Source organism: Neorhizobium galegae, assembly GCF_021391675.1.
In the GTDB taxonomy this organism is placed as follows: domain Bacteria; phylum Pseudomonadota; class Alphaproteobacteria; order Rhizobiales; family Rhizobiaceae; genus Neorhizobium; species Neorhizobium galegae_B.
The window spans coordinates 4114446-4224561 of record NZ_CP090095.1 but is presented as its reverse complement, the minus strand read 5'-3'; the positions used below and the strand labels follow the sequence as shown (position 1 = coordinate 4224561).

Genomic DNA, 110116 nt, shown 5'->3' with positions numbered 1-110116 from the left:
GGTGCTGTTTCCCTCGGGGCGCATCGCCTACTGGGCGGACGGCAGGCTGAACGAGCGCCCGTGGAAGACATCCGCCGTCAGCCTCGCCCGCAAGTACAATCTGCCGATCCTGCCGATCCACATGCGGGCCCGCAATTCCGGCCTGTTCTACTGGTTCGCCAAGTGGTCGACGGAACTGCGCGACATGACGGTGTTCTACGAGCTGCTGAACAAAAAGGGCGACCATTTCGATTTCACCGTCGGTCAGATGATCCCGCCGAGCGCGCTGGATGGCGATATGACGGAGGTCACCAAGGCGCTGGAACAGCACACGGTGTTCGAGCTTGCCGCCGATGGCGATGCGGTGTTCAAGCCCGCCGAGAAGGCGCAGACGGCGTCGGCGGCGTGAAGCCGGGGCTCAGCGGTATTTTTTCCATCCGGCTCTTCGGTTAGAAGTAGCGCATGCTGCTTCGCTCGATGTTTGCCGCCAACTATCGCTCGCTGCGCTCGATCCGGATGGATCTGGCCGGCGTCAATCTGTTTATCGGCGAGAACGGCGTCGGCAAATCCAATCTCTACCGTGCGCTGCAGCTGGTGCAGGCGGCGGTGCGCGGAAATCTGGCCTATGAGATCGCTGCCGAAGGCGGCATGGCGTCTGCGCTCTGGTCTGGGCAGCGCCGTCAGGAGAAGAATTTCCGCATCAAGCTCGAAGTCGAGGTTCTTGATGACGAGCGGGCGGTGACGTTCCGCTACCGGGTCGAGGCGGGGCTTCGTCCGCCTATCGATGCCGCGGGCTTTGCCTTCGAGCCGCAGGTGAAGGAAGAGGAGCTTGTCGTTGAAACCGGTTCGCGGCCCGTGACGATGATGAAACGCACCGGGCCGGGGATCATGGTGCGCGGGACAAGCGGCCGGATGGAGGAGTATCCCGAAAAGGCGATGACCTCGGAAACGGCAATCGCGCTGCTCGGCGATGCCGGCCACTATCCGGAAGTCGGCGCTTTTCGGCGATTGATCGACGGCTGGCGGTTCTTCCATGGTTTTCGAACGGATCGGGATTCCGCCCTGCGGCAGCCCTGCCTTGCCGTTACCTCGCCGCTGCTGGATCAGGACGGCGGTAACATGGCGGCGGTGTTCGCGACGCTCGTCCACACCCGTGGGGACACGGTGGAGCTCGACAGCGCCGTTGCTGCAGCTCTTGGCGGGGCGAAACTGCAAGTGCCTGAGCCGGGTGAATATGCGGAATTTGGTCTGGTATTTCCCGATTTCCCCAAACGGATTTTTCAGCCGCGCGAGCTTTCCGATGGCCAGATCCGTTTCCTCGGGCTCGCCGCGGCGCTGATGTCCTATCGCCAGCCGCCGCTGATCGCACTCAACGAGCCGGAGGCGAGCCTGCACCCGGACATGCTGGCGCCGCTCGCCGACATGATCGCGCAGGCCGCGCGCCACAGCCAGATCTGGATCGTCACCCATTCGGAACTGCTTGCCTCCGCCGTCCAGGAGCGTTGCGGCACGCGGCCGCGGCGGGTGATCCGAAAGGAAGGCGCCACCTGGATCGACGGCATGCGGCTGACCGGCGTCATCGACCACGAAGACGAGGATGAGTGATCCTGTTTAGGGTTCCCTTTTGTTCCGGGTTTGGGCATGGTCGCCGCCCATGGGCATAGATTCGTCCGATCTCTTCGGTTCGCTGTTTGAAGCGCCGTCATTGGTGAGGGTGGTGCCGGTTCTGGTGCCGCTGCCGGTGCCGGTCGCCTATAGCTATGCCGTGCCGGAAGGTGTGCATGTGGAGCCCGGTTCGGTGGTTCAGGTGCCGGTCGGCCCGCGGCAGTTGATCGGCGTCGTCTGGGACGGCGACAGTGACGACAAGCTCGACCCCAAGAAGCTGAGGCCGCTCACGCTTGTCTTCGATTGCCCGCCGCTTTCCAAGGAGATGCGCGATTTCGTCGATTGGGTGGCGAGCTATACGCTGTCGCCGCCGGGTCTTGTGGCGCGCATGGCGATCCGCGCACCGGCAGCACTCGATCCCGAGCCGATGGTCGAAGGCCTGCGCTATCTCGGCGGCCAGCCGGAGCGGCTGACGCCGGCGCGTGCCCGGGTGCTCGATCTTGCCGGTGAGGAGGAGATCCCGTGGACACGCAGCGGGCTGGCGCATGCTGCAGGCGTCTCGATGAGCGTCGTCGATGGACTGACCGCGCAGGGCATATTCGAGACGGTTTTTTTAGCCCCGCCGCCGGTCGTGGCGAGGCCCGATCCGGACTATACGAGCCCGCGTATCGAGGGGCCGCAGAAACAGGCGTCAGTGGAGATCCTGGAATCGATCCGGGCAGGCGGGTTCTCCACCTCGCTGATCGACGGCGTGACCGGCTCGGGCAAGACGGAGGTCTATTTCGAGGCCATCGCCGAAACCTTGAGGCGCGGCAAACAGGTGCTGATCCTGCTGCCGGAAATCGCGCTCACCTCAAGCTTCCTCGAACGTTTCCAGGAGCGGTTCGGCGCCAAGCCCGGCGAATGGCATTCGGATCTTGCCCCCCGCATGCGTGAAAAGGTCTGGCGCGGGGTGGTGACCGGGGAGGTGAAGGTTGTGGCAGGCGCCCGTTCGGCCCTGTTCCTGCCGTTCGAGGATCTCGGCCTGATCATCGTCGACGAGGAGCACGACCCCGCCTACAAGCAGGAGGACCGGGTCTTCTACAATGCCCGCGACATGGCGGTGGTGCGCGCCCGGATCGGCGATTTTCCGATCGTGCTCGTCTCGGCAACGCCTTCGGTGGAAAGCCAGGTCAATGGTCTGGCCGGCCGCTACAACACCGTGCACCTGCCGACCCGTTTCGGCGATGCGGCGATGCCGGACCTGCATCTGATCGACATGCGTCGCCACCCGCCGGAGCGCGGCGGCTTTCTGTCGCCGGTGCTTTTGCGGGCCATGAAGAAAACTCTCGAGCGGAACGAGCAGTCGCTGCTGTTCCTCAACCGGCGTGGGTATGCGCCCCTGACGCTCTGCCGCGTCTGCGGCCACCGTTTCCAGTGCCCGCAATGTTCGAGCTGGCTGGTGGAGCACCGGTTCAAGAGCCAGATCCAGTGCCATCAATGCGGTTATTCGGAACGCACGCCGGAAGCTTGCCCGGAATGTGGTACGCTCGACCATCTCGTCGCCTGCGGGCCGGGCGTCGAGCGGATTGCCGAGGAAGTCGAAAAACATTTTCCGGAGGCGCGGACGATCGTGATGTCGTCGGACCTGCTCGGTGGCGTCAAGCGCATGCGGATCGAGCTGGAGGCGATTGCCAAGGGCGAGGCGGATATCGTCATCGGCACGCAGCTCGTCGCCAAGGGCCATAATTTTCCACTGATGACGCTGGTCGGCATCGTCGATTCCGATCTCGGCCTGTCCAACGGCGATCCCCGCGCCGCGGAGCGCACCTTCCAGCTTCTGAGCCAGGTGACCGGCCGCGCGGGGCGAACCGGTCTCAAGAGCCATGGCCTTCTGCAGACCTTCCAGCCGCAGCATCCGGTGATGCAGGCAATCGTCTCGGGCGATGCCGGGGCTTTTTACGAACGCGAGATCGCCGAACGGGAAAAGGCGATCCTGCCGCCGTTCGGCCGGCTGGCCTCGCTGATCGTCTCCGCCGAGACCCGTGCGGATGCGGAAATCCATGCGAGAGGCTTGCGGGCGGCTGCGCCGAAGGTCACGGGCATTTCGGTTCTGGGGCCGGCGGAAGCGCCGCTGGCGCTGGTGCGCGGGCGGCATCGCTTCCGGCTGCTGGTACATGGACGGCGCAATTCCGACATGCAGGCGTTTCTGCGGGCGATGCTGGAAAACGGCCCGAAACAGCGCGGTTCGGTGCAGATCCAGCTCGATATCGACCCGCAGAGTTTTCTGTAGCTTCTTTGCGAGTTGTTTACCGCTTGCGCTAGAATCTTGGCGATTCGAATGATGCGAGGCGACATGGAACTCTATTTTCCCACTGAACTCGGCGAGCAGGTGGCTTTTGTCTGTGCGGCGGCCACTGCCGTGCTCGGTCTTCTCGTCTTCCTGTTTCCCGCCGTCGTTCTGCGCCTGACGGCGTTCCAGATCGGCGAGGTGCGGCCGGAAGGTTATGCCGCGGTCCGCTCCGCCGGCGCCCATCATCTGGGCTTCGGTGTTGCGGCGATCATGCTCGCCCAGAACTGGATCTACCTGACGCTTGGCATTGCGCTCGGATTTGCGGCCCTAGGGCGGTTGCTGTCCTGTGCCCTGGATCGAGGCTTCACTCCCAGAAACATGGCATTTTCCCTACTTCAAGTTGTGCTCGCCGGCGGGCCGCTCGCCTACTTCTTCGACTATATCTGACGCATAATTCGAAGATTGCAGGCGGTTGCCTGCCGAAAATCCTGCCGCTTCCGGTATAAAATCGCTCTCAGCCCTTGCGTGTCCGGCTTTTTCCGTTATCAGGCGTGTTGCGAGTCCTTACAGCCTATGCTAGACGGACCGCGAAAGTCGGAAAGGGTAGGGCGCGAGCTCTGCAGGTTCTGAAAAAAATCAAACGATTTCAAGCTCTTGATTCACCTCTCCCGTAGGGTCTGGCGCTTGGATGGCAATACAGGGAAACTGTGCCCGTGGCTGACACGTCCCAGCTTATTTCCGGTGTAGCGGAGCGTTATGCTTCCTCGCTTTTCGAACTGTCCCTCGAGGCTGGTTCGATCGACAAGGTCGGTGCCGATCTTGATCGTTTTCAGGCGCTGCTGGATGAGAGTGAAGACCTGCGACGCCTGGTCGCAAGCCCGGTATTTTCCGCCGAAGATCAGCAGAAGGCCGTGCTCGCGGTTGCCGAGCGGGCTGGCATTTCCGGTCTCGTCGCCAATTTCCTGAAGGTCGTTGCCGGCAATCGTCGCCTTTTCGCGATGCCCGGCATGATCCGCGCCTTCCGCCAGATCGCCGCAGAGCATCGTGGTGAAATCACTGCCGAGGTCACCTCGGCGCATGCGCTTTCCGAAGCGCAGGAAAACGAACTCAAGTCGGCGCTGAAGGGCGTAACCGGCAAAGACGTGGCAATCGCCGTGACCATCGACCCGTCGATCCTCGGCGGACTGGTCGTCAAGGTCGGTTCTCGTCAGATCGATACTTCCCTTCGCACCAAACTTTCCACCCTTAAGCTTGCACTGAAAGAGGTTGGCTGATGGATATCCGCGCCGCGGAAATTTCCGCAATTCTGAAAGACCAGATCAAGAATTTCGGCCAGGAGGCTGAAGTTTCCGAAGTCGGACAGGTTCTGTCCGTCGGCGACGGCATTGCCCGCGTCTACGGTCTGGACAATGTCCAGGCCGGCGAGATGGTCGAATTCCCGGGCGGCATCCGTGGCATGGCGCTGAACCTCGAAGCCGACAATGTCGGCGTCGTCATCTTCGGTTCCGACCGTGCGATCAAGGAAGGCGACATCGTCAAGCGGACCGGCGCCATCGTCGACGTTCCGGTCGGTCCGGAACTGCTCGGCCGCGTCGTTGACGCGCTCGGCAACCCGATCGACGGCAAGGGCCCGATCAATGCGACCCGCCGTTCGCGCGTCGACGTCAAGGCTCCGGGCATCATTCCGCGCAAGTCGGTTCATGAGCCGATGTCGACCGGCCTCAAGGCCATCGATGCGCTCATCCCGGTTGGCCGCGGCCAGCGCGAGTTGGTCATCGGCGACCGCCAGACCGGCAAGACCGCGATCATTCTCGACACGATCCTCAACCAGAAGGCCATCCACGATAACGGCCCGGACTCGGAAAAGCTGTTCTGCGTCTACGTCGCTATCGGCCAGAAGCGCTCGACGGTTGCCCAGTTCGTGAAGGTTCTCGAAGAGCGCGGCGCTCTGCCGTACTCGATCATCGTTGCTGCGACCGCTTCCGATCCGGCTCCGATGCAGTATCTCGCACCGTTCGCCGGCTGCGCGATGGGCGAATATTTCCGCGATAACGGCATGCATGCCCTGATCGGCTACGACGACCTTTCCAAGCAGGCTGTCGCCTACCGCCAGATGTCGCTGCTGCTGCGCCGCCCGCCGGGCCGCGAAGCTTATCCGGGCGACGTCTTCTACCTGCATTCCCGCCTTCTGGAGCGCGCTGCAAAGCTCTCCGACGAGCGTGGCAATGGTTCGCTGACGGCTCTGCCGGTCATCGAAACCCAGGGTAACGACGTTTCGGCCTTCATTCCGACCAACGTGATCTCGATCACCGACGGCCAGATCTTCCTTGAAACCGACCTGTTCTACCAGGGTATCCGCCCGGCCGTTAACGTCGGTCTGTCGGTTTCCCGCGTCGGCTCGGCCGCGCAGATCAAGGCGATGAAGCAGGTTGCCGGCTCGATCAAGGGCGAACTCGCCCAGTATCGCGAAATGGCCGCCTTCGCCCAGTTCGGCTCCGACCTCGACGCCTCGACGCAGCGCCTCCTGAACCGCGGCGCACGCCTGACGGAACTCCTGAAGCAGCCGCAGTTCGCGCCGCTGAAGACGGAAGAGCAAGTCGCTGTGATCTTCGCCGGCGTCAACGGCTACCTCGACAAGATCGCGGTCGCCCAGGTCGGCAAGTTCGAGCAGGGCTTCCTCTCGTACCTGCGTTCCGAAGGCAAGGCTATCCTCGATGCGATCCGCACCGAGAAGCAGCTTTCCGACGACACGCGCGCGAAGCTGAAGGCCGCTCTCGACAGCTACGCCAAGTCTTTCGCCTGAGAACAGATCAAGCTCGAGGACCGATAACGGATGCCTTCACTTAAGGATCTGAAAAACCGGATCGCCTCCGTCAAGGCGACGCAGAAGATCACCAAGGCGATGAAAATGGTCGCCGCGGCGAAGCTGCGCCGTGCCCAGGAGGCGGCCGAGGCCGCCCGTCCTTACGCGGAACGCATGACCAAGGTGCTGGCCGGCCTTTCGGCCGCCAATGCCGGCAATGCGGAAGCGCCGCTGCTGCTTTCGGGCACGGGCAAGGACCAGGTTCATCTGCTGATCGTCGCGACCGGCGAACGCGGTCTGGCCGGGGGCTTCAACTCCTCGATCATCCGCCTCGCCCGCGATCACGCATTGAAGCTGCTTGCCCAGGGCAAGACGGTGAAGATCATCACCGTCGGCCGCAAGGGCAACGACATCCTGCGCCGCACGTTCAAGGACAACATCGTCGACTACGTGACGTTCCGCGAAATCAAGCAGCTCGGTTTCGTCCAGGCCGACGAGGTGGCACACAAGGTGCTCGCGCTCTACAATGCCGGCGAATTCGACATCGCGACGCTGTTCTACGCACGCTTCCAGTCGGTGATCTCGCAGGTGGCGACCGCCTCGCAGATCATCCCGGCCAAGTTCGATGCGACGCAGGCTGCGGATGCCTCCTCGGCGCTCTACGAATACGAGCCGAGCGAAGAGGAAATCCTCGAAGACCTGCTGCCGAAGAACGTCGCAGTCCAGATCTTCCGGGCTCTGCTCGAAAACAACGCTTCCTTCTATGGCGCGCAGATGTCCGCGATGGACAACGCGACGCGCAATGCCGGTGACATGATCAACAAGCTGACGCTCTCCTACAACCGTCAGCGCCAGGCACAGATCACCAAGGAACTTATCGAAATCATTTCGGGCGCGGAAGCGCTCTGAGGTAAAGAAAGAGGGTAAGAATCATGGCTACCGCAACGGGCACGTCCCTCGGCAAGGTGACCCAGGTTATCGGCGCTGTCGTCGACGTCACTTTCGACGGCGAACTGCCGGCGATCCTGAACGCGCTTGAAACCGACAACAACGGCAACCGCCTCGTTCTCGAAGTCGCGCAGCACCTCGGCGAAAGCGCCGTCCGCACCATCGCGATGGACTCGACCGAAGGTCTGGTTCGTGGTCAGCACGTCACCGATACCGGCGCTCCGATCACCGTTCCGGTCGGCCCGGAAACGCTCGGCCGCATCATGAACGTCATCGGCGAGCCGGTCGACGAAGCCGGTCCGCTGGTCACCTCCGGCAAGCGCGCCATCCACCAGGAAGCGCCTTCCTACGTCGAGCAGTCGACCGAAGGCCAGATCCTGGTTACCGGCATCAAGGTCGTCGACCTTCTCGCGCCTTACGCAAAGGGCGGCAAGATCGGCCTCTTCGGCGGTGCAGGCGTCGGCAAGACGGTTCTCATCATGGAACTCATCAACAACGTTGCGAAGGCACACGGCGGTTACTCCGTGTTCGCAGGCGTCGGTGAGCGTACCCGCGAAGGCAACGACCTTTACCACGAAATGATCGAATCGGGCGTCAACAAGCATGGCGGCGGCGAAGGCTCCAAGGCGGCCCTCGTTTACGGCCAGATGAACGAACCGCCGGGCGCCCGCGCCCGCGTCGCTCTGACGGGTCTGACCATCGCTGAAGACTTCCGCGACAAGGGCCAGGACGTTCTGTTCTTCGTCGACAACATCTTCCGCTTCACCCAGGCAGGTTCGGAAGTGTCCGCTCTGCTCGGCCGTATTCCTTCGGCCGTGGGTTATCAGCCGACGCTCGCCACCGACATGGGCCAGATGCAGGAACGCATCACCACCACGACCAAGGGCTCGATCACCTCGGTTCAGGCCATCTACGTTCCCGCCGACGACTTGACCGACCCGGCACCGGCAACCTCGTTCGCCCACCTGGACGCAACGACGGTTCTGTCGCGTTCGATCGCCGAAAAGGGCATCTACCCGGCCGTCGACCCGCTCGACTCCACCTCGCGCATGCTCGACCCGCTGGTCGTCGGCGAAGAGCACTATGACATCGCCCGCAAGGTCCAGTCGACCCTGCAGCGCTACAAGGCTCTCCAGGACATCATCGCCATCCTCGGCATGGACGAACTGTCCGAAGACGACAAGATGACCGTCCAGCGCGCCCGCAAGATCGAGCGCTTCTTGTCCCAGCCGTTCTTCGTCGCCGAAGTCTTCACCGGTTCGCCGGGCAAGCTTGTCGCGCTCGAAGACACGATCAAGGGCTTCAAGGGCCTCGTCAACGGCGATTACGACCATCTTCCGGAAGCCGCCTTCTACATGGTCGGCTCGATCGAAGAAGCCGTCGAAAAGGCCAAGAAGCTGGCTGAAGCCGCCTGATCCTGAACGAGATGGCGCGCGGGACTATCTCCGGCGCGCCTTTCCCGCATAAAACACGCGGGCTTCTCGGCAAAGAATTGCCTCGATGCCCCGATGAATTAGTCTTTCGCGATTCCGGACGCAAAACCGCTTTGCACTTTTGCTGGAATTGCTTTGAGGAAGTAGACCTTCATGGCCGAGGCTTTCAACTTTGAACTGGTTTCGCCCGAGCGCCTGCTCGTCTCGGAAAAGGTCACCGAAGTGGTGATCCCGGCGACGCTTGGCGAAATGACGGTGCTTGCCAATCACGCGCCGACGATGACGACCATCAAGCCGGGTGTGGTTTCGGTGAAGCTCGCTTCCGGCCAGGTCAACAAATACGTGGTTTTCGGCGGCTTCGCCGACATCCTGCCGACCGGCTGCACGCTGCTTGCCGAATCCGCGGTTCCGGCGAGCGAGCTGACCCACGCGACGCTGCAGAAGCGGATCGAGACGACGCAGGCCGAAATCAACCACGCGCAGAACGACGAGCACAAAACGAAGCTCGAGCAGTTCCTGGCGGAATTGACCCACCTTAACGGTGTGGTCGTCCCGGCCTGATACTTCAAAATTCTCTGCGAAAGATCGAGGCGGTCCGAAAGGCCGCCTTTTTCTTTGGGCGTGGGTGATATCGGCTCTCAGCGGCGGCGATCGTTGTGACCGGATGCCGGCTTGTATGTGCCGCGCCATCTTGTTAGCCCTTGTCGGCGGAGGAACGCGATGATCGACAAGCTGGAATTTTTCATTGCCCTGGCGCGCGAGAGCCATTTCGGCCGGGCGGCGGAGGAGTGCGGCATCTCGCAGCCCTCGCTTTCGGCCGCGATCCGCCAGCTTGAGGAGAGCCTCGGCGTGCAGCTGGTGGTGCGCGGCTCGCGCTATCAGGGCCTGACGCCGGAGGGTCAGCGTGTGCTCGAATGGGCAAAACGCATTGTCGGCGACGCGCGCACCATGCGCGAGGAAATGCGCGCCGCCCGCAAGGGCCTTGTCGGCCATATCCGACTGGCGTCGATCCCGACGGCGCTGGCGATGATCCCCAGACTGACGGAACCCTTCCAGGCCAAGCACCCGGAGGTCACCTTTTCCGTCGTCTCGCGCAATTCCCTGCAGGTGCTTTCGCAGCTCGACAATTTCGAGATCGACGCGGGCATTACCTATCTCGACAACGAGCCGCTGGGGCGTGTGACGAGCGTGCCGCTCTATGCGGAGCGCTACAATCTGGTAACGGCCGAAGGGGCGCCCTATGCCGACCGGGAAAGCGTCACCTGGAAGGAGATGGCTGATCTTAGGCTCTGTCTATTGACGCCGGACATGCAGAACCGCCGGATCATCAACCAGCACCTCGCGGAAGCGGGGGTGACGGTGAAGCCAATGCTCGAATCGAACTCCATGGTGGTGCTTCTCTCGCATGTGGGGACCGGGCGCTGGGCGAGCATTATGCCACGCAACGTGGCGCGATCATTCGGGTTTGCAAAAGAAATCAGGACGATCCCGATCGTCGATCCGGAAGCCACGCATATCGTCGGACTGGTTGCGACACACCGCGAGCCGTTTACGCCGCTGGTGTCGGCCCTGCTTCACGAGGCTCGCAGCCTCACTCCTGCGGCCATGGCTTGATAGCTTTTTTCTATCGCGTAACCGATCTCCCTTATTGACGGTTGCGGCATCGGTTGCGACATTCCATCCCCAGTAGGCGAAGTACGACTGTCGGACAACTTCGTCGGCTTTCTGATCCGCATGTGCATGTGGCGCCGACGCCGCGACGCGGGAACGGATCAGCTGGGAGGCTATAGACTATGAATATGCGAATTTCCGCCGGTGAATTCACCGAGCGGTCGCTTCAGATCATCAGGGATCTGAAGCATCTGGAAGGCCCGATGCTGCCGATCCTGCATGCGATCCAGGCGGAGTTCGGTTATGTGCCGGAGGAGGTTAAGCCGGTCATTGCCAGCGAGCTCAATCTGTCGCGCGCCGAGGTGCATGGCGTCGTCACCTTCTATCACGAATTCCGCGACCACCCTGCCGGCCGGCATGTGCTGAAACTCTGTCGCGCCGAAGCCTGCCAGTCGATGGGCAGCGACCGCATTGCGGACCGCGCCCGGCAGCTTCTCGGGATCGACTTCCACCAGACGACGCTCGATGGTTCGGTGACGCTGGAAGCCGTCTACTGTCTGGGGCTCTGCGCCTGCGCGCCCGCCGCGATGCTCGACGGCGAGGTCTATGGCCGTGTCGACGAGCACTGTCTTGGCGACATCGTTGCGGGGCTAAGCCGATGACGGTGACGATTTTCGTTCCGCGTGATGCTGCTGCATTGGCGCTCGGCGCCGAGAAGGTGGCGAAAGCGATTGCCGAGGAGATTGCGTCCCGCGGGCTCGATGCCCAGATCGTGCGCAACGGCTCGCGCGGCATGTTCTGGCTGGAGCCGCTGGTCGAGGTGCGCACGGAGCATGAGCGTATCGCCTACGGGCCGGTCAAGGCTGGAGACGTTAAGGGCCTGTTCGATGCAGGCTTTCTGGAGGGTGGAGAGCATGCTCTGCATCTCGGCCCCACCCACGATATCCCATTCCTACGGCAGCAGACGCGCCTGACATTCTCCCGTTGCGGCGTCACCGATCCGCTTTCGCTGGATGACTATCGCCAGTATCAGGGCCTCAAGGGTCTTGAAAACGCGATCGCCATGACGCAGGCCGAGATCGTCGCCCAGGTGACCGATAGCGGCCTTCGCGGTCGCGGCGGCGCCGGCTTCCCGACCGGCATCAAGTGGAAGACGGTGATGGATGCGGCGGGGCCGCAGAAATACATCGTCTGCAATGCGGATGAGGGCGACAGCGCCACGTTCGCGGACCGGATGATCATGGAGGGCGATCCCTTCGTCCTGATCGAAGGCATGATCATCGCCGGCATCGCGACGGGCGCCACCAAGGGTTATGTCTATACCCGCTCGGAATATCCGCATGCGATCGCGACGATGCGCCAAGCCGTCGAGATCGCCCGTGCCGCCGGCATTCTCGGCCCGTCGGTGATGGGCTCGGTGCATGCCTTCGACATGGAGATCCGCTCCGGCGCCGGCGCCTATGTCTGCGGCGAGGAGACTTCGCTGCTGAATTCGCTGGAAGGCAAGCGCGGCATCGTGCGCGCCAAGCCGCCGCTGCCGGCGCTGCAGGGCTTCCTTGGCCGTCCGACCGTGGTCAACAACGTCATTTCGCTCGCTTCCGTGCCGGTTATCATGGATCGCGGCGCCGCCTTCTACCGCGATTTCGGCATGGGCCGTTCGCGCGGCACGATCCCGATCCAGATCGCCGGCAATGTCAAATACGGCGGCCTCTACGAGACGGCCTTCGGCCTGTCGCTCGGCGAGATCGTCGATCATATCGGCGGCGGCACGGCGACCGGGCGGCCGGTCAAGGCAGTGCAGGTGGGTGGGCCGCTCGGCGCCTATTTCCCGCGGGCGCTGTTCGATACGCCGTTCGACTACGAAGCCTTCGCAGCCCGGGACGGGCTGATCGGCCATGCCGGCATCACCGTGTTCGACGATAGTGCCGACATGCTGAAGCAGGCGCGGTTCGCGATGGAATTCTGCGCCATCGAAAGCTGCGGCAAGTGCACGCCCTGCCGGATCGGCTCGACGCGCGGCGTCGAAACGGCCGACAAGATCGCTCAAGGGATCGAGCCGGAGAAGAACAAGGCGCTGCTGGCAGACCTGTGCAACACGATGAAGTTCGGTTCGCTCTGCGCGCTCGGCGGGTTTACGCCCTATCCCGTCATGAGCGCGATGAACCATTTCCCGGAGGATTTTTCTCCGGCACCAATGGTGGAGGCGGCTGAGTGATGGACGCCCCTATCTTTGCTTCGGCGCAAGCCGCCCCCCTCTGGCCTGCCGGCCATCTCCCCCACGGGTGGGGAGATCGGCTGGGCGCGCGCTCACCGCTTTCCGTTCCACGTCTCATCCTCCGCTTCGGTCCTTCTGAAGCGACGGCCATGCCGCTTGTAATCTCCCCACCTGTGGGGGAGATGGCCGGCAGGCCAGAGGGGGGCGATCTTGCTCCCGCGTTTACTTTTTCCAGCAAGGAGACACACAATGTCCCTCGTTCATGAAGTCGACTACGGCACACCGGCCTCGCGCTCCGAAGCTCAGGTGACCCTCACCATCGACGGTCGCGCCATTACCGTGCCGGAAGGCACGTCGATCATGCGCGCTTCGATGGAAGCCGGTATCAAGGTTCCGAAACTCTGCGCCACCGACATGGTCGACGCCTTCGGGTCCTGCCGCCTCTGTCTCGTGGAGATCGAAGGCCGCAACGGAACGCCGGCCTCGTGCACCACGCCGGTCATGCCGGGCATGGTCGTCCACACCCAGACCGGGCGGCTGAAGGACATCCGCCGCGGCGTGATGGAACTCTATATCTCCGACCATCCGCTCGACTGTCTCACCTGCGCCGCCAACGGGGACTGCGAATTGCAGGACATGGCGGGTGCCGTGGGCCTTCGCGACGTGCGTTACGGCTATGAGGGCGACAACCACGTCAAGGCTCGCAACGATGGCGCAATCAACGCCAAGTGGATGCCGAAGGACGAGTCGAACCCCTACTTCACCTATGATCCGTCGAAATGCATCGTCTGCTCCCGTTGCGTTCGCGCCTGCGAGGAAGTGCAGGGCACGTTCGCGCTGACGATCGAGGGCCGTGGCTTCGGCAGCCGGGTCTCGCCCGGTGCCCACGAGCTTTTCCTCGATTCCGAATGCGTATCCTGCGGCGCCTGCGTGCAGGCTTGCCCGACGGCGACGCTCACCGAAAAGTCGGTCATCGCCATCGGCCAGCCGGAACATTCGGAAGTGACGACCTGCGCCTATTGCGGTGTCGGCTGCTCCTTCAAGGCGGAAATGCGCGGCGAGGAACTCGTGCGCATGGTGCCGTGGAAGGACGGCCAGGCGAACCGTGGCCATTCCTGCGTCAAGGGCCGCTTCGCTTACGGTTATGCGACCCACAAGGATCGCATCCTCAACCCGATGATCCGCGAGAAGATCTCCGATCCTTGGCGGGAAGTGACCTGGGACGAGGCCTTTTCGCACGTGGCTTCCGAGTTTCGACGCATCCAGTACCAGTACGGTCGGGATTCGATCGGCGGCATCACCTCGTCGCGCTGCACCAACGAGGAGACCTTCCTCGTCCAGAAGCTGATCCGCGCCGGTTTCGGCAACAACAATGTCGATACCTGCGCCCGCGTCTGCCATTCGCCGACCGGTTACGGCCTTGGCCAGGCCTTCGGCACGTCTGCCGGCACGCAGAACTTCGATTCGGTCGAACATACCGACGTCGTCATCGTCATCGGCGCCAACCCGACCGATGGCCATCCGGTGTTCGGCTCGCGCCTCAAGAAGCGGCTGCGCCAAGGCGCCAAGCTGATCGTCATCGATCCGCGCCGCATCGATCTCGTCCGCACGCCGCATGTGGAGGCGGACTATCATCTGCCGCTGCAGCCCGGCACCAACGTGGCCGTGCTGACCGCACTCGCCCATGTCATCGTCACGGAAGGCCTGTTCGACGAAAAGTTCATCCGCGAGCGTTGCGACTGGTCCGAGTTCGAGGACTGGGCCGGTTTCGTTTCGGAAGACGCACACAGCCCGGAGGCGACCGAGAAATATACCGGCGTGCCGGCGGATCTCGTTCGCGGCGCGGCCCGGCTTTACGCCAAGGGCGGCAATGGCGCGATCTATTACGGCCTCGGCGTCACCGAGCACAGCCAGGGTTCGACGACCGTCATGGCGATTGCCAACCTTGCCATGGTCACCGGCAATCTCGGTCGCCCGGGTGTCGGCGTCAATCCGCTGCGCGGCCAGAACAATGTCCAAGGCGCCTGCGACATGGGTTCGTTCCCGCACGAACTGCCGGGCTATCGCCACATTTCCGACGATGCCACCCGCGACATTTTCGAAAAGCTCTGGGGTGTGACGCTCAACAACGAGCCGGGCCTGCGCATCCCGAACATGCTGGATGCGGCCGTCGAAGGCACGTTCAAGGGCATCTACATCCAGGGCGAGGATATCCTCCAGTCCGACCCGGACACCAAGCATGTCTCGGCCGGTCTTGCCGCGATGGAATGTGTCGTCGTTCACGACCTCTTTTTGAACGAGACCGCCAATTACGCGCATGTCTTCCTGCCGGGTTCGACCTTCCTCGAAAAAGACGGCACGTTCACCAACGCGGAACGCCGCATCAACCGCGTGCGCAAGGTGATGAGCCCGAAGAACGGTTATGGCGACTGGGAAGTCACCCAGAAGCTGGCGCAGGCTATGGGGCTTGCCTGGAACTATACCCATCCATCGCAGATCATGGACGAGATCGCCGTCAGCACGCCGAGCTTCGCGCTGGTTTCCTACGACTATCTCGACAAGATGGGCTCGGTTCAGTGGCCGTGTAACGAGGCGCATCCGGTCGGTTCGCCGATCATGCATACCGACGGTTTCGTGCGCGGCAAGGGCAAGTTCATCCGCACCGAATATGTGGCGACCGACGAGCGCACCGGTCCGCGCTTTCCGCTGCTGCTCACCACCGGCCGCATCCTGTCCCAGTACAATGTCGGTGCCCAGACGCGGCGGACCGAGAACGTCACCTGGCATGCGGAAGACCGGCTGGAGATCCATCCGCACGATGCCGAACAGCGCGGCATCAAGGAAGGCGACTGGATCAAGCTCGCCAGCCGTTCGGGCGATACGACGCTGCGGGCGCTGATCACCGATCGGGTGGCGCCGGGCGTGGTCTACACGACCTTCCATCATCCGAACACGCAAGCGAATGTCATCACCACCGACTTCTCCGACTGGGCGACCAACTGCCCGGAATACAAGGTGACGGCGGTGCAGGTGTCTCCCTCCAACGGCCCGACCGAGTGGCAGAGCGACTATGACGAACTGTCGCGGCGGTCTCGACGGATTACGGGGAAGCTGGAGGCTGCGGAATAGTGTCTGTCGGCGCTCAGTCCACCCCCCTCTGCCCTGCCGGGCATCTCCCCCACAAGGGGGGAGATCGAAGGATGCGTGCTCGGTGGTCCCTCTCTCATCTGTGTAGGAGCAGGGGGCCGGCAGAGAGTAGAGCTCGGCAATCTCAAGGTTTTGGGTTGGGCAACGCTTCGCGTCTTGCCGATCTCCCCCCTTGTGGGGGAGATGCCCGGCAGGGCAGAGGGGGGCCGGCTGGCTCCAATTGCCGATGACCTTATTCAGCACCACCGCCACCGCCCCCGAGATCGCGCGCCGTAACGGCGTGACCCGCGCCGGTTCGCGGGTGGTGCCGGAGGAGGTGCCGATCGCTTTTTCCTATGGTGGGTCGACCCATGCCGTGATGATGGCCTCTCCGGCGGATCTTGAGGATTTCGCGGTCGGCTTCAGCCTCACGGAAGGCATCATAACGTCGATGGGGGAGATCGAGAGCATTTCCGTTGTCGAGGAAGGTGCCGGTCTCGACGTCCAGGTGACGCTTCTCGAGGATAAGGAAGACGCGCTACGCGCCCGTCGGCGGCATATGGCAGGGCCGGTCGGCTGCGGGCTTTGCGGTATTGAATCGATCGAGCAGGCCATGCGTCCGGTGCCGGATGTTTCCGCAGTGACGATGGCGCTCAGCGCCAAAGAGGTGAGTGAAGCTGTCGTGGCACTCAACAGTGCGCAGCCGCTGCATCGGCAAACCCATGCGGTTCACGGCGCCGGCTTCGTCGTACCAGGCAAGGGGCTGGTTGCCGTCCGCGAGGATGTCGGACGCCACAATGCGCTCGACAAGCTTGCCGGAGCGGTCACCCGCGAGGGCATCAAGGGTTCGGCCGGCGTCGTGGTCGTCACCAGCCGCATCTCGGTCGAGATGGTGCAGAAGACGGCTATCCTTGGAAGCCCGGTGCTGATCGCCATTTCCGCCCCCACCGCACTTGCCATCCGCACGGCGGAAGCGGCGGGCATGACGCTGATCGCGCTGACGCGCGGCGAGGATTTCGAGATTTTTACGCGGACCGATCGCATAACCACTGGAGTTGTCGCCGATGTCGCATGACCAAAGCCCCGAGCAACTGGTGCTCGACAAACTGGTCCGGATGGCCAACCAGATCGCCACCTTCTTCCTGTCGCAGCCGGAAAAGGTGCGCGCCGAGGGCGTCGCGACGCATATCAACAAGTTCTGGGAGCCCCGCATGCGCAGGCACCTTTTCGAGCATCTCGACAATGGCGGGGCAGGGCTGCTGCCGCTCGTCGTCGAGGCTTCGACGCTGATCCGCCGGCCGGAGGCCAAGGTCGGATCGGGCGTCGGGGTCGGCCAGGATGCGACGGAAGGTGCGCCGGGCGGCAAGGGGCCCGCCGAAGGAGAATCGTTTTCCGAACCAAGCATTCCGGAGAGCGCCGCATGAATTCATCCATCCGGCAGGTGAGGGGCCGGAGGAGGAATAGAGCCTAGCCATCATCCGAGGGAGGATATTTTAAATGGCAATTGCTGGAACGACGGACGAGGGCCTGACAGGCAATGTCGGGCTCCTCGATAGGGAACGTATTATCGCAAAACCAGGTTTCAATCGCTGGCTCGTGCCGCCGGCAGCTTTGGCCATTCATCTTTGCATCGGCATGGCTTACGGCTTCAGCGTCTTCTGGCTGCCGCTCTCCCGCGCCTTGGGTACCGCGCAGGACCCGTCCTGCGCCAGTCTCAATCTCATCTCGGCCCTGTTCACGACAAGCTGCAACTGGCGTGTTGCGGATCTGGGCTGGATCTACACGCTGTTCTTCGTGCTGCTCGGTTGCTCGGCGGCGATCTGGGGCGGCTGGCTGGAACGGGTCGGCCCGCGCAAGGCAGGCTTCGTCTCGGCCTGCTGCTGGTGCGGCGGCATTATCGTCGCGGCGATCGGCGTCATGACCCATCAGCTGTGGCTGATGTGGATCGGCGCCGGCGTGATCGGTGGTGTCGGCCTCGGTCTCGGTTACATTTCGCCGGTTTCGACGCTGATCAAGTGGTTCCCCGACCGCCGCGGCATGGCGACGGGCATGGCCATCATGGGCTTCGGCGGCGGTGCGATGATCGGTGCTCCGCTTGCCAACCTCTTGATGAACTATTTCAAGACCGATGCTTCGGTCGGCGTCTGGCAGACCTTCGTCTGCATGGCGGTGATCTATTTCTGCTTCATGATAGGTGGCGCCTTCGGTTATCGCATCCCGCCGGCCGGCTGGCGTCCGGAAGGCTGGACGCCTCCGGTCTCCAAGACGACGATGATCACCACCAAGCACGTCCATCTGCGGGATGCACACAAGACCAAGCAGTTCTGGATGATCTGGCTGGTGCTTTGCTTGAACGTTTCGGCCGGCATCGGGGTTATCGGCATGGCGTCGCCAATGCTGCAGGAAATCTTCGCCGGTTCGCTGATCGGCCTGCCGAACCTGACCTTCTCGCAGCTCGATACTGGTCAGAAGGCGCAGATCGCCACGATCGCGGCCGGTTTTGCCGGTCTGCTGTCACTGTTCAACATTGGCGGGCGCTTCTTCTGGGCGTCGCTCTCCGACAAGATCGGCCGCAAGAATACCTACTATACGTTCTTCGTGCTCGGCATCGTACTTTACGCGCTTGCTCCGACGCTTGCCGACATGGGCAACAAGGCGCTTTTCGTGCTCGCCTTCGGCGTTATCCTGTCCATGTATGGCGGTGGTTTTGCGACCATCCCTGCCTATCTCGCGGATATCTTCGGCACCCAGTTCGTCGGTGCGATCCACGGCCGTCTGCTGACGGCCTGGGCGACGGCCGGCATTCTCGGTCCCGTCGTCGTCAACTATATCCGCGAAGCGCAGCTCACGGCGGGTGTGCCTGCCGGTCCGGCGCTCTATACCGGCACGATGTACATCCTCGCCGGCATGCTGGTGCTGGGGCTGATCGCCAACTCGCTGGTCCGCCCGCTTGCCGACAAGTGGTTCATGTCGGACCACGAAGTCGCTTCGCTGCAGGCAAAGACGGCCGCCGCGAATGCCGGTCCGACCGGCTCCTTCGGCATCGGCACCGGTGGTCTGGATGCCAAGGCGGCGATCGCCTGGGCAGTGGTCGGCATCCCGCTTCTCTGGGGCGTCTGGGTGACGCTGCGGAGCAGCCTGGTTCTGTTCGGCTGACATTCATCGAAAAGCATGAAGGGAGGGCGGCTTGTGCTGCCCTTTCCTTTTGCCTTGCACGAAAATGTGAGGATGAAAACGGAGGCGGCTCCGATTGACGGCGGCGGATTCCGGACTAGATTGCGTTCCGGAGCCCGACGTCGCTTTCCCTGCGAGACGCACGCGCCCGCGTGCCCGATCCGGCTCCGAACGACTGCTTTTATCTCTTCATATCTTCAGTGCACACGGGAGTTCTCCATGCGCTACAATCAATTGGGCAATACAGGTCTTTTCGTCTCGGAAATCTGCCTCGGCACGATGACCTTCGGCGAGAACCAGGCGGGTGCCGTCTGGAGTGCCGTCGCCGGTCTCGATCAGGACGCCGCCGACAGGATCGTCGAGCGTTCGCTTGCCGCGGGTGTCAATTTCATCGACACGGCGAATGTCTATTCCCAGGGTAAATCCGAGCTCATTCTCGGCCAGGCGATCAAGAACCTCGGCGTAGCGCGCAAGGACGTGATCATCGCCACGAAATTCCATGGCCAGATGGGTGACAAGCCGAACGATCGCGGCGCTTCGCGCGGCCATATCATGGATTCGGTCGAGCAGAGCCTCGAACGGCTGCAGATGGACCATATTGATCTCTACCAGATCCATGGCACCGATACGGTAACGCCGGTCGACGAGACGCTTCGGGCGCTTGACGATCTCGTGTCGCGCGGTCTCGTCCGTTACATCGGCCTTTCCAACTGGGCGGCCTGGCGGATGGCGAAGGCGCTCGGCATTTCCGAGCGCAAGGGTTATGCCCGTTTCGAGACGGTGCAGGCCTATTATTCGATTGCCGGCCGCGACCTGGAGCGGGATATCGTGCCGCTGATGCAGGAGGAAAAGCTCGGCCTGATGGTCTGGTCGCCGCTCGCCGGCGGGCTGCTCTCCGGCAAGTATGGTCCCGGCGCGCCGGGCAATGGCGAGGGCCGCCGCGCCAGCTTCGATTTTCCGCCGGTCGACAAGGAGCGCGCCTGGGCTTGCGTCGCAGCCATGCGTGAGGTCGGTGCCAGGCACGGCGCGAGCGTCGCGGAAGTGGCGCTGGCCTATATCCTGGCCAAACCCTTCGTGACGAGCGTCATCATCGGCGCCAAGCGGCTGGAACAGCTCGAAGAGAATCTGAAGGCCGTGAAGCTGAAGCTGGACGCCGAGGATATGGTGAAGCTCGACGAGGTGAGCGCGCTTGCTCCGGAATATCCGGGCTGGATGCTGGCCCGCCAGGGCGCCGGGCGCCGGCCGGCCCCGTTCGAGCCGAAGGAATAATCATGAAAAAAGCCCGCGGCGGTTCAAGGCTGCGGGCTCCATAATCTTATAGCGGCTTAGAGTCTTTCCAGCCAACCGCCTTGGCCTTGAGGTCGAATGCGCAGGCCTTTCTTGGCCCCCGTTATCGCAATCAGGCAGCCAGATCGTCGGCTTCGGTGCCCTTGAACATCTTGGCGAGGTTCAGGAAGCAGATCATGCCGTTCTCGTTGGCGATGATGCCTTCGGAGAACGACTTGTCGAAGGAGGCGGAGATTTCCGGAACCGGCTGAACCTGGCTCGATGGGATCGTCAGGATGTCCGAGACGCGGTCGACGAGCATGCCGATGACCATGTTGTGGACTTCGGCGACGACGATGGCGCTGCGCTCGTTGGCAACCGTGCTCTTCATGCCGAGCTTGTAGGCAAGGTCGATGATCGGGATTACAGAACCGCGAAGGTTCATGACGCCGATGACATCGGCCGGTGCGTGCGGGATCGGCGTCGAAGGCGCCCATCCGCGGATTTCGCGGATCGTCGTTGTCTTGACGCAGAACTCCTGGTCATGGAGGCGGAAGGCGATGATTTCCAGCGTTTCGCCGCTGTAGCTTGTGGAGTTGATCGTCGTAGCCATCAGAATTCTTCCCAACTATCCGTTGCCTGAGCGGCAGCGGCGGCACCCGTTGTGGTCCGCGCGACCGTTGCCATGAGTTTGCGTGCCGGCGATGCAACGGGTCGTGCATCAGGTCGCGCTATTTCAATCTTACGTGAAGAATGTTGAGCAAATCTAAACCGTCCCAGAAGATCCCGCAGGGTTTCGGCTTCGCGCGCCAGGCTGTGGCTGGCAGCGGTCGTTTCCTCGACCATGGCAGCGTTCTGCTGCGTGTTCTGGTCCATCGAGTTGACGGCCTTGCTGATCTCCTTGATGCCCGTCGACTGTTCGCGGGCAGCCTCGACGATCGCTGTGACATTGCCGTTGATCTCGTCCACCTGGGACATGATCTCGTCGAGCGCCTTGCCGGTTTCGCCGACGAGCGCGACGCCACGCTTGACCTGTTCGGAGGAGGTCGAGATCAGCGTCTTGATTTCCTTGGCCGCACTGGCGGAACGTTGAGCCAGTTCGCGGACTTCCTGGGCAACGACCGCAAAGCCCTTGCCCGCTTCGCCGGCGCGTGCCGCCTCGACACCCGCATTGAGCGCCAGCAGGTTTGTCTGAAAGGCGATCTCGTCGATCACGCCGATGATATTGGAGATTTCCCGGGACGACGTCTCGATCTGGCCCATCGCGTTTACCGCGTTGCGCACCACGGCGCCGGAATGTTCGGCGCTTTTTTTAGCATGCGAGACAAGGGTACCCGCTTCTTCCGCGCGTTTGGCGCTATCGGTGACGGTACGGCTGATTTCTTCAAGCGCCGCAGCGGTCTCCTCGACTGCCGCCGCCTGTTGCTCGGTGCGTTTGGCAAGGCTGTCGGAAGCCTGGCGGATCTCGCTGGAGCCTCCAGCGATCCCCTCGGCATTCTCGCCGACGGTGCGCATGGCCTCGGCCAGTTTTCCGATGGCTTCGTTGAAATCGAGGCGAATCTGTTCCAGTGTTGAAATGAAGGGCTTTTCGATCCGGAACGTCAGGTCGCCGTTTGAGAGAGACGTCAGGCCGCCGGCGATGTCATCGACGGCGCGGACACGTTCGGTGATGTCGGTTGCAAACTTGACCACCTTGAAGACGCGGCCGTCGGCGTCGAAGATCGGATTGTAGGACGCCTGGATCCAGACCGCCTTGCCGCCCTTGCCGATGCGCTTGAACTCGGCGGCAATCGCTTCGCCGCCGGCAAGCTTCTTCCAGAATTGCGGGTATTCGGCGCTGTCACGGAACGACGGCTCGCAGAACATGCTGTGATGTCTGCCGGTGATTTCCGAAAGCTGGTAGCCAACACAGGCGAGGAAATTTTCGTTGGCAGTCAGGACGTCGCCACCGGGCGTGAACTCGATGATGGCCTGGGTGCGCGAGATGGCGTTGATCTTGCCTTCGTCTTCGGCGGATTTGAGCTTGGCGGCAGTGATGTCGGTTGCGAACTTGACCACCTTGTAAGGCTTGCCGCCTGAGGTCACCGGATTGTAGGAGGCCTGGATCCAGATCTCGCGGCCACCCTTGCCGATGCGCTTATAGGCGGCGGCATCATAATTACCCTTGCCTAGATTCGCCCAGAAATCCTTGTAGGCCTGCGATTTCACGTAATTCGGATCGCAGAACAGGCTGTGATGCTTGCCGACGATTTCGGAAAGCGTGTAGCCAAGCGTCTTGCAGAAGTTTTCGTTCGCCGTGAGAACCTTTCCGGATAGATCAAACTCGATAATGGCCTGCGACTTGGTGAGCGCAGCAAGTACTGCCTTCGCGTCAGCGCCTGGAAGTGAAAGTATGGACATCTGGCTTGTCTGCCCCCGTCTGTAAGTTCCCGAACTGGCTCAATTTGCCAGCAGCCTAACGAGATAACCATCTCGCCGCCGGAACACTGAGTCCTGCAAAAAATAGCATTGATGAATTAACGGAAGGTCAATAGTTCTGTTTTCGCGGAATTGTGGAAAATACGTATCCACTTGTCTATCGTCAAATTTCCTAACGGGGAGTATATTTCAATTACTATTTATATCCATGAACTTGTATTGAGATTTCTTGCGGGAAACTGCAATCTTTATTTAAGATCGGGACTTGTGCATCTGTTTATGCAGAGCGGGTTGGACGATCAAGAACGCGCCGGCCGAAAAGACTTGCCGCCAGCTCCACCATGATCCGGGCGCTCTTGCCGCGATCGTCGAGGAACGGATTGAGCTCGACGAGATCGAGTGACGCGACGAGCCCCGTATCGTGGAGCATTTCCATGATCAGGTGCGCCTCGCGGAAGGTCGCGCCGCCCGGCACGGTGGTACCGACGCCCGGCGCTATGTCCGGATCCAGGAAATCGACGTCCAGGCTGACATGCAAGAGGCCATTGGCGGCGTTTACCGCCGCGATCACCTGGCGCATGATCGCGGCAATCCCGTGCTCGTCGATGGCGCGCATGTCGAAGACGTTGACGCCATGATCGGCGATGAGCTTCCGCTCGATTTCGTCGACGGAGCGGATGCCGATCTGGAAGACGTTTTTGGGATCGACCTTGGGCCGGGTGCTGTCGAGAATCGGTGCAAACTCCGCCTGGCCGGTAAAGAAGGCGACCGGCATGCCGTGGATATTGCCGGAGGGTGATGTCTCCGGCGTGTTGAAATCCGTATGGGCATCGAGCCAGAGAACGAAAAGCGGCCGACCGATCTCGGAAGCGTAACGCGCCATGCCCGGCACGCTGCCCATGGAAAGGGCGTGGTCGCCGCCCATGATCACCGGGATGGTGCCGGCCTTGGCCATTTCATAGGTCCGGGTCTCGAGCGCGCGCGTGAACGCAGCGACGATCGGCAGGTTCTTCGCGTCGGTTCTCTCCGGCAGGTCAGCTGCCGGTTCCGGGCGCAGGTCGCCATTGTCGACTACCCGGAAACCGAGGCCCTCCAGCGCCTTGACGATGCCGGCAAGCCTGAAGGCCGCGGGACCCATGGCGCAGCCGCCGCGACCGGAGCCCTCTTCCAGAGGAACGCCGATCAATGTGATGTCTTTGGAGGTCATGCTTTTGCTCCCGAGCAAGCAGGAATGAAACGAAATATGCGAGATCAGTATTCGCGCTCATAAAAGATGCCGGCCTTGCCACCTTCGGTGCCGGCGCCCGCCTTGAGCTTGACACCGCGGCCGACATCGAGATTGATCGTCGCTTCCGCGCCGCTCTCTCCGCCCTGTTCGACCTGGATGTAGGTGCGGTTGTTGATGTAGCGGCCGACCGACACGGTGGTCTGGCCGGTCGCATCCGTGTTGATGTCGAGATCGTCGACGCCGAGATTGCTGCGCAACGTTTCCAGCAGCGATGTGGAGCCACCGCCGGCAAGCTGGGTGACGGCGTCGGCCAGCTGGGCGATCTGCAGCGGCGACAGCCGCGACATCGACTGGCCGAAGATCAGGCGCGCCAGAACCTCGTCCTGGGGCAGGGCGGGCGAGGAGGAGAAGGCGATCGTCGGGTCGTTGGCGACGCCGGTGACTTTCACCGTGATCGTCGTCGAGGCGGAGGTGGTGTTTGCCTCCATGTTGAGAATAGGGATCAGGCCGCCGCCGAAGGTGATGTCGCCATCGGTGAAATCCATCCGCTTGGCGAGGATGACGATACGGCCGCGGCGCATCTGGAAACCGCCGGCAACGACCGGCGCGATGGCCGTACCCGTCACCGTCAGGTCACCGCCGAGTTCGGCGTCGATGCCGCGTCCACGCACGAAGATGCCATTCGGCGCGCTGATCTGAAGATTGAGCGCGATCGGGTTCGAACTGCCGCTGGCGCCCTTCGGCCGCAGCTTCTCCATCTGCCGCAGCACGTCGGGCGGCGCATTGCGATGGCGGATATCGATGGCGGATAGCGAGGTTGGCAGGCGGGCGGGCACGGTGATTGCCGCCTTTGTCAGCGTTACCTTACCGCCGAGGACCGGGCCGGAGGTCAGCGGGCCGGTGATCGTCAGGGCGCCGTCTGCGGTCGCGGCAAAGAGCGCGCCGTCGGCGTAGGATGCCTGGGCAAGGGTGATCTTCAGGTCGGCCGGAAAGCCCGAGCCCGGCGTGATGCCGACGGAGCCCTGGACCGAGACCGTGCCGCCGCCCGAGAGCTTGGCCGTGAGCCTGGAGATATTGGCGCTTTTGCCATCGAAGGCGACAGTGGCGGCAAGATCCGTCAGGGCGAGATTGCGCCGGACATCCACCAGCCTTGCGCCGGACGAGGATGCCGTGCCGGTGATCGCCGGCGCCGCAGCCGTGCCGCCGATCGCGAGGTCGACATTGCCGGTGCCTTCCAGGACGAACCCTTGCGCCGCCATCTGCCCGGCGAGGATCGAGAAGGGCAGTTTTCCGCTGAATTTCAGATTGAGCGGCTTTTCGCCTGCGAGCGAGACGGAGCCGCCGCCCGATAACGCGACGCCGCCGCCGCCCGAAAGGCGGGTGTCGAGGGTGACGGTGCCGTTCTGGAACGTGCCGCCGGCGGTGATGTTGAAAGCGGCGACCCCGGCGGACGTGGTCTGCGCAACGCCGGCATCGGCCCAGCGCAGATCATAACGGACAGCGGGGGCTTGCGGCGTCCCCGTCGCGGTCACCGTGCCGGAAATCGTGCCGCGGGCGCCGAGGCTCGGCGCAAACGCGTTGACCAGGCTGGCGGGCACGGCATTGGCGCGGGCGTTGATGTCGAGCGCGGGAATGCCGTCCTTCAGGATGACCTTGCCGGCAGCCGAGAGATCGAGGCCGCCGGAGCCCGTCAGGCGGGTCTTGTCTAATGTGACTGTCCCGTTGGCGAAGCTGCCGCTTGCTTGGACTCGAAATGGACTGATGCCAGCATCGCGCGACTGGCGAAGCTGTGCATCACTCCATTCTAGGTCATAGCGTATGGCTGGGGCAGACGCGGCGCCGGTGGCGTTGATCGTGCCGGAAATCGTGCCGGCTGCGTTGATCGCGGGCACAAACGCGTTGATGAGGTTCGCGGGCAGGGCTTTGACATTGGCAGTAAGATCCAGTGCCGAGCCGGCCGTGCCGTTGACGGTGACGCTGCCGGTCCCGGTTGCGATGGTCAGATCGGCAAGACGCGCACCGCCATTGGCGACCGCGATGCGGGTCGGCGCGGCAAGCCGGACCGGGATGCTGCGCGGCGCCGCTGCGAAGCTCTCGATGCCGACCGAGATATCGGCGCCGGTCTGGATATCGCCGACCGCGGTAAGGGGCGCGTTGTCATACTGGGCGGCGAGATTGAAGTTGGTCCGGTTGCCGCCCTGGCTGACGCCGAGGTTGACGTCGTTGATGCCGACCGAGCCTGCGCCGATGCGCGTGGCGCGGACCGTGCCCTCGGCTGCAATCGCCTTGATGTCGGCAATGGCGAGATCGATATTCGGTTGGGCGATCTCGATCGTGCCGCGGCGAAGCGCCTTTCCGGAAGCGCGGATCACCGCGCCGGCCTTGCCGCCGGTATTGCTGAACATCACCGTTCCCTTCAGGTCGCCCTGGGCCTGCTGGGCCGCAAGTGCCGCAAGCAGGGAGACATCCGGGAAATCGAACGTGAGTTGGCCTTCCGGCAGGAACGCGGGAGAGAAGTTCAAGGCGCCGGTCAGCTTGTTCGGACCGATCTCGGCAGTGATTGCCGGCGCGCTGGTGCGGCCCTGGACGGAAGCGACGTCGGCATTGACGCGGATCGGCTGGCCGTCCAGCGAACCCGTGCCGGTCAGCTTGCCCTTGGGTGCGTTCGGATCGGCAGTGCCTTCCAGGATGAAGCTCATGTCCTGGAGCTTGCGGCCGACCAGCCTAGCGTCGGCGGAATTGACCACGGCCCTGACGCCCATTGCGTTCAACGGCCCCTTGGCGGAGATGTCGAAACCGGCAGCCCCCTCGGCCTCCGGCAGCCAACGCTTCAGATCCGGGACGCGGCCGGCTAGGCGCCCGGTGACGGTCCGATTGTCGAGCAGCATATTGCCGTGCGCTTCGATGGCGTTCGAGCGCATCACGAAGTTCTCGAGGCTGACGCGACCGCCGTTCACCATATTGACGTAGCCCTCGGCGGAAAGCTTGCCCTCGAACTTCGAAACCAGTCCCGGCGGCAGGACGGCAGGATTGGCGGAAACCCGGAAATTGCCGGTGACCGCCTGTTTCGACATGTCATAGGCGCCGGAAAGCGTACCGTTCACGTTGCCGCTGTCGAAGGTCGCCGCATCCAGGCCGATCGCCGGTGGTGCGAGCCTGAGCGGCGCATCCAATGTCACCGGCCCGCGGATCACCCGGTCGAGATCGTCGTTGGCGAAATCCGTGCGGGCGACGGTGAAGCGGCTGCGGATGCTGCCCGAGCGGCTGATGAGGTTGAGGTCCTCGCTTTCCGCCTGCAGGCGGATCTGGCCGAAGCGCCCCTGCGGCAGTTCGGCGGCGCTGAGTGCAGCCGTCGCGTTGAAGCGCGCCGAGGCGGCCGCTCCGGTCAGCGTGAAATTGATGCTTTCGAAGGAGAAGCGGCTCTCCTGTCCGCTGATCGGCCAGACGAAATCGACCGGGCCCTTCACGCCGTTGAGGCTGGCGGTGAGGCTGTTGTCACCCGTCTGATCCCATGCGCCCTTGGCGGCGATCTTCACGGCGCCGGAGGTGAGTTCGCCGCGTTCGATATCCACCCGGCCGGAGGGTGCATAGATGGCGGCGATGTTGATGTCGGTCGTACCGCCGAACAGCGGACGAAAGGCGGGCGGAAGAAGCGTCGACAGCTGGCCGCCGCCGGTCACCTCCACCCTGTGCCTGCCGTTTTCGACCTGTACATGTTTGCCGTCGACCGCGATGACGGGTGTACCGCCGACGCTGCCCTGCAACCTGCCGGCCCAGTCGGACAGAGGTCCCTCGCCATCGAGCGCCAGCTCGACCGCCGGAGTGCCGGGCAGACGCAAAAGGCGGGCGAGCAGGCCGCCCTGCGGCTCGGACACGGTAGCCTTGAGGGTCAGGCGGTTTTGGGACGGCGCGTAGACCACGTCGGCAGATGCCCTGGCATCCGGCTCGTCCTTGCGGGTCGCCTGCAGGTCGAGCGAAATGTCAGGCCCGGTCGCGTCGATCGACCCCTTCACCGAAAGGGAGAAGTCCCGCCCCGAAAATGCCTGCGAGAGATTGATGTCCGGCAGGTCGATCTGCGCAACGCGGATGCCGACCGGCAAGGGCGATCCGGAGGAGCCCGTTGATGTCGCTTGTGTCGTGGCGGGCGCTTTCGGCGGCCGCGGCGCACGGATGAAATTGACGGTGTCGGCGGAAATATGTTCGGCGCGGAAGACGCCGGTTACCAATGACGTCGGAGACCAGTCGATCTTGATGCCGCCGATCTGGGCATAGGGGCCCATGTCGTCGGAAAGCGTAAGGGCATCGATACGCAGATCGCCGGTCAGCAGGCCTTCTGGCCGGGTGAAGGAGATGCCGCGGTCAGGCGTGGAGACGATGGCGGAAATGCGGTCCGCGGCGACGCGTCCGCCGACCGGGGTGAGGGCGACGAAAAGGACGACGCCCAAGGCCATGACGAACAGGATCGCGACCACGCCAAGCGTAGCCTTCAAGACCCATTTCAACAGGCGTACCATCAGCATCATGCCTTAAACGCTACCCTTCACTGCCTTTCAGAATGCCTGTCCTATGCCCGCATAGATACCGTACTGGCTACCGCCGTCATAGCGCTGCAAGGGAATTGCAACGTCCAATCTCAGCGGTCCAAAAGGCGTGGCATATCGCACGCCAATCCCTGCACCGGCACGTATATCAGAAAAATCGGGCACGATTCCGGTCGATACCGTACCAATGTCGACAAAAGGTACAATGCCTATGTTTTCTGACACTTTTACCCTCACTTCGAAAGATCCCAGCGTATAGGACCGCCCGCCCGTGGCCTCATCGGCGCTGTTATAGGGCGAAATTTCCCGATAGGCGTAACCACGCACCGATCCGCCGCCGCCGGCGAAGAATCTGCGCGTCGCCGGAATTCTTTCAAGGTCGCTTCCGCCGACCAGCGTTCCGGCGGCCAGACGGGCGGCCAGCACGATCCGATCCTCCTGTCCGAGGCCGAGATAACCCGAGATCGAGCCCTCGAACGACGAGAAGATCGTGCCGTCCATCAGCTCGTAGCTCGGCTTGGCGGAGAGGGTCGCGTAATATCCCTTGGTGGGGTCGAGCTTGTTGTCCCGCGCGTCGCGCTCGAAGCCGATCGGCAGGCTGAGCGTGAGGTACTGGTTGTTGCCGAAGGCATCGTCCGCGTCGATATAGGCGATCTCTCCGCCGCCCTTGAGCTTGTCGGTCTCGTTCAACTCGTAGGTGACGCCGGCCGAATAGATGATGGTCTGCGCCTCGTAGACGTCAGGCGTTTCACTCTTGGCTTCCAGGCGGGATTCGAAGGTCGCTTCCGGCACGAAGGCTCCAGGCTTGGTGAAGATGATGCCGGCGGAATAATCGAACGTGGTGACGTCGGTGGTGGCGCCGATGCCGGACACCTTGCCTTCGATTCGAAGCGATTCTGCTTCCCCGAAGAGGTTGCGGTGGCCCCAGTAGCCTTCGAGGCCGGCGCCGTCGATCGAGGAATATTCGGCGCCGAAGCCGAAATAACGATGCTTGCCTTCCGACACCTCGATCGTCAGCGGCAACGAACCGTCCGGCGCCAGCTTGTCCGCCTCCTGGATCGTCACGCTCGAGAAGACGCCGAGCTCGCGCAGGCGGTCGTTCGCCTTCTTCAACTGCACCGGAGAATATTGTCCGTGTCTGTCGAGCCGCGAATACCGGCTGATGAAGGCGGCATCGACGGTGCGCGATCCTTTCACGGCGACGGTGCCGAACGGCGCGACCGGACCACCGACGGCACCGAGCACCACGTCGATCGTGTTGGTGCGATGATCGGCCGTCACCTGCCGTTCCGTCAGCTTTGCGAGCGGGCGGCCTTCGTTCTTCAAATCGACGAGAAGCTGTTCGCCGGCCTTCAGGATCAGGCGCGAACCTGCCTCACCGCCGGGAACGAGATCGTATTTTTCCGGATCGTGGCCGACCGCGTCACCGTCGAAGCGAACGGAACCAAGCTTGAAGACCGGGCCGGGATCGACGCGGACTGTGACCGGCACGGGTGCCGCGTGGTCGAATGCAGGGTTGGGCGGCAGGCGGTCGATATCAGTTCCGGCGACGGAGATATGCACGGTGCCGCCGTAACGGGCCTCTTCGTAGAGCACGGCGATCAGCCGGTCGCGGTCTTCGCGCGCCTTGATGATGACGCCGAGATCGCCGGAGACCGGCTGCTTTTCGTCGGTGATCAGGGAAGCAGCGGATTCGAGGCGCTTCTTGAGGTCCTTGTCCGCATTGCCGGCTTCGAGCGTCGCGTCGTAACGGACGGGATCGATCACCTCGGCCTTGTCTTCGTCGTCGCCGAACAGGGTGATGCCGAAGAGTTTGAAAGCGTAGGCGTTGCCGGAAAGCGGCGGGGAAACGAGAAGTGCAGCGGCGAGCATCGCGGCTGTGCCTGCCCCCCTCAACCTCAGCTTTCCTGTCCGCCCAGTGTTTTCGTTCCGCATACGCAAACTGCTGTGGATCCCCCGGCTGGAAGCCTTCATAGCATCCGACGAAGCGAACTATCTAACTGCAAAAGACGAAGCCGGGTACCCCTTCGTGATGATTTCATGAAAGAAAAAGCCCCGGAGTGTGCTCCGGGGCCACAGTTTTTTCTGCAATCCACGCGGTAGTCAGTAACGGCGCGGGCAGCTGTCGATATAGCGACGGCCATAACGGTCGCGGTAGTAGCACTGTCCCGGCTGTTCGGCGACGGAGCCGATCAATGCGCCGGAAACGCCGCCGATCGCAGCGCCAACGGCCGCGCCGCGGACGTTGCCGGTAGCCAGGCCGCCGATCACGGCGCCGGATGCTGCGCCGATGCCGGCGCCCTGTTCAGTTGCCGTGCAGCTCGCGAGCGAAGCGCCGACCATCAAAAGCACCAAGGCCTTCTTCATGAGATCCTCCTGTTTGTTCTTCATTTTGCCCGGCCGCCTTGCAGACTCCGAGGGTTTCCGCGGGTCAATTCAAGCAGCCATCACAGGGAACAATAGGTCGCGAGGTTAAAGAGTCCATATGAGCTCAATATTTTGCGCACCGATTTTTGTTTTGGTTGCCGATAGTTACTCGGTGTTCGACGGAAGCGAAGGGCGGTTCGCCCGTCGGGCTGCCGACCAAAATATTGCCGTTTCCGTAGAAAGTAGCGGTTGATCCCTTAGGTAAAAAAGCAAATGATGACGGGCGTGTCCGGGAGGGACATGAGGAGGATCATATGACGAAAGTGACGCTGACCGTGAACGGCCGCGCGATGAGCGGCGAGTGCGAGGACCGCACCCTGCTCGTGCATTTCATCCGCGAAAAACTTGGTCTGACGGGAACGCATGTGGGCTGCGATACGACCCAGTGCGGCGCCTGCGTCGTTCATATGGACGGCCATTCGGTGAAGAGCTGTTCGATCCTGGCGGTGCAGGCATCCGGCTCGACGATTACGACGATCGAAGGCCTCGCCGGCCAGGGCGAATTGCATCCGGTTCAAGCCGCTTTCAAGGAGCATCATGGCCTGCAATGCGGCTTCTGCACGCCCGGCATGGTGATGACGGCAGTCGACCTGATCAACCGCGAAGGCGGGACGCTCACCGAAAAGACGGTCCGCGCCGGGCTCGAAGGCAATATCTGCCGTTGCACCGGCTACCACAACATCGTCAAGGCGATCCTTGCCGCCGATGCCGAAATGGCAACGGGGCGTCAGGCCGCTGAGTGAGTGGGTCGTGAGTAGTCGCTGGTGATTGGTGGTCCGGGTGGCCGCATTTCAGCCCCTGAACTACTCACTACCGACTAACTCCTACTCACTTTCCATCACTAATCACCATCTCGGGAGGAGATGAACATGGGTGTTGAAGGAATCGGTGCACGCGTTACCCGCAAGGAAGACAAACGCTTCTTGACCGGCAAGGGCCGCTATACGGACGATATGACCGTCCCGGGCATGAAATATGCCTATTTCGTCCGCAGTCCCTACGGGCATGCGACGATCAAAAACATCGACGCGACTGCAGCGAAAGCCATGCCTGGTGTCATCGACGTGCTCGACGGCAAGCAGCTGCAGGCGGACGGCATCGGCAATCTCATCTGCGGCTGGATGATCCATTCGAAGGATGGAACGCCGATGAAGATGGGTGCCTGGCATCCGCTCGCCGTCGATACGGTGCGTTATGTGGGCGATGCGATCGCAATCGTGGTCGCCGACTCCTCCGGCGAAGCCCGCGATGCTGCGGAAGCCGTGGTCATCGACTACGAGCAGTTGCCGGCAGTGGTCGAGGCGGTTGCAGCACTTGCCTCCGGCGCGACGCAGATTCATCCGGAAGCGCCCGGCAACCTGATTTTCGAGTGGCAGATCGGTGAGCCGGATGCGGTGGACAAGGCGATTGCGGCGGCGGCGCATGTCACCGAGATCGAGATCCTCAACAACCGCCTCTCGCCCAACCCGATGGAGCCGCGCGCCACGCTCGGCATCTACGATATGGCGGAAGATCATTACACCTGCTACACGACCAGCCAGAACCCGCATGTGGCGCGGCTGGTGATGAGCGCCTTCTACAATGTGGCGCCCGAAAACAAGCTGCGCGTCATCGCGCCGGATGTCGGCGGCGGTTTCGGTTCGAAGATCTATATCTACCCGGAAGAGATCATCTGTCTCTGGGCCTCGAAGAAGACCGGCGTGCCGGTGAAATGGACCTCGGACCGCACCGAAGCGTTCCTGACCGACGCCCATGGCCGCGACCACGTCTCGAAGGTGAAGATGGCCTTCGATGCCAACAACCGGATCACGGCGCTGAAGGTCGATACGATCGCCAATCTCGGCGCCTATATGTCGCTGTTCTCCTCGGCGGTGCCGACCTATCTCTATGCGACGCTGCTGTCCGGCCAGTATGCGATCCCGGCGATCCACGCCAATGTCCGCACCGTCTATACCAATACGGTGCCGGTCGATGCCTATCGCGGCGCCGGGCGTCCGGAAGCGACCTACCTGCTCGAACGGACCATGGAGACGGCGGCCCGCGAACTCGGCGTCTCGCCGGCGGAGCTGCGTAGGGCGAACTTCATCCGAACCTTCCCCTACCAGACGCCTGTCATCATGAACTATGACGCGGGCGACTACGAAGCCTCGCTGAATGCCGCGATGCAGGCCGCCGACTGGGCAGGGTTTGCCGCACGGCGGGCGCAATCGGAAGCCAAGGGCAAGAAGCGCGGCATCGGCATGAGCTGCTATATCGAGGCCTGTGGCATTGCGCCGTCGGCTGCGGTCGGTTCGCTCGGTGCCGGTGTCGGCTTGTGGGAATCGGCGGAAGTGCGGGTGAACGCCGTCGGCACGATCGAGGTGCTGACCGGCTCGCACAGCCACGGCCAGGGCCATGAAACCACCTTCGCGCAGCTCGTTGCCGGCCGCCTCGGCGTGCCGATCGAGAGCATCAGCATCGTCCATGGCGATACCGACAAGGTACAGATGGGCATGGGCACCTACGGTTCGCGTTCCGGCGCGGTCGGCATGTCGGCGATCGTCAAGGCGCTCGACAAGGTCGAGGCCAAGGCGAAGAAGATCGCCGCGCATCTGATGGAGGCGTCCGAGGAGGATATCGTCATCGAGAACGGCGAGCTCAAGGTCGCCGGCACCGACAAGGCGGTGCCGTGGTTCCAGGTGGCGCTCGCCTCCTATACCGCCCACAACCTGCCTTCGGGCATGGAGCCGGGCTTGAAGGAAACCGCCTTCTACGATCCCTCCAACTTCACCTTCCCGGCCGGCTGCTACATTGCCGAGGTGGAGATCGATCCGGATACCGGCGAGACGGACATCGTCCAGTTCGTCGCGGCCGACGATTTCGGCAACATCATCAACCCGATGATCGTCGAGGGCCAGGTGCATGGCGGCATTGCCCAGGGCATCGGCCAGGCGCTGCTCGAAAACGTGCAGTATGATGCGAACGGCCAGCTGCTGACGGCAAGCTACATGGATTATGCCATGCCGCGCGCCGACGACCTGCCGTCGTTCACGCTGTCGCACCAGAACACGCCGTGTCCCAGCAATCCGCTCGGCATCAAGGGCTGCGGCGAGGCGGGCGCGATCGGTTCGCCGCCGGCGCTGATCAACGCCATCACCGATGCGATCGGCCATAACAAACTCACTATGCCGGCGACCCCGATGAAGGTCTGGCAGGCATTGCAGACGGCTCACTGAGGAGAAAAGACATGTATGCTACCAGCTATCATCGTGCATCCTCGGTGGAAGATGCCGTCAAGCTCAAGTCCGCCAACGAGGAGGGCAAATACCTTTCCGGCGGCATGACCTTGATCGCGACCATGAAACAGCGGCTCGCCGCGCCGAGCGACCTGATCGACCTTCGTCATATCCCGACGCTGCGCGGGATTTCGGTCGACGGCCGCAAGGTTACGATCGGGGCCGCCACGCCGCATGCGGACGTGGCCGCTTCGCGGGAGCTTGCGGCCATCTGTCCGGCGATCTGCAAGCTCGCGGGCCATATCGGCGACCCCCATGTGCGCCACATGGGCACGATCGGCGGTTCGATCGCCAACAACGACCCGGCGGCGGACTATCCCGCCGGCCTGCTCGGGCTTGGCGCGACCATCGTCACCGACCGGCGTTCGATCTTGGCGGACGATTTCTTCACCGGTCTTTTCGAGACCGCGCTGGAGGAGGGCGAGATGGTGACATCAGTCACCTTCGAGGGGCCGGAAAAGGCGGGCTATGCCAAGTTCAACAACCCGGCCTCGCGCTTTGCCATGACCGGCGTGTTCGCGGCGAAAACCGCAGGTGGCGTGCGTGTCGCGGTGACCGGCGCCGGCTCATCCGGCGTCTTCCGTCATCCGGGCTTCGAACAGGCGCTGGCCTCCAACTGGTCGGCGGATGCATTGAGCAATGTCGCGGTCGATGCCTCCAACCTGATGGCGGACATGCACGCGAACGCGGAATACCGCGCCAACCTGGTGAAGGTTATGGCCAAAAGGGCGGTGGCGTCTGCCGGTTGAGGCGAATCGAGATCGCCCGCAAAAGCCTGAAAGAGCGGTGGAGGCCGCTCTTCTTTTTGCTACTTGACGTGGATCAATTCTCACATTTTCGAAATCGCTTATCTTTTTATTGGAATAATTCAAAAAAAGCGGGCCTTTTGCCGCAGGTTGGTTCTATTCGCGCGGTGCGGGGTTGACGAAAAGCGCGGCTGAAACCAAAACCGAGGCAGGTTCTGGAGTGTGAGCATGGACTTCGAGGCATTTTTCAAGAGCGAACTGGACGGACTTCATGGGGAAGGCCGTTACCGTGTGTTCGCCGATCTGGAGAGGCATCGCGGCAATTTTCCCCGCGCCACCCGCCATACTCCCGATGGTCCGAAGGAAGTGACCGTCTGGTGTTCGAACGATTATCTCGGCATGGGCCAGCACCCCGCCGTGATCGAGGCGATGAAGGAAGCCATCGATCACTGTGGCGCGGGTGCGGGAGGCACCCGGAATATTTCTGGCACGACGCACTACCACGTGGTTCTCGAGCAGGAACTCGCGGACCTGCACGGCAAGGAAGCGGCGCTGATCTTCAATTCGGGCTATATGTCGAATTGGGCGACCCTCGGCACGCTCGGCCAGAAAATCCCCGGCCTGATCATCTTCTCCGACGCGTTGAACCACGCATCGATGATTGAAGGCATTCGTTATGCCAAGTGCGAACGGGTGATCTGGAAGCACAACGACCTCAACGATCTAGAGGCAAAGCTGGCGGCCGCCGATCCGAACGCGCCGAAGCTGATCGCCTTCGAGAGCGTCTATTCGATGGATGGCGATATCTCGCCGATCAAGGAAATCTGCGACCTCGCCGAGAAATACGGCGCGATGACCTATCTCGACGAAGTGCATGCGGTCGGCATGTACGGCCCGCGCGGCGGCGGCATCGCCGAACGCGAAGGCCTGATGGACCGTCTGACGATCATCGAGGGCACGCTCGGCAAGTCGTTCGGCGTGATGGGCGGTTATATCGCCGCTTCGACCGCGCTCTGTGATTTCATCCGCTCGTTCGCTTCGGGCTTCATCTTCACGACGGCACTGCCGCCGACGCTGGCAGCCGGAGCGATCGCCTCGATCCGGCATCTGAAGGCAAGCCCTTTCGAGCGCGTCCGCCATCAGGACCGCGTCAAGAAGCTGCGCACGATGCTCGATCAGCAAGGCATTCCGCACATGCACAACCCGAGCCATATCGTGCCGGTCATGGTCGGCGATGCGGCCAAGTGCAAATGGATCTCGGATATCCTGCTCGACACCTGCAACGTCTATGTGCAGCCGATCAACTATCCGACCGTGCCGCGCAAGACCGAACGCCTGCGCATCACCCCGACGCCGCTGCATAGCGATGCGGACATCGAGCACCTGGTCGGTTCGCTGCACCAGCTTTGGTCACGCTGCGCGCTGGCGCGGCACGTGGCTTGAACGATCGACAAAGGTCCGGATCATGAATGGCCGCTTACGCGGCCATTTCTTTTTGCGCGATGATCTCTCCAGCGTGGCGCCGGGCTTCGGCGTCTACCGCAAAAACCTCGTCCATCGTCGCTGCGGGCGGATGGCCCGCCATGTCGTCCATCACCTGTTCGGCGATATCCGCCATGTTGAGGAAGCCGATGCGGCCCGCGCAGAAGGCGTGGAAGGCGATTTCCTCCGCGGCGTTCATCACCGCGCCCTGCACGCCGCCGCGTTCGAGCGCGGTGCGCGCCAGTCTTAGCGCCGGGAAACGCACCTCGTCCGGTGCCTCGAAATCCAGCCTTGCGAGTTTGGCGAAATCCAGGCGCTCGACATCAAGCCTGGTGCGGTTCGGGTAGGTCAGCGCATAACCGATCGCGGTGCGCATGTCCGGACAGCCGAGCTGCGCCAGCACCGACCCGTCCCTGTACCCGACCATGGAATGGATCACCGATTGCGGATGGACGATCACCTCGATCTGGTCCGGCCGCAGATCGAAGAGATGTTTCGCCTCGATCATCTCCAGCGCCTTGTTGAACATCGAGGCGCTGCCGATCGAGATCTTCAGGCCCATCGACCAGTTGGGGTGGGCGCGGGCGATATCCGCGGTGACGCCCGCCATCTGCTCGCGCGTCCAGGTGCGGAAGGGGCCGCCGGAGGCGGTGAGCACGATGCGCTCGACCGCGTGGTGCTGGTCGTCTTCAAGCGACTGGAAGATGGCGCTGTGTTCGCTGTCGACCGGGATCAGCCGTCCGCCGCCCTCGGCAACCGCCCTGACGAACAGTTCGCCGGCGGAGACGAGGCATTCCTTGTTGGCGAGCGCGATATCGGCGCCACGTTCGGCGGCGGCCAGCGTCGGGGCGAGGCCGGCGGTGCCGACGATTGCCGCCATCACCCAGTCGGACGGCCGCGCGCCGGCTTCGATCAGCGCCTCGCGGCCGGCGGCGACCTCGATGCCGCTGCCAGCAAGTGCGTCCTTCAATGCCCCATACTGGCCGTCGTCGGCGGTGACGGCCAGTTTTGCACCGCATGCCTTCGCCTGGTCTGCCAGAAGCGCAATATTGCTGTTGCCGGTGATGGCGACGACCTCGAAGGCCTCCCGGCCGCCGAGCTGGTTCACCACATCCAACGTATTGACGCCGATCGAGCCGGTGGAACCGAGGATGCTGATGCGGCGCTTGCCGGTTTCGGCCATGCTGTCTTCCATTTCCTAAAGCTGCCGTTGGTCTACAAGCGAAAGCCACGGCTCACAAGAGCGGGCTTGAATTCGGCCCGGCTGCGACCAAGTGCAGCTTGCACAACGGGTGCTCTTGGCGCGAAGTGGGATGATGAGCGAACACCGTGAAATCCAGACGACTTGCGTGATCGCCGGCGCCGGTCCGGCCGGCCTGATGCTCGGCCTCCTGCTGGCGCGGGCCGGCGTCGATGTCATCGTCGTCGAGAAGCACGCCGATTTTCTGCGCGATTTCCGCGGCGATACGATCCATCCCTCGACGCTGGAGGTGATGCACGAGCTTGGCCTGATCGACGAATTTCTGAAGCTGCCGCACACGCGGGCGGCAAGGCTGTCCGCCGAAATGGGCGGCAAGACGGTGACGATCGCGGATTTTTCGCGGCTGCCAGTCAGGAACCGCTTCATCGCCTTCATGCCGCAATGGGACTTTTTGAGTTTTCTCGCCGCAAAGGCGCAAGGTTATCCGAACTTCCGGCTGGTTATGCAGGCGAAGGTGACGGACGTGATGGAGGATCAGGGCGAAATTTCCGGCCTCGTCCTGGAGACGCCGGAAGGAGAGCTCACCATCCGCTCGGCGCTGGTCGTCGGTGCCGACGGCCGCAATTCGATCGTGCGGGAAAAGGCCGGGCTCGACGTCGAGAGTTTCGGCATGCCGAGCGAGGTCGTCTGGATGAAGCTGTCGAAACAGAAGGGCGATCCGAACGAGGTGATGGGGCATGCCGGACCGCGCCAGGGTTTCGTGCTGATCGACCGCGGCGACTATTGGCAATGCGGGTATGTGATCCGCCGCACCACGTTCGCCGACATCCGCGAAAAGGGCATCGAGGCCTTTCGGCAGATGGTGATCGACGTTTCGCCCCTACCGGCCGAGCGGATGCGGGAGGTCCGCAGTTTCGAGGATACCAACCTGCTGACGGTGCGCATCGACCGGCTGAAGCAGTGGTGGCGGACGGGGTTGATCTGCATCGGCGACGCGGCGCATGCGATGTCGCCGATCGGCGGCGTCGGCGTCAACCTGGCGATCCAGGATGCGGTGGCGGCCGCCAATATCCTCGCCGCACCGCTGCGCGAGAGGCGCCTTGCCGATGCCGATCTCGCCGCCGTCGAAAAGCGGCGCGGGTTTCCGACCAGAGCGACCCAGAAGCTGCAGTTGATGATGAGGAGCAGCCGCCGCACCGATGAGGGAAGCGACCGGAAGCGCAAGGGCCCGCCGGCCTTCATCCGGGGCATTGCCCGCTTTCCGCTGCTCGCCCATCTCGCCGGCCGGTTGATCGGGCTCGGCTTCCGCATGGAGCATGTGCGGGTTGAAGAAGGCAACCTTTGACGGCCCGGCGTCGTTGATCGGCAAAACAATCGAGGTTTTGCCATGCTCATGCTCGGAAGAATGCTGACGATGGCGCTGGCGCTGCTTGGCGGGATCTTCTTTTCCCAGGCGCCGGAATTCGCGCAACAATACCGCCAGCGGATCGGCGGCGCGCTCGACGAACTCAAGATCATGATCTCGGAATTTGACGCCCAGGCCAACCACAACGGCCTCGACCGCCAGGAGGCGCTCAACATCTATTCCGCCTCGCCGCAGACCTTCCTGCGCAATCAGGGCGAAGCGATGCGGCGGACCTTTTCGCGTTACGAGATGCTCGCCGAGCAACAGAAAGAGCTGACCCTGGCGCCGTCGTTCACCAAGCCGTTCGTGGTAATGCGCAATCCCGATTCGACGACGTTTGCGAATGCCTGGCGCGATTTCGTGCCCGGCGTGCCGGTGGATTTCGCAGGTCTCACCTGGGCGGCAGGCGGATTGTTCTGCGGCTGGCTGATTGCAGCGCTGCTGGGAGCCGCCCGCCGCGGCGCCTTTCGCTTGGTAAGGCGGCCGAAACGGATGGACCAGACGTCGACGATTGCCCGATAAACGAGGGTGGTGATCCCAGATGGATTTGAACCATCGGCCTCAGGATTAGGAAACCGCTACAGCCCCTTATGCAATAGGGGTTTTGGCGTGAATTGTCGCGTCCATGTTGCGTCACGCAAGAAAAGCACGCTCTGCCTCTGCCATTTCTTCGGCGTCGTCGCCCCTCGGGAACAGGTGCCCGTAGACGTCCATGGTCATGGCGATTGTGCTATGGCCGAGGCGCTCTTGTACGACCTTGGGGGGCAATTCCAGGCCACCATCTTTCCGCCGGTTTATGCACCACGAGGCATAGAAATGGCGTAGCGCGTGCAAGCCTTTGTATTTCGCATCAAGGATCGGCTTCCCCTTCTTGTCCACCTCTCCTGTGTCGACCGTGACGCCGGCCGCGATCCAAGCTGGGTGCAGGCCGCGGCGGAGAAAGTTGTTCAGCGTCTCGACGTTCCCTGCGCCAGTCGGGAAGACAAGATCGAGAACCTTGATCTTCTCGCCGGCCCCGTCCTTCTTGCCGGTATCCCGTTTCGGGCAGACCAGCTTCCACTGCTTCAAGGCATTCATCGCCATGGGCGGCGCTGGCAACGATCGTTCGCCCGCGATCGACTTCGGCTTTCCGATGTCGTTATAGCGATCGGCCCGCTGATGGACCCGTATCTCGTTCTTCCCGAAATCGACATCCTGCCAGCGCAATCCGCGCAATTCCGACGAACGCAAGCCGCAGAAGATGGCCGTTAAAAACAGCGGCCTGTGACGGCCCTGCAGGACGCCGACGAGCGCTTTCGCCTCCTCCCGCGTCGGAATATCCACGCCCACCTTCAGACGGCCCTTTTGCCGCCTCTCCTGGCGTTTCTCCCCCGATCCCCTCCTGCCCTTGAGATCGCGAACGATATTGCGCGCCACGAGGCCGCGTTCCTGCGCGTCAGCGATCAGCGTCCCAAGGCTCACGAGAACCTTCTTGATCATGATCGACGTTCGATCTGCTTCCCTGAGTGCGTCCTCGAATGCCCGCACCTTGGCGATCGATAAAGAGGAAAGCTTGAGCGACCCGATGAATGGCACGATATGCAGGCGCAAATGACGTTCGTATTGGTCGATCGTCGATCGCTCCAGTTTCGACGCCCGGGAGTTGGCAATCCATAATTTCCCGGCGGCCTCTACGGTAGCGCTGGCGCTATCGGCGACGTGCACGCCCTCCCGGACCTCGACCGACGCCGTCGCTGCGAACTGGTCGGCCTCCTTCTTCAGGCGGAACGTCTTCAGCCGCCGATTGCCAGTGATGTCGACGTAATCGACCACCCATGCGCTCTTTGCTACGCCCTTCGGTGTGGTCCATTCGCGCTTGCGGACTGACATGAATCAATCCTTCCACGAAAATGGGTCTTCGCGATTAGCCGGAGGCTCTTCGCCTCGAAGGCGATATTGCTCAGCAAGTGGAAGCTTTTTAAATTCAACTCGCCTGCTGATCTCTTCCTTCGAGACAGACCTTAAGACTTCTGCGGCACCTTCAATGTCGGCTTCAGAAATTCTCTTTGTCAATTCAGCCAAGGCATCGGGTGGAAGGATGTCCATTAGGTAAACGTTGTCGCTCAGCGGGTTTGCATCAGGCGGGAGTGGGTCTGCAAATTTTGCGGTATTGCCAAACCTTTCCATCGACCTGATCTCCTCGTCATCCAGCTCAGATTGAGCGTCAACTTCGGCCTCGTATGCCTTTTCCGATTGCTGGTCTTTGTAGTATCCCCACATCCCCGCAAGGCGGGTTCGAACGTTTGAGTTAACGCCAGTGATTTGCCCTGACGCGATGCCTTCGAAGGTCTCTTCCAGCTTTGATACAAACGCGTCGATCTGCATATCTCCGCTATCGGCGCTCTCCTTGAGGATATTGAGCATTTCGACGAGCTCATCGAGACTATTTTCAACCGGCCACTGCCGTGGGTACTCGCGATCCAGAAGGCGCAAAACCTCTTCGCTGGTCGCGCGACCGTTTCGCTGAGCATAGACCTGAATTCTTCCCCAAAGATCCTCTGGAATCAGCAGCGATCGAAAGGATTGTTCGAGACGCTCGACAATCTCAGCGTTCATCGATCGCCCATTGTTTTCAGCAGCAGCCTTGAGTTGATCTCTCATGCCGTCCGGCAGGCGTATCATCGCCTGTTCAGATCCCCGTCCTTGCTTCGCCATTATCGTCTCTTCCAGCTATTTCATCAGCACTGTGCTAATTCCCCGCTTGCGTCAATATCAGCACGGTGCTAATCAAGAGTTAACACTCAGCACCGTGCTGATGTGTTTAGTGGCATCCACTGACGGAAGGAACAGAGATGGCCGAAACAGATGAGAAGAAAATGGAATTGATCTGGGGTGCCGAAGACATCGCGAAGGCTATCGGGCGGTCGCCGCGGGTGACGTTTCACCTCCTGACCACCGGTGCTCTGCCCGCCAAGAAGGTCGGCGGTCGCTGGGTCGCCGAGCGCGGCAAACTCATCGCCTTCTTCATGGAGACGGCGGCATGAGCGCCCTCTTCTTCAAGGTGTCCTTGCCTCACAACATCGAGACGTACCGGAGGCTGAAGGACGATGCGCGCCGTGCGGGCTGCCTGCTGAGCGTGAAGAATGTCAGCCGCATGAGGGGAGTCCCGATATTCCTATTTTTTCTCGATCGAAAAGACGGAGCCAACCCGAAGTCTTTCAGCTCGCTCGAAAAGGTCGAGGCTGAGATCGGGAAGCCCGGAGTTGCAGCATGACCCAGAACGCAAAAGGCCCGGCAGCGACTGGCATCGCTCCGGACCGTGGTTCCAATCATTCCAGTGAGGAAACGAAAATGAACAGCACGGAAACTACCACCATGGCTGCGAAAGCACCAGCCCCCCGCCCTACAGACGCGCAGGTCGCCAGTGCGATGCGCGACCTCAACACCGACATCGGCAGCCTGCGGCTCGCCGTGATGGTGCTGGCCGAATACGCGAGCTACGAGTTCCGCGCCGGCCAGGTCGATCGCGGCAAGGAAAAGGCATCGTTCCACCTTACCTATGAGCAAAAGGTCGGCATCGAATACATGCTGTTCCACGTCGAGGATTTGGCAACGAAGGTAGAGAGGGCCTTCGACGCGGCTCTTGATGGAAAGGTGCGGTGATGGTCGAGTTCAAATTTAATCCCGCCGCCTCGCCGCTCGCTGACCTGTATGCGCAGTGGGTGCCGCTCTACCTTGCTCAACGCACCTTGGACGATGAAGCGGCCGCGCCACTCCAGGAACCTCTCTTGGCACTGGAAAAGGCGATCGAAGATCAGCCGATCACGACGATGCAGGATTTCCACTATCATCAGACGGCGATGTCCTGCTTCGGGAACCTGTGCCCGGATTACAGCGGGGATCGCCTCAAAGGCATCGTCGATCTTGCTCTTGCCGAGGCCAAGGAGCGCGAAGACCTGTTGGCGATGATCGATCAGCACAAAGCCGGCTATCGCGCTTGCGAGGACTATCCGGGAGAGACCGAGGAGCCCGAGTTTGCCATCCTCTCCGATAGGGAATTGGAACTGCTCGACGCCTTGGTCGAGCATCCGCTCAGATCGATCGGCAACATTATTCTGAGGGGAAGATACCTCGCGGCGCTGCATGAGGCTGGTTGGCTGGGGTATGAACAGGCACAGGCGTTTCTGGAAACGTTCGCCTCGATCGGGAGTGACGTCCGTGGCTGACCGTATCACCCGATTCCGCGACAACCTCGGCACCGCCGACAGCTATCTCCACGTCATGGAGCGAATGACGGAAAGCGCCTTCAACCGCAGCGGCAACGACTATTGCGCTTTCATGCTGATCATCGAAGCCGCGAGGAAGGAAATCAGCGAGGCCCAGGTTCTCGTTGATGAAATGGAGGCCGGCCGATGAGCAAACGCAATTGGAAGACGACATTCCAAGCCGGCATATATACCTGCCCGGAGCTTCGCACCCACAAGATTCACCGCGATCTCCTGGCCTTTCTCACCTTCAAGGCGCACCAGGCGCTGCGCGTGTGCTGGCCCAGCCAGACGGAAATCGCCGAGGTCCTCGCTTGCTCCGTCCGCAACGTCCATGACCTTCTGGTTTACCTCGAAGAATTGGGCGCCATCTTTCCGGTCAGGCTCGGGGATCTTCCTAACAAGCACTTGGCGACGATCAAAAGCCTGACGCCGAACAAGGCGACGGCCAACGCGAAGGCATATTTCCTGTGCGAAGAGTGGGCCCATCGGGTGCTTCAAGCAGGGTCGGAAAATTTGCCGGAGCAAATGACCGATATATCGATCTTGGAGATCGACCGGGAGAAAGGGCGAAAAAAGGCGAATGAGCGCCGTCGCAGATACGCGCCTGATCTTGCTGCGCCGGATCCGCGCGTCCCCTCCAGTTCAGCACACGACGAGTGGCAATTCCTGAATGCCATCCCGTCTTCGTCCGGAAGTTCCACTTCCGCACCGGAAATAGCTCGGACCGGAAGTCCCACTACAGACATGACTATAGATAATAACCCAGCCGCAATCTCGGCGCCAAACAATGACCGGGCGCTCGCCGCTTTCGCACATCCCCCTTCAAAAGCCGAACAAGCCGAAAGCTTGATTTCATCACTGCCGGTGCACCACGGCGAACGTCTTCCGCATGGTTACGGCGCTGGCGCAGCCAGTGCATGCGATCCAAGGCCGCAGGCTTTGGCCCGCCCGGAGGGCACTGAGTATGACGCCGCGCGCGCGTGCGAACCTGACCGGAGGGCATCATGACGAACAAGTGCCAGATGATCGCATTCCCGCTGTCGCGCAGGATCGGCAAAGTCCGGCGGGTTGCGGAGGTCTTCGCGCGGAAGACCGGCCGGGAGCGTGCAAGCTATTGGAAGTCCCAGGTCGCCACCCTGTGGGACCAACTGCACCAGGTCGGATTCGCCGACGACGAGATCAGCGAGCTGATGGATGGTTTTCGGGATGCCGTCGAATCCGAGATCAACCGCCGGGCCTATGAAGGCCGGAGCGACACCAACCCCAAAGGTGCAGCATGATCGATCTCCCGAAAATGACCGAGGCCCAAGCCTACCTCTATCTCGACTTTGTCGCGTTCCGACTTATGGGCTGGGAAGTGGTCGAGCGCATGAAGCATCATCCCCGCAGCAACGCCGCCAAACGGTCCCTCGAGTCCTTCCGTAACCTGATCGGGGAGCAGCCACCTCTTGATGCGTTCGTTGCCGCCGCGATGGCAGGCGATCCGGTGCACCTGCTCTGGCCTGAGCATCTTCGGGCGGAGGTCGAGCGCCAGATCAACACGAAGGTGCCGCGCGCCATCAACGAGCCGACCAGCGAGGAATTCATCCGGTCGATGCACGAAGGCGGCCGGACGGATTGGGTGCTTCCCGACTTTCTCACCAATCACGGGAGGGTCGCATGAAAGCCATTTTCAATGGCGCGGGAAACAGATCATACCAGAAGCTCGTTTGTCTGGGCGGAATACTCCTGGGCGGATTCCTGAATAAATTCTATGAGAGACGATATATTCCTGTAGGCGCTGACGAGTGCGGAGGCTCCCCAACTCAGTCCGAGCTCCTCCACGCGACCCTCGGCTTCGGTAAGTTCATCCAGAAGCGCTTTCAAGTTGATGATCGGAAGATCGAACTCTTCTTCGTAAGCCTGAAAAGCACGATGGGTAAGGATTGTGCGTGCCGTCCCGAAACCGGCACGCAATCTGCTTTTCGTGATGCCTTCGCGTTCGATGTTTCCCCACTGTTGTTCCTCAGCCCGGCAAACCTCCAAGGCAATCTCGGCAGCGTTTATTGCTCTAACTGCGATCATTCTGGTGTGGCGAAGCGCGATGAAGGCATTGTCCCGTTGATGTTTGCGCGCGTCCTTTATTTGATACGAAATGAACAGGACCGTCGGTATGGCCACGACGACAGCTGCCCATCCTCCCAGCGCGGCAACCCACTCCCGGAAGCACTCCGGCTCGTCCGCTTTACACCAAGGCTGCGCCGATCCCTGCCAGATCGCGAACAGAGCGGCTGCAAAAAGCAAACCGATTGCCACTCCCCAACCCACCCAGGGGAAGGCTCTTTCAGGCGTCTTCATCCCTTCCACCCTCTTTGTGCCACGGCATCGAGCGTAAGCGGGCGCCTGCGGGCGACGCAAGGCCAACCTTTGGGGAGGGCATCATGATTTTGCTCGAACTCATCAAGCTCGCCTGGCGCCTTCGCCGTATTCGGAAGGATCTGCGCCAATGACGGCGATACTCAACGTCACCCGCAACGATGACGGCCAATACGAGATCACCGACCAGCGCGGCAAGGTGGTCGAGGGCCCGTTCGACACCAACGCCGCGGCTTGGCGCGCGCTCGATCTGATCGACCAGGGCAGCTCCAACGCACCGCCGAAGGCACGGCCCGGCAGGAAAGTGCTTTGGGGCAAGCCTGAACAGCCGAAGCAGTCGAAGAAGGCCCGCTGCAAGGAGCGCCGGAAACAGGAGCGAGCCGATCACCGCATGAAGGTCGATGCGGCCAAGGCGCCCACCTGGGTTCGCAGTGTCGCGGCTGCGAACTTCGATCCGGCCGGTGCTCGCTCGTTTCGCGACCATAAGCTCGGGACATTCGGCCCGGCTTCCGAGGTCAAGCGGATCGACCCGGCGGAATATTTGGCCGCCAAGGCGCGGGGTGAAGCTTGAAGCGCCACAGCGTCAACATCTACAAGATCGCCCGGGAATGCGGCGTGAGGCTGAGGGATGCCAGCGAGCATTCCACAGCCAGCCGCCGGCCGGGTGATTGCTTCTGCAAGCCGACGATTCGGGAGATCGGCGATAACCATGGCGAGGCGCATCTCCGCCTCGTCCTGATGCTGCTCACCGGCGACAGGGCCAACGCCCGCGAGCTATACGCCGACATGATCAAGGCTGTCTCGCGCCTGCTGGCGCAGCACCCCGACCTTGTCCGCCGGCCATCGCTGGTCGACGAGCTCAACGCGATCGACCTCGGCTCCATGCGCCGAGCTGCGAAGGATCTGAAATCAGGTGTTCCAACGAGCGACGTGCTCCTGGTCATGTTGTCATTGAGATTGATGGTGCCCGCGATGGGCGAGATTGGAGAAGCAGCATGAAGTTTGGCGATTGGACGGCGAAGGCAGTTGAGGAGTGGGTCATCGAGATGGCCGACACGCTGAGGAAGCTGCCGGCCGCCAAGGGGCCGAAGGTGTTCGGAAACGCGATGCCGGAGGCGCTGAGGAGCTTCGAGGAGAGTTACGGCGTCCACGCCGCTCGATACCGCGAAAGCGCGTCTGCGGGCGCCCTTGCCAGAATGGAGCAGGTATTCGGATGGATCAACGCCCTCCCCCAAGAGGCAGACCGCAAGCTGATCTATGCCTGGTCATGGGTAAAGGTTCGTCGAGGCCGGACGATCTCCGCTTTTGCGGAAGAAAATGCGTTCAACGAAAGAACTTTGCGCCGCGCTGTAACCGCTATCTGCCAAGCCATTGCGGACAATCTCAACCAAAAAGGTCGGTTTCGGCTTCTGGCCCCGGATTGTGCCGTGTCCGAAGTTCAGGCAGATATCGCGTCAACAACGGTAACATCCGGAAATTGCGTCACAGCCTGGCGCTCACCGGATGCCAAGCCGCAAGTCGACCCTGCTCTCGCTCGTCGAAGAGTAATCGAACCCCGGCATGCCCGGGCGCGGTGAATGCTGCACTAATCGGGAAGGCGGACAGTCGTTCGTGAAGATTGGGGTTCGTGCCCGGTCGTTCCTTCCTGCCATTTGTCCAAGTAGGGACCTACGAAACCACCAGAGCCCGTCGCCTCACCGCGGCGGGTTTTCTAACCCAGGAGACGACGGTCGATCAGTCGGTCTTAGTACCGAATGTAACCCGTTTCAGCACATCGCGGGCTTGGCTCATATCATCCGTGAAAAAGACGTTCGATCGCTCGATCACCCCGTTGGGTCGGAAATAGACCGTATTGTCAAAGGTGAAGAAGCAGCCAGTTTCCTCGATCGACTTGATCGCGGTTCGAATTTCTGCCTCAGTTTTTTCATCCATACCGTCCAACAGCGGATAAAGGTCCCAGCATTTGGTCCCGGGATTGGATAGCAATTCGCCGTCTGCTCCAAAGAAGTAGATGGCGCGATAGCGGTCGAATTTGTCGAGGAAAACGTGAGGTCTTCCCCACTGCTCATTCAAGCCGCGGAGCCACTCACGGGTGGTTAGCAAGCGGGATGCGGACTTAGTGCCTTTGATCTCGAATGTAATAGACCACACATTTGATCCACTAAGCGGCGACGTAAACGCGAACCTGTGAATTCGGTTAAAGGCTCTACCCTCAGCTTGGTCCGAAACGATTGTCCTCTGGTGAAATGGCTTCTTCGCTTCGACTGGAAGATCCGGATCTTTGCGATTGTTGGTCGCTCTCTCTTGGCGCGCCATCCCCCAATTCGGGTATCTCAGGCGGGCGATGTCCCGTATTTCCTCATCGGTCTGGCCAAACCGAAAGTCGGCTCCCGGCAGGATACTCGACAGAATAGCAACCTTTCTCGGGAGTTTGGGATAGTTGTCCCCAGCATGCGACATTGATGGGAATATCATCAGCCCAGCGGCTGCGAAAACGTGAATGCCCCAACGCCCTGTCATGATTGCCCTCTCGTTTAGGTTGCCTTCGCCATTACCGGCTCGGACGCCCGACGGCAAGAGACCGGCGCTGCCGACAGCCGGAGTGGGCCATGCCCAGCGAGTTGAACTGGTTCTCAAAAGTGTAGAATCTCACGTGCCGCCCATACAGACAAAACGGCGGAGATAAACAAGATGACAAGGCGCAGCGCGTGGCCCACGACTGTTCCGGCTGCCCATCCGATCCGCCGCGCCCAAGGACGAGATACTTCGGCGGGCTTGTCGTCTGGTAACTCCGTCATCCGGACGATGAACCATTCCATGGGGTCAACGCCTCGCTTGTAGGTCAGTCCCGCCTTTTCAAAGGTCTGCTTCAGGTCGATCGGACACAGACACAGATCCATTCGGTGCCAATCCTCCCCGGCGGGCCATCTGGAGAAGGGATTGTGGTCCTGCCACACAAGGTTTTCGGCTCCGATCAATTCGGCGAGTTCAGCCGGCGTGGTGGCGGCTCGGTGTCCATCAATTACGGTATTACACATCCCATCCCCCAGGGCCGGTCGGGTTTAGCGCGGCGGGTTTCCGTTTTCAACCAGCGAAAGGAAAGAGCATGACCACCGACGTAATCGTGCGCACCAACGGCAACTATGTGGCCATGGTCAAGATCGACGGCGACGACAAGGGTACCGTCGGCCCGGGCACGCTGGTCTCGAAGCAGTTCTACATCCCGCACGGTGGCGTACACACCATCGAGGTGGAAGAGCGCCAGGCCACGCCGGAAGAGATCGAAGGCGCCCAACCGAAGCCAGACGAGCCCGAGCGAGCGGCATAACGCTCCCGCACACCCGATAAGGTGAGCCGGGCTAAGGCCCGGTTTGCCGATGACCCGTCTACTTCTTGGGAAAGTCAACATTCAGCGTCGTGAAGATGATGTCGATGGTCCGCTCAGCGCGGGCTTTGATCGCAACGTTGTCCAGCCCAGGTGCTTGGATTTCGTCTTTGTGGATCTTGTCGTGAGCCGTTTTATTGACGACTTCCAGGAAGTTGCTACCGGGTCCAGCTAAGACGGCCGCGCCACCTAGCACCGCCTGCACTACGGCGCGCAGCCCAATGATCTCGCCAATCAGCTGCTCTTGTAATTCGTTGTTCACTCGATTTTCCCCCAAGGTTAGCCCGTGCCCATCCTGAAGAACGCACGGCATCGGATGCGCGTCAATGCCTAAGCTCAAGTCCATCCGCCCCCTCGTCGCCAGCATCAAGCCGCTGGTGGGCAGGATGCAGGGAGAGAAGGCACGGGACCAATACCGCCGCAACACCCAGCCGTGGCGCGCCTGGTACAAGACGGAACGGTGGGAACGGCTGAGGCGTCAGGCATTTGAGCGGGACCTCTACACCTGCCGACGCAGCGGAGAGATGTGTGCGGGCACTGGCAACGACCCGAACGCGCCAGTCGCCAACCACAAGACACCGCACCACGGTGACCCGGCCCTCTTCTGGGACATCGACAACATCGAGACAGTGACCAAGCGCATCCATGACAGCCTCATCCAAGCAGAAGAGCGAGGCCGCCTCTTCGTCGAGCCAAGATAGCGCTAACGGACCGAACGGGCTTCGATCGTGATCTCAAGCTGAGCGGGAGGAAAGGTTGTTCCTTGTTCGACACGAGACGGAGACAATAGGCCGTTCAACCGGAACATGCTGTCCTCATTGTGAACGCTGCGTGGAGTTACAGGTTTCACTCCAATCGTCTTCCTCTCATCGCGGGCAGCGACGGCCAGCCCCACGATAAAGAACAGCAGCCACAAGACAGCAGAGACACAGACGACGATCACGAAAAGCCAGCGGTTGGCGTCGTTCACTTTGCCGTCCATGACCATCAACACGACCGAGACCATCAACGAAGCCCCGCATGCGACGGAAATGTTGCTGAGCCAACTGGCCAGGTATTCGTTCTTCGACATCGTAAGCTCCCTTGTCCGAGAGAGGCTAGATGAGAAAGGCGAATAGAGGGTTACTGCACGATGGTCGGTTGTCAGCGACCCTTCTTCAAAGGGGGGGTAGCTAGGCCCGCAAACCCTTTCGGCAGCCGGACCCGCGTCCCCCTCATCGTCATAATTTTTTCTGCCAACCCGAAATTTCAGGGTGAAACATCACCATGACCGAAAAATCGAAGCCCTCCGGCAAGCGCGGGAGGCCCCAATATCGCCCGTCTCTCGAAGACCGCCAGATGGTCGAGCAGATGAAATTCTGCGGCGAATCCGACAACACTATCGCCCGCGCGCTGGGCATTGATCCCGACACCATGCGTAAGCACTTTGGGGACGAGCTCGCGGACGGACATGCGCAGCGCCGCAAGGAAGTGATCGGCATGCTCTTCGGCGCCGCACGAGGCGGAAACGTCGCTGCCATTAAAAAACTCGAGGAGATGGGCAGAGCGGCCGGCGCTCAGGAAGCGGTGAAAGGCCGTGAGGCTCGCGCTCCAAAGCTTGGCAAGAAGGAAGAACAGAAGGCATCGGCCAAGGCGGTCGGCGGCAAGTTCGCTCCTCCGAGCCCGCCCCAGTTGGTCGTAAATAACAGCTGATGCAGTGGTCGACGGCCTGCCTCGACTGGCGCGAGCGGATTGTCGAACGCCGCTCGCTGATACCGCTTGCCCCGCTCTTTCCAGATGAGGCGGAGGCGGCGCTCGAAGTCTTCAAGTCGCTGCAGGTGGTCGATCTGGCCCAGGTCGTCGACGCCGACACCGGCATGCCCCGTCATCCGACCTTCGGCGAGGTCTGCGAAGATTTCGTTTTCGACTTCGTCAGGGCGGTATTCGGCGCCTATGATGCGGGCAGCGCCACCAGACTGATCGAGGAGTTCTTTCTCCTCATCTCGAAAAAGAACGGCAAGTCGACCATCGTCGCCGGTATCATGCTGACGGCCTTGATCCGCAACTGGCGTCACTCGGCGGAGCTACTGATCCTGGCGCCAACCCGCGAAGTTGCCGACAACTCGTTCAAGCCGGCCGCCGACATGGTCAGAGCGGATCCGGAACTAACCGACCTCCTGCATGTGCAGGACAACTTGAAGCAGATCACCCACCGGCTGACGATGGCGGTGTTGAAGGTGGTTTCCGCCGATGCCTCGTCTTCCGCCGGCAAGAAGGCGGCGTTTGTGTTGGTCGAGGAGCTGTGGCTCTTCGGAAAAAAGGCGAATGCGAGCGCGATGCTCCAGGAGGCGACGGGCGGCCTGATCTCGAGGCCTGAGGGCTTCGTGATCTACATCACGACGCAGTCGGACACTCCGCCGGCCGGCGTGTTCAAGGAAAAGCTCGATTATGCGCGGGCGGTCCGCGATGGCGAGATCGATGATCCTCGCTTCCTGCCGGTGCTCTACGAGTTCCCGGAGGCGATGATCAAGAGCAAGGCCTACCAGAAGCCTGAGAACTTCTACGTGACGAACCCGAACATGGGGCGGTCGGTGCGTAAGGATTGGCTCGAACGCAAGCTGGCGGCGGTCCTGGGCGGGCGGGATGAGGAAGGCGACACGATCCAGACCTTCCTTGCCAAGCATCTGAACGTCGAGATCGGCATGAACCTGAGGGGGAACAGGTGGCCGGGCGCGGACCTTTGGGATCGCCGAGCGGACAAGAAGATCACGCTCGAATACCTGCTCGCGAACTGTGACGTCATCGTTCCGGGCCTGGACGGTGGTGGCCTCGATGACCTGTTCGGGCTGGCAGTCGTCGGGCGGCACAGGAAGACTCGCGATTGGCTGTGCTGGATGCACGCCTGGTGTCACGAGGGTGTGCTGAAACGGCGTCAGTCGATCGCGACAAGGCTGCAGGACATGGCAGACGCGGAAGAGCTGACGATCGTCGATGACGAGCTCGCGGACGTCTCGGAGATCGTCGCCATCATTGCGCGGATCAAGGAAGCTGAACTGCTCGCCTGTGTGGCGGTCGACCCGGCCGGCCTGGGCGAGATGGTCGAGGCGCTCGATGAGATCGGCGTCACGCAGGAAGAAGGAATGCTGATCGGCGTGCCACAGGGCTACCAGCTGATGAACGCCATCAAAACGACGGAACGGAAGCTCGCAAACGGGACCCTTCGCCACTCGGGCACCGGTCTCATGCAGTGGTGCGTCTCAAACTTGAAGATCGAACCAACGGCGACGGCTATCCGAGCGACCAAGCAGAATGCCGGCGACGCAAAGATCGACCCGATCATGGCGCTCTTCAATGCGGTGACGGTGATGAGCCGGAACCCGGAACCAAAGCGCAAGCCGCAATACCAGATGCTGGTCGTCGGCTGACCAACCCGAAACCCTTTGATGAATGGAGGACGTCATGACAGTGACGCGCCGCGCATACTCGTTCCTGACGATCAAGACGGTGAACGAGGAAAAGCGGATCATCCGCGGCATCGCCACCACGCCGGCCGTCGATCGCGTCGGCGACATCGTCGAGCCGTTGGGCGTGAAGTTCACGAACCCAATGCCGTTCCTCTGGCAGCACGACGCCCGCAAGCCGATCGGCACCGTCAAGTTCGATCCGCCCACCAAGGACGGCATTACCTTCGAAGCCGAGCTCCCGGTAATGGATGAGCCCGGCACCCTCAAGGATCGCATCGACGAGGCTTGGCAGTCGATCAAGCTCGGCCTGGTCCGCGCAGTCTCCATCGGCTTCCGAGCCGTCGAATACAGCTTCATGGAAAACGGTGGCATCAAGTTCACCGAATCCGAGGTCTACGAGCTCTCCGCCGTCACCATCCCGGCCCAGCCGGAAGCGGTGATGACGAGCATCAAGAATATGGACGCGGTTGGTGTCGCGTTCATCAAGTCCTTCGACACGAACGCTCCTGCCGCGACCGGCACTATCGAGCGTCCCGCGAAGACACCTCCCGGCGCTTCGGGAAAGTCCCACAACCCCGTCAACTTGCGCCCCAAGGAGGGCATTGAAATGAAGACGATTGCCGAGCAGATCGCTGCTCTTGAGGCCTCGCGTCAGGCGAAGGCCGCCCGCATGGCGGAAGTCATGCAGAAGTCCATGGATGAAGGCCGCTCGACCGACCAGGCCGAGCAGGAAGAGTTCGACACGCTCGCCCAGGAGGTCGACGCGATCGATGCCGACCTCAAGCGGTTCCGGGCACTGGAAAAGTCCCAGGCCTCGAACGCAAAGCCGGTGGTCGCGAACCAGATCAAGACCTCGGCGGACGGCTCCGCTGCTCGCGGTGGTATCACGATCTCCAAGCCGGAGCCGGCCAAGGGCATCCGCTTCGCCCGTTACGCGAAGTGCCTTGCCATCTCCAGCAAGACGCAGCAGCCGCTCGTCGCTGTCGCAGAAGGTTTTTATGGCAAGACCGACCCGGATCTGGTCGACATCGTCAAGGCGGCCGTCTCCGCCATGACCTCGGCCAATACGGACGCGCTGATCGGCAACGAGGGCGGCTTCGCCGACTTCGTCGAGTTCCTCCGCCCCATGACCATCCTCGGCCGCTTCGGTACCGGCAACATTCCGTCGCTGACGCAGATCCCGTTCCGGGTGCCGCTGATCACGGAAAACTCCGAGACCGAGGCCCAGTGGGTCGGCGAAGGCAAGGGCAAGCCGCTGACGAAATTCACCGTCGGCCGCAATGAGATCAATCCTCTGAAGATCGCAGCCATCGCGGTCCAGACGATGGAGCTCATTCGCGACAGCTCGCCGTCCTCGGACGTCCTGCTCCGCAACTCCCTTGCAAAGGCGATTGCCAAGCGCTCCGACCTCTCCTTCGTCGATCCGGCCTCGGCGGCGGTGGCAAACGTCCGCCCCGCTTCCATCCTCAACGGCGTGGCGGCGATCGGCAACAGCGCCGCGACCGGTGCCGATGCTGTCCGGGAAGACGTGCAGGCGATCATCGGTGCCTTCGTGACGGCGAACAACGCCCTGCAGTCTGGCGTCTGGCTCATGTCGGCGACCTACGCGCTGCGGCTGATGATGATGCTGAACCCGCTTGGACAGCGGGAATTCCCCGGCATCACCATGCAGGGCGGCACGTTCTTCGAGCGCCCCGTCATCGTGTCGAACTACCTGACCGACTACGTGGCCCTCGTGAACGCGGAAGACATCTACCTGGCGGATGAAGGGGGCGTCGATATCGCGATGTCGACCGAAGCCTCGCTGGAGATGGTGGACAATCCGACCCAGGATTCGGGTGCCGCCGATCCGGTGGAAACCAGCGTCGTGTCCATGTTCCAGACGAACAGCGTGGCCTTCCGCGCCGAGCGCACCATGAACTGGGCTCGCCGCCGCGCCAGCGCCGTCGCGTGGATGGACAACATCACCTGGGGCGACCCGGTAGCGCCGTAAGCGACCAACCTGGCCGGCCGCGATGACAGCGGCCGGCCTTCCAACCGGAGGCCGACATGAAGAAGTCCCACTACATGACCCGCGCTCTGCGGGCCCAAGATCCACGTTATTCGAGCATCCTGGGGAAGCTGGGCTATGAGCGGACGGATGTGCAGGCGGGCGCGGCTGTCCCGGACATTACCGCCCTCCGCGCCGAATACCACCGGGTGCTCGGCAAGCGCCCGTTCAACGGCTGGGATGCTGAAACCCTCGCCGCCAAGATCGCCGAAGCAAAGGGCTGACCCATGCGACTTTTTGGCAGGAACTTCTTCGGCGAGCGCTCGGCAGCGAAAGCCATGGCGCCCGTCACTCAGGGCCGTGGCGGCTGGTACCGCATTCTCGAATCCTTCCCGGGTGCGTGGCAGCAGAACGTCGAGGTCAAATTTGATTCCGTTCTGTCCAACCATGCCGACTTTGCATGCCGCACCCTGATCGCCTCCGACATCGCAAAGCTGCGCATAAAGCTGGTGCAGAAGGATGGGGATGGGATCTGGAGCGAGACCGCCAATCCCGCGTATTCGCCCGTCCTGCGCAAGCCGAACGATTTTCAGAACCGTATCCAGTTCATGGAAAGTTGGGTGCTCTCGAAGCTCCAGCGCGGCAACGCTTATATCCTGAAGCAGCGCGACGGCCGCGGCGTCGTCAAGAAGCTCTATGTGCTCGATCCCACACTCGCCACACCGCTCGTGTCGGACGATGGCAGCGTGTTCTATCAGCTGAGCAAGGACCCGCTGGCCTCGATCGAGCAAAGCATCATCGTGCCGGCGCGCGAGATCATCCATGACCGGTTCAACTGCTTCTTTCACCCGCTGGTCGGTTTGTCGCCGATCTTCGCCGGCGGGCTCGCAGCAATGCAGGGCCTTGCGATCCAGAACGACAGCGCCCTGTTCTTCCAGAACGGGGCCCAGCCTGGCGGCATCCTGACCGCCCCGGGCGCTATTTCTGACGAAACAGCGGCTCGTTTGAAGGCGCACTGGGATACGAATTTCTCAGGCAAGAATTCGGGCAAGGTCGCGGTTCTCGGCGATGGGCTGAAGTATGAGGGGATGAAGGCGAAGGCGACTGACTCTCAGCTGATCGAACAGCTGAAATGGTCCGGGGAAGTCGTCTGCTCGACTTACCACGTCCCGCCGTACAAGATCGGTCTTGGCCCAATGCCGACGAACAACAACGTCCAGAGCCTCAACGTCGAATACTATTCGCAGTGCCTGCAGGTGCTGCTGGAATCCATTGAGCTGTGCCTCGATGAGGGGCTCGCAATCGGCGAGGCGTTGGGAACCGAGTTCGACACCGACAATCTCCTGCGCATGGACAGCGTCACCCAGATGGACATGCTCGACAAGTCGAAGGGCATCATGGCTCCGAACGAGCAGCGCAAACGGCTTGATCTGAAGCCGGTGGCCGGCGGCGACAGCCCAATGCTCCAGCAGCAGAACTTCAGCCTCGAGGCGTTGGCGAAGCGCGACGCACAAGACGATCCTTTTGGCCGCGCGCCCAAGGCATCACCGATCGTCGATGAGGGCGATCCGGCAGCAGCCGAGGCCGACAAGGCGCTGTTCATGCGCGCGACGCTGCGTAAGGAACTGGGCCTCGCGGCCTGAGCATTTAACAGGACGGTAGTATGAACAATCGCGAGATCAAGGCGATGATGGCGGAGCTTGCGCCGGTCATTCGCGAGTTCACTCAATTGGCGATCGCGCCGATGATCGATCGGATCGCGGCGGTCGAAAGGCGCCTCGACCTTCTGCCCATTCCGCGTGACGGCAAGGATGCGGACATGTCGGAGATCCGCGGGATCATTGCCGAGGAGATCAAGGCAGTGAAAGCCGCAATAGACAATCTGGAGCCTGGGCTTCCGGGAAAAGACGGATCATCTGTCTCGATCGATGATGTGCTGCCCACGCTCGAACGGCGGGTCAATGATTTTCTGTCGGCAATCCCGACTCCGCAGGATGGAAAGGGCGTTTCCGTCGAAGACGTTGCGCCATTGGTCTCCTCCGAGGTCGAAAAACGCTTCGCTGCGCTGCCGAAATCGAAAGATGGCAACCCCGGTAAAGACGGTGTTGGCCTGGCCGGAGCCTTCATCGACCGAGACGGGAACCTGATCATTACCATGACCAATGGCGAGCCCCGCAATCTGGGATGCGTCGTCGGGAAGGACGGCGAGCCTGGTAAGCCTGGACGGGACGGTTTCAACCTCGAAGACTTCGATGCGAAGGTCATGGATGATCGCCGAACGGTGCTGCTGTCCTTTACCGGCAAGACGCTCGACTACAAGGTCGAACTCGGATTTCCCGTGATGCTCTACCGCGGCGTCTACAAGGATGGGCAAGAATATGAACGGGGCGACACGGTCACCTGGGGCGGCTCCCTTTGGCACTGCGACAGCGATACCCATGAAAAACCGGGAGAAGGTTCCACCACCTGGACCCTGTGCGCCAAGAAAGGCCGGGACGGTAAGGACGGAGAACTAAAGGAAGCTAAGGCGCCTCAGCCGGTTCGCGTCGGCGTCCCGGGAAAGGTGGTCTGATATGGCGCTCGTGACTCTGCCGCAAGTCAACCTCGCTCTCCGCCTCGACCTCGTCGAAGGCGACGAGCGGACGCCAGACATTCAGTTGAAGATCGCTCAGGCAGAAGACGCGGTTATTGACTACCTGAAAAAGCCTGATCACGGTTGGACGGAGGGCACCGCCCCGCCTCGCGTACAAGCGGCGATCATCCTGGTGATCAAGAGCCTCCTCGACGACAGTGCCGCACCTGAATTGCTTTCAGGCCTTGGCACCGGCGATCCAAAGAACCCGGCCGTCGCGCTTCTTTACCGTCTTCGTGATCCGGCAATCGCATGAGCCCCGCGAGCAACCTCAATCAGCGCGTCGCCTTCGATGCCCTTGTCCGATCTCCGGATGGTCACGGCGGCACGACGACAGGCTGGGGAGCGCCAGAAGCGGCCGTGATGGCCTGGGCTCACTTCCGGTACCTTCGCGGCGGTGAGGCTGTCCAGGCGGCTCGTCTGGCCGGGAGGCAACCCATGGTGGTCACGATCCGCAAGAGCGCCGCGGCAGCGCAGATCACGAATGACTGGCGCATGCGCGATGTCTGCACCGGCGCGATCTACAACATCCGGGCGATCGTTCCGACCGATGACCGTGGGTTTTTGGAACTGACCGTGGAAGGCGGGGTGGCGGTATGAGCGTCTCGGTTTCGTTTCAGGACCTTGTCCTGGCCCGCTTGCTCGCCAATGAGGCAGTGATCGAGATCGTCGCCGACAGGATCGTTGATGGTGGTGACGACGACCTGGCATTCCCCAACATCACCTTGGGGGCGTCCGATTTCTTCCCCGACGATGCGGACTGCGTCCGAGGGAGAGAAGAGACCCTGCAGATCGACTGCTGGACGCGGGACGCTGGCAAGAAGTGGCCGTGTAGGAAGCTGGTCGATGCGGTGAAAAACGCTCTGCACGACGCCGAGGGCGACCTGACCGAAGGTGCGCTGGTGTTGATGCGCGTCGATCTCGCGCGGGTGTTCAGTGATCCCGACGGCATCACCACCCACGGCGTGGTTCAGGTCACTGGCGTCATTGAGGAGTAGGAGGCATCATGGCTCGCGTGAGGTTCATAGCGGATTTCGACTACAAGCCGACGGCTCGTTCGACCACCGGCTACAAGGCCGGCTGGAGCGGTACCGTAAAGCGCGATTGCGCTGACCGGGCCGTGGCCGCGGGAAAGGCCGAGCTTCTCGACGCCAAGCCTCCGACGGGGGATGCGGTCAGTGACGAAAATTCTCAACCTTGACCGCCTCAATCGGAAACTGAGGCGCCTGCCGGAAGTCGCAAAGCGCGAAATCCGGGCCGGGATGGAGCGGGCGGCGGAGCAGATCGTCGCCCTGATGAAGAACCTTGTGCCGGAAGCCGACGGGACCTTGCGCGACAGTATCGGTTGGACCTGGGGTAAGGCTCCGAAGGGTTCGCTGGCTGTGGGGGCGGTCAAAGGCGGCAAGGGCGATGGACTGACGGTCACGATCTATGCCGGCAATGACAAAGCCTACTATGCCCGATGGGTTGAATTCGGGACGTCCCAGCATACCAACGGCGGAAAGTTCCCCGGCACCAAGAACCCCGGCACCAGAGCAAGGCCATTCTTCTACGTCAGCTGGCGCGCGAACAAGCGGTCCGCCAAGCGCCTCGTGCGCAAGGGCGTAAGGGACGCCGCGAAGAAGGTCGCCGCCGGCGGCTGAATACCTGAACGACTGCATTCGCCAACCCTGCTCTTCGAGTGGGGACTATCCACTGTTGCCACAAAGGAGATCTTCCATGGCAGAACCGACAACCATCAAAGGCGGCAAAGTCCGGGTGCTCCTTGGCAATGACGCCACCCCTATCGTCTACATCGCGCCTTGCGGCTTCAGCCAGCGCACCGTCACCATCAACAAGGGCCTGGAAGAGGTAAATCTCCCGGACTGCGCCGATCCCGACGCGGTGAATTGGCTTGGTCGAGATGCCGTGTCGCTGTCCATGAGCGTCAATGGCGAGGGCGTGCTCTCGGAAGAAAGCGTCGAGACCTGGCTTGATGCCGCCGAGAACGTAGAATCCATTCCGGTCAAGGTCGAATGGGAATTCCCGACCAAGACGATCACCTGGACCGGCAAGATGCACGTCGAGAGCTTCGAAGCCGGCGCCCAAGACGGCCGCCGCGTCACCGGCAATGTGGGAATGCAGAGCGACGGCAAAATGACCCGCGTCGTTACTGAGGCGCCGTAAATGGCTCGGGACGCGCAAATCACGATCCCCTGGGCGGACGGTGACTTCACCTTCCGCCTCGGCTGGGGCGAACTGGCCGAGCTCCAAGAAAAGACCGAGGCCGGCCCCTACGTGGTCCTGCATCGTCTGCATTCGCATCAGTGGCGCGTCGAAGACATCTCGAACGTTATCCGCCTTGGTTTGATCGGCGGCGGATTTCCGGCGGCTGAAGCAATGAAAAAGGTGCGTTATTACGTCGAGAACCGGCCTCCGTTGGAAAACCATTCGGTTGCCGTTGCTATTCTTTCCGCGGGTCTTCTTGGTGCCCCGGAGGAGCCTGTGGGGGAGCAGGAAGCGCCAACTCCAACAGCCGGATAGATGACCTACCGAACGGCAAAATCCGTTTCGCGGCAATCTATGGGGTTGGCCCCGCAATGGGCTTTACGCCCCAGCAGGTCAACGACATGTCGATGTGGCAATTCCTGGCCGCCTTCGATGGATACGCGAAGGCGAACGGCGCCAAAGAGAAGATGTCGAACGCAGAAGCCGATGACCTCTGGAAATGGCTGCAGGAAAAGGATGGCGGCTAGTCCCTGAAGGAACGGACGCGGCAATCGACGAACTGTACGGAGGCTTTAGTCGGAAGAGCCGCTTCTTCGTATGCGTCCCCATTGGGAGCAAGCGCATTGATTATCGCGCGGCCGATTCCGACTGCTTTTTTATCCCCGTCCAAGAAGGCGCAATCGATGAATACGCCTTGAACCGGCTTGGCGAGGTTGTTTTTCACCAGCATCACAGCCCTGGCGACGCCACGCTCGACTGAAAAATTCTGAACATCAATCTCAATATCTGCCGCGGAAGCAGCAGTCGCCGCAGCCATCATTGCACAGAAAACAATCACCTTCATGCCCGGCAGTCTCCGCTGGTTTTTGCGATCATAGGATGTCGAACGAATGGCTGCAACTGACCTTGAGCGCCTTGTGGTGCAGCTTTCTGCTGACCTGAAAGGCTATGAAAACTCGATGAGGAAGGCGCAGGGCGTCACGAACCAGCGTCTTGGAGCAATCCAGAAGAAGGCTCTGGCTTCGAGTACGGCTATTGCGGGCGCATTCATTAAGTCAGGCGCTGCGATCGCTGGCGCCTTCATTGCGAACGACGTTATCCGCAACATCGGCCAGCTGTCCGACGCCGCCACGCGCATCGACAACGCTCTGAAGGTTGCCGGTCTCTCCGGTGCCGAACTGGAAACCGTCTATCAGCGCCTGAACAAGGCAGCCATCGCCAACGGGGCCCCGATAGAGACGCTTGCCACGCTCTACGGCAAGGCCGCGCAAAGCCAGAAAGAACTCGGTGTCACGACCGAGGAACTGCTCGGCTTCACTAACAACGTCGCGCTCGCACTGCGCGTTGCCGGCACAGATGCTCAGTCGGCCAGCGGTGCATTGCTGCAGCTCGGCCAGGCGCTGGGCAGCGGCAAGGTTCAAGCAGAGGAATTCAATTCGATCCTGGAGGGCGCTCCAACCATCGCCCAGGCAGCGGCAGCCGGATTGAAAGAAGCCGGCGGCTCTGTCTCGCGCCTGAAGGGGCTCGTGGTCGATGGGAAGATCTCGTCGGAAGCGTTCTTCCGTGCATTTGAGGCAGGCGCTCCGATCCTCCAGAGCAAGGTGGCCGGTTCCGTTTTCACCATCGAGCAGGCGGCCGGCAACCTGTGGACGGCTTTGATTAATGTCGCCCGCGAGTTCAACAATTCGACTGGCGCCAGCAAGAATTTCGCGGGCGGCATGAACACCGCCGCGAAGGCGATCAACGGCTTCGACGTGTCGGCGCTCATTCAGAAGGTCCGAGACGCCAGGAAGGAGCTCGACTCGTATCTAAGCAGCCTCGGCAATGCTCAAGTCTTCAAGGATCTGGCGTCTGGCCTCGGCGTACTCGACAGCGATGGCAACGTAATCAAGCTCGATACGTCCCAAGCATCTGGCGAAACCGCCATCCTGCAAAAGGAGGTCAAGCTCCTTCAAGATCGTATCGCGCTGAACACAAGCCTCGGCTTCGATAATACAGGGGCAATCGCGCGCCTGGATGAAGTTCTAGGCAAGTTAAATCAGGTTAGGGGAGCCGCTGGCTCGGTACCGGCACCTTTGGGCAACGGCCTGATTGAGCCCGTCATTGGCGGCACCAATGGCAACATGGGCGGGCCTTCCACCCGTGGCGGTGCTCGCCGTCCAGTGGCCGTCGCGCCGGTCTCGGTCAAGGACTTCAGGCCGCCAGTCGGCAAGTCGGGCAGCGGGAAACCGAAGACCGATGATCTTCAGCGAGAGATTGCGCAGATCAAGGAGCGGACCGAAGCCCTCCAGGCTGAGACGGCTGCCCAGGCACAAGTCAATCCGCTCATCGACGACTACGGGTTTGCCGTCGAGAAGGCCGCTGCGAAACATGATCTGCTGAAGGCCGCCCAGGAAGCAGGCAAGAAGGTCACTCCAGAGCTTGCCGCTCAGATCGACACGCTGGCCACCTCCTACGCCAACGCCGTCGTAGCGTCGGAACGGCTGGCCGAAAGTCAGGATCGCGTCAGGCAGGCAGCTGAGGACGCCCGCGAGTTCAACAAGGACCTCACGCGCGGAATCATCGACGGGTTTGTTGAGGGCAAGAAAGCGGCGGACGTATTCGCAGACAGCCTGAAGAAGATCGGCGATCGGCTTCTCGGGATGGCGCTGGACAGCATCTTCGATAGTCCGGGCAAAGGCGGCGCTGGCTTTAATCCCTTGAGCTTCCTCGGTGACATCTTCCGGGCCAGCGGCGGCCCGGTGAGGAAGGGGCAACCGTATGTCGTCGGTGAGAAGCGGCCGGAGCTATTTGTTCCGGATCAAAACGGGTCGATCGTATCGCGCGTGCCGACTGCTACGCCGACAATGCCGAGCCTCGGGAACATCGCTCCCGGACGGTCATCTGGAATGGCAATCGACGTCAGTGTTTCCGTGGATGAGAACGGGAACCTTCAGGCATTCGTCAATAGTGTTGCTCAGCAAAAAGCCGCAGGGGCAATCCGAGCTTATGACGCCGGAGGCATGCAACGGACAGTCAATCACATACAGACTGCCCGTAAGTACAACGCAAAAATCTAAGGGGCGGCAGATGTCGGAAGCAGAGAGATCATCGCTTCCGCGGCGCTGTAGGCCATTGCCTCGATCTGCGGGAATGTTTCCGTTCCCACTCCCGAAAAGCTCACATCGACAGCAATTCGATGAAGACCGGAGGTACCGACGTCCAGGTGGACATAGTACTCGACGACCGCGCGATAAAGCTTGTCTTCCTTATCGAAATAAATGTCGGCGACCTGTCTATCTTCGTATTTCATGGAAACCTCTTTCGGTGAGGCATTCGTACTAGCATGGCAGTTTCCTTTCCGCGAGAGATTCCCGATGTCGGTTACGTCACCGCAGACTTCATCCTGCGCGATCCGGTCAAGGCCTCGCCGTCCGGCGCGCGCCTGATCAATTACACACAGGTGACCGATCCGGCCTGGGAGGCGAGCCTCGTGACGCGGCCGCTCACCTATAGCCAGTATGCCGAGGTTGAGGCGTGGTGGCTTTCGCTTCGAGAAGGCCTCAAGCGGGTGCTCTTCCGTCATCCCCACGTCTGCTATCCCAAAAACCATGGCGGTAACCAAGCGCCTGCGGATGATGCCGGCAATCTCGTGTCCGTGACCGGCGGTAACGTTCTGTCCGTCAGCAGCGTGGACGCTGGCCTTTCCCTCGTTGTCGGCGATCGTATCGGGCTGGAGCGCCTCACCCGTTATCATATCGGCCGCATAACCGAGGTGACGGGCGGCGGCTCGACCCGGACAATCACGATCGAGCCGCCGCCTTTCGGTGTCGTTTCACAGGCCGGGGCAGTCGTCCGGTTCGCGAAGCCCGCGCTGGTCATGCGGCCGGTCCCGGAGAGTTTTTCCGCTCCTCGGTCCAACGGCCGCTACTCTGTCGCCTTTCGTCTGGTGGAAGCGCAATGACACTCTCGACCGAAGTCAAAGACCTTTACGACCAGGGGCGGATCTCGACGCGGCAGATGATGCGCTTTCAGTTCGCCTCCGGCATCTACGGCTTCATCAGCCGCGCCGAGCCGTTCACCTATTCGGGTGTCGAATACAAGCCGTTCGGCCTGATCGAGGTATCGGACATCGGTGGCGGCACGGGCACAAGCGCCGATGGCGGCTTCACTCTGACGCTTGCCGAAAGTCCCGACGATGGCCTGACGCCGGACGTCCTGACGCAGATCGAAAGCGGACCGGCCTGTCACCGTGATGGATGCCCACTTCCATCCTGACACCGGCGCCTTGCTCCAGGTCGAGGTCGTGGCACGCGGCTACCTGGATGTCGTTGAGCACCAGGTCGATCCGGAGCGGGGCTATATCCTCGTCGCCCGGTGCGAAGGGCGACAGCTCGACTACTCCCGCAAGAATGGCCGGTACCGCACCATGACCGACCAGCAGCGGCGGTCGCCTGACGACAAGTTCTTCCAGCATGCGGCCAAGCGTGGCCGTGTCGACATCTTCTGGGGCCGAGTGGCCGCGAGAACCTGACCAATGAGACATGATGATTGGGAAAAGCGCCTCAACGCGGTTGTGGCGAAGCATCTGGCGTTGCCCGGTCAATGGGGCATGTCCGACTGCTGGATGATGACCATGGACGCAATCGAGGCCGTGACCGGCTCTCGCATTCTGCCGCATCTCCAGAATTACCGGAGCGAGGCGGAAGGCTACACGGTGTTCCGCAAGGCCGGCTTCCAGGAGACAGTCGAGGAAGCGCTCGCCGCCGAACTCGACGAGCCCATCCCGGCGATGATGGCGCAGCGCGGCGACGTCGGCGTGATCGAGCGCGACGGCGCTATCTCCTGCGGCGTGTTCGTCTCGACCGGCTTTGCCGTGAAAACGATTTATGGCCACGTCGAGAGGGTCGGCGGCAAGCGGGTCGAGGTCACGACCGGCTCGGATCTCGAAATCATGTCCGTGCTGTTCGTCAAGCGCGCTTACAAGGTTCGATAAATGCCCTTCATTTCAGCAATCGTTGGCGCGATCGGCGGGGCGCTCGGTCTCGGCACGATCGGTCTTGCCATCGCCAAGGCCGTTATCGGGATCGGTATCAGCCTTATCGTTAACAAGCTCCAGGCGGACCGGGCGAAGAAATCAGAGAAGCAGGCATCCGGCACGCAGTTCGAGCGGGAGTATGGCGAGAACATCAGCCGCAAGGTGGCATGCGGCCTTGTCGGGATCGCGGGCCATGATTGCTATGTGAACACCTACGGCTCGTCGAACATGTATCTCGAGCAGGTATTTGTTCTGTCGGACTTCCCATGCGACGGCCTGTCCAGGATCTGGGCCGGCGGCCAATTGTTGCAGCTCTCGACGCCAGACGGCACGCACTTCTCGGTCGTCGCCGGAGACTACGCGGGCCTCATGAGCTTCGTCTTTTACCATGGCACCCAGACGGGGGCCGATGGCGGATTGGTCGCCAACTCGAATCCTTTCGGCCGCTGGACTGCTGATCATGTCGGCTCCGGTCAATGCTACCTGATCGCGCGGCTGGTCTATGACCAGGAGAAGCTTTCCCAGTTCCCCGACTTCTTCTTCGAGATCCGCGGCGCCCGTCTCTACGATTTTCGCAAAGACGACACGGTCGGCGGCTCCGGACCGCATCGCTGGGGCAACTACGCAACCTACCAGTTCTCCGAAAACCCGGTGGTTTTCGATTACAATTACCGGCGCGGTTTTTCGTGGAACGGCGACCTGTTCCTCGGTATGGACATGGATGCGGTCGACCTGCCGATCGACCGCTATGCGATGGCCGCGAACATCTGCGACGAGAATACCGGCGGCGAGCCGCGCTACCGCTGTTCCGTCCTGCTCGACGCGGACGTCGACCACGGCGACAATATCGAGTCCATCATGGTCTCCTGTGGCGGCATCGTCGTCGACAGCGTCGAGGGCTCCTGGCCGATCATCGGAACCGAACAGCCGATCGTCGAGACGTTCACCGATGACGATCTGATTGTGACGGAGCCGGTGCGGTTCCAGAAGCGCCGGTCGATGGCGGACCTCACCAATTCCGTCTCCGGCACATATCCCGAGCCTGCAAACATGTGGTCGCCAGCTGGCTATGACACGCAGAGCAACCCGACACAGGTGGCGCTCGATCGGCGGACGCGCGATGTCCAGCTCAACTTCCCGACGGTGCGTTCGAAGCGACAGGCGAACCAGCTGGCCTCGATCTACTACAATGAGAACCGATATGAGGCGACCGCGGATATCGTCCTGCGTCCTCGCTTCCAGACGATCCGGGTCGGCGATTGGGTGCAATGGAATTCGGCGCGCTACGGCTCGATCACATTTGTCGTCCAGAGCCGCTCGATCAGGGCTTTGAGCAGTGACGGCCCGCGCAACGTCGTCCTGTCGCTGCAGGAGCGCTCCGGAGCGATCTACACCTCGGTCGGGCTCGTGCCCCCGAACGTGCCGATCCCGAACGGAGAGCCGGTCTACCTGAACGCCCTTCAGGATTGGGCCGTCATCGCTGTGATTGCTACCGGGGCGGACGGCCGGACCTATCCGGCTTTTCGCATGACCTGGGCGCCGATCGACGACGTAACGGTCACCGGCGTGGTGTTCGAGTGGTGGATCAAGACCGAGCCGGCGAACAAGTTCACCCGTCAGGTGGATCGTCAGGCGGCCGTCACCTTCATCCAGGAAGGTATCGTGAACCTGACGGACTACGAGTTCCGTCACAGGCTGATCGCCGACCGCCCGACCAACTGGACCGCTCCGATCACAGTAACCTCGGCTGACGCCGGCAATCCAGATATCGAGGTCGGGCTCGGCAATCTGCGCGACGACGTGATGGCGGTGTTCACCGAACTGTACGCCAGCCTCAATCGCAATGAGACGCTGCTCGCGCGCCTGCAGCAGAACCTCCAGATCAATGGCGGCGTTTCGCAGACGTTGGGGCGAAAGCTTCAGCAGCTCGGCGCGAGCTTCACCGAAGAAGTCGTGATCATCACCTCGAACATCGCCAACGTAGTGGGGAAAACCGAAGAGCTGATCGCGGAGTTCGGCGAGAGCCTGGCGAATGGCATGATCGCCTTCCAGGCGGTTGCGGCGCCTGCCGGTGTAACGGTCCGCTACGCCATCTTGCTGAAGGCCTCCATCGAGGATGAATTCAAAGAGAGCGGCCTCTTTATCGAGATCTACACCGATGGCGGCATCCTCAAGTCACGGACCGTTTTCCACGTCGATCAGTTCGTTGTCACAGACGGCGGCGATGCAAGCTATCCGATGGTGTTCGAGAACGGCGAGCTCAAGCTCAACATCGCCAATATTGGCACGGTCAACGCCGGCATCATCCAGAGCCCCAACGGCAAGATGGTCATCGACGTCAACAACGGCACGATCGTGATCAGTTCATGACCCAGACGCTCATTGGTTTTGACAGCTTCGGTGTGCCCTGCGTGAAGTTCACCAAGGGCGAGATTGATCCCATCACCGAACCGGACGCGAACAGAAGCTCGTTCCTATACAATTCCAAGTTCGCGGACGACGTGAAGATCGCCGGCATCGACAGCACGCCATTCTCTCCAAACTCGACGACCTTTTGGCCGGCGGGGACCAACGATGCGAATTATCAGAAGAAGAAGCTGCCCGGCTCTGTCGGTGGCTTCAGTTACATCATGGTCCGCAATTCGTATTTCGGGGACGCGCTGCCATACGATCTGCCGGTCTATGACCTGAAATACCAGCGCCTCTCCGATGGCCGGTACGCGGAGAACTTCCGGGTCTTCACCCAGGGCGAAGAGGATAACCAGGGGCGAGAGCCTGGCTATCGCACCATGATCGGCTGGATGAACAACGGCTGGTGGCTCAATGATGGGCAAACCTTCTATGGCAACCCACCGCTGGGCAAGGGAGTTCGCTACTATACCAACACCTTCGGCGCCTTCGATGGTGGTTCCTACCAGATCAAACTGGTGGTCTGGAGGCTCCCTGCGACGAACATGCCGCTGCTCGACAGCGACACGCCGTCACCTGTTCCCGGACTGCGGACGGTGGAAATCACCAAGGACTTCTGTCGGGTGGCAAAACCAGGATTTGATACCCGGACAGCAACGCCAACCCAGATGGCTTTCGACTCCTCCGGCCGTCCGCTCGCAGTCATCAAGGCCGGTGACATTGCCTTGCCGTCCGGCCTCACCGAGATCGAGGTCGGCTATCCGGTCGATAACACCACCATCTGCGATATGCTGCAGTATGAGAACGGGGTCATCTCCTACCCGGTCAGCGGCTATTTTACGGATACCAGGTGCGAATACTGGTTCTCCGGAACCAAGCTTTACATCAACAATCTGTCGGGACCGTGCCGCGTCCGGTACCTCGTCCTGTCGAATAACCAGTTGCCGCCAACATCCGGCGATAACAACGTGCTGCGGCAGTTCAACGATGGAGCCCAGGACGTTGTCCAGTTCCTCCGACCGGGCGCAGCTGACCCGCCAAACTTCGCCGACATCGTTCTCGACAGCCGTTGGCCTGCCATTCAGATCCTTGCCGAAGGATACCGGGTCATCGGAGGGCCGCCGCAATATACCCCGCCGAATTCGGTGAACGCGGGGCAGAGCTTCACGATCGGTTTCAACGCGGCGGGGTTCTTTCCGTTCGTCAAATACATGACGGTGGTGTCGGACTCTGCCGCTGGCATAGGGGTGAAAGCACCGTCCGCTCGCCTGGTGGAAAGCTACAATAACTCGACCCGATACAATGCCGGGAATAGCAGTTTCTGCATCCTTGGCAGCAACCAAGCGACCTTCTGGACCTACGAGGGCAACCCTTACCAGGAGCGATGGTCTAACAACAATTGGGTGTTCGATTATCCGACATCCAGCATCGTCGGCATTCGCTACTACATCCTCGGCATCCCGACCTCATAGGGTTTCCATCACATGGCTGATTACTACATCACCGGGTCAGTTCAGCTGACCAACGGCAGCAAGGCTGTGACCGGCATTGATACTGCCTGGGCAATCGCACAGGTGGCCGGCGGCACGATCTTCGTTCAGGCGGAGGGAAACCCGCTTCCCTTGGTGTCGATCGAGAGCGACACCGCGGCGACGGCCGCTCTAGAATGGACTGGCGCGACAGGCACCTATGCCTATGCGCTGCTTCGTGCCACCGCTTTCAGCGAGCAGCTGGAAACCAACAGCAATATCCTGTCTCGGCTCCTGGTGGCGATGGAGGCGGGAACGCTCTACCGTTATGACGTGGCCGGCGAGACAGCCGATCTTGCGACCTATGACGAGCGGCCGGCCGGTTTTGCCTTCCTGGCGATCGACGTTAATCCCGCGGACTAAATCCTGGCTTGCGACGACGGCGCTCGATGTCGTGTTCAGCAATGCGACGGCAAACCTCCCGGGTGCTCCCGCGACCGTGCAAGCGGCGATTGAAGCCCTCGCAAATTCCGGCGGCAAGAACGACGCTCTGCTGGCGCTCGAAATCGCCGACCTGAAGGGTGTGCGCCTTGGCATGAGGAACGGGGTTGCCGATGCTTTTGACGATGCAACGGGCGTCGATGCGGCGGCTTCGACGAATGAGGTCTATGATGCGACGAACGACTGGTTCTCGCCGTCTCCAACGCCGACCACCATGGATCATGCTATTGTTCTCACAACTGATGCGACGGTCGCCACACAGCGCAAGTACCGCATCAGATATGCAGCCGCCGGGCTTGTTGCCGCCGGCACATTTGTTCGTATCAGAGTGGTCGGAGCTAATGCTGGCGCTTCCAAGGCGATAACCAATATGTTCTTCGGCCGCGCTGCGGCGAGTGGTGACGCATGGGACATGGACACCGTCTCAACGACACCTGTCAGAGTGACCTTCGGGGGTTTGAGCAGCATAACGCCTCCGGCGGCGGGAGAATGGAGCGATTGGATCCCGTTCGCGCTGGACAGTACCAAGGATCATATCATTGCGATGGACCTTGCCGCCGCGACAGCCGGTATTCGCTATCTCCCGTCCCAGGCACCCAATACTGAAACCTACTTCAAGGATGGTGCTACAGATGAAGCTGGTACGCCTAACGTTACAGGGTACGCCCTGACGACGGCCGCAACGCCGGTTGTGATGGCGATTGAAGTTAAATCCTCTGCCAGTGCATACGGCAATATGGCGCTGCGATCCGTGACCTATCCGGCAGCCGCAGTACCGACGACGGGCCGGCTTGCGGTTCAGCTGACCGAACCGGAGGCCGTCACCATCAACACAGACGTTATCGCCAAGATGTCCCGTGACGGCGGGGTCACATGGGCGACGGCTGTTCTGACGCTGGCGCAATTCCAGTTCCTTCCAAGGGTCTACGAGGCGAATAATATCAACCTCTCCAGCCTTGGTTCCGGCAGTTCGATGAAATGGGAAATCGACACTGCCAACAATAAGAACGTCGCCGTTTCCGGTGTCGTCATGCAATGGAGTTGAGGTGATGGCACCCAGGCTTTACGGAAATGCGATGATCGCCGGCCAGGTGCCGACGCTCGATCACTACAAGTCGGCTTTCGATGATCACCTCGACGCCGTCGCTACCCAACGGCAATACGACAACCGCCTGACTGTCGTCAGCTACGCCGGCAGCACCAATCCGCAATGGGCGGCGGAGGCGGAAGTCTTCATCGCCTGGCGGGATGCAGCCTTGATCTACATGTTCCAGCAGCTCGCCGGTGTCGAGGCAGGCGAGATCGCGCCGCCGACCATTGAAGAGTTCATCGGCGGCATCACGCCGATCGTCTGGCCGAATTTGTAGGGCGCAGTCATGTGCGAGGGCCTGCGTCGATCCGCCGGATGCAGGCCCTCAACCCGACGCGATACAAGCAGGTTCAAAAAGAAAGAGGGCTCGCCCGTTTTTCCCGTTCGAGCCCTCAACAGTCTCTTGGCGGCGGGAGCATCGCAGATAACCTGACATAGCGCATCCCCCATTCAGGTTAGACCTTTTGGCGTAGCCTCCCGGCCGCAGCCGGCCTTTCAAACTTCACCACAAAGGACATTCCAATGAGCGTCATCACTGCCGCGCAGATCCGCGCGGCTGCAAAATCGCGTGTCAACGAAGGCAACATGAACTCGGTCCTTGTCGCGCTCGATAAGTTCGGGCTGGGGCTGGGGCTGAACCGGCCGCACCGCGTCGCACATTACCTCGCGCAGCTGATGCACGAGAGCGGCGCTTTCCGCTTCGACCAGGAAGTCTGGGGACCGACGCCGGCGCAGGCCCGGTATGATACCCGCACCGATCTCGGCAATACGCCGGCGGCTGATGGCGACGGTTATCTTTACCGCGGCCGGGCCGGCATCCAGATCACCGGCAAGGAGAACTATCAGGCCTTCCGCGACTGGTGCCGGCAGAAGGGTTTCAATCCGCCTGACTTCGTTGCCCAGCCGGATCTCGTCAACACCGATCCGTGGGAAGGCTTGGTGCCACTCTGGTATTGGTCGACCCGGAACCTAAACGCCTACGCCGATCGTAACGACATCGAGACGATCACCAAGAAGGTCAACGGCGGCAAGAACGGCCTGGTCGATCGCATCGACTACTATGGCCGGATCTCGCTCGTACTGCTCGGTTACCAGCCGACCGAGGCGGACATCCGGCGCTACCAGTCCGAACGCGGCCTCGACGTCGACGGCGACGTCGGTCCCAAGACTCGAGCGGCCTTGCACAAGGATCTACTCGCTCTCTCGGGAGCGTCCGTGCAGATGGCGGCATTCTCCGCCGCGCCGGTTACCGAAGAGAAGTCCGTGGTGCCGGTTGCCGTCGAAACTCAGGTCAAGCGCAAGTTCAACATCTTCGGCCTTTTCGGTGGTGGCGGGTCGTTCGGTGGCCTTGGCCTTGCGGCCTTCGCCGGGATGGACTGGCAGGTCGTGGCGGTGCTCGCCATCGTCATCCTCGCCACACTGATCCTCGGCCTCCTGCTTCAGAACTCCATCGTCTCGGCGGTCGGCAAGATCCGTGCGGCGGTAGAGCCATGATCTCCGACAAGATCAGCATGGCGATCGGCGCGGCCGGCGGGCTGGCGTTCGGTTTTGCCGTCTTCACCACCGTCAACGCCGTCTGGTGGCTTCCGGACGCCAAGGAAGAGGCGCGGGCCATCGAGCGCGCCACCATGCAGGCAGCAACCGACAAAGCCGTAGGAGAACTGAGCAATGAAGCTGACAAGGCTCGCTTTAACCGTCGCATGTGCCGTGAGCGCGGCGGCGTGTACCTCAACTCAACAGGTCAGTGCCTCGAAGGGGCAACTGTCCCGCACGGCTAGGGCGATCATCGGCACGTCACTGATCGGAGCCAAAGGCGCAACGCCTGACGATCAGGAGGCGATCGACGACACCGTTGCGGGCATCTGTGGGGCGGGTGTCTGGACGCAGAGGGAATGCCTGGAACATGACCAGAAGACGGCAATGAAACGCCGGTGAGCTTACGGCTTTCTACGATCTGGCCTCAGCCCGAGGATCTAATCTTGCAAGCAGATGGTCTTCACGCCGAACCCCGAGCTGAAACAGATTGATCACATCCGTTGCGATGTCCGCAGCTCCGCCCGAGGATTTGATGATGCCGCGCTGGTCGCAGATCTTCTCCAGAACCTGCTGGAGCATCTGCAAGTCTTCCGGCTCAAAGGCGCCGGCAATATGATTGTGGTTCTGAAGCATCTGTCAAATTAGCATCTGGAGGGTTTTCGTTCCAGACGGTCAAAGGTCTGATGCAGTTGTGACTCGCTTAAACCTCAAAATGCTGGCGGCGGTCGCCTGCTCGCTCGCAAGCACGAGGAACAATCCAACGGCGACCCGTAGACAGCGGAGGCTCGTCGTTCGAGCTCGTCAGGGGTCACAGTGCGATACTTCGCTCGATAGAGAGGTCAATTGACCTTCTTGCCGGGGAGGTGGCTGGCGGATTGAAAAAATTTTGAATAATCGGGCGGCCTGTCCCATGCGAGCTCGGAGGAGCAACGTGGGCAAGGCATGCCTGCGGCACCACAGCCGCAGCAGCGCATTCCACTCCAAGCCTTTGTTGGATGAGCTTCGCAGACCCAGCCGGTATCCTGACATGTTTTGCATAGTCGCATTCACGCGCCTCCGTTCGCCACGGGAACATGGAGTCGCCGGCCGCATGGTCAACAGCTCGGAACAAGAACAAACCAATGAAATCGACTGAAGCATTGAAAGGGCAGCAGGACCAATGGCAGGGAACGACGAGATGCCCAATGGCGCAGAACACCGAGTTTATTCAGATGCCCTAACCGCCCAGCTTGGCGAGCGGGTGACTAACCTCAATCGCCGCCAATACGACCTCGAGAGCGAAATGCGCTCCGGGTTCAAGCAGATCGAGTCTTCCATGGCGGCCATGTCATCGGAGATGCGCTCGTCCGTCGCCGCGCTCTCGACCAACATAGCCGAGCGCAACAAGCCGCAGTGGCAGGCTATCGCTGTGGCGCTCTCGTTCTGCACGATTGTCGGCGGCCTGGTCTACTGGCCCATCCAGAGCGCAACCACCGACCTCAAGGGATCGATCACGATCATCACAGAGAAGATGGTGACGCAAAAGGAGATGGAATGGCGCACGACCCGCGGATCGGAGGATCGAGCTCGGGCGGAAGCAGCGTTAAAGGAGGTTCGAACTGCCCAGGTTCCGCGCGAGGAGCTCGACCGGGTGTGGGCGAACTACGACCAGCGGTTCCAGGACCAGCAGCGCCAGATCGACGAGGTGAAGACCGCCCAGGGCAGCGTTTACGGCCAGCGCGATATCATCCTGGATCTGCGGGAGCGGCTCGATCGGGTCGAGAGACAGAGAAACTCGCCCGGAAGTTAGCTTCGCGCCTCTGAGGTACCCGGGCGAGACGGTCGCGCCAATCGTGCTCTCGTAGTTGTTCGCCGGCGACAAAGACGCTCACTTCGAACAGAAGATTTATTTTGTACCGTCCGGGCCGGCAAATATGGCTGGGAGAGCGATGCCTATTCCCGCCATCCAGCGCTACCGGGGATCTGCGGGTTGTGTTTCAGACATCAAGCGCTCTCTGAACGAGGAATAACGACAAGAAGATTTCTCATTCGCGACAGACAGAGGATCATTCTTGCCAGTCGTTATGTAGAAGCTTCAGATTTGACACGAATGGAACTCCGCTAAGTAGCTCGAAGGAAGGCGCGTTCTCCATCGTCCACTCGTTTCCAATTTTGTCGGAGGTAATGACGAAGATTAAGCGCACACCGCGAGGCCCAAGGTCTCCAATTATTACCCATAATGCAGATCCTGACCTGTAATAACTGCAGTTATTAATCCCGCAATCCATCTGGGTGTAGTAATTTCTTTTCAGATAGTCCCCCACCGTTGCAAGAATTGTATTATCTGATGATGTAGATTTTATTCGAGGAGAGGGCAGATAGCCTTCGTACATCCGAAAATCCATCTGGAATTTCGCGCGAATGTCCACCGGGGTAACGTTCAGATTGCCGAGTGGTCCACGCTCAGCTCTGAAGTGCGCCGTCAGCGAATTGAATAGTTGCCTGATAACGTGCTCCTCGTCATCCACCATGAATATTACTGCTGCCGTTCCGTTCATGCCGTCCCCGGTCACGCACCTTACTGCAAACTCCCTATCGCCTTTCCTGAAGTCAATCTCGACAATATCGTTGTCGTTCCACAAGCCAGATGTGGAGTATCCTGAAGTCGCGCCCCATTTTTTGAGTTGTTCAAAGCAGAATTTCTGGTTCAGATACGGAATAAATATCGTTGAAGAGTTGAGGTAGCCGTCAATTGGAAAGCGTCCCGATCCATGTAACCATTTGTTGTAGCCACTTACCGTTGCTGCCCAATTGCTTTTTGTTGAACCCCAAGCGTCTTTAGCTGCTTCGCCGAAGTACCCGGCAAAAAAGAAAGTGGCCACGGCTGCGAGTAATCCGCCAATCGCAATCAAAGCCATTCTGATACGGCGTCGGAGCTCATCTCTAAGCAAAGACATAGATTCCGGTCCTTCCCAGGCGCCCTTCCAAGGGCTCTGGAACAAGCCACAAATGCCGAACAGCCCATGGTTGAAAAACTTAGTCGGCGCCGAACTTTTTGTCAAAAGAACTCAATTGGCCGCAGTGAAATGACCGAATGCAATTCGTCCGTATCCAGCACGATATGCAAGTCGCGGATTATGCCGGCGGCATCCAGCAATGCGGCCTTGATCTGTTCATGCGATCGCTTTCCCTAGCCAAGCGCCACTGCAGCAGTTTGAAGGTCCGCCACCACGTCCCCCGCCGTCTGGCTTCCAGGTATACCGGTCTGCTCTCTCATATATCGGATGGTATTAACCGCCCGATTGAGCAAACGGCGGCTTCGGCCGGATCTAGTTTCTCGACCTCATTCGCGGCCCGCACCAACTCTGCAATGAAGTCGGTCGTCGAGCTCAATGCAGTGTGTTCCTATCGGGCACCATACCTGCCGAGTTCATATAGTCGGCCAAGGTATCGGCACTGTCTTGCGGTAGGCCGCAAAAAGGCTCGCCCCGGAGAACCACAGTACGGCCGTTGGTGGTGTCGAATATTTCCCAAGTATGTTCGCCGTCTTTGCGGAGGTCGAAGCGGTGGTGTGTGCTCATGTCCGGAAACTGACACGAAGCTGCGAGGAGTCAAGAACTGTGGCGGTCGTCTTCGCACCAGCTCCGGTTGCCTCAGTCGTCTGGCAGGTGTGGACAGGTAAGGTAAGCAATGACGCTGGCGAGGGCAAAGATGGCAGCGAAAAACAGGAAAACTAAGACATAAGTACCCATGATTGATTCCCTTGTGGAGGGTGAACCCATGGTTGCTTGCTTTGTTCCGGTTCCTGCGACGGCATGGGACGCAACCCGGCTGACAGGACCTATCACACTACCACTTCATGCTGAACCCGACTTTGGCGCCGATGGCGTTGCTGTCGCCGAAGTCCTTGAGGCTCGTGCGAGCGAAGGCCTCCGCGTAAACCGCATATCGATCGTCAGACCAGCTGCGCGAGCCGCCCAGGCTGAGGCCGCCCCAGAGCGGCTGGTTCTTGCTGACGACGCTGAGCCCGGAGACATCGACATTCGAGCCGTCGAGAAAGTCGTAATAGAGATTGGCGATGCCGTAGAACTTCGAGCGGCTGATCTGTCCGGCCGCGTCCTTCCAGTCGCTGTCATAATCGGCCGAGATGCCGAGGCGCCCGGTCAGGCTGTCGGCATCGTCCAGCGAGACGACGGCGCCATAGGCGTCGGTGAAACGGTCGAAGCGAACGGAGGAATAGGCAAGCTGCGCCTGCGGCGTCAGCGACCACTGGCGCGTCAGGGCGATCTTTTGTCCGGCTTCGACGCTGAGGCCATAACCGAGAGCCGTCATTGCCGTCGGCAAGTGTGGATTGGAGCGTCGAGGAGTTGAGATTGCTGTCATACCAGGTGACGGCAGCCTGCGTGTCGACGTAGAAGCCGCTATTGCCATACCAGGTCAAGGTGCCGTCGAAGCCATAGCCCGTCGTATCGATGCTGCCCTTGCCGAAGCGCGAAGAGATATCCGCCGAGGCCGTGTCGAAGTGAAAACTGACGCCGCCGATCAGGGCGCCGGCGGCGCTTTCATGCAGCATTCCGTCGATGCCCGCTTGCATCGTCCAGGTGTCCACATCGTATTCGGTGCCGGTCGTCGACGTTCTCGGATTGAAATGGGCATGCGTGCCGTCGATGCGGGTCCAGATCGCCTTGGCGGGATCGTTCTCCGCTAACCCCTCGTCGATCGCCCGCCCGCCGTTGCGCTGGCGCAGCGTGCCGAATTCGTTGAGCGTCTGCAGCACGCCGGCATAGCTCTCATAGATAGGAACGCTCGGCGCATATAGCGGTCCAATGGGGGCGCCGACAGGATTAAGCAACGCGGAACGCAGATACCAGTCGCCGTCGGCAGGCGTACTGACGCCGCCCTGGTAGAGCCGATAGGCATATGCACCAGCGACCACGGCCTGATCGCCCTCGAACACATAGCTGCCGAGCAGCGAAAAAGTGCCGCCGGACACGCCTCCGACATCGACGATCTTGATGCCCTCGGCGGTTTGCGCGCCACCGCCGCCGAGATTGATGACCGTGACGTTCGTCGTGCCCGCGGTATTGCCCGTCACCACGAGGAGGTCGGTCGGCGAGGCATCCCCACCGAGCACGGCCTCGACTTCGAGCGTGCCGCCCGTGCCGGTATAGTTGCCGGCGATGGTCAGCGTGCCGATCGAATTGCCGGGCGCTATCGTGCCGGCATTGGTCACATCGCCGAAGATCGTGCCGGTGCCGCCGAGAATGCCGGTTCCCGAGGTCGCGACCGGGCTGGTGATCGAGCCGTTGACGGCCAGCCGGCCACCGCTCACCGTCGTCGCGCCGGTATAGGTGTTGACGCCCGAAAGCGTCTGGCTGCCGCCGGTGACGGTCAATCCGCCCGTGCCGCCGATGACGCCCGCGAACGTGTCGTTGGCATTGGTGATCGTCAGGGTTTGCGCTCCGAGCACCACGGAACCGCTGCCGGCCAGGCTCTGGATCGCCGGAGCCGCGGCCGCCGAAACGTTGAAGGCGCCGTCTGCGACAACCCGGCTGGAATTGGCGACGGCGCCGGCGCCGGTAAGGGCGAGGCTGCTGCCGAAGTCGATCTGCGTCTCGCCCGAGTAAATGCTGTTTGCCTGCAGGTTGAAAATGCCGCCACCGGTGACGGTGAGGCCGCCGACGCCGCTGAAGCCCGACGTCGCGTCGGTTCCCACGGCAAAGCCGGCAGTATTGATCGTCAGCCCGCCGGCGAGCAGGTTGAGCTCGGTGCCGGTAAATAGGCTTATGAAGGTCGCGTTGGCGGCCGTCGCGCGCAGAATGCCGTTGTCGAAATTGGCTTGTTTCGTGCCGTTACCGCCCCGCAAGGATTGGGCCTGGAGCGTGCCACCGCTGCTGATGTTGAGGGTGCCAGAAGCGGCGGTGACGGCGCCGCCCACAATCGTGTTTCCTGCCTCGACTTGCCCGCCGTTTTCAATGTTGAGCGTGCCTGTTCCAAGAAAGCCGACCGCAAGAGGCAGGCCTGACATATTCCACCGCGATCCCGCTCCGGTTACGGTCGCCGTGCCGATGGCGCCGTTCGTAGGTCCGAGCCGCGCCTGGCCTGTGTTTGTCAGAGTGCTACCATTCTGAATTACCAAATTTGCAGGTGCTGTAGGATTCTGGCCGATTTGGAGTACGTTCACCGTAACGCTGACTGGCCCGGTGACGCCGATGACAGTAGGGCTCTGCGCCGGTACGCCAAGTGTGCTGATATTGACGGTTGCACCGACACCGGGAGCTATGCCGCCCGACCAGTTGCTCCCGTCAGTCCAGTCACTGCTTGTCGTTCCCCTCCAGTTAACCGTCTGAGCGGAAACCGGCGTTGCGAAGCCGCACCCCAGAAGTAGCGCTGTCGCGCAGACGCCCGAAAGTAGCGCCGGTTTCCTGGTTCCGTGAAACCCACAGCCAGCCCGCATAATGTAGCCCCCGTAAAATGCTCTTTGAGATTGATTTCGAAAAATTTGAGCAAGATTCGCAATTGGCTTGATAAGAAATGACGAATGTTAAAAAAACATGACCGGCCCCTGAAAATCGGGGGGCTAAAGGTAGGGCGTTGATGTTGAAGTTGCGGTAAGGTCTTTGCCTATCGGCCTAGATAAACCCAATCATTCGCATGCTCGACACGAGAGCGCCGAATGTCGCCAGCAGGATTAAGCACCCGGTAACGATGAACCAAAATAGGTTCTTACGCTCCTGCGCCTTATCGAAATCCTCGTGGGCGAGAGGGCGATCATCCTTCATTCGGCGCTCCTGCGCACCGGCTGGCCCCGGTAGGTCTCCGGCCGATGCTCCATGCAAAACCAATCTGTCTTCGTCTTGTCGCGCTCGAAGCCGAAGGAACCCCACTGTTTGCAACCGGGGTGCTCGCACCAGTGCTCGAAATGCACCGGCGCGACGGGATGGGCCGCAGTTCGTTCGTCGCTCATTCGTCAGGGTCGTCTGATGCCGGGACGACTGCAAATTCACCGGCGGCGTCGGGACAGGCTTCAAGCACGATGTCGCCCGATCGCTGAAGAAGCAGCTCGACAAACTCAAGACAAAGCTGCCGCCCGTGAGGGTGCCCGGAAAGAACCTGGTGTTGACCGCGCGGGCATTGACTGCCGAGATCGAGTACCGAGCCTGGACGAATGACGGGAAGTTGCGGCATCCCTCGTTCAAGGGGTTGCGCGATCCAGAGGACACCTCGGAGATTTATCGGCTACCGGACTAGCCCTGCTTCGGGATCTCGAAAACGATCGGCAAACTTGCGGTTTGCCTCCGACCTCACCATCTGCCGAGTAACCCCTTCATGATCGAGGAGATCAATCGTCTCGATCTTCCCCATGTGAAGGGCTATAGCCTCGTCTTCGCATCGACGTGCCATTCGATAGAGCATGGCATTCCCGCTGCGAACCCCGTTTCATTATGTGAAATAAATAGCGATGTCCGACAGCCCGGCGCTGACAATCATTTACGACGGCGAATGCCCGTTTTGCTCGCAATACGTCAAGCTGCTGAAGTTGCGGGACGCGGTGGGTAAGGTCGAGCTTGTCAACGCTCGCGACGAGCACCCTGCCGTCGACATTGTCCGCTCGGCAGGCGTTGTCCTTGACCACACCATGGCGATGGTGCAGGGGGGAAAGATCTACTCTGGAGCTGAGTGTGTAACGCGGCTCGCGCTTCTTTCCACAGGGAGCGATAGGTTTAACCGCTTCAACAGCTTTATATTCCGCCATCCGACCGTGTCACGTGCAGCTTACCCCTTACTGAGATCCGGCCGTGCGCTCGCGCTTCGGCTCCTGGGCCGCAGGAAGATGGGATATTGAACAGCGCCGCTTGATAAAATGAAGGCTTAGTCGAGGTTCCGCTTGATCGCCTTCAGCAGCGCGTCGAGCTCGGCGTTCGATCCATGCGCCAGCACGAGGTTATCCGCCACCTCGATGATAGCCGTCAGCACCTCGGTCTCCTCCCATCCGGCTTTCACCGCGGTCTCGATTATCCCCTGCAGCGGGATCTCAATCGCCATCTGGCAGAGGAGGTGGCGATTCTCGTCGTCGGGCGGGACGGTAGGTGATGGTATGCCGCTCATAGAGGGGAAATAGAGTCCCCCTCGCTGTCGGCAACCCGGCAGGCATCCAGTGGCCGACCACGAGCCGGGCGGCTAACGAGGCGGTAGCCAGTTGGGGCCGAGCTTGTCGGATCCAGGCGATCGCACCAGCGCGGAGTTTCCAACCGGTTTCACCACGGGTGGGCAGTCACATGTGAACCGATTTCCGTGTTCATCGATCAAATAGCCTTTACAGCCTGGACATATCACGCCGTCTTCGATCGCCTCAGACCATTCACCCATCGCTCGTCCTCACCCTGCCCGAGCAACGGGCCACGATGCACGCGGGAGTCATGCTAAAGCGTGTCGCTGTTTTTGCGATTCATGGTTCTCAAATCAGTCCATCCGTGATTCCCTTTGATGTGAAGGGAGATCGCCATGGGCAAGTCACATCCGATTGCGTTGCGTGAGCGTGTCGTAGCGTTAGTGGAAGAAGGCCATGGGCATCGGGAGGCCGCCCGGCATTTTCGGGTGTCGCCGCGTTTCGTGAACGATCTGGTGATCCTGAAGCGCGAGACAGGTTCGCTTTCGCCGCGCCGGCAGGGGCACCTTGGCGGCGGTAAGCTTTCGGCACAGCACGCGTGGGTTGGAGAGCGGCTGGCACAGAATGGCGAACTGACGCTGGACGAGCTTTGCGTGGAACTTTGCGGACGTGGCGTCATCGTCCATCGCTCCAGTGTCGGACGGCTTCTGCATCGGCTTGGGTTGAGCCATAAAAAAAAGCCTGCAGGCCGCCGAGCAGTTGCGCCCGGAGATCGCGCGGGCGCGTGAACTGTGGACCGCACGGCGCAAGCCTTTCTTCAACAAAGGATTGGCCCGGCTGGTTTTTATCGACGAGACATCGACGAACACAAAGCTGACGAAGCGGTCGGGATGGTCTGCGCGAGGGCAGCGCTATCGAACGCATTCACCCTTCGGTTCGTGGAAATCCCAAACCTTCATCGCCGGGCTGCGATCCCATGGCATGGTTGCCCCCTGGATCGTTGACAGGCCGATGAACGCCCGCATCTTCGAGGCGTGGATAGAGACCCAACTCGCGCCGAACCTGTCGCCTGGAGACGTCGTCATTCTCGACAATGTCGCCTTTCATAAGAGCGAACGGGCCGAAGAACTGGTCAGGGCAAAGGGAGCCTGGCTGCTGTTTCTGCCGCCCTATAGTCCCGACCTCAATCCCATAGAGATGGCCTTCTCAAAACTCAAGACGCTGCTGCGAAAGCGGGCTGCCCGCAGCTTCGATGCCATCACGCAAGCCCTCGGCGAAATCTGCAATCTCTTCTCCGTCACAGAATGCAGAAACTACTTCAAAGCCGCAGGATACGAGGCAGATTAAACGCGACACGCTTTAGAGGGCAAAATCGTCTGGAAGCTTTCCACCCGAGTCGTCGTCTCCCCAGTTTTCACTTCCGTACCTCAGTCCGTTCCGCGTTGCGACCGGCGCCTCTGTGAGGACTGGGAGAACAGTTATCACGAGGGTTCGCATATCAATCTGGACGGCCGATCCGGTCGCTTTCGCAGCGCGGAAGATGCGCTCAAGGTCGGCCTGGCGGAATGCGGCGCGCGTCATCAATGCCCCTCTGGGTCTCGCTTCAGCGATTTGAATGCAGCCTTGCCGGCATCAGTCAACCAAACTGCGGCAGGCGCCGGGCTACCGTTAGTGTCGGGCTTGAAATCAATAAGGCCTCGGAGCCAGAGTCGCTGCGCGGTATTGTGACCGAATTCCGTGAACAGGTCCACTTCCATCGGGTCGTCGAGACCGTGGTCGCCAAGTTCCGCCAGCGCTTTGCCTTCGCGTTTTCCTAACGGCGTCTTCACGAATAGCTTTTCCCACTCCTCATAGTTTTCGTATCGAAGCGTCCTCATGTTCGGTTTAACTGGGGCATCAGCGGATACCGCGACATTCCGAGGCTTTCGGCCGCCGCCTCGATCTTGCTGTGCCCTCTTGGCATCCCACTCAGCCCAAGCCGCTTCCCCCTCCTCCTCTCGGGTGGGCTTAGCTTTAATGGTTGAGATGATCGGAAGATCGAATGGTGACACCGTGATCGATCCATCACGCTCCAGGCGCACCGAGACGCCCTTCTCAAGCGCGACGTCGGCAGCCATCCGGACGGCCGCCTTGTTCCATCCATACCGTTCGGGCGTCATAGCTTCTCCCGCCGTGACAGTATCTCGTCGATCATGTTGCCGCCTTCAGATGGCAGATCCGAGAATGCGGCGTCGAGTGCGATGCGGTCCCAGACGACCCTGCCGTCGATCTTGCGCGGCTTCGGCATCCGCTTGTCAGCAACCATCTCGTCGAACTTTGTGGTGCCGACGCCGACGTAGCGCGCGGCTTCCTCGCGGGACATTCCGCGCGGCGGGTAGGACAGGCTGTCGGCTATCTTCCTCATTCGCTTACCTTCGAAGATTGGTCGGTAGCTCGCTTTTCCCTGATCTTCGCACGAAACGCTGCTCCCATTCCTGATGAGCTTTCAGACGCTCCAATGTTCATGGCGCGGTCCAGATCGTCCCGATACCAGAACTTCCGCCTCGTCGTGTCAACCACGCGCGGCTGTGGATATGTCGTACCGACGCGCTCGAGGAAATCCTCAACATGGCGCTCGCCGCAGTAGGCAGCGGCCATGTCTGCCATCATGCGTGGTGGCCAGGTGTCAGGCGGAAAAGTCGGAGGTCGTCGCTTGCTCATGCCGACGTCGTAGCTATCGACGTCACGCGGAAAGGGTTGGCGCGTTCAACTCACGTTGAATGCGTTCTTGAAGCGCGTCCGCGACGGCCTTTAGGAATTCCTTGCGGCGCTGGTCTAATGTCACCTCAGCATCAAGCGTCAAGGGCGCGCGGATCTTTTCCATGAACCCTGAATGATCGAAGCGATCGGAAGCCACATTCACTTCGACCTCATCCATGAAATGAGCAAGAAGAGGCGCCAGGTCGATGTCGGGATCCTTCTGAAACTGGATTGCCATCTGCTGAGCGAGCTTGCGCATCTGTATGTATGGGCCGAATTCGGCAGTCATCCAAATCTCCTGCGATATGACGTGAGGGAACTAGATAGGTACGCATTCCTCCCGCGGCGATAAAGATTTCGCGATCAATCACGAGAGCCCCTTTATCGATAGCTATAGCTTCATTCCGCCGTCAGCCTCAAACGCTTCGACGTCTTCCCCACGAATACGGAGGAGCTTGCCGCCGAGACGGAAGGCAGGCAGATGGCCGCCTTCAATTAGGTTTCGGACGTGGCGCTCGGAACAGAGCCAGCGTTCAGCTAGGGTTTTCGGCGTGTAGGCTCTGGGTAGTTCGTTGTTGTCGCTCAAGACTCAGGCCCTTGTGAAAGATCACAAAGATGGCCAGCGCCGCGTAAAAAGCCAAATGGATTTTCGGCGAGTTCATTATTCGAAGTCAGGGCAGTCGCCATGCTGGTAAAGAATCACCGGCGGCCCATATTCCCCGATCGCCGGATCAGCTTCCCGGCTCCATGCGACGACGCCGGCATATTGGTCTGCCATCAGCCGCGCCTCTCGCTTTGCCCGCTCTTCCGTGTCGATCTGGCGCGGATCGAATGCCGGCACCAAATCCCCATCGTCATTCTTCCTGAACGCTACCAGCACGATCAGCTTCGCTTTCGGGGACATGGGCTCACCTTTTCCCCTTCCGGGCTGTCGCTTTCCGCGCGCCCCGGCGCACGTTGAATGCGAGATCCAAGGCAAGCGTCATATGTTCTAGCACAAAGGCGGCGTTCTCCGGAGACGGATCTTCCCGGTAGCCCTCATGGATGTCGTCCCATCGGATGCCCTCGGCAGCATCGATCCGAGCCTGTCGCCTAGCGAGGGCACGGACGAATTCTAACAGCGCTGGGTCCGGAACCTTCTCGGTTGTCATCCCTCGTCCTCAAAGCCGCACCCGCGAGGCGTTCCTCGAAAGCGAATCGGGGGTGTCAGAGCATGTCGCATGTTGCAATCCATGTCGCACGGATTCGCCGTGAACGCAGGGGATTGGCTGTAAATCAAAGAAACCTGCCGGAAGGCAAACGCGACATGGGTTCCGCAATTTTAACAATTAAGCTATTGAATTTGTTGGTGATCCCAGATGGATTCGAACCATCGGCCTCAGGATTAGGAATCCTGCGCTCTATCCTGCTGAGCTATGGGACCACGTGAGGAATTCCATACAAAAGGCGAGGCGTTTAGCCAAGCCTTTTGTCTCGTCATTCCGTCAACCGCTGTTCGGCAAGCCGCACCCAGTAGGAAATGCCGTAGGAAATCGCCTCGTCGTCGAAATCGTAATGCGGGTTGTGGAGGGCGGCCGTATCGCCGTTGCCGATGAAGATGAAGGCGCCGGGGCGGCGTTTCAGCATGAAGGCGAAGTCTTCGCCGGCCATGGTCGGCTCGACATTGGTATCGACGTTCGAAGCGCCGACCACGTCTGCCGCTACGCCGATCGCGTGCTCGGTTTCGAGGTCATGGTTGAAGGTGACCGGGCACTGGCGGTAATAATCGATCTCGGCCTCGGCCCCATGGGCGCTGACGATGCCGTCGACGATCTGGTGGATGCGGTTTTCAGCAAGATCGCGGGTCTCCTCGCTGAGCGTCCGGACCGTGCCCCAGAGCGTCGCCTGGTCGGGGATGATGTTATACGCCGTGCCGGCGTCGAAGCGGGTCACCGAGATGACGATCGAGTGGACCGGGTCGGCATTGCGGGCGGCGATCGCCTGCAGGCTGCCGACCAGCTGCGAACCGATGAAGATCGGGTCGATGGTCTTGTGCGGCTGGGCCGCATGGCCGCCGCGGCCCTTGATGGTGATGGTGAAGCGGTCGGGCGCCGCCATGATGCCGCCCTTGCGGATGGCGAACTGGCCGAGCGGGATGCCCGGCATATTGTGCATGCCGTAGACCTCATCGATACCGAAACGCTCCATCATGCCGTCGTCGACCATGGCGAGCGCGCCGGCGCCACCCTCTTCGGCGGGCTGGAAGATCAGCGCGACGCTGCCGTTGAAATTGCGGGTTTCCGCGAGGTATTTCGCCGCACCCAGGAGCATCGACGTGTGCCCGTCATGGCCGCAGGCGTGCATCTTGCCGGGGACCTTCGAAGCCCAGGGTTTGCCGGTGATTTCGGTGAGCGGCAGCGCGTCCATATCGGCGCGGAGCCCGATCGTGCGGCCGCCCGGGCCCTTTCCGCGAATGATGCCGACGACGCCTGTGCGGCCGATGCCCGGCACGACTTCGTCGACGCCGAATTCCTTCAGCTTCTGCTCCACGAACGAGGCGGTGTTCTCGACCTCGTAAAGAATCTCAGGATTTTCATGAAGATATCGTCGCCACTCGCTGACTTCGCCCTGAAGTTCGGCGGCTCGGTTCAAAATCGGCATAATGTTCCCTGTTGCTGGCTGGTCACGCGGTTATGACAAGTCCTCCCGCCCGGAGTGTGCCTGTCATGATTGACGTAATCAATCTTCTTTGCCATTGCTTGGCCACATAGGCCGCATATGCGCCACACTCGTTAAAGCCGCAACAACGAGGGACACCCTTGCCGACTTCAAGCCTCCGATCCGTGTCCGCAACCCGGCTGATTTCTGCTGTTACGGCCATTGGGCTTTTCGTATCCGCAGGAAGCGCCGCCGCCAATCCCAAGATGGTGATCGACGCCAGGACCGGCAAGGTGATCGCCCATGAGGACGCGTTCCTGAAGTGGTATCCGGCTTCGCTGACCAAGCTGATGACCGCATACGTGACCTTCAAGGCGTTGAAGTCCGGCAGGCTTACGCTCGATACGCCTGTCGTCATGAGCAGGAAGGCGACCGATCAGCCGGCGAGCAAGATGTATTTCAAGCCGGGCTCCAAGCTCACCATGGACAGCGCCTTGAAAATCCTGCTCGTCAAGTCGGCCAACGACGTGGCGGTCGCGGTCGCCGAGACAGTCGGCGGCTCGCTCGACCAATTCGTGGCGATGATGAACAGTCAGGCCCAGTCGCTCGGCATGACCTCGACGCGCTATATCAATCCCCACGGTCTGCCCGGCAAGGGCCAGTATTCGACGGCGCGCGATCTTGCGTTGCTGACGCTGCGCCTCAAGCAGGATTTTCCGGAATACCAGAGCTATTTTTCGCTCGAGGGCATCGATACCGGCGCCAAGCAATATCCGAACTTCAATACGCTGATTGGCCGTTTCGATGGCGCCGACGGGATGAAGACCGGCTTCATCTGCGCCTCCGGCTTCAATCAGGTCGGTTCGGCGACGCGCGACGGCCGCACGGTGATCTCCGTGGTGCTGGGCTCCGACAGCCTTGCCGGCCGCGCCGACGACACGGCCAACCTTCTGCAGCAGGGACTGACCTCGCCGTGGAACCAGGGCGTGCCGCTGACATCGCTGCAGCCTTATGGAGACATGGCCGAGGTCAACGACGTCAGCGCCACGATCTGCAATCCGCAGGCGGCCAAGGTGCGCAGCGAAACCCGTGACGATGCCGGCCGCACTGTCCAGCATTCGCCCTATATCCACGAGATGGACCGCCCGCCGGTCTACAGCTTCGCCGGCCTTATTCCCGGCAGCGAGCAGATCGCCTCAACCAAGGGCAAGAACGAGATCGCCAACGTGCCGATCCCGCAGCCGCGCCCGACATTCTGAACGAGAACAGGTCATGTCTTCTCCTCGCAGCCGGATTCCGGTTTCCATCCTCACCGGCTTTCTCGGCGCAGGAAAATCGACCCTGCTGAACCGTATCCTCAAGGATCCCGGCACCAGTGATACGGCCGTGATCATCAACGAGTTCGGCGAGGTCGGGATCGACAATTTCCTGGTCGAGGCTTCCGGCGATGCGCTGGTGGAGATCGCCAATGGCTGCCTCTGCTGCACGGTGCGCGGCGAGCTGGTGGATTCGCTCGCTTCGATCATGGACGGCATCCAGACGGGCCGGCTGAGGCCGATCCGCCGCATCGTGATCGAAACCACGGGCCTTGCGGACCCGGCGCCGGTCATGCAGTCGGTGATGGGCAATCCGGTCATCGCGCAGAATTTCGAGCTCGACGGCGTCATCACCGTGGTCGATGCGGTGAACGGCGTTTCGACGCTCGACCGTCATCAGGAGGCCGTGAAGCAGGTGGCGGTGGCCGACCGGCTGATCATCTCGAAGCTTTCGATGGCGGATGCGTCCCAGCTGGCGGCGCTGAAAAGCCGGCTCGCCGCGCTCAATCCGCGGGCGCTGGTCATCGATGGAGACAGCGAGGAGGCCGGCACCGCTGCCATTCTGGTGAACGGCCTCTACGACCCCGCGACGAAGATCGCCGACGTGGACCGCTGGCTGCACGATGAGCTGGCGAATGACACCGAAGAGCATCATCATCACGATCATGGTCACGACCACCACGATGATCATCACCATGGCCATGAGCACCACGGACATGGCCATCATGGGCACCACCACCATCATCACGACGTGAACCGTCACGGCGACGACATCCGCTCCTTCTCGATCATCCACGACAAGCCGATCGATCCGATGGCGATCGAGATGTTCATCGACCTGCTGCGCTCGGCCCACGGCGAGAAGCTGCTCAGGATGAAGGCGATCGTGGCGCTCTCCGACAACCCGGATCGGCCGCTGGTGCTGCATGGGGTGCAGAGCGTCTTCCACCCGCCGCAGCGCCTGCCGAAATGGCCCGACGGCTCCGACCGGCGCACCCGCATGGTGCTGATCACTCAAGGGTTGGAGGAAGCCTTCGTCACGGATCTTTTCGCGGCGTTTACGGGCGAGCCCCGCGTCGACCGGCCGGACCGTGCGGCGCTGGAAGACAATCCCCTCGCCGTTCCCGGCCTTCGGATGTGACTCTCAAGGATTTGCCCCTAACCCTCTCCCCGTAAGGACGGGGAGAGGGGACGTGCCCCATTCGCGGTTGGTGATTGAGGCAATGTCGGTGCGGCATACGTCCTTCGCCCCGCGTGCGGGGAGAAGGTGCCGGCAGGCGGATGAGGGGCTAATCGGGGAACTCGGCTCAACCCTTGCGGATCAGAAACCGGTGTCCCGTCTCGGTCTTTTCCGAGCGGACCAGTTCGTGGCCTTCCTGATTGCAGAAATGCGGGATGTCGATGCCGGCGAGAGGATCGGTGGTTTCGATCACAAGCTCCGTGCCGCTCTCCATGCCTTTCAGCCGGCGGCGCGTCTTCAGGACGGGCAGCGGACACTTCAGGCCTCTCAGATCGTAGAGGCCTGCGGTCTCAAAGCTCATTCCTGGCTCCAGAACTTCCAGAACGGCTTCTTCTTTTCTTCGGTGATCGGCGGTGCCGCATAAGCGAGCGGGTTCTGGGCTGGGATCGGAACCGTGGTGGTCGTACCCTGGGCCGTGGCGATGGTCGGGACCGTACCAGTGCTCTGTGCGACGGGAGCGGCCGTTGCGGCGGCCGGCAGGCGGTCCTGCTTCATGCGGTCGGCGGCGGAGCCGGCCCGAAACGTGACGGGGGCTGCGGAGGCGAGCACGGTATTGGCCGGCTTGTTCTGGGAGGCCATCCGCTTTTCCATCATCTCTTGGAATTCCGACTGGCTCAGCAGCTTGCCGGCTTCGAGCGAGGTTCCCGTCGGCGCATAGGCGATATCGCGGCCCTTGCGCTTGTCGGCGACCACGGCCTTGCGTTCGGCTTCGGTCGGTTCATACCAGACCTTGCCGTCGAATTTCTCCAAGGCCTTCTCGTAGGCGACCTGATAGGTCTTTTCGTAGGAGGTCAGCGCCGAAACGAGCGCGGGAGGCGTCGACATGGGCGGGCAGGCGCTGGCGGGAGCAAACGTGCCATTGCCGGAGAGCTGCTGGTTGAAAACGTATTTCTTCTCGCAGACATTGACTTCCGGCGGACGCTTGGTGACTTCGAAATTGTCGTAGCCGACCTTGATCATCTTCCAGAAGTCGAAGTTCTGGCTGTCGCGGTGGCGCACCATGTTCTCCGCGGTCATGCGGAAGGGGAGAGCCTGGAGCTGCACGGAGGTCTGGCCGCCCTTGAAGGCGTCGCGCGCAAAAGCGTAGATTTCCAGAACCTGTTCGTCGGTCATCGAATAGCAGCCGGACGACGAGCAGGCGCCATGGATCATCAGGTTCGAACCGTTGCGGCCGTTTGCGGCGTCGTAGCGGTTCGGGAAGCCGGTATTGATGGCGAGATAATATTTGGAATTCGGGTTCAGGTGTGCCGGCGTCAGGCTGTAGAAACCTTCCGGGGCCTGGCGGTCGCCTTCCTTGACCTTCGGGCCGAGCTTTCCGGACCAGGCGCAGATGTCGTAGCTCTTGATCACCTCGAAACGGTTGTCGGCCCTGGCCTTCCAGACTTCCAGCTTGCCCTCTTCCTTGAGGATGCGGATCATGATCGGCGAAGTGCGCGGCATGTTCTTCTTCTGCATCTCGGCGAGAATGCTCGAAGGCAGGGGCTGCTCGACCTTGTTCTTGACGCTCTTCAGGTCGATGCTCGCGGAATCGAGCGTGTCGTTGCAGCCCGTCAGGGCAGTTGCCACGAGGAGAGCAAAAGCGATGTGTTTCAGGCGCATCGGTACGGACCACATAGACTTGGAACGACGAAAGAATTCGGTACAGGACTTCTATGAATAAAGCGGTAATCTTTACATATTCTTAACCGCTTGCGCCGGCCTGTCCAGCAAAACCGCCCGGCACCCAATGTTATCAGCAATATGGCCAAATTTGGCTATTGGCGTGGCGGAGGCCCGAAGATCAGAGATTGCGGCCGATATCGAGGAATTTCTGCCGGCGCGCAGCCCGCACTTCGTCGCCCGAAAGCCTGCCGAGATCTTCCAGCGCCGAAGCGATGACCTTGCCCGTCGCGGTGATGACGGCCTCGGGTTCGCGATGCGCGCCGCCGACCGGCTCCGGAATGATGTCGTCGATGATGCCAAGGCCCTTCAGGTCTTCGGCGGTGATCTTCATGTTGGTCGCAGCTTCGCGTGCGCGGGTCGAATCGCGCCAGAGGATCGATGCCGCACCTTCCGGCGAGATGACCGAATAGATCGAATGTTCGAGCATGTAGACGCGGTTGCCGGTGGCAATCGCGATCGCGCCGCCGGAGCCGCCTTCGCCGATCACGACCGAAACCATCGGCACTTTCAGGCCGAGGCACATTTCGGTCGAGCGGGCGATGGCCTCCGCCTGGCCGCGTTCCTCGGCGCCGACGCCGGGATAGGCGCCTGCGGTGTCGATGAGGGTGATCACGGGCAGGTGGAAACGATCGGCCATTTCCATGATCCGGATCGCCTTGCGATAGCCTTCCGGACGCGGGCTGCCGAAATTGTGCTTCAGGCGGGTCTTGGTGTCATGGCCCTTTTCCTGGCCGATAACGGCAACGGCCATGCCGTTGAAGCGGGCAAGGCCGGCCTGGATGGCGGCGTCCTCGCCGAAATTGCGGTCGCCGGCGAGCGGCGTGAAATCGGTGAAGAGATGGGCGGAATAATCGAGGAAATGCGGTCGCTGCGGATGGCGCGCGACCTGCGTTTTCTCCCAGGCACCAAGCTTGGAATAGATTTCCCTTGTGGCTTCCCTGACCCGGGTCTCCAGCCTGCCGATTTCCTCGGACGTATCGATGCTTTCGTCCTCGGAGGCGAGCTTTTTGAGCTCGTGAATCTTGCCTTCGAGGTCCGAGATGGGCTTTTCGAAATCGAGATAAGTCTGCATGAGAGCCGGTTTCCGGTTGTTTTATCTCAGGAACACGGAGTTCCCATTTTGTGTTTGGGGCCTCTAATCCCGGTTTTTGGCCTGTTTTGCAAGAGGGTGGTGTGTTTGAACCAGCTCTCGCAGCCTTTCTTCCAGTACATGCGTGTAGATTTGAGTGGTGGAAATGTCGGAATGGCCGAGCAGTTCCTGCACAACTCGAAGGTCTGCCCCATTCTGGAGGAGGTGGCTTGCGAAGGCATGGCGCATCACATGGGGAGAGATTGCGGCGGCTCTAAGTCCGGCGCGCGCCGCCAGACCCTTGAGGTCGCGGGCAAATACCTGCCTCGGTAAATACCCCTCCTTGCCGGCGGACGGGAAGAGCCAGGGACTGTCGCCTGTCTTGGCGAGCGAGGCCTGGCGGGCCAGGCCATAGGGTCCGAGGGCGGCGATCGCCGACCGGGATAGCGGCACCAGCCGTTCCTTGTTGCCCTTGCCGCGGATGATCAGAAAGCGTCCTTCCTGATCGAGAACCTTGACCGGCAGCGACACGAGTTCGCTGACGCGCATGCCGGTTGCGTAGAGAAGTTCGAGCAGCGCCAGCATTCTGAGCCGCGCAAGCTGATCCGGGCCGGGTTCGGCGGCTTCCCTTGCGGCCAGGTCCAGGAGCCGCGTCACGTCGTTCTCGCTCATGATCTTCGGCAGCGAGCGGCCTTTTTTCGGTGCATCGAGGACGGCGGTGGGATCGTCGCCGCGCAGGCCCTCGGCATAGAGGAATTTGTAGAACTGCCGCATGGCCGACAGTTTTCTCGCCTGGGACGAGGCAGCAAAACCTTGGGCGCCGAGATGGGCGAGATAGGCTGAGAGATTGGCGCTTTGCGCCGTCAGGGCCGAAGCGTTGCCGGCGGCGAGGAAGGACTGCAGATCTTCGAGGTCGCGTTCGTAGGATGCGAGCGTATTGCCGGCGGCACCCCGTTCGGCGCTCATCATTTCGAGAAAGGCTTCGATATGAGCTCGGGAAAGGTCGGCCATGTTCCCTGCCGTTATTGTTGCGGCGGTGCCTGGTTCAACCGCTCGGAAGGAATGCGCACGGTCACGTCGCGCTCGCGCGGATCCACCAGCATGACGAGAGCCACCATGCTTCCATAAACGATGCCTGCGATCGCCGCCAGCACGAAGAGGAAACGGAAAAGGGTGGGCATAAAGGACTCCCGGAGTTGCGCCGCAATATATCGATAAAGGTTTACATATCGGCAAGAACAAACAATCCCCCGTATTCTTTGAGGGTTGCGACGGCTTGACGCTGCCGACGCATTTGTCGATACCGTTTTTCGAAACGGACCTGACAATGACAGAAGTCGCAACTCCACTCAGCGAAAAGGCGCGCGCCGTCCTCGGCAAGCGCAACCTGATCTTCGTCGGGCTGATGGGGGCCGGAAAATCGGCGATCGGCCGGCTGGTGGCGCAGACCCTTTCCATTCCCTTCATCGATACCGATGCGGAGATCGAAAAGGTTTCGCGCATGACCATCAGCGAACTCTTCGCCGCCTACGGCGAGGTGGAGTTCCGGGCATTGGAGACCCGTGTCATCGAGCGCCTGCTCAGGGGCGGCCCGCGCGTGGTTTCGACCGGCGGCGGTGCCTTCATCAACGAGAACACCCGCCACCAGATTAAGATCGGCGGCATTTCCATCTGGCTGAAGGCGGATCTCGACGTTTTGTGGGAGCGGGTGAACAAACGCGACCACCGGCCCTTGCTGAAGACCGAGAACCCCAGGCAGACGCTCGAAAATCTGATGATCCAGCGTTATCCGATCTATGCCGAGGCCGATGTGACGGTACTGTCCGAAAATGTCCGCAAGGACGTGATGGTCAACGAGGTGCTTTCCGCAGTGGCCAATCTGTCCGGTGAAAGTGAATTGCCCAGCGAAGGTGAATTGCAATGAACATGTCTTCCCGATCCGAGGAATGTGCCCCGGAGCGCCTGGTGCATGTGCCGCTCGGCGAACGGGCCTATGACATCCTGATCGGCCCCGGCCTGATCACGCGTGCCGGCGGCGAGATCACCGCGCGGTTGAAGGGCCGCAAGGCGGCTATCGTCACCGACGAACACGTCGCGCCGCTTTATCTCGAAGCGCTGATGGACAGCCTGCAGACGGACGGGATCGAAGCCGTTTCGCTGACGCTGCCGGCCGGCGAAAAGACCAAGAGCTTCGAACACCTGGCGACCGTTACCGACATGGTGCTCTCGGCCCGTATCGAGCGCAACGACGCGGTGATAGCACTCGGCGGCGGCGTGATCGGCGATTTGGCCGGCTTTGCGGCCGGCATCGTCAGGCGCGGCGTGCGTTTCGTGCAGATCCCGACCTCGCTTCTGGCGCAGGTCGATTCGTCGGTCGGCGGCAAGACCGGTATCAACACCCGCCACGGCAAGAACCTGCTCGGCGTCTTCCACCAGCCGGACCTTGTTCTCGCCGACACCGCAGCGCTCGATTCGCTCTCCGAGCGGGAATTCCGGGCCGGCTATGCGGAAGTGGCGAAATACGGACTGATCGACCAGCCGGATTTCTTCGCCTGGCTCGAAAAGAACTGGAAACAGGTATTTGCCGGCGGCCCGGAGCGGATCGAGGCGATCGCGATCAGCTGCCAGGCGAAATCCGACGTGGTGGTCGAGGACGAGCGCGAGACCGGCCGACGGGCGCTGCTCAATCTCGGCCACACGTTCGGCCATGCGCTGGAAGCGGCGACCGAATATGACAGCAGCCGCCTCGTCCATGGCGAAGGCGTCGCGATCGGCATGGTTCTCGCGCATCAGTTCTCGGCCCGCATGAACCTTGCAAGCCCGGACGACGCGGCGCGGGTCACGGCCCATCTGAAAGCCGTCGGCCTGCCGACGTCGATGAGCGATATCCCCGGAAAGCTGCCGCCGACGGAGAAGCTGCTGGACGCGATTGCGCAGGACAAGAAGGTACAGAGCGGCAAGCTCACCTTCATCCTGACCCACGGCATCGGCCGGTCCTTCGTCGCCAACGACGTTCCGCCGTCCGAGGTCTTGAGCTTCCTGGAGGAAAAGCGGCCGAAATGACGTCCAAACAGGGCCTCAAGTCGCGTGCTGTCAACGCGGTGATCCGCGGGCTTCTTCGCGCGTTCGGCGCTTCCCTCTCCGAGCAGACCCTGGCGCTTTCCAGTCATGACGATCTGCATGCCGCTCTCGACCTCGTTCATCGCGAGGGGAATTTCGACAAGCAGGATCGCGACCGGCTGAGCGGCCTCTTCGAACTCGAGGAGCTCGAAGTCTCCGACGTGATGCGGCATCGCACGGTGATGCGGGCTGTCAATGCCGACGATCCGCCGGAAGTGGCGGTCCGCACCGTGCTCGAAAGCCCCTATACGCGCATGCCGCTCTGGCGCAATTCGACTGAGAACATCATCGGCGTCGTCCATGCCAAGGACCTGCTCCGGGCGCTCGCCGAGCCGAATGTCGAGCCCGAAAACCTGGATATCGTCAAGATCGCCCAGAAGCCCTGGTTCGTGCCCGACAGCACCAGCCTCAAGGACCAGCTCAGCGCCTTCCTGCGCCGCAAGGGGCATTTTGCGGTCGTCGTCGACGAATATGGCGAGGTGCAGGGCATCGTCACGCTGGAAGACATCCTGGAGGAGATTGTCGGCGACATTGCCGACGAGCACGATATCGAGATCCAGGGCGTGCGCCAGGAAGCGGACGGATCGATCGTCGTCGACGGTTCCGTGCCGATCCGCGATCTGAACCGCGCGCTGGACTGGAGCCTGCCGGACGCCGAAGCAACCACGATCGCCGGCCTCGTCATCCACGAATCGAAGCTGATCCCGGAAGAACGGCAGGCGTTTACTTTTTACGGTAAGCGTTTCACTGTCATGAAGCGGGAGAAGAACCGCATCACGCGGCTAAGGATCCGGCCTGCGGAAGATGTGACGCTGCCGGCGGAGTAATCTTTCGCGAAACGAAAGCGTTTCAGTCTAAAGCTGAAACTGTCGGCTTTCGATGCCTATTTGCCATCCCTGTCATAGCCGCAAATGCTAAGCGCTTGGGTTGTTAAACATCGCCGGCAAATAGGTCCCGCCGTTCTCCATGTCTGTGGCGCGCTGTTGCAGCCAATATAGAAACTGGTGGATTGAGGTGGTGGTTTGGTCACCATTGCCAGCACTAAACGAGTATTTTTCCGATTCTCCGCTTTCAATCAGATGTGTGATGTACTCAATCTTGTCGTCGAGGTCTTTGGCTGGGATTGTGGCGACGTTGGTCTCATTCATCGAATTGTTTTCGAGATTGTCGGCATAGAGTCCGGGGTTGGCCTGCCTTTGGGCGCTCAATTCCGCTGCAGCGCGCGCTGCATTTGCATGAATTGCAGCGACTTCCGCCTTCATCGCTTCTGTCGGCTGAAACCCAACGACAGGTGGCAAGCGTTTCACCTCAATACCAGCATATCTGGAAGGATCCCGTTTTTCTTGAAGCTCCCGCCTTGTATGGAGGCGGGGCTCAGCGAGCCTATTCTGGATTTGGCTGTCAAGATATCCTGCGGCGTCAATTTGGCGGGCAGCGTCTAGCCTCTGCTCATCTGGCCATGAGTCGGGCGTGACCAGGAAAGCCTTTGCCTTGAACTCCTCTTCCGGGTCAGCAATGCCGGCGCGCAGCCTTGCCTTGAGGTCCTCTCGCGCATTGATCCGCTGCTCGTCAGCAACCAACTCCTCTTCGCTGTAGCGGATTGATCCGGCTTGTATGACGAGGGCTTCGATTTCTTTCGTCGGTGCGCCATTTGCAACGGCTGCTTGGACCCTTTTCGCGGCATCTTCACGCGCTTGAAATGTGCTTCCCGACTGAGCACGTAGATTTCTGGAATAGTCCAGACCGGTTGCATAGGATGCTATCGACGAGACCAATTTATCCACTCCCGAAAGTTGACGATAACTCGGCGTTTGTTATCAGCCATGGCTTGTGCAAAGCTGAATTCTGCACGGAGAGAATTTCCAGGGCCAGCGTCTCCCGCCAGTTATTGGGAAGTAGTGGCAGGTCGGCCAAAGCGATGTCTCACAAGGAATGATGCCCGTACCTTGGCCTCTTGCTCGGTCATCCCTATCTAAGTTCCGTCACCAGCGCGTCGGCTCACCCGGTGCCGAGGCTTCCACCGCCAGCGCGTGGAGGCCGGCGTCGAGTTCCGGCTTCAGCAGCGCATTCACCGTCCGATGCCGGTCGAGCCGGCTCATTCCGGAAAACTTTTTCGAAACGATGCGGACCCGCATATGGGTCTCGCCGGTTCCGGTGATGTCGGGCTGATGGCCGGCGTGCTGATGGCTTTCATCGATGACGACCAGCCGTTCCGGTTCGAGATTGTCGGTGAGCGTGATTTCGATCCGGGATTTGACGGACATTTCGGTCTCCGTTGCGACGCAAAAGGGGCATCCCACAAACCAGTAAGAAAGGACTTTGTCAATTCTTGCCGCGCCCTGTTCGTCGCCCCATAATGAGGGCCTTATGAAATTAGATTCCAAATATTTCGACCGCATCCGGACGCGCAAGAACAGGCAGCAGGAAGCTGTGCCTGAAGCGCCCACCTGCCAGTGGGACGGGTGCGACAAGCCGGGTGCCCATCGCGCGCCCGTGGGCCGCAACGCGGAAGGCCAGTTCTTTCTGTTCTGCTTCGAGCACGTCCGGGAATACAACAAGGGCTATAATTATTTCTCCGGCCTGTCGGACGGCGAGATCGCCCGGTACCAGAAAGAGGCGATCACCGGCCATCGGCCGACCTGGACCGTCGGCGTCAACAAGGCCGCCAAGGATGCGCCGCTTCATTCCACGGCGCGCTCAGGTGCTGCCGGCGCTGCCGGCACCCAGCAGCGCTTCAGGGATCCGTTCGGCTTCGTGTCGAGTGCGCGGGCGGCCGGCCCCCGTTTCCAGACGCAGGGGCGAAAGCTGAAGACATTGGAAGCCAAAGCCTTCGATACGATGGAGTTGGCGGCCAATGCGTCGGCTGCGGAGATCAAGACCCGCTACAAGGAACTGGTCAAGAAACATCATCCGGATGCGAATGGCGGCGACCGCGGTTCGGAAGAACGTTTTCGTGCCGTCATTCAAGCATATCAGTTGTTGAAGCAGGCGGGTTTCTGCTAAGCCGTAAAAATTATGGCAGTGAGGATGACGGCCGGGCGGCGGCTCGCGCCTTGGAGAGACGATGAGTAAGATTGATCTAGATATTTCAAACCTTCCCGATACCACCGTTTCGGTCAGGGAAGTCTTCGGCATCGACAGCGATATCAGGGTTCCGGCATATAGTAGCGGCGACCCCTACGTTCCGGATCTCGATCCGGACTATCTTTTCGACCGCGACACGACGCTCGCCATTCTCGCAGGCTTTGCGCATAACCGACGCGTCATGGTGTCCGGCTTCCACGGCACCGGCAAGTCCACCCATATCGAGCAGGTCGCAGCCCGCCTTAACTGGCCGTGCGTGCGTATCAACCTCGATAGCCATGTCAGCCGCATCGATCTCGTCGGCAAGGACGCGATCGTGCTGAAGGACGGCAAGCAGGTCACCGAATTCAAGGACGGCATCCTGCCCTGGGCCTACCAGCACAATGTCGCGCTCGTCTTCGACGAATACGATGCCGGTCGCCCGGACGTCATGTTCGTCATCCAGCGCGTCCTGGAATCCTCCGGCCGCCTGACCCTGCTCGACCAGAGCCGCGTCATCCGTCCTCACCCGGCATTCCGCATCTTCGCGACCGCCAATACGGTCGGTCTCGGCGATACGACCGGCCTTTATCACGGCACGCAGCAGATCAACCAGGCGCAGATGGACCGCTGGTCGATCGTGACGACGCTGAACTATCTGCCGCACCAGAAGGAAGTCGATATCGTCGCCGCCAAGGTCAAGTCTTTCGGTCGTACGGCCGAGGGCCGTGAAACGGTGTCGAAGATGGTGCGTGTCGCCGATCTCACCCGTTCGGCCTTCATCAACGGCGATCTCTCGACCGTCATGAGCCCGCGTACCGTCATCACCTGGGCCGAAAACGCCGAGATTTTCGGTGACATCGCATTCGCCTTCCGCATCACCTTCCTCAACAAGTGCGATGAACTTGAACGCACGCTGGTCGCCGAACAGTACCAGCGAGCCTTCGGCGTCGAGCTGAAGGAAAGTGCCGCCAACATCGTTCTCGGAGCGTAAGCGGAGACGAGATCATGGCAGGTCGCGGAGACAATTCGAAAGCCAAATCCGGCGGTCCCGTGGATACGGAACCGTTGCGGCGTGCGATTACCGGCTGCGTGCGCTCCATCGCCGGCGACGCGGAAGTCGAGGTCACGTTCGCCAACGAGCGTCCGGGCCTTGCCGGCGAACGCATCCGCCTGCCGGAAATCTCCAAGCGGCCGACGGCCCACGAGCTCGCGGTGACCCGCGGGCTCGGCGATTCCATGGCGTTGCGGATTGCCTGCCACGATACGAACGTGCATGCCAGCATGTCGCCGCAGGGCGCCGACGCACGCGTCGTCTTCGATGCCGTCGAGCAGGCACGCGTCGAGTCGATCGGCGCCTTGCGCATGGCCGGCATGGCGTCGAACCTCAATTCGATGCATGCGGAAAAATACTCGAAGGCGAATTTCTCCGGCGTCGAACGGCAGGAAGACGCGCCGATCGGCGAAGCGGTCGCCATGCTGGTGCGCGAGAAGCTGACCGGCATCAAGCCGCCGCCGAGTGCCGGCAAGGTGCTCGATCTCTGGCGTCCGTTCATCGAGGACAAGGCGGCCGGCGATCTCGACAACCTCCGCAACGTCATCGAAGACCAGCAGGCGTTCGCCAAGCTGGTGCGGCACATGCTCACCTCCATGCAGATGGCGGAGGAGTTTGCCGACGAGGATGCCGATCCGGAGGAGATGGAAAATCCGGATCAGGAAGACCAGCCGCGCAGTAACGAGACCGAGAACGACGAGGTCGAGGAAGAAGCCGGCTCCGACGCGGCACCTGCCGAGCAGAGCGACGCTTCCGACGAGGAAATGGACGACGGCGAGATGGACGGCGCGGAAATGTCCGACGACGACATGTCGGACGACAGCGACGAGCATTCCGAGACCCCCGGCGAGACCCGGCGGCCGAACAGCCCGTTCGACGATTTCAACGAGAAGGTCGATTACAAGATCTTCACCCAGGAATTCGACGAGGAAATTACGGCCGAGGAGCTTTGCGACGAAGCGGAGCTCGACCGGCTGCGGGCCTTCCTCGACAAGCAGCTTGCCCATCTCCAGGGCGCGGTCGGCCGGCTTGCCAACCGTCTGCAGCGCCGCCTGATGGCGCAGCAGAACCGCTCGTGGGATTTCGACCTGGAAGAGGGTTATCTCGATCCGGCCCGCCTGGTGCGCCTGATTATCGACCCGATGCAGCCGCTCTCCTTCAAGAAGGAGCGGGACACGCAGTTCCGCGATACGGTCGTGACGCTGGTCATCGACAATTCCGGCTCGATGCGCGGCCGGCCGATCACGGTCGCCGCCACCTGCGCCGACATCCTCGCCCGCACGCTGGAGCGCTGCGGCGTCAAGGTCGAGATCCTCGGCTTCACCACCAAGGCCTGGAAGGGCGGGCAGGCACGCGAAAAGTGGCTGGCAAGCGGCAAGCCGCCGACCCCCGGCCGTCTCAACGACCTGCGCCATATCGTCTACAAGTCCGCGGATGCGCCGTGGCGTCGTTCACGCCGCAATCTCGGCCTGATGATGCGCGAAGGCCTTCTCAAGGAAAACATCGACGGCGAGGCGCTGATGTGGGCGCATAACCGCCTGATCGCCCGCCGCGAGCAGCGCAAGATCCTGATGATGATCTCTGATGGCGCGCCGGTCGACGATTCGACGCTGTCGGTCAATCCCGGCAATTATCTGGAACGGCACCTGCGCGCCGTGATCGAACAGATCGAGACGCGCTCGCCGGTGGAGCTGCTGGCGATCGGTATCGGCCACGACGTGACGCGCTATTACCGCAAGGCCGTGACGATCGTCGATGCGGACGAGCTTGCCGGCGCGATGACCGAGCAGCTTGCCGAGCTGTTTGCGGAAAATGGCGGGCGACAGGGCCGCATGCGACGGGCCAGCTGAGGTCCGCCCGCTTGAAACTTTCCCGCCTCGTCGTCTGGGCCGGCTTATTCGGTGCCATCGCCTCCCCGGTGGCGCCTGCGACCGACGATGTTTCGGTCCGGGCGCGCATCATCACCGAATTCAAGTTCGGTTCGGCGGAAACGCGCTTCGGCGCGCTCGAATTTCTCGGCGGCATCGAATTTTCGTCGTCCGATAGCCGGCTACAGTCGCTGTCGAGCATCCGCTTTCGCCCCGATGGGGAACGTTTCGTGTCGGTGCTCGATACCGGTTCCTGGCTGACCGGCCGGATTCAGCGCGATGCCAAGGGGCGTCTCGCCAACCTCACCGATCTCGCCGTCAATCCGATCCTCATCCGTGGCGGCCGGGTCGGCTCGAAATACAATTCGGATGCCGAAGGACTGGCGCTGCGGGACGGCCAGGCGCTCGTCAGCTTCGAGCAGCTGCATCGGGTCGATGCCTATCCCGATCCGGGGTTCGAGACTTCGGCACCGTTGAAGAGCCTCGATCTACCCATTCCCCGCCACGAGTTCCGGATGAATGCGGGCATGGAGACGGTGGCGGTCTCGCCTCAAGCCAGTTCGCTCAAGGGGGCGCCCATCGTGGTCACCGAGCATAGCCTCGATGATCAGGGGAACCTTTTCGCCGCGATCCTGGAGGGGCCGCTCAAGGGCGTGTTCACGGTGGTGCGGCATGATCCCTTCGACGCAACCGATGGGGCCTTCCTGCCGAACGGCGATTTCCTGCTGCTCGAACGCCGCTTCAGCTTCCTCGGCGGCCTCGGCATGCGCATTCGCCTGATCCGTGGCGACAGCATCCGTCCCGGCGCTGCGGTGGATGGGGAGGTGCTCCTCGAAGCCGACATGGGCTATGCGATCGACAACATGGAAGGGCTCGACGTGATCACCGGGCCGGAGGGCAAGCCGCATCTGATCCTGATTTCGGATGACAACGGCAATCTGCTGCAGCGGAACGTGATGCTGGAATTCCGCCTGACGCAGTGATGCCCCAAGCGGAATGTCTGCGCCTGCGGCTCAGCGGGCCGGAGCGACCTGCGGCATCGGCTTCAGTACGTTCATCAGCGCGCCATAGGGCAGCAGCAGCACGACGCCGACCAGGATCTTGACCACGAGGTCGCCGAGCGCCCAGGAGATCCAGCGCGGGGCCTCGGTGGCAAGGGCGCCGAGGATCGGTGCGGATTGGATCGCGAAGTCTTCGTTCGGGCCGATGAAGGCGAAGAGCGGGGCGAAGGCGAGCGAGAAGAACAGCAGCGTGTCGAGTGCCGAACCGAGCAGGGAGCCGGCGAGCGGCGCGCGCCACCAGGTCTGGCGGCGGAGCCGATTGAACACGGAGATGTCGAGAAGCTGGCCGACCAGATAGGCGGCGCCCGAGGCGACGGCGATGCGCGGGGAGGAGGCCAGGAACGACAGCGTCACGCCGACGACGAAGCCTGCGAGAACGACGCGTCGGGCAATCGAAGGCCCGAACTGCCGGTTGGCGAGATCGGTCACCAGGAAGGCAAAGGGATAGATAAAGGCGCCCCAGGTCAGAAGATCGCCGAGGGCGATGCCCCAGAACGTGCCGATGACCGGGAACTGCACCAGGAAATTGGAGGCGACAACGACGGCCGCCATCAGCAGGGCATAGATGAAAGTATAGCGTGAGCTCAGCATTTTTTTATCCTGGGTGATGCCACCAGTTGGAGTTATGAAGGCCAAGAGAAAAGGCCTGGCCGGTATTACCCGTTCAAGCCTTGTTCAAAGCCGGATGATTTGTCGTCAGGCCGATTAAGCCGCAGCAGCGACTTCGGCGGTCTTCTTGACGATCTGGCGGCGCAGCAGGCGAGCGCGCATCGACAGTTCGGTCTCGTCGGACTTCAACAGGAAAGCATCGAGGCCGCCACGATGTTCGACGGAGCGCAGAGCGTGTGCCGAGACGCGCAGGCGATAACGCTGGCCGAGAGCGTCGGAGATCAACGTGACCTGGCACAGGTTCGGCAGGAACCGACGGCGGGTCTTGTTGTTGGCGTGGCTTACGTTGTTGCCGGTCTGAACGCCCTTGCCGGTCAGTTCGCACACACGAGACATGGATACACCTTTGTTCTTCTGCAATCGGATGGTACTTCCGGACAATGCCGGTGCGCCGATCCAACTGGTCCTGAGTGGAAAGTTGCGGTTCTATAGTCAGTGGGGCTCGTCGCGTCAAGCCAAAACCTTGACCTCACCCTAAGAGAATCCGCCGCCAGTGCCGTGAAGCCGCTATTTTCTTGCCATGATGCACCGTCTATATGTCTGCGGGAAGACGCTTTTCGGCGTCCTCATTGGTCAGGGCAAAATCATGAACCTTCGTGGCAGTTTCGTCAGTGCCTTCGTGCTTGTCTTCGGGTTCACGGCCAATCCCCTCGGCTCGGCGGAAATCCGGCATGTCAGCGAATACGATATCTCGCTCGGGATCCTGCCGATCGCCAAGGCGTCTTTTGCCAGCGAATTCAACAGCAGCGACTACAAGATCACCGGGACGTTCAAATCGGCCGGGATCGTCAACATCATCAGCCGCATCTCCGCCGAGACCAGCGTCAGCGGGCGCATGCAGGCCGACAAGCTGCAGGCCGATCGCTACAACCTCGTCTACAGCGCCGGAAAGCGCACGCGCATCTATGATGTCGAATACCGCAACGGCAATGTCACCGGGACGACGGTCAAGCCCGAGCCGACCCGCAATCCGGAGACCTGGATTCCGGTGACCGAAAAGGACCTGCGTGCCGTACTGGACCCGTTGAGCGGCCTCATCTTCCCGGGCGACGCCAAGGTCTGCCCCAGCCGGCTGCCGATCTATGACGGTGAGTCGCGCATGGACCTGGTGCTGACGCCGAAGGGCACCAGGCCGTTCTCGACCGATGGTTTCAAGGGTGAGGCGATCGTCTGTTCGATCCGCTACCTTCCGAGATCGGGCTTCAAGCGCGGGCGCAGCGATATCGAATACCTGCGCAAGACGCCGATGGAAATCTGGTTTGCCAAGGCGCAGTCGGTAAATGTATATGCTCCGGTCTATGCCGTCATCCCGACCAGGATGGGGCAGGTTTACGTGACGGCCGTCAAATATGGCGACTGACTAAAGCGCCCGTTCGGGCGCCCAAGGGGGCAGGGTTGAAAATCCGGGGGACGTTGATCGGTTTTACGGCGATCCTGATGTGGTCGTTGCTGGCCCTGATGACGGCTGCATCCGGAAAAGTGCCGCCCTTCCAGATGAATGCGATCACTTTCGCGATCGGCAGCCTGCCGGGCATCGTCCTGTTCATCGTCAAACCGGAACGGATCGCCCTCCTGAGACAGCCCGCGAAGGTGTGGATCACCGGGATCGGCGGCCTGTTCGGCTATCATTTTCTCTATTTCACCGCGCTCCGGAATGCGCCGGCGGTCGAGGCTGGGCTGATCGCCTATCTCTGGCCGCTGTTCATCGTCGTCGGCTCGGCCCTGCTGCCGGGCGAGAAGCTGCGCTGGTATCACGTGGCTGGTGCTGTCGCCGGGCTCTGCGGCACGATCGCCATCGTGTCGCGCAACGGACTTGCCTTCGACGACGCCTATCTTGTGGGTTATGGTGCCGCCTTTCTCTGCGCCTTCACCTGGTCCGGTTATTCGCTGCTGACACGGCGCTTCGACCGGGTTTCGACCGATGTCGTCACCGGTTTCTGCCTCGGTACCTCGCTGCTCTCGCTGATCTGCCATCTGGCGCTCGAGACGACCGTCTGGCCGGCCGATGGCGGCGAGTGGGCGGCGGTCGTCGGGCTTGGCCTGCTGCCGGTCGGCGCGGCCTTTTATGCCTGGGACTACGGTGTCAAGAACGGCGATATCCAGATCATCGGCGCGGCCAGTTATGCGGCGCCGCTGCTGTCGACGCTGATCCTGGTCGCATCGGGCTTTGCCGAGCCGGATTGGCGCATTCTGCTTGCCTGCCTGCTGATCACCGGAGGGGCGGTGCTGGCGGCGCGGGATATGTTCCGGCCGAAGCCGATTGCGGAAGCCGTGGCCGAATAGGCGTTCCTGAAAGGGTCGGGAACGTGGGGGAAGAGATGTATCTGTTGTTATGGGCGGTGCTTGCCGCCTCGATCGCGCTTGCGATCCATTATTTCCGCTGGCTAAAAAAGCCCGCAGGCCATCTTCGCGCGGTGCTGAAGACCTTACCGGTCTTGCTGCTTGTGCTCTATGCCGGTCTCTCCGGCGCCCCGGCGCTGTTGGTCGCAGCGCTGGCGCTCGGTGCAGTCGGAGACGCCTGCCTCGCCTACGAGGGAGAGCCAGCCTTCGTCGCCGGGCTCGCAGCCTTCCTCGCTTCGCATATTGCCTATGCGGCGCTGTTCTGGCCATCGATAGAACCGAGCCTGCTTTTCACCTCCGCCTGGCGTTACACGGCCGCGTGGATCTTCGTGGTGCTGACGGGCATGACGTTGTTCATGCTGTGGCGGCCTGCCGGACGCTTGCCATCCCCGTCGCCGCCTATGGGATCGCGATCGTCGCCATGGCGCTTTCGGCGCTGGCGGTGAAGCCGATCCTGCCGGCGGCCGGTGCTGCGCTGTTCGTCATGTCCGACACCGCACTGGCGATCCAGAAATTCCTGGTCAAGCCGGATGCGCCTGTGATGGCGAGGCTGAAGCCGTTCGTGTGGGGCACTTACTTCGCGGCACAGCTGATCTTTACATTGGCGATTGCCGGGCCTCCGTCGGCCTAGGTTCCCAGCCGGGCGGCGCCATCTCGAAGCTCGAAAACTGAAAGCCCGGCGCGACCGTGCAGCCCACCAGCGTGAAGCGGCCAAGCGGTTCCGCTGCCTGCCAGGCGTCGGCCGGGACCACGGCCTGCGGCCGTTCTCCCGTGGCAAGGTCTGTTCCCAGCCTCACCTCTTCGACCGTCTCGCCGTTGGAAATCCGCAGCAGCAGCGGATCGCCGGCATAGAAATGCCAGGTCTCCGCCGCGTCGCGAACCCGATGCCAGTGGGAGCGTTCGCCCGCCTCCAGCAGGTAGTAAATCGCCGTCGAATGGCCGCGTGTGCCGCCTTCGGCGTCCCGGAATGTCTCGACATACCAGCCACCCTCCGGATGCCGCTGCATTCCGAGCGTGGCAATGATCTGCTCCGGCGTCATTCAGAAATTGTCCTTGCGCTTGCGGATTTCGGCAAACACTTCCTCGTTGGATTTGCTCTCCATCAGGAGGTTGCGGCGGATGGCGGGGTCTGATGCGCGCAGGAAGGGATTGGTCTCTTTCTCCAGCCCGATCGTCGTCGGAATGGTGAACCGGCCGGCCGCGCGCTGGGCCTCGATCTCACTCGCGCGCGCCTGCAGACGCTCGTTGTCCGGATCGACGCTCAGTGCGAACTTCGCATTCGAAAGCGTATATTCGTGACCGAAATAGACGGCCGTCTCGTCCGGCAGAACGGCGAGCTTCTGCAGCGAATGCCACATGTCGGCCGCCGGGCGTTCGAGTAGCCGGCCGCAGCCGAGCGCAAACAGCGTATCTGCCGCGAACAGGATCTTGTCGTCGGGGAAATGGTAGCAGATATGGCCGGCGGTGTGGCCCGGCGTCTCGAGGACGCAGACGAGATGATCGCCGAACTGGAACTCGTCACCATCCGCCATGGTCCTGTCGAGACCGGGGATCGCCACCGCTTCGTTGAACGGGCCGATGATCTCCAGCCCGAACTTTTCCTTGAGCGCCAGGTTGGCTTCGACATGGTCGCCGTGGTGATGGGTGGTGAAGATGTGGGTGATCTTCCAGCCGCGGCTGGCCGCCGCTTCGAGGATCGGCTTTTCCTCCGGCGCATCGATCGAGGCCGTCAGACCGCTTTCCGGATCGTGCACGAGAACGCCGTAATTATCGCTGCGGCATGAAAAAACTTCGAGTTCCAGTGGTCTCATAACATAACCCCATTGCTGAAAGAGTTTTGCGTCACAATGTAGAGACTGGTCCCTTGAAGTCCAACCACCGTCTGGTACCAAATTACAAATGCACGCCGATATCGTCGATCTCCGTGAATTCTATCACTCACCCCTCGGCCACCTTGCCGAGCAGTCGATCACGTTCGCGCTCTCCTCGCTCTGGGCAAGGCTGCCGGAAGAGCGGCTGGTGGGTCTTGGTTATGCGGTGCCCTATCTCGACCGTTTCCGCGCCGATACGGAACGCACCTTCGCCTTCATGCCGGCGGGGCAGGGGGCGGTGAACTGGCCGGTCAGCGAGCTTTCCTCGACCGCTCTCGTCTTCGACGAGGAGCTGCCGCTGCCGGACTCTTCCATCGACCGCGTGCTGATGGTGCATTCCCTGGAATTTGCCGAGAACCCGCGGGAGACCTTGAAGGAACTCTGGCGGGTGCTGGCGCCCGGCGGGCGGTTGGTCATCGTCGTGCCCAACCGGCGCGGCGTCTGGGCGCGCATGGAACACACGCCGTTCGGCTCCGGCCGGCCGTATTCGCGCGGGCAGCTCACCTCGCTGCTGCGCGAGACCAATTTCACGCCGGGCGCCAGCGCCGAGGCACTGTTCTTCCCGCCGTCGAAGATTCGCGCCGTGCTGAAGCTGCGCCAGGCCTTCGAGCGCTTAGGCCGGCGCTTCTGGCCGGTCTTTTCCGGGGTCATCGTGGTGGAGGCCCAGAAGCGCCTCTACCAGGGCCTGCCGGTCGCCGCGCGCGCGTCGCGCCGCGTCTTCGTGCCGGTGCTGGCGCCCCAGGGCGTCCCGACGACGCGGACGCGGTGAGTCGTCCCTCATCTGACTGCATTCTCCGGCCCTTCGCTTTGGCTCAGGGCGTTCGTCATTCGAAACGATTCACTGGATCGTTTCGTCGGCTGCGCCGACCATTCCTCACCCCTCGACAAAGGCCTTTTTCGGCTTTAATGCCTCAAGATCACCCGCCGTTTCAGGCATTTCCGAAAAGGTTGATCCGATGAGCATCGTCACGAGTGAGCCCGTTCCGCGTCCCGGCATTCTGGATATCGCCGCCTATGTGCCCGGCAAGGAACATGCTCCGGGCGTGGCGCGCGTCTTCAAGCTTTCGTCCAACGAGACGCCGCTCGGCGCCAGCCCGAAGGCGATCGAGGCTTTCAAACAGGCTGCCGGCAATCTCGAACTTTATCCGGACGGCCAGGCGATAGCGCTGCGCGAGGCGATCGCCTCGGTGCATGGCCTCAATATCGCGAACATCATGTGCGGCAACGGCTCGGATGAGCTGCTCGGCCTGCTCTGCCACGTCTATCTCGGCGCCGGCGACGAGGCCATCATCACCGAGCACGGCTTCCTCGTCTACAAGATCCAGATCATGGGCGCCGGCGCCACGGTCGTCGAGGTCAAGGAGAAGGATTGCACCGTCGATGTCGACGCGATCCTCGCTGCCGTCACCGACAAGACGAAGATAGTGTTCATCGCCAATCCGGGCAATCCGACCGGCACCTATGTCCCGGTCGCCGATATCCGCCGCCTGCATGCCGGCCTGCCGAAAAGCGTCATCCTGGTGCTCGATGCGGCTTACGCGGAATATGTGCGCAAGAACGACTACGAAGCCGGCCTCGAACTGGTATCCTCCAACAAGAACGTCGTGATGACCCGCACCTTCTCCAAGGTCTACGGCCTTGCGGCGCTGCGCATCGGCTGGATGTACGGCCCGGCCGGCATTCTCGATGCGCTGAACCGGGTGCGTGGCCCGTTCAACATGAACGCTCCGGCGATTGCCGCAGGTGCAGCCGCGATCCGTGATCAGGCCTTCGTCGAAAAGGCCGTCGAGCACAACAATCTCTGGCAGAGCAAGCTCACCCATGCGCTGGAGGCGATCGGCCTCAAGGTGACGCCGTCGGTCGCCAATTTCGTGCTCATCCATTTCCCGGATGTCGACGGCAAACGGGCGCCGGAAGCGGATGCGTTTCTCACCAGCCGCGGTTATATCCTTCGCGCCGTCAAAGGCTACGGATTCCCGAACGCGTTGCGCATGACGATCGGCTCGGAGGAGGCCAATCGCGGCGTCATCGAGACGCTCGGCGAATTCATGGGCAGAAGCGCATGAGCACGCCGCTTTTCGACCGGATCGCGTTGATCGGCATCGGCCTGATCGGCTCGTCGATCGCACGGGACGTCAAGGAACTGGGCCTAGCCGGCGAGGTGGTGATTTCCAGCCGCAGCGCCGAAACCCTGAAACGCGCCGAAGAGCTGGCGCTCGGCACGCATTACGTTTCCTCAGCCGCGGACGCGGTGAAGGATGCCGATCTGGTCATCGTCTCGGTACCGGTCGGCGCATCGGAAGCGGTTGCAAAGCAGATCGCCGGCAGCCTGAAGCCCGGCGCGATTGTCACCGACGTCGGTTCCACCAAGGCCTCCGTCATCGCGCAGATGGCGCCGCATATGCCGGAAGGCGTGCATTTCATTCCGGGCCACCCGCTTGCGGGCACCGAAAAATCCGGTCCGGATGCCGGGTTTGTCGGCCTGTTCCGGGATCGCTGGTGCATCTTCACGCCGCTGCCGGATACGGATCAGGCGGCCCTCGACACGCTGAAGTCCTTCTGGATGGCGCTCGGTTCGCGGATCGACGAGATGGATCCGCAACACCATGACAAGGTTCTGGCGATCGTCTCCCACCTGCCGCATATCATCGCCTACAACATCGTCGGCACCGCGGACGATCTGGAGACGGTGACCGACGCGGAAGTCATCAAATATTCCGCCTCCGGTTTTCGCGATTTCACCCGCCTTGCGGCGTCCGACCCGACCATGTGGCGGGACGTGTGCCTGCACAACAAGGATGCGATCCTGGAAATGCTGGCACGGTTTTCGGAAGACCTCGCCTACCTGCAGCGGGCAATCCGCTGGGGCGAGGGCGACAAGCTGTTCGAACTCTTCACCCGCACCCGCGCCATCCGCCGCTCGATCGTCCAGGCCGGCCAGGATGTCGACGCGCCGGATTTCGGCCGTCACGCGCTCGATCCGAAGAAATGATCCCGGTCAGATCGGCGGGATTTCGCCGATCTGGATGAAGCCGCCGGCGAAAACCTTGCCGCGGTTGATGGTGAGGTCCAGCGACGCGCTCTTGCCGCGGCCGAGTGCGGACAGCATGTTGGCGGCGGTCTTCAGCGTCGGGGCGATCTGCGGAAAAGCCTGGCTCAGGCTGTCGCGCCACGCATCGATCTGCTCGATCCGGAGCTTCAGCTTGCCCGACAGATAACCCTGCTCGTCGAAGGAAAAGGGACCGGAAACGGTGATCAGCTTGCCATCACCGAGATCGGCCGAAATACTGCGCATCTGGCCCTGCGTGCCGTAGAGAGCGGTTCCGTTCGGATCGGTTCCGTCGATCATGCCGGCGCGGCCGGTCAGGGTCAGGTCGAGATTGGCCGTGAACCGCGGCAGAAGCTGCGGCAGATCCTTCATCACCATGTCGGTGTTTTGCAGCGTCAGGGCCGCGTCGAGGTCGGGACCGTTCTGGCGCAAATGGATTTCGGTGTGTCCGGCGCTGATGTTGAAAGCCTGGCCCGTGGCCGACGACAGGATGTTCGTCCTGGCGTTCTCGATCACGGTGGAGGTGCGCTCCACCCCGCGAAACCGGGTGGTCAGGCTCGACTGGAAATTTTCCCAGGTGGTCGAGACCGAAAGTCCGTGACCGGTGCGGATTTCGACCGGCGAATCGAGTTCCCAGACGATATGGCCGGGATTGTAGACCTGGGCTGCGGACCGCAGGGATCCGAACATTGCGGAAATGCCGTTGGCGCGGTCGTCGACCGATACTTTCGAGCAGAACAGGCCGATCCGGAACGGGTAGCCGCGATAGTCCGCGTCAGTGCATTCGGCCGAGATGCCGCGCTTTTCCTGGCTGCCGAGCAGGCTCAGCGTCCGCTCCTTCAGCACCGAGGCGCCATAGAACCAGCCGGCCGTATAAAGGGCGATCACCAGCACCACCCCGGAGGCGAGGAGCCATAATTTTCCGCTGACGCCAGTTCGGCTTGACGCTGCCATGATGTTCTCCAATGGTGCTGGGAAGTTGGGGCGGGTCGCTTCGATTGGAATGGTGTGGCGCGGGATATGGACGAATTTTGGGTGTTTGGCTACGGGTCCCTGATGTGGAACCCGGGTTTTGCGTTTGAGGAAAGACTGACCGCACGTGCCTTCGGCTTCCGCCGCTCCCTCTGCGTCTGGTCTCACGTGCATCGCGGCACCCCGGATCATCCGGGCCTGGTCCTCGGACTCGACCGCGGCGGCTCATGCCGCGGCGTTGCCTTCCAGGTGAGCGGGGAGAACCGGGAGGACGTGCTCGATTATCTGCGCCGCCGCGAACTCGTCACGAATGTCTATCTGGAAAAGATTCTTCCCGTCTCCCTCGGCGACAGGCGGCAGGTCAAGGCGGTCGGCTATATCGTCGATCGCAACCATGTCCAATATGCCGGCGCTCTGGAGATCGAGCAGGCGGCGGAAATCGTCCGTGTTTCCGTCGGCCAGTCGGGCCCGAACGATACCTACCTGTTCAACACGCTGGCGCATCTGAAGGAAATGGGCATTCGCGATCACTGGCTGGAAGGCGTCGGCGCGGCGGTGGCCGCCCGAGCTCAGGCCGCCGTCTGAGCCTTCAGCTCCGCAAGCCGTTTGACCGCCGAGGGCGGCAGGGGCAGGTGCGGATTGGCAGCCACGGTCTCGACCAGCAGCTTGTCGCTTTCCCGTTCCAGCGTTTCGACCAGAAGGGCGTAAAAAGCATCCGGATCCATGCCCGGTGCGATCGGCGGCAGGATGCGGACCTTGAAATGGCCGGGATATTTGATGAGCTTGCGGCGGCCCCAGAACAGGCCCCAATGGGCGACGATCGGCACGACGGGTACCTCGACGTCGCGATAGATGCGGGC

121 protein-coding genes, 1 tRNA gene and 4 pseudogenes (2 of these 126 only partly in view) are annotated in these 110116 nt (G+C 61.4%); 82 read left to right on the top strand and 44 right to left on the bottom strand.

The window, feature by feature from the left end:
- The 17 genes from LZK81_RS20810 to LZK81_RS20730 all read left to right on the top strand — a co-directional run.
- Window positions 1-388 carry the final stretch of a GNAT family N-acetyltransferase gene (locus tag LZK81_RS20810; RefSeq protein ID WP_233954530.1) on the top strand. The gene continues 542 nt to the left of window position 1, outside the view, so 388 of the gene's 930 nt are visible here — the last part of the coding sequence; the start codon falls outside the window, past its left edge; its stop codon occupies window positions 386-388.
- Between the two features lie 53 nt (window positions 389-441).
- Complete coding sequence (locus LZK81_RS20805) at window positions 442-1584, top strand: AAA family ATPase (protein WP_233954529.1); 1143 nt, start codon at window positions 442-444, stop codon at window positions 1582-1584.
- Between the two features lie 49 nt (window positions 1585-1633).
- Entirely contained in the window at window positions 1634-3856 is a 2223-nt protein-coding gene (locus LZK81_RS20800; RefSeq protein ID WP_233954528.1) for a primosomal protein N', read from the top strand.
- A gap of 48 nt (window positions 3857-3904) precedes the next feature.
- Window positions 3905-4303 carry a DUF4345 domain-containing protein gene (locus tag LZK81_RS20795; RefSeq protein ID WP_233954527.1) on the top strand — a complete coding sequence of 133 codons (399 nt, stop codon included), beginning with the start codon at window positions 3905-3907 and terminating at the stop codon, window positions 4301-4303.
- A gap of 260 nt (window positions 4304-4563) precedes the next feature.
- A complete protein-coding gene (locus LZK81_RS20790; RefSeq protein WP_233954526.1) occupies window positions 4564-5130 on the top strand; it encodes a F0F1 ATP synthase subunit delta in 567 nt (188 codons plus the stop codon).
- Window positions 5130-6659, top strand: coding sequence for a F0F1 ATP synthase subunit alpha (gene atpA / locus LZK81_RS20785; RefSeq protein WP_046605273.1), 1530 nt, complete (start codon window positions 5130-5132; stop codon window positions 6657-6659). Before LZK81_RS20790 ends, atpA begins: the two co-directional genes overlap by 1 nt.
- A 30-nt stretch (window positions 6660-6689) precedes the next feature.
- Window positions 6690-7568 carry a F0F1 ATP synthase subunit gamma gene (locus LZK81_RS20780; protein ID WP_046665062.1) on the top strand — a complete coding sequence of 293 codons (879 nt, stop codon included), beginning with the start codon at window positions 6690-6692 and terminating at the stop codon, window positions 7566-7568.
- 23 nt (window positions 7569-7591) lie between these two features.
- Entirely contained in the window at window positions 7592-9022 is a 1431-nt protein-coding gene (gene atpD, locus LZK81_RS20775; RefSeq protein WP_046605275.1) for a F0F1 ATP synthase subunit beta, read from the top strand.
- Window positions 9023-9193: 171 nt separating this feature from the next.
- A complete protein-coding gene (locus tag LZK81_RS20770) occupies window positions 9194-9601 on the top strand; it encodes a F0F1 ATP synthase subunit epsilon (protein WP_233954525.1) in 408 nt (135 codons plus the stop codon).
- A 159-nt stretch (window positions 9602-9760) separates the two neighbouring features.
- Window positions 9761-10654, top strand: coding sequence for a LysR family transcriptional regulator (locus LZK81_RS20765; RefSeq protein ID WP_046605277.1), 894 nt, complete (start codon window positions 9761-9763; stop codon window positions 10652-10654).
- A 179-nt stretch (window positions 10655-10833) separates the two neighbouring features.
- Window positions 10834-11313, top strand: a complete 480-nt coding sequence (locus tag LZK81_RS20760) for a formate dehydrogenase subunit gamma (protein ID WP_046610626.1) — start codon at window positions 10834-10836, stop codon at window positions 11311-11313.
- On the top strand, window positions 11310-12866 hold the full coding sequence (locus LZK81_RS20755; protein WP_233954524.1) for a formate dehydrogenase beta subunit: 1557 nt from the start codon (window positions 11310-11312) through the stop codon (window positions 12864-12866). The genes LZK81_RS20760 and LZK81_RS20755 overlap by 4 nt, the downstream gene beginning before the upstream one ends.
- A gap of 249 nt (window positions 12867-13115) precedes the next feature.
- On the top strand, window positions 13116-15995 hold the full coding sequence (fdhF, locus tag LZK81_RS20750) for a formate dehydrogenase subunit alpha (protein ID WP_233954523.1): 2880 nt from the start codon (window positions 13116-13118) through the stop codon (window positions 15993-15995).
- A 244-nt stretch (window positions 15996-16239) separates the two neighbouring features.
- Window positions 16240-17067, top strand: coding sequence for a formate dehydrogenase accessory sulfurtransferase FdhD (gene fdhD / locus LZK81_RS20745; RefSeq protein ID WP_233954522.1), 828 nt, complete (start codon window positions 16240-16242; stop codon window positions 17065-17067).
- Entirely contained in the window at window positions 17057-17416 is a 360-nt protein-coding gene (locus tag LZK81_RS20740) for a formate dehydrogenase subunit delta (RefSeq protein WP_233954521.1), read from the top strand. Before fdhD ends, LZK81_RS20740 begins: the two co-directional genes overlap by 11 nt.
- A 73-nt stretch (window positions 17417-17489) precedes the next feature.
- On the top strand, window positions 17490-19148 hold the full coding sequence (locus LZK81_RS20735) for an OFA family MFS transporter (protein ID WP_233954520.1): 1659 nt from the start codon (window positions 17490-17492) through the stop codon (window positions 19146-19148).
- A gap of 237 nt (window positions 19149-19385) precedes the next feature.
- Complete coding sequence (locus LZK81_RS20730; protein ID WP_233954519.1) at window positions 19386-20435, top strand: aldo/keto reductase; 1050 nt, start codon at window positions 19386-19388, stop codon at window positions 20433-20435.
- A gap of 130 nt (window positions 20436-20565) precedes the next feature.
- Here the strand turns inward: LZK81_RS20730 and LZK81_RS20725 are convergent, their stop codons facing one another.
- The 6 genes from LZK81_RS20725 to LZK81_RS20700 form a co-directional block, all read right to left on the bottom strand.
- On the bottom strand, window positions 20566-21045 hold the full coding sequence (locus LZK81_RS20725; RefSeq protein WP_038546443.1) for a chemotaxis protein CheW: 480 nt from the start codon (window positions 21043-21045) through the stop codon (window positions 20566-20568).
- Entirely contained in the window at window positions 21045-22832 is a 1788-nt protein-coding gene (locus LZK81_RS20720; protein WP_233954518.1) for a methyl-accepting chemotaxis protein, read from the bottom strand. Before LZK81_RS20720 ends, LZK81_RS20725 begins: the two co-directional genes overlap by 1 nt.
- 295 nt (window positions 22833-23127) lie before the next feature.
- The gene (gene rocF / locus LZK81_RS20715; protein ID WP_233954517.1) at window positions 23128-24057 is read right to left on the bottom strand and encodes an arginase; all 930 of its coding nucleotides are present in this window, start codon (window positions 24055-24057) and stop codon (window positions 23128-23130) included.
- A gap of 44 nt (window positions 24058-24101) precedes the next feature.
- Window positions 24102-28601: a translocation/assembly module TamB domain-containing protein gene (locus tag LZK81_RS20710; RefSeq protein ID WP_233954516.1), complete on the bottom strand. Its 4500-nt coding sequence runs from the start codon at window positions 28599-28601 to the stop codon at window positions 24102-24104.
- 27 nt (window positions 28602-28628) lie between these two features.
- The gene (locus LZK81_RS20705) at window positions 28629-30554 is read right to left on the bottom strand and encodes an autotransporter assembly complex protein TamA (RefSeq protein ID WP_418936459.1); all 1926 of its coding nucleotides are present in this window, start codon (window positions 30552-30554) and stop codon (window positions 28629-28631) included.
- A 168-nt stretch (window positions 30555-30722) separates the two neighbouring features.
- Complete coding sequence (locus LZK81_RS20700; RefSeq protein WP_007759184.1) at window positions 30723-30986, bottom strand: glycine zipper domain-containing protein; 264 nt, start codon at window positions 30984-30986, stop codon at window positions 30723-30725.
- A 314-nt stretch (window positions 30987-31300) separates the two neighbouring features.
- Between LZK81_RS20700 and LZK81_RS20695 the strand changes: the two genes are divergently transcribed.
- The 4 genes from LZK81_RS20695 to hemA all read left to right on the top strand — a co-directional run bounded on the left by LZK81_RS20695 (window position 31301) and on the right by hemA (window position 36510).
- Window positions 31301-31789 carry a (2Fe-2S)-binding protein gene (locus LZK81_RS20695; RefSeq protein WP_233954514.1) on the top strand — a complete coding sequence of 163 codons (489 nt, stop codon included), beginning with the start codon at window positions 31301-31303 and terminating at the stop codon, window positions 31787-31789.
- A gap of 126 nt (window positions 31790-31915) precedes the next feature.
- Window positions 31916-34261: a xanthine dehydrogenase family protein molybdopterin-binding subunit gene (locus LZK81_RS20690; protein ID WP_233954513.1), complete on the top strand. Its 2346-nt coding sequence runs from the start codon at window positions 31916-31918 to the stop codon at window positions 34259-34261.
- Window positions 34262-34272: 11 nt separating this feature from the next.
- Window positions 34273-35070: an FAD binding domain-containing protein gene (locus LZK81_RS20685; RefSeq protein ID WP_233954512.1), complete on the top strand. Its 798-nt coding sequence runs from the start codon at window positions 34273-34275 to the stop codon at window positions 35068-35070.
- 225 nt (window positions 35071-35295) lie between these two features.
- Window positions 35296-36510, top strand: a complete 1215-nt coding sequence (gene hemA, locus LZK81_RS20680) for a 5-aminolevulinate synthase (protein ID WP_233954511.1) — start codon at window positions 35296-35298, stop codon at window positions 36508-36510.
- A 34-nt stretch (window positions 36511-36544) separates the two neighbouring features.
- Here hemA and dxr read toward each other — a convergent pair whose 3' ends face one another.
- Complete coding sequence (gene dxr / locus LZK81_RS20675; protein ID WP_233954510.1) at window positions 36545-37732, bottom strand: 1-deoxy-D-xylulose-5-phosphate reductoisomerase; 1188 nt, start codon at window positions 37730-37732, stop codon at window positions 36545-36547.
- Window positions 37733-37865: 133 nt separating this feature from the next.
- Between dxr and LZK81_RS20670 the strand changes: the two genes are divergently transcribed.
- Entirely contained in the window at window positions 37866-39095 is a 1230-nt protein-coding gene (locus LZK81_RS20670) for an FAD-dependent oxidoreductase (protein WP_233954509.1), read from the top strand.
- Window positions 39096-39137: 42 nt separating this feature from the next.
- On the top strand, window positions 39138-39677 hold the full coding sequence (locus LZK81_RS20665; RefSeq protein WP_046605293.1) for a DUF2937 family protein: 540 nt from the start codon (window positions 39138-39140) through the stop codon (window positions 39675-39677).
- A 111-nt stretch (window positions 39678-39788) separates the two neighbouring features.
- On the opposite strand, the gene LZK81_RS20660 is transcribed toward LZK81_RS20665, so the two are convergent.
- Together LZK81_RS20660 and LZK81_RS20655 are read right to left on the bottom strand one after the other, a co-directional pair.
- Window positions 39789-41024 (bottom strand): tyrosine-type recombinase/integrase, encoded by a 1236-nt coding sequence (locus LZK81_RS20660; RefSeq protein ID WP_233954508.1) that lies wholly within the window; start codon window positions 41022-41024, stop codon window positions 39789-39791.
- A 3-nt stretch (window positions 41025-41027) separates the two neighbouring features.
- Window positions 41028-41849 carry an Arc family DNA-binding protein gene (locus LZK81_RS20655; RefSeq protein WP_233954507.1) on the bottom strand — a complete coding sequence of 274 codons (822 nt, stop codon included), beginning with the start codon at window positions 41847-41849 and terminating at the stop codon, window positions 41028-41030.
- 137 nt (window positions 41850-41986) lie between these two features.
- Here LZK81_RS20655 and LZK81_RS20650 point away from each other — a divergent pair, with 137 nt between their 5' ends.
- Genes LZK81_RS20650 through LZK81_RS20615 form a run of 8 tightly spaced genes read left to right on the top strand, consistent with a single transcriptional unit; the run spans window position 41987 to window position 45065 of the window.
- Window positions 41987-42178, top strand: a complete 192-nt coding sequence (locus tag LZK81_RS20650; protein ID WP_233954506.1) for a DNA-binding protein — start codon at window positions 41987-41989, stop codon at window positions 42176-42178.
- Window positions 42175-42408: a hypothetical protein gene (locus LZK81_RS20645; protein ID WP_233954505.1), complete on the top strand. Its 234-nt coding sequence runs from the start codon at window positions 42175-42177 to the stop codon at window positions 42406-42408. Before LZK81_RS20650 ends, LZK81_RS20645 begins: the two co-directional genes overlap by 4 nt.
- The gene (locus LZK81_RS20640; RefSeq protein ID WP_233954504.1) at window positions 42405-42797 is read left to right on the top strand and encodes a hypothetical protein; all 393 of its coding nucleotides are present in this window, start codon (window positions 42405-42407) and stop codon (window positions 42795-42797) included. Before LZK81_RS20645 ends, LZK81_RS20640 begins: the two co-directional genes overlap by 4 nt.
- Window positions 42797-43360 (top strand): hypothetical protein, encoded by a 564-nt coding sequence (locus LZK81_RS20635; RefSeq protein ID WP_233954503.1) that lies wholly within the window; start codon window positions 42797-42799, stop codon window positions 43358-43360. The genes LZK81_RS20640 and LZK81_RS20635 overlap by 1 nt, the downstream gene beginning before the upstream one ends.
- Complete coding sequence (locus LZK81_RS20630) at window positions 43353-43550, top strand: hypothetical protein (protein ID WP_233954502.1); 198 nt, start codon at window positions 43353-43355, stop codon at window positions 43548-43550. Before LZK81_RS20635 ends, LZK81_RS20630 begins: the two co-directional genes overlap by 8 nt.
- Window positions 43547-44410 carry a helix-turn-helix domain-containing protein gene (locus tag LZK81_RS20625; RefSeq protein WP_233954501.1) on the top strand — a complete coding sequence of 288 codons (864 nt, stop codon included), beginning with the start codon at window positions 43547-43549 and terminating at the stop codon, window positions 44408-44410. Before LZK81_RS20630 ends, LZK81_RS20625 begins: the two co-directional genes overlap by 4 nt.
- Window positions 44407-44682: a DUF6074 family protein gene (locus LZK81_RS20620; RefSeq protein ID WP_233954500.1), complete on the top strand. Its 276-nt coding sequence runs from the start codon at window positions 44407-44409 to the stop codon at window positions 44680-44682. Before LZK81_RS20625 ends, LZK81_RS20620 begins: the two co-directional genes overlap by 4 nt.
- Window positions 44679-45065, top strand: coding sequence for a hypothetical protein (locus tag LZK81_RS20615; RefSeq protein ID WP_233954499.1), 387 nt, complete (start codon window positions 44679-44681; stop codon window positions 45063-45065). The genes LZK81_RS20620 and LZK81_RS20615 overlap by 4 nt, the downstream gene beginning before the upstream one ends.
- A gap of 29 nt (window positions 45066-45094) precedes the next feature.
- On the opposite strand, the gene LZK81_RS20610 is transcribed toward LZK81_RS20615, so the two are convergent.
- Window positions 45095-45739, bottom strand: a complete 645-nt coding sequence (locus tag LZK81_RS20610; protein WP_233954498.1) for a hypothetical protein — start codon at window positions 45737-45739, stop codon at window positions 45095-45097.
- A gap of 148 nt (window positions 45740-45887) precedes the next feature.
- On the opposite strand from LZK81_RS20610, the gene LZK81_RS20605 reads away from it, so the two are divergent.
- From LZK81_RS20605 to LZK81_RS20595, 3 genes are read left to right on the top strand one after another with little or no spacing between them, the layout of a single operon-like run.
- A complete protein-coding gene (locus LZK81_RS20605; protein WP_233954497.1) occupies window positions 45888-46328 on the top strand; it encodes a hypothetical protein in 441 nt (146 codons plus the stop codon).
- Window positions 46325-46756, top strand: a complete 432-nt coding sequence (locus LZK81_RS20600) for a hypothetical protein (RefSeq protein WP_233954496.1) — start codon at window positions 46325-46327, stop codon at window positions 46754-46756. The genes LZK81_RS20605 and LZK81_RS20600 overlap by 4 nt, the downstream gene beginning before the upstream one ends.
- On the top strand, window positions 46753-47334 hold the full coding sequence (locus LZK81_RS20595) for a DUF6362 family protein (protein WP_233954495.1): 582 nt from the start codon (window positions 46753-46755) through the stop codon (window positions 47332-47334). Before LZK81_RS20600 ends, LZK81_RS20595 begins: the two co-directional genes overlap by 4 nt.
- Window positions 47335-47491: 157 nt before the next feature.
- Here the strand turns inward: LZK81_RS20595 and LZK81_RS20590 are convergent, their stop codons facing one another.
- Both LZK81_RS20590 and LZK81_RS20585 read right to left on the bottom strand, forming a co-directional pair.
- The gene (locus LZK81_RS20590; protein WP_233954494.1) at window positions 47492-48277 is read right to left on the bottom strand and encodes a hypothetical protein; all 786 of its coding nucleotides are present in this window, start codon (window positions 48275-48277) and stop codon (window positions 47492-47494) included.
- 113 nt (window positions 48278-48390) lie between these two features.
- Window positions 48391-48795 carry a hypothetical protein gene (locus LZK81_RS20585; RefSeq protein ID WP_233954493.1) on the bottom strand — a complete coding sequence of 135 codons (405 nt, stop codon included), beginning with the start codon at window positions 48793-48795 and terminating at the stop codon, window positions 48391-48393.
- A gap of 68 nt (window positions 48796-48863) precedes the next feature.
- On the opposite strand from LZK81_RS20585, the gene LZK81_RS20580 reads away from it, so the two are divergent.
- Window positions 48864-49085 (top strand): hypothetical protein, encoded by a 222-nt coding sequence (locus LZK81_RS20580; RefSeq protein WP_233954492.1) that lies wholly within the window; start codon window positions 48864-48866, stop codon window positions 49083-49085.
- A gap of 58 nt (window positions 49086-49143) precedes the next feature.
- Here LZK81_RS20580 and LZK81_RS20575 read toward each other — a convergent pair whose 3' ends face one another.
- On the bottom strand, window positions 49144-49404 hold the full coding sequence (locus LZK81_RS20575; protein WP_233954491.1) for a hypothetical protein: 261 nt from the start codon (window positions 49402-49404) through the stop codon (window positions 49144-49146).
- Between the two features lie 64 nt (window positions 49405-49468).
- Between LZK81_RS20575 and LZK81_RS20570 the strand changes: the two genes are divergently transcribed.
- The gene (locus tag LZK81_RS20570) at window positions 49469-49843 is read left to right on the top strand and encodes an HNH endonuclease (protein ID WP_233954490.1); all 375 of its coding nucleotides are present in this window, start codon (window positions 49469-49471) and stop codon (window positions 49841-49843) included.
- A 2-nt stretch (window positions 49844-49845) separates the two neighbouring features.
- On the opposite strand, the gene LZK81_RS20565 is transcribed toward LZK81_RS20570, so the two are convergent.
- Entirely contained in the window at window positions 49846-50214 is a 369-nt protein-coding gene (locus LZK81_RS20565) for a hypothetical protein (protein WP_233954489.1), read from the bottom strand.
- A 194-nt stretch (window positions 50215-50408) separates the two neighbouring features.
- On the opposite strand from LZK81_RS20565, the gene LZK81_RS20560 reads away from it, so the two are divergent.
- The 14 genes from LZK81_RS20560 (at window position 50409) to LZK81_RS20495 (ending at window position 59942) form a co-directional block, all read left to right on the top strand.
- On the top strand, window positions 50409-50834 hold the full coding sequence (locus LZK81_RS20560; RefSeq protein WP_233954488.1) for a hypothetical protein: 426 nt from the start codon (window positions 50409-50411) through the stop codon (window positions 50832-50834).
- On the top strand, window positions 50834-52546 hold the full coding sequence (locus LZK81_RS20555) for a terminase large subunit (protein ID WP_233954487.1): 1713 nt from the start codon (window positions 50834-50836) through the stop codon (window positions 52544-52546). Before LZK81_RS20560 ends, LZK81_RS20555 begins: the two co-directional genes overlap by 1 nt.
- Before the next feature lie 34 nt (window positions 52547-52580).
- Window positions 52581-54578, top strand: coding sequence for a phage major capsid protein (locus LZK81_RS20550; protein ID WP_233954486.1), 1998 nt, complete (start codon window positions 52581-52583; stop codon window positions 54576-54578).
- A gap of 56 nt (window positions 54579-54634) precedes the next feature.
- Window positions 54635-54859 carry a hypothetical protein gene (locus LZK81_RS20545; RefSeq protein ID WP_233954485.1) on the top strand — a complete coding sequence of 75 codons (225 nt, stop codon included), beginning with the start codon at window positions 54635-54637 and terminating at the stop codon, window positions 54857-54859.
- Window positions 54860-54862: 3 nt separating this feature from the next.
- A complete protein-coding gene (locus LZK81_RS20540) occupies window positions 54863-56218 on the top strand; it encodes a phage portal protein (RefSeq protein ID WP_233954484.1) in 1356 nt (451 codons plus the stop codon).
- A gap of 20 nt (window positions 56219-56238) precedes the next feature.
- Window positions 56239-57147 carry a hypothetical protein gene (locus LZK81_RS20535; RefSeq protein ID WP_233954483.1) on the top strand — a complete coding sequence of 303 codons (909 nt, stop codon included), beginning with the start codon at window positions 56239-56241 and terminating at the stop codon, window positions 57145-57147.
- Window position 57148: 1 nt separating this feature from the next.
- A complete protein-coding gene (locus tag LZK81_RS20530; protein ID WP_233954482.1) occupies window positions 57149-57463 on the top strand; it encodes a phage gp6-like head-tail connector protein in 315 nt (104 codons plus the stop codon).
- Window positions 57460-57807, top strand: a complete 348-nt coding sequence (locus tag LZK81_RS20525; RefSeq protein ID WP_233954481.1) for a head-tail adaptor protein — start codon at window positions 57460-57462, stop codon at window positions 57805-57807. Before LZK81_RS20530 ends, LZK81_RS20525 begins: the two co-directional genes overlap by 4 nt.
- Window positions 57804-58205 (top strand): DUF3168 domain-containing protein, encoded by a 402-nt coding sequence (locus LZK81_RS20520; RefSeq protein WP_233954480.1) that lies wholly within the window; start codon window positions 57804-57806, stop codon window positions 58203-58205. Before LZK81_RS20525 ends, LZK81_RS20520 begins: the two co-directional genes overlap by 4 nt.
- A gap of 8 nt (window positions 58206-58213) precedes the next feature.
- A complete protein-coding gene (locus LZK81_RS20515) occupies window positions 58214-58408 on the top strand; it encodes a hypothetical protein (RefSeq protein WP_233954479.1) in 195 nt (64 codons plus the stop codon).
- Window positions 58377-58850 (top strand): HK97-gp10 family putative phage morphogenesis protein, encoded by a 474-nt coding sequence (locus LZK81_RS20510; protein WP_233954478.1) that lies wholly within the window; start codon window positions 58377-58379, stop codon window positions 58848-58850. Before LZK81_RS20515 ends, LZK81_RS20510 begins: the two co-directional genes overlap by 32 nt.
- A gap of 76 nt (window positions 58851-58926) precedes the next feature.
- Complete coding sequence (locus LZK81_RS20505; protein ID WP_233954477.1) at window positions 58927-59373, top strand: phage tail tube protein; 447 nt, start codon at window positions 58927-58929, stop codon at window positions 59371-59373.
- The gene (locus tag LZK81_RS20500; RefSeq protein WP_233954476.1) at window positions 59374-59730 is read left to right on the top strand and encodes a gene transfer agent family protein; all 357 of its coding nucleotides are present in this window, start codon (window positions 59374-59376) and stop codon (window positions 59728-59730) included.
- A 56-nt stretch (window positions 59731-59786) separates the two neighbouring features.
- Window positions 59787-59942 (top strand): hypothetical protein, encoded by a 156-nt coding sequence (locus LZK81_RS20495; protein WP_233954475.1) that lies wholly within the window; start codon window positions 59787-59789, stop codon window positions 59940-59942.
- On the opposite strand, the gene LZK81_RS20490 is transcribed toward LZK81_RS20495, so the two are convergent.
- Entirely contained in the window at window positions 59939-60259 is a 321-nt protein-coding gene (locus tag LZK81_RS20490; protein ID WP_233954474.1) for a hypothetical protein, read from the bottom strand. The genes LZK81_RS20495 and LZK81_RS20490 overlap by 4 nt on opposite strands.
- 46 nt (window positions 60260-60305) lie before the next feature.
- Between LZK81_RS20490 and LZK81_RS20485 the strand changes: the two genes are divergently transcribed.
- Complete coding sequence (locus LZK81_RS20485) at window positions 60306-62474, top strand: tape measure protein (RefSeq protein WP_233954473.1); 2169 nt, start codon at window positions 60306-60308, stop codon at window positions 62472-62474.
- Here LZK81_RS20485 and LZK81_RS20480 read toward each other — a convergent pair.
- Window positions 62471-62707 (bottom strand): hypothetical protein, encoded by a 237-nt coding sequence (locus LZK81_RS20480; RefSeq protein WP_233954472.1) that lies wholly within the window; start codon window positions 62705-62707, stop codon window positions 62471-62473. The genes LZK81_RS20485 and LZK81_RS20480 overlap by 4 nt on opposite strands.
- A 33-nt stretch (window positions 62708-62740) precedes the next feature.
- On the opposite strand from LZK81_RS20480, the gene LZK81_RS20475 reads away from it, so the two are divergent.
- The 11 genes from LZK81_RS20475 to LZK81_RS20425 all read left to right on the top strand — a co-directional run bounded on the left by LZK81_RS20475 (window position 62741) and on the right by LZK81_RS20425 (window position 71679).
- On the top strand, window positions 62741-63358 hold the full coding sequence (locus LZK81_RS20475) for a hypothetical protein (RefSeq protein ID WP_233954471.1): 618 nt from the start codon (window positions 62741-62743) through the stop codon (window positions 63356-63358).
- The gene (locus tag LZK81_RS20470; RefSeq protein ID WP_233954470.1) at window positions 63355-63672 is read left to right on the top strand and encodes a hypothetical protein; all 318 of its coding nucleotides are present in this window, start codon (window positions 63355-63357) and stop codon (window positions 63670-63672) included. The genes LZK81_RS20475 and LZK81_RS20470 overlap by 4 nt, the downstream gene beginning before the upstream one ends.
- Before the next feature lie 28 nt (window positions 63673-63700).
- Window positions 63701-63928 (top strand): hypothetical protein, encoded by a 228-nt coding sequence (locus tag LZK81_RS20465; protein ID WP_233954469.1) that lies wholly within the window; start codon window positions 63701-63703, stop codon window positions 63926-63928.
- 3 nt (window positions 63929-63931) lie between these two features.
- On the top strand, window positions 63932-64390 hold the full coding sequence (locus LZK81_RS20460; protein WP_233954468.1) for a DUF6950 family protein: 459 nt from the start codon (window positions 63932-63934) through the stop codon (window positions 64388-64390).
- The gene (locus tag LZK81_RS20455) at window positions 64391-66802 is read left to right on the top strand and encodes a phage tail protein (RefSeq protein WP_233954467.1); all 2412 of its coding nucleotides are present in this window, start codon (window positions 64391-64393) and stop codon (window positions 66800-66802) included.
- Window positions 66799-68313, top strand: a complete 1515-nt coding sequence (locus LZK81_RS20450) for a hypothetical protein (RefSeq protein WP_233954466.1) — start codon at window positions 66799-66801, stop codon at window positions 68311-68313. The genes LZK81_RS20455 and LZK81_RS20450 overlap by 4 nt, the downstream gene beginning before the upstream one ends.
- A 12-nt stretch (window positions 68314-68325) precedes the next feature.
- Window positions 68326-68733, top strand: coding sequence for a hypothetical protein (locus tag LZK81_RS20445; protein WP_233954465.1), 408 nt, complete (start codon window positions 68326-68328; stop codon window positions 68731-68733).
- A gap of 31 nt (window positions 68734-68764) precedes the next feature.
- The gene (locus LZK81_RS20440; RefSeq protein ID WP_233954464.1) at window positions 68765-69856 is read left to right on the top strand and encodes a hypothetical protein; all 1092 of its coding nucleotides are present in this window, start codon (window positions 68765-68767) and stop codon (window positions 69854-69856) included.
- 4 nt (window positions 69857-69860) lie between these two features.
- Window positions 69861-70178 carry a hypothetical protein gene (locus tag LZK81_RS20435; RefSeq protein ID WP_233954463.1) on the top strand — a complete coding sequence of 106 codons (318 nt, stop codon included), beginning with the start codon at window positions 69861-69863 and terminating at the stop codon, window positions 70176-70178.
- A gap of 245 nt (window positions 70179-70423) precedes the next feature.
- On the top strand, window positions 70424-71395 hold the full coding sequence (locus LZK81_RS20430) for a peptidoglycan-binding protein (RefSeq protein ID WP_233954462.1): 972 nt from the start codon (window positions 70424-70426) through the stop codon (window positions 71393-71395).
- The gene (locus LZK81_RS20425) at window positions 71392-71679 is read left to right on the top strand and encodes a hypothetical protein (RefSeq protein ID WP_233954461.1); all 288 of its coding nucleotides are present in this window, start codon (window positions 71392-71394) and stop codon (window positions 71677-71679) included. The genes LZK81_RS20430 and LZK81_RS20425 overlap by 4 nt, the downstream gene beginning before the upstream one ends.
- A 169-nt stretch (window positions 71680-71848) precedes the next feature.
- Here LZK81_RS20425 and LZK81_RS20415 read toward each other — a convergent pair whose 3' ends face one another.
- Window positions 71849-72070, bottom strand: coding sequence for a hypothetical protein (locus LZK81_RS20415; RefSeq protein ID WP_233954459.1), 222 nt, complete (start codon window positions 72068-72070; stop codon window positions 71849-71851).
- 607 nt (window positions 72071-72677) lie between these two features.
- Between LZK81_RS20415 and LZK81_RS20410 the strand changes: the two genes are divergently transcribed.
- Complete coding sequence (locus LZK81_RS20410) at window positions 72678-73226, top strand: hypothetical protein (RefSeq protein WP_233954458.1); 549 nt, start codon at window positions 72678-72680, stop codon at window positions 73224-73226.
- A gap of 256 nt (window positions 73227-73482) precedes the next feature.
- On the opposite strand, the gene LZK81_RS20405 is transcribed toward LZK81_RS20410, so the two are convergent.
- The 5 genes and pseudogenes from LZK81_RS20405 to LZK81_RS20390 all read right to left on the bottom strand — a co-directional run bounded on the left by LZK81_RS20405 (window position 73483) and on the right by LZK81_RS20390 (window position 78383).
- Window positions 73483-74373 (bottom strand): hypothetical protein, encoded by an 891-nt coding sequence (locus LZK81_RS20405; RefSeq protein WP_233954457.1) that lies wholly within the window; start codon window positions 74371-74373, stop codon window positions 73483-73485.
- A 101-nt stretch (window positions 74374-74474) separates the two neighbouring features.
- Window positions 74475-74809 (bottom strand): annotated as a pseudogene (locus tag LZK81_RS29445) (hypothetical protein).
- 456 nt (window positions 74810-75265) lie between these two features.
- Window positions 75266-77555 (bottom strand): annotated as a pseudogene (locus LZK81_RS20400) (autotransporter outer membrane beta-barrel domain-containing protein).
- A 493-nt stretch (window positions 77556-78048) separates the two neighbouring features.
- Window positions 78049-78198: a hypothetical protein gene (locus tag LZK81_RS20395; protein WP_233954456.1), complete on the bottom strand. Its 150-nt coding sequence runs from the start codon at window positions 78196-78198 to the stop codon at window positions 78049-78051.
- Window positions 78195-78383, bottom strand: coding sequence for a hypothetical protein (locus LZK81_RS20390; RefSeq protein WP_233954455.1), 189 nt, complete (start codon window positions 78381-78383; stop codon window positions 78195-78197). The genes LZK81_RS20395 and LZK81_RS20390 overlap by 4 nt, the downstream gene beginning before the upstream one ends.
- 83 nt (window positions 78384-78466) lie before the next feature.
- Between LZK81_RS20390 and LZK81_RS20385 the strand changes: the two genes are divergently transcribed.
- The gene (locus LZK81_RS20385) at window positions 78467-78667 is read left to right on the top strand and encodes a hypothetical protein (protein ID WP_233956639.1); all 201 of its coding nucleotides are present in this window, start codon (window positions 78467-78469) and stop codon (window positions 78665-78667) included.
- A 211-nt stretch (window positions 78668-78878) separates the two neighbouring features.
- Window positions 78879-79262, top strand: a complete 384-nt coding sequence (locus LZK81_RS20380; protein WP_233954454.1) for a DCC1-like thiol-disulfide oxidoreductase family protein — start codon at window positions 78879-78881, stop codon at window positions 79260-79262.
- A gap of 26 nt (window positions 79263-79288) precedes the next feature.
- Here the strand turns inward: LZK81_RS20380 and LZK81_RS20375 are convergent, their stop codons facing one another.
- Window positions 79289-79525 (bottom strand): hypothetical protein, encoded by a 237-nt coding sequence (locus tag LZK81_RS20375; protein ID WP_233954453.1) that lies wholly within the window; start codon window positions 79523-79525, stop codon window positions 79289-79291.
- A gap of 396 nt (window positions 79526-79921) precedes the next feature.
- Between LZK81_RS20375 and LZK81_RS20370 the strand changes: the two genes are divergently transcribed.
- A protein-coding gene (locus LZK81_RS20370) for an IS630 family transposase (RefSeq protein ID WP_233954196.1) occupies window positions 79922-80873 on the top strand; the annotation gives its coding sequence in 2 pieces (ribosomal slippage) (window positions 79922-80257 and window positions 80259-80873; 951 coding nt in all).
- Window positions 80874-81106: 233 nt separating this feature from the next.
- Here the strand turns inward: LZK81_RS20370 and LZK81_RS20365 are convergent.
- From LZK81_RS20365 to LZK81_RS20335, 8 genes are all read right to left on the bottom strand, one after another.
- Window positions 81107-81685, bottom strand: coding sequence for a hypothetical protein (locus tag LZK81_RS20365; protein ID WP_233954452.1), 579 nt, complete (start codon window positions 81683-81685; stop codon window positions 81107-81109).
- Window positions 81682-81930, bottom strand: coding sequence for a helix-turn-helix transcriptional regulator (locus LZK81_RS20360; RefSeq protein ID WP_233954451.1), 249 nt, complete (start codon window positions 81928-81930; stop codon window positions 81682-81684). Before LZK81_RS20360 ends, LZK81_RS20365 begins: the two co-directional genes overlap by 4 nt.
- A complete protein-coding gene (locus LZK81_RS20355) occupies window positions 81927-82175 on the bottom strand; it encodes a hypothetical protein (protein WP_326491498.1) in 249 nt (82 codons plus the stop codon). The genes LZK81_RS20360 and LZK81_RS20355 overlap by 4 nt, the downstream gene beginning before the upstream one ends.
- A 73-nt stretch (window positions 82176-82248) precedes the next feature.
- Window positions 82249-82554 (bottom strand): hypothetical protein, encoded by a 306-nt coding sequence (locus tag LZK81_RS20350; RefSeq protein WP_233954449.1) that lies wholly within the window; start codon window positions 82552-82554, stop codon window positions 82249-82251.
- Window positions 82555-82656: 102 nt separating this feature from the next.
- Window positions 82657-82851 (bottom strand): helix-turn-helix domain-containing protein, encoded by a 195-nt coding sequence (locus LZK81_RS29440; protein WP_418936458.1) that lies wholly within the window; start codon window positions 82849-82851, stop codon window positions 82657-82659.
- A 75-nt stretch (window positions 82852-82926) separates the two neighbouring features.
- Entirely contained in the window at window positions 82927-83169 is a 243-nt protein-coding gene (locus LZK81_RS20345; RefSeq protein ID WP_233954448.1) for a hypothetical protein, read from the bottom strand.
- A gap of 442 nt (window positions 83170-83611) precedes the next feature.
- Window positions 83612-83688 (bottom strand) — tRNA-Arg (locus tag LZK81_RS20340).
- 53 nt (window positions 83689-83741) lie between these two features.
- The gene (locus tag LZK81_RS20335) at window positions 83742-84905 is read right to left on the bottom strand and encodes a M20 aminoacylase family protein (RefSeq protein ID WP_233954447.1); all 1164 of its coding nucleotides are present in this window, start codon (window positions 84903-84905) and stop codon (window positions 83742-83744) included.
- 158 nt (window positions 84906-85063) lie between these two features.
- Between LZK81_RS20335 and LZK81_RS20330 the strand changes: the two genes are divergently transcribed.
- Together LZK81_RS20330 and LZK81_RS20325 are read left to right on the top strand one after the other, a co-directional pair.
- Window positions 85064-86161, top strand: coding sequence for a D-alanyl-D-alanine carboxypeptidase family protein (locus LZK81_RS20330; RefSeq protein ID WP_233954446.1), 1098 nt, complete (start codon window positions 85064-85066; stop codon window positions 86159-86161).
- Window positions 86162-86174: 13 nt separating this feature from the next.
- Window positions 86175-87359, top strand: coding sequence for a CobW family GTP-binding protein (locus LZK81_RS20325; protein ID WP_233954445.1), 1185 nt, complete (start codon window positions 86175-86177; stop codon window positions 87357-87359).
- A gap of 166 nt (window positions 87360-87525) precedes the next feature.
- Here the strand turns inward: LZK81_RS20325 and LZK81_RS20320 are convergent, their stop codons facing one another.
- The 5 genes from LZK81_RS20320 to LZK81_RS20300 form a co-directional block, all read right to left on the bottom strand.
- Window positions 87526-87759, bottom strand: coding sequence for a sulfurtransferase TusA family protein (locus tag LZK81_RS20320; RefSeq protein WP_046610645.1), 234 nt, complete (start codon window positions 87757-87759; stop codon window positions 87526-87528).
- On the bottom strand, window positions 87756-89057 hold the full coding sequence (locus LZK81_RS20315) for a L,D-transpeptidase family protein (RefSeq protein WP_233954444.1): 1302 nt from the start codon (window positions 89055-89057) through the stop codon (window positions 87756-87758). The genes LZK81_RS20320 and LZK81_RS20315 overlap by 4 nt, the downstream gene beginning before the upstream one ends.
- Before the next feature lie 181 nt (window positions 89058-89238).
- Window positions 89239-90192, bottom strand: a complete 954-nt coding sequence (locus LZK81_RS20310) for an acetyl-CoA carboxylase carboxyltransferase subunit alpha (RefSeq protein WP_046605298.1) — start codon at window positions 90190-90192, stop codon at window positions 89239-89241.
- Between the two features lie 63 nt (window positions 90193-90255).
- Window positions 90256-91200, bottom strand: coding sequence for a site-specific tyrosine recombinase XerD (gene xerD, locus LZK81_RS20305; protein ID WP_233954443.1), 945 nt, complete (start codon window positions 91198-91200; stop codon window positions 90256-90258).
- 11 nt (window positions 91201-91211) lie between these two features.
- A complete protein-coding gene (locus LZK81_RS20300) occupies window positions 91212-91370 on the bottom strand; it encodes a hypothetical protein (RefSeq protein ID WP_233954442.1) in 159 nt (52 codons plus the stop codon).
- Window positions 91371-91516: 146 nt separating this feature from the next.
- Here LZK81_RS20300 and LZK81_RS20295 point away from each other — a divergent pair, with 146 nt between their 5' ends.
- The 3 genes and pseudogenes from LZK81_RS20295 to LZK81_RS20285 all read left to right on the top strand — a co-directional run.
- Window positions 91517-92113, top strand: a complete 597-nt coding sequence (locus LZK81_RS20295; RefSeq protein WP_046605399.1) for a shikimate kinase — start codon at window positions 91517-91519, stop codon at window positions 92111-92113.
- A complete protein-coding gene (gene aroB / locus LZK81_RS20290; protein ID WP_233954441.1) occupies window positions 92110-93252 on the top strand; it encodes a 3-dehydroquinate synthase in 1143 nt (380 codons plus the stop codon). The genes LZK81_RS20295 and aroB overlap by 4 nt, the downstream gene beginning before the upstream one ends.
- 11 nt (window positions 93253-93263) lie before the next feature.
- Window positions 93264-94136, top strand: a pseudogene (locus LZK81_RS20285) (HlyC/CorC family transporter); the annotation flags it as partial.
- 87 nt (window positions 94137-94223) lie between these two features.
- On the opposite strand, the gene LZK81_RS20280 reads toward LZK81_RS20285, so the two are convergent.
- A complete protein-coding gene (locus tag LZK81_RS20280) occupies window positions 94224-95084 on the bottom strand; it encodes a hypothetical protein (RefSeq protein ID WP_233954440.1) in 861 nt (286 codons plus the stop codon).
- 207 nt (window positions 95085-95291) lie between these two features.
- Entirely contained in the window at window positions 95292-95573 is a 282-nt protein-coding gene (locus LZK81_RS20275) for a BolA family protein (RefSeq protein ID WP_007753730.1), read from the bottom strand.
- A gap of 103 nt (window positions 95574-95676) precedes the next feature.
- On the opposite strand from LZK81_RS20275, the gene LZK81_RS20270 reads away from it, so the two are divergent.
- From LZK81_RS20270 to LZK81_RS20255, 4 genes are all read left to right on the top strand, one after another.
- Entirely contained in the window at window positions 95677-96312 is a 636-nt protein-coding gene (locus tag LZK81_RS20270) for a J domain-containing protein (protein ID WP_233954439.1), read from the top strand.
- Between the two features lie 61 nt (window positions 96313-96373).
- A complete protein-coding gene (gene cobS, locus LZK81_RS20265) occupies window positions 96374-97366 on the top strand; it encodes a cobaltochelatase subunit CobS (RefSeq protein WP_038546380.1) in 993 nt (330 codons plus the stop codon).
- Between the two features lie 14 nt (window positions 97367-97380).
- Complete coding sequence (gene cobT, locus LZK81_RS20260) at window positions 97381-99276, top strand: cobaltochelatase subunit CobT (RefSeq protein ID WP_233954438.1); 1896 nt, start codon at window positions 97381-97383, stop codon at window positions 99274-99276.
- A gap of 11 nt (window positions 99277-99287) precedes the next feature.
- Window positions 99288-100277 carry an esterase-like activity of phytase family protein gene (locus LZK81_RS20255; RefSeq protein ID WP_233954437.1) on the top strand — a complete coding sequence of 330 codons (990 nt, stop codon included), beginning with the start codon at window positions 99288-99290 and terminating at the stop codon, window positions 100275-100277.
- A 30-nt stretch (window positions 100278-100307) separates the two neighbouring features.
- Here LZK81_RS20255 and LZK81_RS20250 read toward each other — a convergent pair whose 3' ends face one another.
- A complete protein-coding gene (locus LZK81_RS20250) occupies window positions 100308-100946 on the bottom strand; it encodes a queuosine precursor transporter (RefSeq protein WP_233954436.1) in 639 nt (212 codons plus the stop codon).
- Window positions 100947-101060: 114 nt separating this feature from the next.
- Window positions 101061-101360 carry a 50S ribosomal protein L28 gene (gene rpmB / locus LZK81_RS20245; RefSeq protein ID WP_037081685.1) on the bottom strand — a complete coding sequence of 100 codons (300 nt, stop codon included), beginning with the start codon at window positions 101358-101360 and terminating at the stop codon, window positions 101061-101063.
- A 250-nt stretch (window positions 101361-101610) separates the two neighbouring features.
- Between rpmB and LZK81_RS20240 the strand changes: the two genes are divergently transcribed.
- The 3 genes and pseudogenes from LZK81_RS20240 to LZK81_RS20230 all read left to right on the top strand — a co-directional run bounded on the left by LZK81_RS20240 (window position 101611) and on the right by LZK81_RS20230 (window position 103995).
- Entirely contained in the window at window positions 101611-102384 is a 774-nt protein-coding gene (locus tag LZK81_RS20240) for a DUF3108 domain-containing protein (protein WP_046605401.1), read from the top strand.
- Between the two features lie 35 nt (window positions 102385-102419).
- Window positions 102420-103307, top strand: coding sequence for a DMT family transporter (locus tag LZK81_RS20235; RefSeq protein ID WP_233954435.1), 888 nt, complete (start codon window positions 102420-102422; stop codon window positions 103305-103307).
- 35 nt (window positions 103308-103342) lie between these two features.
- Window positions 103343-103995, top strand: a pseudogene (locus LZK81_RS20230) (lysoplasmalogenase family protein).
- Here the strand turns inward: LZK81_RS20230 and LZK81_RS20220 are convergent.
- Both LZK81_RS20220 and gloB read right to left on the bottom strand, forming a co-directional pair.
- A complete protein-coding gene (locus LZK81_RS20220; RefSeq protein WP_233954432.1) occupies window positions 103961-104404 on the bottom strand; it encodes a cupin domain-containing protein in 444 nt (147 codons plus the stop codon). The pseudogene LZK81_RS20230 and the gene LZK81_RS20220 sit on opposite strands and share 35 nt — an antisense overlap.
- Window positions 104405-105175, bottom strand: coding sequence for a hydroxyacylglutathione hydrolase (gene gloB / locus LZK81_RS20215; protein WP_233954431.1), 771 nt, complete (start codon window positions 105173-105175; stop codon window positions 104405-104407).
- Between the two features lie 88 nt (window positions 105176-105263).
- Between gloB and LZK81_RS20210 the strand changes: the two genes are divergently transcribed.
- From LZK81_RS20210 to LZK81_RS20200, 3 genes are all read left to right on the top strand, one after another.
- Window positions 105264-106004 carry a class I SAM-dependent methyltransferase gene (locus LZK81_RS20210; RefSeq protein ID WP_046605310.1) on the top strand — a complete coding sequence of 247 codons (741 nt, stop codon included), beginning with the start codon at window positions 105264-105266 and terminating at the stop codon, window positions 106002-106004.
- Window positions 106005-106191: 187 nt separating this feature from the next.
- Window positions 106192-107301 carry a histidinol-phosphate transaminase gene (hisC, locus tag LZK81_RS20205; RefSeq protein WP_233954430.1) on the top strand — a complete coding sequence of 370 codons (1110 nt, stop codon included), beginning with the start codon at window positions 106192-106194 and terminating at the stop codon, window positions 107299-107301.
- Entirely contained in the window at window positions 107298-108227 is a 930-nt protein-coding gene (locus LZK81_RS20200; protein ID WP_046626774.1) for a prephenate/arogenate dehydrogenase family protein, read from the top strand. Before hisC ends, LZK81_RS20200 begins: the two co-directional genes overlap by 4 nt.
- Window positions 108228-108233: 6 nt before the next feature.
- Here the strand turns inward: LZK81_RS20200 and LZK81_RS20195 are convergent, their stop codons facing one another.
- Window positions 108234-109238, bottom strand: a complete 1005-nt coding sequence (locus LZK81_RS20195; RefSeq protein ID WP_233954429.1) for a DUF2125 domain-containing protein — start codon at window positions 109236-109238, stop codon at window positions 108234-108236.
- A 54-nt stretch (window positions 109239-109292) separates the two neighbouring features.
- Between LZK81_RS20195 and LZK81_RS20190 the strand changes: the two genes are divergently transcribed.
- Window positions 109293-109841 carry a gamma-glutamylcyclotransferase gene (locus LZK81_RS20190; RefSeq protein ID WP_233954428.1) on the top strand — a complete coding sequence of 183 codons (549 nt, stop codon included), beginning with the start codon at window positions 109293-109295 and terminating at the stop codon, window positions 109839-109841.
- Here the strand turns inward: LZK81_RS20190 and LZK81_RS20185 are convergent.
- Window positions 109826-110116: the end of a lysophospholipid acyltransferase family protein gene (locus LZK81_RS20185; protein WP_233954427.1), read on the bottom strand. It continues 501 nt past the right edge of the window; only the last 291 of its 792 coding nucleotides appear in the window; the start codon falls outside the window, past its right edge; it ends in the stop codon at window positions 109826-109828. The genes LZK81_RS20190 and LZK81_RS20185 overlap by 16 nt on opposite strands.

Bases quoted from the DNA above. Each gene is read 5' to 3' on its own strand.
- LZK81_RS20805 (WP_233954529.1), top strand. From the start codon at position 442: ATGCTGCTTCGCTCGATGTTTGCCGCCAACTATCGCTCGCTGCGCTCG.
- LZK81_RS20800 (WP_233954528.1), top strand. From the start codon at position 1,634: ATGGGCATAGATTCGTCCGATCTCTTCGGTTCGCTGTTTGAAGCGCCG.
- LZK81_RS20795 (WP_233954527.1), top strand. From the start codon at position 3,905: ATGATGCGAGGCGACATGGAACTCTATTTTCCCACTGAACTCGGCGAG.
- atpA (WP_046605273.1), top strand. From the start codon at position 5,130: ATGGATATCCGCGCCGCGGAAATTTCCGCAATTCTGAAAGACCAGATC.
- LZK81_RS20780 (WP_046665062.1), top strand. From the start codon at position 6,690: ATGCCTTCACTTAAGGATCTGAAAAACCGGATCGCCTCCGTCAAGGCG.
- atpD (WP_046605275.1), top strand. From the start codon at position 7,592: ATGGCTACCGCAACGGGCACGTCCCTCGGCAAGGTGACCCAGGTTATC.
- LZK81_RS20770 (WP_233954525.1), top strand. From the start codon at position 9,194: ATGGCCGAGGCTTTCAACTTTGAACTGGTTTCGCCCGAGCGCCTGCTC.
- LZK81_RS20765 (WP_046605277.1), top strand. From the start codon at position 9,761: ATGATCGACAAGCTGGAATTTTTCATTGCCCTGGCGCGCGAGAGCCAT.
- LZK81_RS20760 (WP_046610626.1), top strand. From the start codon at position 10,834: ATGAATATGCGAATTTCCGCCGGTGAATTCACCGAGCGGTCGCTTCAG.
- LZK81_RS20755 (WP_233954524.1), top strand. From the start codon at position 11,310: ATGACGGTGACGATTTTCGTTCCGCGTGATGCTGCTGCATTGGCGCTC.
- fdhF (WP_233954523.1), top strand. From the start codon at position 13,116: ATGTCCCTCGTTCATGAAGTCGACTACGGCACACCGGCCTCGCGCTCC.
- fdhD (WP_233954522.1), top strand. From the start codon at position 16,240: ATGACCTTATTCAGCACCACCGCCACCGCCCCCGAGATCGCGCGCCGT.
- LZK81_RS20740 (WP_233954521.1), top strand. From the start codon at position 17,057: ATGTCGCATGACCAAAGCCCCGAGCAACTGGTGCTCGACAAACTGGTC.
- LZK81_RS20735 (WP_233954520.1), top strand. From the start codon at position 17,490: ATGGCAATTGCTGGAACGACGGACGAGGGCCTGACAGGCAATGTCGGG.
- LZK81_RS20730 (WP_233954519.1), top strand. From the start codon at position 19,386: ATGCGCTACAATCAATTGGGCAATACAGGTCTTTTCGTCTCGGAAATC.
- LZK81_RS20725 (WP_038546443.1), bottom strand. From the start codon at position 21,045: ATGGCTACGACGATCAACTCCACAAGCTACAGCGGCGAAACGCTGGAA.
- LZK81_RS20720 (WP_233954518.1), bottom strand. From the start codon at position 22,832: ATGTCCATACTTTCACTTCCAGGCGCTGACGCGAAGGCAGTACTTGCT.
- rocF (WP_233954517.1), bottom strand. From the start codon at position 24,057: ATGACCTCCAAAGACATCACATTGATCGGCGTTCCTCTGGAAGAGGGC.
- LZK81_RS20710 (WP_233954516.1), bottom strand. From the start codon at position 28,601: ATGATGCTGATGGTACGCCTGTTGAAATGGGTCTTGAAGGCTACGCTT.
- LZK81_RS20705 (WP_418936459.1), bottom strand. From the start codon at position 30,554: ATGCGGAACGAAAACACTGGGCGGACAGGAAAGCTGAGGTTGAGGGGG.
- LZK81_RS20700 (WP_007759184.1), bottom strand. From the start codon at position 30,986: ATGAAGAAGGCCTTGGTGCTTTTGATGGTCGGCGCTTCGCTCGCGAGC.
- LZK81_RS20695 (WP_233954514.1), top strand. From the start codon at position 31,301: ATGACGAAAGTGACGCTGACCGTGAACGGCCGCGCGATGAGCGGCGAG.
- LZK81_RS20690 (WP_233954513.1), top strand. From the start codon at position 31,916: ATGGGTGTTGAAGGAATCGGTGCACGCGTTACCCGCAAGGAAGACAAA.
- LZK81_RS20685 (WP_233954512.1), top strand. From the start codon at position 34,273: ATGTATGCTACCAGCTATCATCGTGCATCCTCGGTGGAAGATGCCGTC.
- hemA (WP_233954511.1), top strand. From the start codon at position 35,296: ATGGACTTCGAGGCATTTTTCAAGAGCGAACTGGACGGACTTCATGGG.
- dxr (WP_233954510.1), bottom strand. From the start codon at position 37,732: ATGGCCGAAACCGGCAAGCGCCGCATCAGCATCCTCGGTTCCACCGGC.
- LZK81_RS20670 (WP_233954509.1), top strand. From the start codon at position 37,866: ATGAGCGAACACCGTGAAATCCAGACGACTTGCGTGATCGCCGGCGCC.
- LZK81_RS20665 (WP_046605293.1), top strand. From the start codon at position 39,138: ATGCTCATGCTCGGAAGAATGCTGACGATGGCGCTGGCGCTGCTTGGC.
- LZK81_RS20660 (WP_233954508.1), bottom strand. From the start codon at position 41,024: ATGTCAGTCCGCAAGCGCGAATGGACCACACCGAAGGGCGTAGCAAAG.
- LZK81_RS20655 (WP_233954507.1), bottom strand. From the start codon at position 41,849: ATGGCGAAGCAAGGACGGGGATCTGAACAGGCGATGATACGCCTGCCG.
- LZK81_RS20650 (WP_233954506.1), top strand. From the start codon at position 41,987: ATGGCCGAAACAGATGAGAAGAAAATGGAATTGATCTGGGGTGCCGAA.
- LZK81_RS20645 (WP_233954505.1), top strand. From the start codon at position 42,175: ATGAGCGCCCTCTTCTTCAAGGTGTCCTTGCCTCACAACATCGAGACG.
- LZK81_RS20640 (WP_233954504.1), top strand. From the start codon at position 42,405: ATGACCCAGAACGCAAAAGGCCCGGCAGCGACTGGCATCGCTCCGGAC.
- LZK81_RS20635 (WP_233954503.1), top strand. From the start codon at position 42,797: ATGGTCGAGTTCAAATTTAATCCCGCCGCCTCGCCGCTCGCTGACCTG.
- LZK81_RS20625 (WP_233954501.1), top strand. From the start codon at position 43,547: ATGAGCAAACGCAATTGGAAGACGACATTCCAAGCCGGCATATATACC.
- LZK81_RS20620 (WP_233954500.1), top strand. From the start codon at position 44,407: ATGACGAACAAGTGCCAGATGATCGCATTCCCGCTGTCGCGCAGGATC.
- LZK81_RS20615 (WP_233954499.1), top strand. From the start codon at position 44,679: ATGATCGATCTCCCGAAAATGACCGAGGCCCAAGCCTACCTCTATCTC.
- LZK81_RS20610 (WP_233954498.1), bottom strand. From the start codon at position 45,739: ATGAAGACGCCTGAAAGAGCCTTCCCCTGGGTGGGTTGGGGAGTGGCA.
- LZK81_RS20605 (WP_233954497.1), top strand. From the start codon at position 45,888: ATGACGGCGATACTCAACGTCACCCGCAACGATGACGGCCAATACGAG.
- LZK81_RS20595 (WP_233954495.1), top strand. From the start codon at position 46,753: ATGAAGTTTGGCGATTGGACGGCGAAGGCAGTTGAGGAGTGGGTCATC.
- LZK81_RS20590 (WP_233954494.1), bottom strand. From the start codon at position 48,277: ATGACAGGGCGTTGGGGCATTCACGTTTTCGCAGCCGCTGGGCTGATG.
- LZK81_RS20585 (WP_233954493.1), bottom strand. From the start codon at position 48,795: ATGTGTAATACCGTAATTGATGGACACCGAGCCGCCACCACGCCGGCT.
- LZK81_RS20580 (WP_233954492.1), top strand. From the start codon at position 48,864: ATGACCACCGACGTAATCGTGCGCACCAACGGCAACTATGTGGCCATG.
- LZK81_RS20570 (WP_233954490.1), top strand. From the start codon at position 49,469: ATGCCTAAGCTCAAGTCCATCCGCCCCCTCGTCGCCAGCATCAAGCCG.
- LZK81_RS20565 (WP_233954489.1), bottom strand. From the start codon at position 50,214: ATGTCGAAGAACGAATACCTGGCCAGTTGGCTCAGCAACATTTCCGTC.
- LZK81_RS20560 (WP_233954488.1), top strand. From the start codon at position 50,409: ATGACCGAAAAATCGAAGCCCTCCGGCAAGCGCGGGAGGCCCCAATAT.
- LZK81_RS20555 (WP_233954487.1), top strand. From the start codon at position 50,834: ATGCAGTGGTCGACGGCCTGCCTCGACTGGCGCGAGCGGATTGTCGAA.
- LZK81_RS20550 (WP_233954486.1), top strand. From the start codon at position 52,581: ATGACAGTGACGCGCCGCGCATACTCGTTCCTGACGATCAAGACGGTG.
- LZK81_RS20545 (WP_233954485.1), top strand. From the start codon at position 54,635: ATGAAGAAGTCCCACTACATGACCCGCGCTCTGCGGGCCCAAGATCCA.
- LZK81_RS20540 (WP_233954484.1), top strand. From the start codon at position 54,863: ATGCGACTTTTTGGCAGGAACTTCTTCGGCGAGCGCTCGGCAGCGAAA.
- LZK81_RS20535 (WP_233954483.1), top strand. From the start codon at position 56,239: ATGAACAATCGCGAGATCAAGGCGATGATGGCGGAGCTTGCGCCGGTC.
- LZK81_RS20530 (WP_233954482.1), top strand. From the start codon at position 57,149: ATGGCGCTCGTGACTCTGCCGCAAGTCAACCTCGCTCTCCGCCTCGAC.
- LZK81_RS20525 (WP_233954481.1), top strand. From the start codon at position 57,460: ATGAGCCCCGCGAGCAACCTCAATCAGCGCGTCGCCTTCGATGCCCTT.
- LZK81_RS20520 (WP_233954480.1), top strand. From the start codon at position 57,804: ATGAGCGTCTCGGTTTCGTTTCAGGACCTTGTCCTGGCCCGCTTGCTC.
- LZK81_RS20515 (WP_233954479.1), top strand. From the start codon at position 58,214: ATGGCTCGCGTGAGGTTCATAGCGGATTTCGACTACAAGCCGACGGCT.
- LZK81_RS20510 (WP_233954478.1), top strand. From the start codon at position 58,377: ATGCGGTCAGTGACGAAAATTCTCAACCTTGACCGCCTCAATCGGAAA.
- LZK81_RS20505 (WP_233954477.1), top strand. From the start codon at position 58,927: ATGGCAGAACCGACAACCATCAAAGGCGGCAAAGTCCGGGTGCTCCTT.
- LZK81_RS20500 (WP_233954476.1), top strand. From the start codon at position 59,374: ATGGCTCGGGACGCGCAAATCACGATCCCCTGGGCGGACGGTGACTTC.
- LZK81_RS20495 (WP_233954475.1), top strand. From the start codon at position 59,787: ATGGGCTTTACGCCCCAGCAGGTCAACGACATGTCGATGTGGCAATTC.
- LZK81_RS20490 (WP_233954474.1), bottom strand. From the start codon at position 60,259: ATGAAGGTGATTGTTTTCTGTGCAATGATGGCTGCGGCGACTGCTGCT.
- LZK81_RS20485 (WP_233954473.1), top strand. From the start codon at position 60,306: ATGGCTGCAACTGACCTTGAGCGCCTTGTGGTGCAGCTTTCTGCTGAC.
- LZK81_RS20480 (WP_233954472.1), bottom strand. From the start codon at position 62,707: ATGAAATACGAAGATAGACAGGTCGCCGACATTTATTTCGATAAGGAA.
- LZK81_RS20475 (WP_233954471.1), top strand. From the start codon at position 62,741: ATGGCAGTTTCCTTTCCGCGAGAGATTCCCGATGTCGGTTACGTCACC.
- LZK81_RS20470 (WP_233954470.1), top strand. From the start codon at position 63,355: ATGACACTCTCGACCGAAGTCAAAGACCTTTACGACCAGGGGCGGATC.
- LZK81_RS20460 (WP_233954468.1), top strand. From the start codon at position 63,932: ATGAGACATGATGATTGGGAAAAGCGCCTCAACGCGGTTGTGGCGAAG.
- LZK81_RS20455 (WP_233954467.1), top strand. From the start codon at position 64,391: ATGCCCTTCATTTCAGCAATCGTTGGCGCGATCGGCGGGGCGCTCGGT.
- LZK81_RS20450 (WP_233954466.1), top strand. From the start codon at position 66,799: ATGACCCAGACGCTCATTGGTTTTGACAGCTTCGGTGTGCCCTGCGTG.
- LZK81_RS20445 (WP_233954465.1), top strand. From the start codon at position 68,326: ATGGCTGATTACTACATCACCGGGTCAGTTCAGCTGACCAACGGCAGC.
- LZK81_RS20435 (WP_233954463.1), top strand. From the start codon at position 69,861: ATGGCACCCAGGCTTTACGGAAATGCGATGATCGCCGGCCAGGTGCCG.
- LZK81_RS20430 (WP_233954462.1), top strand. From the start codon at position 70,424: ATGAGCGTCATCACTGCCGCGCAGATCCGCGCGGCTGCAAAATCGCGT.
- LZK81_RS20425 (WP_233954461.1), top strand. From the start codon at position 71,392: ATGATCTCCGACAAGATCAGCATGGCGATCGGCGCGGCCGGCGGGCTG.
- LZK81_RS20415 (WP_233954459.1), bottom strand. From the start codon at position 72,070: ATGCTTCAGAACCACAATCATATTGCCGGCGCCTTTGAGCCGGAAGAC.
- LZK81_RS20405 (WP_233954457.1), bottom strand. From the start codon at position 74,373: ATGTCTTTGCTTAGAGATGAGCTCCGACGCCGTATCAGAATGGCTTTG.
- LZK81_RS20395 (WP_233954456.1), bottom strand. From the start codon at position 78,198: ATGAAGGATGATCGCCCTCTCGCCCACGAGGATTTCGATAAGGCGCAG.
- LZK81_RS20390 (WP_233954455.1), bottom strand. From the start codon at position 78,383: ATGAGCGACGAACGAACTGCGGCCCATCCCGTCGCGCCGGTGCATTTC.
- LZK81_RS20380 (WP_233954454.1), top strand. From the start codon at position 78,879: ATGTCCGACAGCCCGGCGCTGACAATCATTTACGACGGCGAATGCCCG.
- LZK81_RS20375 (WP_233954453.1), bottom strand. From the start codon at position 79,525: ATGAGCGGCATACCATCACCTACCGTCCCGCCCGACGACGAGAATCGC.
- LZK81_RS20365 (WP_233954452.1), bottom strand. From the start codon at position 81,685: ATGACGCCCGAACGGTATGGATGGAACAAGGCGGCCGTCCGGATGGCT.
- LZK81_RS20360 (WP_233954451.1), bottom strand. From the start codon at position 81,930: ATGAGGAAGATAGCCGACAGCCTGTCCTACCCGCCGCGCGGAATGTCC.
- LZK81_RS20355 (WP_326491498.1), bottom strand. From the start codon at position 82,175: ATGATGGCAGACATGGCCGCTGCCTACTGCGGCGAGCGCCATGTTGAG.
- LZK81_RS20350 (WP_233954449.1), bottom strand. From the start codon at position 82,554: ATGACTGCCGAATTCGGCCCATACATACAGATGCGCAAGCTCGCTCAG.
- LZK81_RS20345 (WP_233954448.1), bottom strand. From the start codon at position 83,169: ATGTCCCCGAAAGCGAAGCTGATCGTGCTGGTAGCGTTCAGGAAGAAT.
- LZK81_RS20335 (WP_233954447.1), bottom strand. From the start codon at position 84,905: ATGCCGATTTTGAACCGAGCCGCCGAACTTCAGGGCGAAGTCAGCGAG.
- LZK81_RS20325 (WP_233954445.1), top strand. From the start codon at position 86,175: ATGTCTTCTCCTCGCAGCCGGATTCCGGTTTCCATCCTCACCGGCTTT.
- LZK81_RS20320 (WP_046610645.1), bottom strand. From the start codon at position 87,759: ATGAGCTTTGAGACCGCAGGCCTCTACGATCTGAGAGGCCTGAAGTGT.
- LZK81_RS20315 (WP_233954444.1), bottom strand. From the start codon at position 89,057: ATGCGCCTGAAACACATCGCTTTTGCTCTCCTCGTGGCAACTGCCCTG.
- LZK81_RS20310 (WP_046605298.1), bottom strand. From the start codon at position 90,192: ATGCAGACTTATCTCGATTTCGAAAAGCCCATCTCGGACCTCGAAGGC.
- xerD (WP_233954443.1), bottom strand. From the start codon at position 91,200: ATGGCCGACCTTTCCCGAGCTCATATCGAAGCCTTTCTCGAAATGATG.
- LZK81_RS20300 (WP_233954442.1), bottom strand. From the start codon at position 91,370: ATGCCCACCCTTTTCCGTTTCCTCTTCGTGCTGGCGGCGATCGCAGGC.
- LZK81_RS20295 (WP_046605399.1), top strand. From the start codon at position 91,517: ATGACAGAAGTCGCAACTCCACTCAGCGAAAAGGCGCGCGCCGTCCTC.
- aroB (WP_233954441.1), top strand. From the start codon at position 92,110: ATGAACATGTCTTCCCGATCCGAGGAATGTGCCCCGGAGCGCCTGGTG.
- LZK81_RS20275 (WP_007753730.1), bottom strand. From the start codon at position 95,573: ATGTCCGTCAAATCCCGGATCGAAATCACGCTCACCGACAATCTCGAA.
- LZK81_RS20270 (WP_233954439.1), top strand. From the start codon at position 95,677: ATGAAATTAGATTCCAAATATTTCGACCGCATCCGGACGCGCAAGAAC.
- cobS (WP_038546380.1), top strand. From the start codon at position 96,374: ATGAGTAAGATTGATCTAGATATTTCAAACCTTCCCGATACCACCGTT.
- cobT (WP_233954438.1), top strand. From the start codon at position 97,381: ATGGCAGGTCGCGGAGACAATTCGAAAGCCAAATCCGGCGGTCCCGTG.
- LZK81_RS20250 (WP_233954436.1), bottom strand. From the start codon at position 100,946: ATGCTGAGCTCACGCTATACTTTCATCTATGCCCTGCTGATGGCGGCC.
- rpmB (WP_037081685.1), bottom strand. From the start codon at position 101,360: ATGTCTCGTGTGTGCGAACTGACCGGCAAGGGCGTTCAGACCGGCAAC.
- LZK81_RS20240 (WP_046605401.1), top strand. From the start codon at position 101,611: ATGAACCTTCGTGGCAGTTTCGTCAGTGCCTTCGTGCTTGTCTTCGGG.
- LZK81_RS20220 (WP_233954432.1), bottom strand. From the start codon at position 104,404: ATGACGCCGGAGCAGATCATTGCCACGCTCGGAATGCAGCGGCATCCG.
- gloB (WP_233954431.1), bottom strand. From the start codon at position 105,175: ATGAGACCACTGGAACTCGAAGTTTTTTCATGCCGCAGCGATAATTAC.
- LZK81_RS20210 (WP_046605310.1), top strand. From the start codon at position 105,264: ATGCACGCCGATATCGTCGATCTCCGTGAATTCTATCACTCACCCCTC.
- hisC (WP_233954430.1), top strand. From the start codon at position 106,192: ATGAGCATCGTCACGAGTGAGCCCGTTCCGCGTCCCGGCATTCTGGAT.
- LZK81_RS20200 (WP_046626774.1), top strand. From the start codon at position 107,298: ATGAGCACGCCGCTTTTCGACCGGATCGCGTTGATCGGCATCGGCCTG.
- LZK81_RS20195 (WP_233954429.1), bottom strand. From the start codon at position 109,238: ATGGCAGCGTCAAGCCGAACTGGCGTCAGCGGAAAATTATGGCTCCTC.